This is a genomic window from Vibrio sp. SCSIO 43086 (genome assembly GCF_051132235.1).
GTDB classification, from domain to species: Bacteria; Pseudomonadota; Gammaproteobacteria; order Enterobacterales; family Vibrionaceae; genus Vibrio; species Vibrio diabolicus.
The window spans coordinates 288358-403700 of the sequence record NZ_CP072678.1; the positions used below are offsets into that span (position 1 = coordinate 288358).

General features: G+C 44.0%; 107 protein-coding genes (2 of these 107 only partly in view). 49 read left to right on the forward strand and 58 right to left on the reverse strand.

Going from position 1 to position 115343, the window contains the following annotated elements; all coding sequences use genetic code 11:
- Together J8Z23_RS17545 and J8Z23_RS17550 are read right to left on the reverse strand one after the other, a co-directional pair.
- A protein-coding gene (locus tag J8Z23_RS17545; protein WP_048625024.1) for a cytochrome b crosses the window boundary here: on the reverse strand, positions 1–317 show its 5' portion. 223 nt of this gene lie to the left of the window's left edge; 317 of the gene's 540 nt are visible here — the first part of the coding sequence; the start codon lies at positions 315–317; the stop codon falls past the left edge of the window.
- Between the two features lie 174 nt (positions 318–491).
- Entirely contained in the window at positions 492–734 is a 243-nt protein-coding gene (locus J8Z23_RS17550; protein WP_005395529.1) for a DUF2164 domain-containing protein, read from the reverse strand.
- 186 nt (positions 735–920) lie between these two features.
- Here J8Z23_RS17550 and J8Z23_RS17555 point away from each other — a divergent pair, with 186 nt between their 5' ends.
- Complete coding sequence (locus J8Z23_RS17555) at positions 921–1553, forward strand: hypothetical protein (protein WP_005395531.1); 633 nt, start codon at positions 921–923, stop codon at positions 1551–1553.
- A 185-nt stretch (positions 1554–1738) separates the two neighbouring features.
- Positions 1739–2527 carry an EAL domain-containing protein gene (locus tag J8Z23_RS17560; protein ID WP_152814655.1) on the forward strand — a complete coding sequence of 263 codons (789 nt, stop codon included), beginning with the start codon at positions 1739–1741 and terminating at the stop codon, positions 2525–2527.
- A gap of 27 nt (positions 2528–2554) precedes the next feature.
- On the opposite strand, the gene J8Z23_RS17565 is transcribed toward J8Z23_RS17560, so the two are convergent.
- Both J8Z23_RS17565 and J8Z23_RS17570 read right to left on the reverse strand, forming a co-directional pair.
- On the reverse strand, positions 2555–3814 hold the full coding sequence (locus J8Z23_RS17565; RefSeq protein WP_085343685.1) for a DEAD/DEAH box helicase: 1260 nt from the start codon (positions 3812–3814) through the stop codon (positions 2555–2557).
- Positions 3815–3881: 67 nt separating this feature from the next.
- Positions 3882–4484 (reverse strand): ACP phosphodiesterase, encoded by a 603-nt coding sequence (locus J8Z23_RS17570; protein WP_134645649.1) that lies wholly within the window; start codon positions 4482–4484, stop codon positions 3882–3884.
- Between the two features lie 568 nt (positions 4485–5052).
- Between J8Z23_RS17570 and J8Z23_RS17575 the strand changes: the two genes are divergently transcribed.
- The gene (locus J8Z23_RS17575; RefSeq protein WP_164665614.1) at positions 5053–6483 is read left to right on the forward strand and encodes a methyl-accepting chemotaxis protein; all 1431 of its coding nucleotides are present in this window, start codon (positions 5053–5055) and stop codon (positions 6481–6483) included.
- 429 nt (positions 6484–6912) lie between these two features.
- On the opposite strand, the gene J8Z23_RS17580 is transcribed toward J8Z23_RS17575, so the two are convergent.
- A complete protein-coding gene (locus J8Z23_RS17580) occupies positions 6913–7581 on the reverse strand; it encodes an HAD-IA family hydrolase (RefSeq protein WP_074190646.1) in 669 nt (222 codons plus the stop codon).
- Positions 7582–7775: 194 nt separating this feature from the next.
- Positions 7776–8285: a hypothetical protein gene (locus J8Z23_RS17585; protein WP_006742250.1), complete on the reverse strand. Its 510-nt coding sequence runs from the start codon at positions 8283–8285 to the stop codon at positions 7776–7778.
- A 266-nt stretch (positions 8286–8551) separates the two neighbouring features.
- Here J8Z23_RS17585 and J8Z23_RS17590 point away from each other — a divergent pair, with 266 nt between their 5' ends.
- The 4 genes from J8Z23_RS17590 to glgC all read left to right on the forward strand — a co-directional run bounded on the left by J8Z23_RS17590 (position 8552) and on the right by glgC (position 14172).
- Positions 8552–9022: a CreA family protein gene (locus tag J8Z23_RS17590; RefSeq protein ID WP_005397614.1), complete on the forward strand. Its 471-nt coding sequence runs from the start codon at positions 8552–8554 to the stop codon at positions 9020–9022.
- A 232-nt stretch (positions 9023–9254) separates the two neighbouring features.
- A complete protein-coding gene (locus J8Z23_RS17595) occupies positions 9255–10559 on the forward strand; it encodes an inosine/guanosine kinase (protein ID WP_164665612.1) in 1305 nt (434 codons plus the stop codon).
- A 236-nt stretch (positions 10560–10795) separates the two neighbouring features.
- A complete protein-coding gene (locus tag J8Z23_RS17600; RefSeq protein WP_164665611.1) occupies positions 10796–12544 on the forward strand; it encodes a formate--tetrahydrofolate ligase in 1749 nt (582 codons plus the stop codon).
- Between the two features lie 410 nt (positions 12545–12954).
- Positions 12955–14172 (forward strand): glucose-1-phosphate adenylyltransferase, encoded by a 1218-nt coding sequence (gene glgC / locus J8Z23_RS17605; RefSeq protein ID WP_065646271.1) that lies wholly within the window; start codon positions 12955–12957, stop codon positions 14170–14172.
- Positions 14173–14269: 97 nt separating this feature from the next.
- Here glgC and J8Z23_RS17610 read toward each other — a convergent pair whose 3' ends face one another.
- The gene (locus tag J8Z23_RS17610; protein WP_164665610.1) at positions 14270–17434 is read right to left on the reverse strand and encodes a chitinase C-terminal domain-containing protein; all 3165 of its coding nucleotides are present in this window, start codon (positions 17432–17434) and stop codon (positions 14270–14272) included.
- A 277-nt stretch (positions 17435–17711) separates the two neighbouring features.
- Entirely contained in the window at positions 17712–18593 is an 882-nt protein-coding gene (locus tag J8Z23_RS17615) for an AraC family transcriptional regulator (RefSeq protein ID WP_164665609.1), read from the reverse strand.
- A gap of 206 nt (positions 18594–18799) precedes the next feature.
- Between J8Z23_RS17615 and J8Z23_RS17620 the strand changes: the two genes are divergently transcribed.
- The 7 genes from J8Z23_RS17620 (at position 18800) to J8Z23_RS17650 (ending at position 25335) form a co-directional block, all read left to right on the forward strand.
- Positions 18800–19948 carry an iron-containing alcohol dehydrogenase gene (locus J8Z23_RS17620; RefSeq protein ID WP_164665608.1) on the forward strand — a complete coding sequence of 383 codons (1149 nt, stop codon included), beginning with the start codon at positions 18800–18802 and terminating at the stop codon, positions 19946–19948.
- Positions 19949–20244: 296 nt separating this feature from the next.
- Positions 20245–20892 carry a lysoplasmalogenase gene (locus J8Z23_RS17625; RefSeq protein ID WP_164665607.1) on the forward strand — a complete coding sequence of 216 codons (648 nt, stop codon included), beginning with the start codon at positions 20245–20247 and terminating at the stop codon, positions 20890–20892.
- Positions 20893–21062: 170 nt separating this feature from the next.
- Positions 21063–21797, forward strand: a complete 735-nt coding sequence (locus tag J8Z23_RS17630; RefSeq protein ID WP_164665606.1) for an amino acid ABC transporter ATP-binding protein — start codon at positions 21063–21065, stop codon at positions 21795–21797.
- Complete coding sequence (locus J8Z23_RS17635) at positions 21797–22594, forward strand: amino acid ABC transporter permease (protein ID WP_164665605.1); 798 nt, start codon at positions 21797–21799, stop codon at positions 22592–22594. The genes J8Z23_RS17630 and J8Z23_RS17635 overlap by 1 nt, the downstream gene beginning before the upstream one ends.
- A 9-nt stretch (positions 22595–22603) precedes the next feature.
- Positions 22604–23422 carry a transporter substrate-binding domain-containing protein gene (locus J8Z23_RS17640; protein ID WP_139060994.1) on the forward strand — a complete coding sequence of 273 codons (819 nt, stop codon included), beginning with the start codon at positions 22604–22606 and terminating at the stop codon, positions 23420–23422.
- Positions 23423–23503: 81 nt separating this feature from the next.
- Positions 23504–24424: an amino acid ABC transporter permease gene (locus tag J8Z23_RS17645; protein ID WP_226420622.1), complete on the forward strand. Its 921-nt coding sequence runs from the start codon at positions 23504–23506 to the stop codon at positions 24422–24424.
- Positions 24425–24516: 92 nt separating this feature from the next.
- Positions 24517–25335, forward strand: a complete 819-nt coding sequence (locus tag J8Z23_RS17650; protein WP_317342386.1) for an EAL domain-containing protein — start codon at positions 24517–24519, stop codon at positions 25333–25335.
- 103 nt (positions 25336–25438) lie between these two features.
- Here the strand turns inward: J8Z23_RS17650 and J8Z23_RS17655 are convergent, their stop codons facing one another.
- On the reverse strand, positions 25439–25972 hold the full coding sequence (locus tag J8Z23_RS17655) for an RNA-binding S4 domain-containing protein (protein ID WP_054867581.1): 534 nt from the start codon (positions 25970–25972) through the stop codon (positions 25439–25441).
- A 226-nt stretch (positions 25973–26198) separates the two neighbouring features.
- On the opposite strand from J8Z23_RS17655, the gene J8Z23_RS17660 reads away from it, so the two are divergent.
- Complete coding sequence (locus J8Z23_RS17660; protein ID WP_434635624.1) at positions 26199–27152, forward strand: endonuclease/exonuclease/phosphatase family protein; 954 nt, start codon at positions 26199–26201, stop codon at positions 27150–27152.
- 9 nt (positions 27153–27161) lie between these two features.
- Here J8Z23_RS17660 and cra read toward each other — a convergent pair whose 3' ends face one another.
- On the reverse strand, positions 27162–28142 hold the full coding sequence (cra, locus tag J8Z23_RS17665) for a catabolite repressor/activator (protein WP_104973654.1): 981 nt from the start codon (positions 28140–28142) through the stop codon (positions 27162–27164).
- 374 nt (positions 28143–28516) lie between these two features.
- Between cra and fruB the strand changes: the two genes are divergently transcribed.
- The 3 genes from fruB to fruA are packed head-to-tail and all read left to right on the forward strand — an operon-like array spanning position 28517 to position 32389.
- Positions 28517–29650, forward strand: coding sequence for a fused PTS fructose transporter subunit IIA/HPr protein (fruB, locus tag J8Z23_RS17670; RefSeq protein WP_434635626.1), 1134 nt, complete (start codon positions 28517–28519; stop codon positions 29648–29650).
- A gap of 9 nt (positions 29651–29659) precedes the next feature.
- On the forward strand, positions 29660–30631 hold the full coding sequence (gene pfkB, locus J8Z23_RS17675) for a 1-phosphofructokinase (protein WP_104972548.1): 972 nt from the start codon (positions 29660–29662) through the stop codon (positions 30629–30631).
- Positions 30632–30649: 18 nt separating this feature from the next.
- Entirely contained in the window at positions 30650–32389 is a 1740-nt protein-coding gene (gene fruA, locus J8Z23_RS17680; protein WP_193447275.1) for a PTS fructose transporter subunit IIBC, read from the forward strand.
- 82 nt (positions 32390–32471) lie between these two features.
- On the opposite strand, the gene J8Z23_RS17685 is transcribed toward fruA, so the two are convergent.
- From J8Z23_RS17685 to J8Z23_RS17700, 4 genes are all read right to left on the reverse strand, one after another.
- Positions 32472–33185, reverse strand: coding sequence for a hypothetical protein (locus J8Z23_RS17685; RefSeq protein WP_046876062.1), 714 nt, complete (start codon positions 33183–33185; stop codon positions 32472–32474).
- Between the two features lie 174 nt (positions 33186–33359).
- Complete coding sequence (locus tag J8Z23_RS17690) at positions 33360–36419, reverse strand: efflux RND transporter permease subunit (RefSeq protein WP_074190632.1); 3060 nt, start codon at positions 36417–36419, stop codon at positions 33360–33362.
- The gene (locus tag J8Z23_RS17695; RefSeq protein ID WP_268978864.1) at positions 36419–37480 is read right to left on the reverse strand and encodes an efflux RND transporter periplasmic adaptor subunit; all 1062 of its coding nucleotides are present in this window, start codon (positions 37478–37480) and stop codon (positions 36419–36421) included. Before J8Z23_RS17695 ends, J8Z23_RS17690 begins: the two co-directional genes overlap by 1 nt.
- Positions 37480–38553, reverse strand: a complete 1074-nt coding sequence (locus J8Z23_RS17700; protein WP_074190630.1) for an efflux RND transporter periplasmic adaptor subunit — start codon at positions 38551–38553, stop codon at positions 37480–37482. The genes J8Z23_RS17695 and J8Z23_RS17700 overlap by 1 nt, the downstream gene beginning before the upstream one ends.
- Positions 38554–38713: 160 nt before the next feature.
- On the opposite strand from J8Z23_RS17700, the gene vdeR reads away from it, so the two are divergent.
- Positions 38714–39442, forward strand: coding sequence for an efflux transporter transcriptional repressor VdeR (vdeR, locus tag J8Z23_RS17705; RefSeq protein ID WP_006742273.1), 729 nt, complete (start codon positions 38714–38716; stop codon positions 39440–39442).
- A gap of 133 nt (positions 39443–39575) precedes the next feature.
- Here vdeR and gcvT read toward each other — a convergent pair whose 3' ends face one another.
- Positions 39576–40694, reverse strand: coding sequence for a glycine cleavage system aminomethyltransferase GcvT (gcvT, locus tag J8Z23_RS17710; RefSeq protein WP_434635628.1), 1119 nt, complete (start codon positions 40692–40694; stop codon positions 39576–39578).
- Between the two features lie 260 nt (positions 40695–40954).
- Positions 40955–41578, reverse strand: a complete 624-nt coding sequence (locus tag J8Z23_RS17715) for a helix-turn-helix domain-containing protein (RefSeq protein WP_005395176.1) — start codon at positions 41576–41578, stop codon at positions 40955–40957.
- A gap of 377 nt (positions 41579–41955) precedes the next feature.
- Between J8Z23_RS17715 and J8Z23_RS17720 the strand changes: the two genes are divergently transcribed.
- The 3 genes from J8Z23_RS17720 to gcvP all read left to right on the forward strand — a co-directional run bounded on the left by J8Z23_RS17720 (position 41956) and on the right by gcvP (position 46678).
- Positions 41956–43251: a serine hydroxymethyltransferase gene (locus J8Z23_RS17720; protein ID WP_434635629.1), complete on the forward strand. Its 1296-nt coding sequence runs from the start codon at positions 41956–41958 to the stop codon at positions 43249–43251.
- Positions 43252–43304: 53 nt separating this feature from the next.
- Complete coding sequence (gcvH, locus tag J8Z23_RS17725; protein ID WP_046876056.1) at positions 43305–43685, forward strand: glycine cleavage system protein GcvH; 381 nt, start codon at positions 43305–43307, stop codon at positions 43683–43685.
- A 128-nt stretch (positions 43686–43813) separates the two neighbouring features.
- Positions 43814–46678 carry an aminomethyl-transferring glycine dehydrogenase gene (gcvP, locus tag J8Z23_RS17730; protein WP_046876055.1) on the forward strand — a complete coding sequence of 955 codons (2865 nt, stop codon included), beginning with the start codon at positions 43814–43816 and terminating at the stop codon, positions 46676–46678.
- A gap of 244 nt (positions 46679–46922) precedes the next feature.
- Here the strand turns inward: gcvP and J8Z23_RS17735 are convergent, their stop codons facing one another.
- Positions 46923–47324: a VOC family protein gene (locus J8Z23_RS17735; RefSeq protein WP_139061003.1), complete on the reverse strand. Its 402-nt coding sequence runs from the start codon at positions 47322–47324 to the stop codon at positions 46923–46925.
- Between the two features lie 241 nt (positions 47325–47565).
- Here J8Z23_RS17735 and J8Z23_RS17740 point away from each other — a divergent pair, with 241 nt between their 5' ends.
- Together J8Z23_RS17740 and J8Z23_RS17745 are read left to right on the forward strand one after the other, a co-directional pair.
- The gene (locus J8Z23_RS17740) at positions 47566–48027 is read left to right on the forward strand and encodes a carboxymuconolactone decarboxylase family protein (RefSeq protein WP_301659008.1); all 462 of its coding nucleotides are present in this window, start codon (positions 47566–47568) and stop codon (positions 48025–48027) included.
- A 105-nt stretch (positions 48028–48132) separates the two neighbouring features.
- A complete protein-coding gene (locus J8Z23_RS17745) occupies positions 48133–48873 on the forward strand; it encodes a helix-turn-helix domain-containing protein (protein ID WP_203586289.1) in 741 nt (246 codons plus the stop codon).
- Between the two features lie 119 nt (positions 48874–48992).
- Here J8Z23_RS17745 and J8Z23_RS17750 read toward each other — a convergent pair whose 3' ends face one another.
- The gene (locus J8Z23_RS17750) at positions 48993–49487 is read right to left on the reverse strand and encodes a YcxB family protein (RefSeq protein ID WP_164665591.1); all 495 of its coding nucleotides are present in this window, start codon (positions 49485–49487) and stop codon (positions 48993–48995) included.
- Between the two features lie 241 nt (positions 49488–49728).
- Positions 49729–49989, reverse strand: coding sequence for a DUF5062 family protein (locus J8Z23_RS17755; protein ID WP_005376453.1), 261 nt, complete (start codon positions 49987–49989; stop codon positions 49729–49731).
- Between the two features lie 195 nt (positions 49990–50184).
- Here J8Z23_RS17755 and J8Z23_RS17760 point away from each other — a divergent pair, with 195 nt between their 5' ends.
- The 4 genes from J8Z23_RS17760 (at position 50185) to J8Z23_RS17775 (ending at position 54359) form a co-directional block, all read left to right on the forward strand.
- Complete coding sequence (locus J8Z23_RS17760; RefSeq protein WP_256955342.1) at positions 50185–50799, forward strand: 3'-5' exonuclease; 615 nt, start codon at positions 50185–50187, stop codon at positions 50797–50799.
- Positions 50800–51050: 251 nt separating this feature from the next.
- Positions 51051–51578, forward strand: a complete 528-nt coding sequence (locus J8Z23_RS17765) for a carboxypeptidase-like regulatory domain-containing protein (RefSeq protein ID WP_268978857.1) — start codon at positions 51051–51053, stop codon at positions 51576–51578.
- Positions 51579–51695: 117 nt separating this feature from the next.
- A complete protein-coding gene (locus tag J8Z23_RS17770; protein WP_434635636.1) occupies positions 51696–53456 on the forward strand; it encodes an ABC transporter ATP-binding protein/permease in 1761 nt (586 codons plus the stop codon).
- A 510-nt stretch (positions 53457–53966) separates the two neighbouring features.
- Positions 53967–54359, forward strand: a complete 393-nt coding sequence (locus tag J8Z23_RS17775) for a hypothetical protein (protein ID WP_047008310.1) — start codon at positions 53967–53969, stop codon at positions 54357–54359.
- A 41-nt stretch (positions 54360–54400) separates the two neighbouring features.
- Here J8Z23_RS17775 and J8Z23_RS17780 read toward each other — a convergent pair whose 3' ends face one another.
- The 4 genes from J8Z23_RS17780 to J8Z23_RS17795 form a co-directional block, all read right to left on the reverse strand.
- Positions 54401–55405 (reverse strand): metal-dependent hydrolase, encoded by a 1005-nt coding sequence (locus tag J8Z23_RS17780; protein ID WP_301659010.1) that lies wholly within the window; start codon positions 55403–55405, stop codon positions 54401–54403.
- Positions 55406–55738: 333 nt separating this feature from the next.
- On the reverse strand, positions 55739–56197 hold the full coding sequence (locus tag J8Z23_RS17785) for a hypothetical protein (protein WP_005486552.1): 459 nt from the start codon (positions 56195–56197) through the stop codon (positions 55739–55741).
- Positions 56198–56291: 94 nt separating this feature from the next.
- Positions 56292–57320, reverse strand: a complete 1029-nt coding sequence (locus J8Z23_RS17790; protein WP_006742284.1) for a phospholipase A — start codon at positions 57318–57320, stop codon at positions 56292–56294.
- 232 nt (positions 57321–57552) lie between these two features.
- Positions 57553–58056 (reverse strand): DUF2938 domain-containing protein, encoded by a 504-nt coding sequence (locus J8Z23_RS17795; RefSeq protein ID WP_301659011.1) that lies wholly within the window; start codon positions 58054–58056, stop codon positions 57553–57555.
- Between the two features lie 73 nt (positions 58057–58129).
- Between J8Z23_RS17795 and J8Z23_RS17800 the strand changes: the two genes are divergently transcribed.
- A complete protein-coding gene (locus J8Z23_RS17800; protein ID WP_301659012.1) occupies positions 58130–58537 on the forward strand; it encodes a helix-turn-helix domain-containing protein in 408 nt (135 codons plus the stop codon).
- Between the two features lie 64 nt (positions 58538–58601).
- Here J8Z23_RS17800 and def read toward each other — a convergent pair whose 3' ends face one another.
- The 9 genes from def to J8Z23_RS17845 form a co-directional block, all read right to left on the reverse strand.
- Positions 58602–59108, reverse strand: coding sequence for a peptide deformylase (def, locus tag J8Z23_RS17805; protein ID WP_005395192.1), 507 nt, complete (start codon positions 59106–59108; stop codon positions 58602–58604).
- A gap of 220 nt (positions 59109–59328) precedes the next feature.
- Positions 59329–59787 carry an ABZJ_00895 family protein gene (locus J8Z23_RS17810; RefSeq protein ID WP_029817912.1) on the reverse strand — a complete coding sequence of 153 codons (459 nt, stop codon included), beginning with the start codon at positions 59785–59787 and terminating at the stop codon, positions 59329–59331.
- A 32-nt stretch (positions 59788–59819) separates the two neighbouring features.
- The gene (locus J8Z23_RS17815; RefSeq protein ID WP_005478428.1) at positions 59820–60149 is read right to left on the reverse strand and encodes a YceK/YidQ family lipoprotein; all 330 of its coding nucleotides are present in this window, start codon (positions 60147–60149) and stop codon (positions 59820–59822) included.
- A 439-nt stretch (positions 60150–60588) separates the two neighbouring features.
- Positions 60589–61128, reverse strand: coding sequence for a tetratricopeptide repeat protein (locus J8Z23_RS17820; protein WP_434635639.1), 540 nt, complete (start codon positions 61126–61128; stop codon positions 60589–60591).
- A 1-nt stretch (position 61129) separates the two neighbouring features.
- A complete protein-coding gene (locus J8Z23_RS17825) occupies positions 61130–61639 on the reverse strand; it encodes a hypothetical protein (RefSeq protein WP_258658040.1) in 510 nt (169 codons plus the stop codon).
- Between the two features lie 500 nt (positions 61640–62139).
- A complete protein-coding gene (locus J8Z23_RS17830; RefSeq protein ID WP_048624989.1) occupies positions 62140–62391 on the reverse strand; it encodes a DUF2999 family protein in 252 nt (83 codons plus the stop codon).
- A 100-nt stretch (positions 62392–62491) separates the two neighbouring features.
- Positions 62492–63937: an N-acylglucosamine 2-epimerase gene (locus J8Z23_RS17835; RefSeq protein ID WP_301659014.1), complete on the reverse strand. Its 1446-nt coding sequence runs from the start codon at positions 63935–63937 to the stop codon at positions 62492–62494.
- 113 nt (positions 63938–64050) lie between these two features.
- Positions 64051–64587, reverse strand: coding sequence for an AAA family ATPase (locus J8Z23_RS17840; RefSeq protein WP_301659015.1), 537 nt, complete (start codon positions 64585–64587; stop codon positions 64051–64053).
- Positions 64588–64881: 294 nt separating this feature from the next.
- Positions 64882–66228: a magnesium transporter gene (locus J8Z23_RS17845; RefSeq protein WP_301659016.1), complete on the reverse strand. Its 1347-nt coding sequence runs from the start codon at positions 66226–66228 to the stop codon at positions 64882–64884.
- A 212-nt stretch (positions 66229–66440) separates the two neighbouring features.
- On the opposite strand from J8Z23_RS17845, the gene J8Z23_RS17850 reads away from it, so the two are divergent.
- Complete coding sequence (locus J8Z23_RS17850; RefSeq protein WP_434635641.1) at positions 66441–67316, forward strand: universal stress protein; 876 nt, start codon at positions 66441–66443, stop codon at positions 67314–67316.
- Positions 67317–67361: 45 nt separating this feature from the next.
- Here the strand turns inward: J8Z23_RS17850 and J8Z23_RS17855 are convergent, their stop codons facing one another.
- Together J8Z23_RS17855 and J8Z23_RS17860 are read right to left on the reverse strand one after the other, a co-directional pair.
- Positions 67362–67751, reverse strand: coding sequence for a MazG nucleotide pyrophosphohydrolase domain-containing protein (locus J8Z23_RS17855; RefSeq protein WP_020842048.1), 390 nt, complete (start codon positions 67749–67751; stop codon positions 67362–67364).
- A 26-nt stretch (positions 67752–67777) separates the two neighbouring features.
- Positions 67778–68206 (reverse strand): PaaI family thioesterase, encoded by a 429-nt coding sequence (locus J8Z23_RS17860; protein WP_069514197.1) that lies wholly within the window; start codon positions 68204–68206, stop codon positions 67778–67780.
- A gap of 211 nt (positions 68207–68417) precedes the next feature.
- On the opposite strand from J8Z23_RS17860, the gene gloA reads away from it, so the two are divergent.
- Positions 68418–68804, forward strand: a complete 387-nt coding sequence (gloA, locus tag J8Z23_RS17865; protein WP_104973639.1) for a lactoylglutathione lyase — start codon at positions 68418–68420, stop codon at positions 68802–68804.
- Positions 68805–68815: 11 nt separating this feature from the next.
- Positions 68816–69916 carry an alkene reductase gene (locus J8Z23_RS17870; protein WP_047008302.1) on the forward strand — a complete coding sequence of 367 codons (1101 nt, stop codon included), beginning with the start codon at positions 68816–68818 and terminating at the stop codon, positions 69914–69916.
- Positions 69917–70035: 119 nt separating this feature from the next.
- Here the strand turns inward: J8Z23_RS17870 and J8Z23_RS17875 are convergent, their stop codons facing one another.
- Positions 70036–70311 carry a nitrogenase-stabilizing/protective protein NifW gene (locus J8Z23_RS17875; protein ID WP_005498697.1) on the reverse strand — a complete coding sequence of 92 codons (276 nt, stop codon included), beginning with the start codon at positions 70309–70311 and terminating at the stop codon, positions 70036–70038.
- A gap of 241 nt (positions 70312–70552) precedes the next feature.
- On the opposite strand from J8Z23_RS17875, the gene J8Z23_RS17880 reads away from it, so the two are divergent.
- Positions 70553–72403 (forward strand): acyltransferase family protein, encoded by a 1851-nt coding sequence (locus J8Z23_RS17880; protein WP_301659018.1) that lies wholly within the window; start codon positions 70553–70555, stop codon positions 72401–72403.
- 80 nt (positions 72404–72483) lie between these two features.
- On the opposite strand, the gene J8Z23_RS17885 is transcribed toward J8Z23_RS17880, so the two are convergent.
- From J8Z23_RS17885 to J8Z23_RS17900, 4 genes are all read right to left on the reverse strand, one after another.
- Positions 72484–72954: an RES family NAD+ phosphorylase gene (locus J8Z23_RS17885; protein ID WP_301659019.1), complete on the reverse strand. Its 471-nt coding sequence runs from the start codon at positions 72952–72954 to the stop codon at positions 72484–72486.
- 1 nt (position 72955) lies between these two features.
- A complete protein-coding gene (gene parS, locus J8Z23_RS17890; protein ID WP_006742299.1) occupies positions 72956–73408 on the reverse strand; it encodes a type II RES/Xre toxin-antitoxin system antitoxin in 453 nt (150 codons plus the stop codon).
- Positions 73409–73585: 177 nt separating this feature from the next.
- The gene (gene katG / locus J8Z23_RS17895; RefSeq protein ID WP_074190610.1) at positions 73586–75757 is read right to left on the reverse strand and encodes a catalase/peroxidase HPI; all 2172 of its coding nucleotides are present in this window, start codon (positions 75755–75757) and stop codon (positions 73586–73588) included.
- 185 nt (positions 75758–75942) lie between these two features.
- A complete protein-coding gene (locus tag J8Z23_RS17900; protein WP_434635643.1) occupies positions 75943–77484 on the reverse strand; it encodes a glutamate synthase-related protein in 1542 nt (513 codons plus the stop codon).
- Positions 77485–77641: 157 nt separating this feature from the next.
- Between J8Z23_RS17900 and J8Z23_RS17905 the strand changes: the two genes are divergently transcribed.
- Complete coding sequence (locus tag J8Z23_RS17905; RefSeq protein WP_434635645.1) at positions 77642–78121, forward strand: aminoacyl-tRNA deacylase; 480 nt, start codon at positions 77642–77644, stop codon at positions 78119–78121.
- Positions 78122–78288: 167 nt separating this feature from the next.
- On the opposite strand, the gene J8Z23_RS17910 is transcribed toward J8Z23_RS17905, so the two are convergent.
- From J8Z23_RS17910 to J8Z23_RS17920, 3 genes are all read right to left on the reverse strand, one after another.
- On the reverse strand, positions 78289–79701 hold the full coding sequence (locus J8Z23_RS17910; RefSeq protein ID WP_301610027.1) for a coniferyl aldehyde dehydrogenase: 1413 nt from the start codon (positions 79699–79701) through the stop codon (positions 78289–78291).
- A 125-nt stretch (positions 79702–79826) separates the two neighbouring features.
- Entirely contained in the window at positions 79827–80399 is a 573-nt protein-coding gene (locus J8Z23_RS17915) for a GNAT family N-acetyltransferase (protein WP_168187759.1), read from the reverse strand.
- A gap of 114 nt (positions 80400–80513) precedes the next feature.
- Positions 80514–80972, reverse strand: a complete 459-nt coding sequence (locus J8Z23_RS17920) for an NUDIX hydrolase (protein WP_006742305.1) — start codon at positions 80970–80972, stop codon at positions 80514–80516.
- Positions 80973–81156: 184 nt separating this feature from the next.
- On the opposite strand from J8Z23_RS17920, the gene J8Z23_RS17925 reads away from it, so the two are divergent.
- Complete coding sequence (locus J8Z23_RS17925; protein WP_434635648.1) at positions 81157–82062, forward strand: DMT family transporter; 906 nt, start codon at positions 81157–81159, stop codon at positions 82060–82062.
- 82 nt (positions 82063–82144) lie between these two features.
- Here the strand turns inward: J8Z23_RS17925 and J8Z23_RS17930 are convergent, their stop codons facing one another.
- Both J8Z23_RS17930 and J8Z23_RS17935 read right to left on the reverse strand, forming a co-directional pair.
- Positions 82145–82459 (reverse strand): DMT family transporter, encoded by a 315-nt coding sequence (locus J8Z23_RS17930; protein ID WP_005395239.1) that lies wholly within the window; start codon positions 82457–82459, stop codon positions 82145–82147.
- A 150-nt stretch (positions 82460–82609) separates the two neighbouring features.
- The gene (locus J8Z23_RS17935) at positions 82610–84715 is read right to left on the reverse strand and encodes a M4 family metallopeptidase (RefSeq protein WP_434635649.1); all 2106 of its coding nucleotides are present in this window, start codon (positions 84713–84715) and stop codon (positions 82610–82612) included.
- A 352-nt stretch (positions 84716–85067) separates the two neighbouring features.
- Here J8Z23_RS17935 and J8Z23_RS17940 point away from each other — a divergent pair, with 352 nt between their 5' ends.
- A complete protein-coding gene (locus tag J8Z23_RS17940) occupies positions 85068–86432 on the forward strand; it encodes an endonuclease/exonuclease/phosphatase family protein (RefSeq protein ID WP_434635651.1) in 1365 nt (454 codons plus the stop codon).
- Positions 86433–86724: 292 nt separating this feature from the next.
- Here the strand turns inward: J8Z23_RS17940 and J8Z23_RS17945 are convergent, their stop codons facing one another.
- The 4 genes from J8Z23_RS17945 to J8Z23_RS17960 form a co-directional block, all read right to left on the reverse strand.
- Positions 86725–87258 (reverse strand): hypothetical protein, encoded by a 534-nt coding sequence (locus tag J8Z23_RS17945; RefSeq protein WP_047008291.1) that lies wholly within the window; start codon positions 87256–87258, stop codon positions 86725–86727.
- Positions 87252–87638 carry an MAPEG family protein gene (locus J8Z23_RS17950; protein ID WP_005395243.1) on the reverse strand — a complete coding sequence of 129 codons (387 nt, stop codon included), beginning with the start codon at positions 87636–87638 and terminating at the stop codon, positions 87252–87254. The genes J8Z23_RS17945 and J8Z23_RS17950 overlap by 7 nt, the downstream gene beginning before the upstream one ends.
- Before the next feature lie 197 nt (positions 87639–87835).
- Positions 87836–88741, reverse strand: a complete 906-nt coding sequence (gene rarD, locus J8Z23_RS17955) for an EamA family transporter RarD (protein ID WP_005395245.1) — start codon at positions 88739–88741, stop codon at positions 87836–87838.
- Between the two features lie 101 nt (positions 88742–88842).
- Positions 88843–89565 (reverse strand): sulfite exporter TauE/SafE family protein, encoded by a 723-nt coding sequence (locus J8Z23_RS17960; RefSeq protein ID WP_054867404.1) that lies wholly within the window; start codon positions 89563–89565, stop codon positions 88843–88845.
- 446 nt (positions 89566–90011) lie between these two features.
- Here J8Z23_RS17960 and J8Z23_RS17965 point away from each other — a divergent pair, with 446 nt between their 5' ends.
- Entirely contained in the window at positions 90012–90542 is a 531-nt protein-coding gene (locus J8Z23_RS17965) for a prepilin-type N-terminal cleavage/methylation domain-containing protein (RefSeq protein ID WP_065646306.1), read from the forward strand.
- A 48-nt stretch (positions 90543–90590) separates the two neighbouring features.
- Here J8Z23_RS17965 and J8Z23_RS17970 read toward each other — a convergent pair whose 3' ends face one another.
- The gene (locus J8Z23_RS17970) at positions 90591–91571 is read right to left on the reverse strand and encodes a chemotaxis protein (protein ID WP_025998672.1); all 981 of its coding nucleotides are present in this window, start codon (positions 91569–91571) and stop codon (positions 90591–90593) included.
- Between the two features lie 448 nt (positions 91572–92019).
- Here J8Z23_RS17970 and J8Z23_RS17975 point away from each other — a divergent pair, with 448 nt between their 5' ends.
- Positions 92020–92658, forward strand: coding sequence for a response regulator (locus J8Z23_RS17975; RefSeq protein ID WP_434635656.1), 639 nt, complete (start codon positions 92020–92022; stop codon positions 92656–92658).
- On the opposite strand, the gene J8Z23_RS17980 is transcribed toward J8Z23_RS17975, so the two are convergent.
- From J8Z23_RS17980 to J8Z23_RS17995, 4 genes are all read right to left on the reverse strand, one after another.
- Positions 92655–93542 (reverse strand): LysR family transcriptional regulator, encoded by an 888-nt coding sequence (locus J8Z23_RS17980; protein ID WP_006742316.1) that lies wholly within the window; start codon positions 93540–93542, stop codon positions 92655–92657. The genes J8Z23_RS17975 and J8Z23_RS17980 overlap by 4 nt on opposite strands.
- 136 nt (positions 93543–93678) lie before the next feature.
- A complete protein-coding gene (locus J8Z23_RS17985) occupies positions 93679–95040 on the reverse strand; it encodes a GGDEF domain-containing protein (protein WP_006742317.1) in 1362 nt (453 codons plus the stop codon).
- A 6-nt stretch (positions 95041–95046) separates the two neighbouring features.
- Positions 95047–95196, reverse strand: coding sequence for a hypothetical protein (locus tag J8Z23_RS17990; RefSeq protein WP_006742318.1), 150 nt, complete (start codon positions 95194–95196; stop codon positions 95047–95049).
- Positions 95197–95200: 4 nt separating this feature from the next.
- Positions 95201–96355, reverse strand: a complete 1155-nt coding sequence (locus J8Z23_RS17995) for an EAL domain-containing response regulator (RefSeq protein ID WP_104973628.1) — start codon at positions 96353–96355, stop codon at positions 95201–95203.
- Between the two features lie 678 nt (positions 96356–97033).
- Between J8Z23_RS17995 and ylqF the strand changes: the two genes are divergently transcribed.
- Positions 97034–97978, forward strand: a complete 945-nt coding sequence (ylqF, locus tag J8Z23_RS18000; RefSeq protein ID WP_005376521.1) for a ribosome biogenesis GTPase YlqF — start codon at positions 97034–97036, stop codon at positions 97976–97978.
- Between the two features lie 340 nt (positions 97979–98318).
- On the forward strand, positions 98319–99500 hold the full coding sequence (gene cqsA / locus J8Z23_RS18005; RefSeq protein WP_161444694.1) for an alpha-hydroxyketone-type quorum-sensing autoinducer synthase: 1182 nt from the start codon (positions 98319–98321) through the stop codon (positions 99498–99500).
- A gap of 103 nt (positions 99501–99603) precedes the next feature.
- Here cqsA and J8Z23_RS18010 read toward each other — a convergent pair whose 3' ends face one another.
- Positions 99604–101649 (reverse strand): response regulator, encoded by a 2046-nt coding sequence (locus J8Z23_RS18010; protein ID WP_434635661.1) that lies wholly within the window; start codon positions 101647–101649, stop codon positions 99604–99606.
- Between the two features lie 367 nt (positions 101650–102016).
- Between J8Z23_RS18010 and J8Z23_RS18015 the strand changes: the two genes are divergently transcribed.
- A complete protein-coding gene (locus J8Z23_RS18015) occupies positions 102017–102634 on the forward strand; it encodes an HAD family hydrolase (protein ID WP_434635662.1) in 618 nt (205 codons plus the stop codon).
- A gap of 87 nt (positions 102635–102721) precedes the next feature.
- On the opposite strand, the gene J8Z23_RS18020 is transcribed toward J8Z23_RS18015, so the two are convergent.
- Positions 102722–103270, reverse strand: coding sequence for a GNAT family N-acetyltransferase (locus J8Z23_RS18020; RefSeq protein ID WP_005398196.1), 549 nt, complete (start codon positions 103268–103270; stop codon positions 102722–102724).
- A gap of 272 nt (positions 103271–103542) precedes the next feature.
- Between J8Z23_RS18020 and J8Z23_RS18025 the strand changes: the two genes are divergently transcribed.
- The 4 genes from J8Z23_RS18025 (at position 103543) to J8Z23_RS18040 (ending at position 109096) form a co-directional block, all read left to right on the forward strand.
- A complete protein-coding gene (locus J8Z23_RS18025; protein WP_253651093.1) occupies positions 103543–104667 on the forward strand; it encodes an acyl-CoA desaturase in 1125 nt (374 codons plus the stop codon).
- Positions 104668–105022: 355 nt separating this feature from the next.
- Positions 105023–106390, forward strand: a complete 1368-nt coding sequence (gene dcuC, locus J8Z23_RS18030) for an anaerobic C4-dicarboxylate transporter DcuC (protein WP_005398199.1) — start codon at positions 105023–105025, stop codon at positions 106388–106390.
- A 226-nt stretch (positions 106391–106616) separates the two neighbouring features.
- A complete protein-coding gene (locus tag J8Z23_RS18035; RefSeq protein ID WP_005398201.1) occupies positions 106617–107207 on the forward strand; it encodes a LemA family protein in 591 nt (196 codons plus the stop codon).
- Positions 107207–109096, forward strand: a complete 1890-nt coding sequence (locus J8Z23_RS18040; protein WP_150916743.1) for a M48 family metallopeptidase — start codon at positions 107207–107209, stop codon at positions 109094–109096. Before J8Z23_RS18035 ends, J8Z23_RS18040 begins: the two co-directional genes overlap by 1 nt.
- Positions 109097–109164: 68 nt before the next feature.
- Here the strand turns inward: J8Z23_RS18040 and J8Z23_RS18045 are convergent, their stop codons facing one another.
- Positions 109165–109521: a hypothetical protein gene (locus J8Z23_RS18045; RefSeq protein ID WP_005398137.1), complete on the reverse strand. Its 357-nt coding sequence runs from the start codon at positions 109519–109521 to the stop codon at positions 109165–109167.
- A gap of 577 nt (positions 109522–110098) precedes the next feature.
- Here J8Z23_RS18045 and J8Z23_RS18050 point away from each other — a divergent pair.
- The 4 genes from J8Z23_RS18050 to J8Z23_RS18065 all read left to right on the forward strand — a co-directional run bounded on the left by J8Z23_RS18050 (position 110099) and on the right by J8Z23_RS18065 (position 114176).
- Positions 110099–111331, forward strand: coding sequence for an L-lactate MFS transporter (locus tag J8Z23_RS18050; RefSeq protein WP_301659051.1), 1233 nt, complete (start codon positions 110099–110101; stop codon positions 111329–111331).
- Positions 111332–111398: 67 nt separating this feature from the next.
- Positions 111399–113012, forward strand: coding sequence for a VRR-NUC domain-containing protein (locus J8Z23_RS18055; RefSeq protein WP_301659032.1), 1614 nt, complete (start codon positions 111399–111401; stop codon positions 113010–113012).
- A gap of 165 nt (positions 113013–113177) precedes the next feature.
- Positions 113178–113825, forward strand: coding sequence for an AcfA family outer membrane beta-barrel protein (locus J8Z23_RS18060; protein WP_301659033.1), 648 nt, complete (start codon positions 113178–113180; stop codon positions 113823–113825).
- A gap of 15 nt (positions 113826–113840) precedes the next feature.
- Entirely contained in the window at positions 113841–114176 is a 336-nt protein-coding gene (locus tag J8Z23_RS18065; protein ID WP_005398145.1) for a NirD/YgiW/YdeI family stress tolerance protein, read from the forward strand.
- A 77-nt stretch (positions 114177–114253) separates the two neighbouring features.
- Here the strand turns inward: J8Z23_RS18065 and yegS are convergent, their stop codons facing one another.
- Positions 114254–115156, reverse strand: a complete 903-nt coding sequence (gene yegS, locus J8Z23_RS18070; protein WP_301659034.1) for a lipid kinase YegS — start codon at positions 115154–115156, stop codon at positions 114254–114256.
- Between the two features lie 8 nt (positions 115157–115164).
- On the reverse strand, positions 115165–115343 hold the final stretch of the coding sequence (locus J8Z23_RS18075; RefSeq protein ID WP_301659035.1) for a LysR family transcriptional regulator. 727 nt of this gene lie beyond the right edge of the window; 179 of the gene's 906 nt are visible here — the last part of the coding sequence; its start codon lies beyond the right edge, outside the window — the gene reads right to left on this strand; the stop codon is at positions 115165–115167.

Genomic DNA, 115343 nt, shown 5'->3' on the forward strand with positions numbered 1-115343 from the left:
AGGTAACCTGAAACAAAGATGGTGACCAATAGTAGGTACATAACACCATGCGCCGCTTTAGCAGCAAGCACTTCGTAAGGTTTGCCTTCTACCTTTGGTGACGACGTAACATGTTTCCATACAATGCGTGCCAAAGTTAAAATAGCGAGTAAAATACCGACAGAGCGATGGTAATGTGGCGCAGTTCGATACCATTCGCTGTAATAGCTAAGGTCGACCATCCACAAACCCACTGCAAATAGACCAATAATGCACAGCGCAGATAACCAGTGCATCACGCGTGCAGTAAGGTTGTAATTCTTTACCAGTGTATCCATCTCAAGTTCCTAGATATATTCCTAAGTTAATGTTGAGCAAGAAACACTACATTAACCTATTTACGTCATATGAAACAGATTATTTACCATCATTTACATCCAGCCAATGGCACCGTATCTATCAAGTTGTTCGAATTTTTTGAAGGAACTTTAAATCGTTTATAAAACTGAAACTTACAGCTTAACTTCTTGTTCTATCTCATACAGCTCTTCGGACACTTCTAACATTCTACGTTCAACCAGTGATTTTGCATCTTCCACCCCCTTGTTGTAATAAATTGGCCCTAGTTTTTCTGTAATGAAATCAATAAGAAATTCACTATCGAACTGGCCAATCTCAACATCTAGTTCGTCCTGCATATAATCTTGAATGGCGGTTGCCAGCGTTTCTTTTTGCGCACGTTCTAACTTTATCATCTTTGCCCTTTTTCAGAATTTTGTTCTATGTGTGCTTCTATCGTCTTGCTCTCTTAAAGAGTAGGCGCGATCATTTGTGAGAAATTTGGTGTTTAGATCAAGAAGTTGCCGAAGTAAATTAGTCTATTCTCAAAAGACTATGCTAACCTTTTGCAGTTCGTTTTGTTAATTATTAAGGGATATTCTTTGCTACTCGACCTAGTGATTCAAAGTGTTAATGATTTTCAAGACGACTGTCTTAAGCTGTGTGAAAAGCATTACCCTGCGGTACATAACCAAGGCATGAGTGAGCATCATCTTGGTCTCGCGTTTTCAAGACGAATGGAACACACTTTCCGTCACTTCGGATACAACAGTGTGGTAAAACCAATTGAAGTTTTAAATACGCCGGACCTGCCTCATCACTACCGTATTTCATCTGAAATAGGCACGGTTTGGGTCCTGAGCCACCATATGGTCAGTGCGGGAAAATCTTGTCGAGAAAACTTACTCTCATCAATTACGGAATGGCAAAGCGAATATGGTTATGCGCTGCAACCGAATGATCTACTCTTTTTAGTTTGTGATCATTGGATCAGTCGCAGTAAAACGAGCCGAGAGTTGCTTCATTGGTGGATGGGTGAACTGCCCGATCAGATCAACGAATACACGGAGCAAGGCATCACGCTGTACACCAGCGAATCACAGCTCACGCAATCGTTAGACACTCGATTTGGCATTAGCCCTTGTTACATTAAGTTTGGTCATCCTTTACGTCGCTCGAACAAACAACAGTTGGTCAGAAAATACTTACAACTGTATGCAGTACTACAATGGTAACATCAAATTGCATTAGGAAGATTGTCAGTCATTTCACCAATTTGTTTGATATCACTCGACAAATCTAATCATCTTTTACCATCATTCTTGCTTGAGTTCATGAGCCCACTTAGATTCACTGCCAATGAAATAAAAATTAGCGCGATAGCGCTGATGTAGAAGCATTGATTTAGGTTGTTGTAACAATGATGAGCACCTCGCAACTCCTTAGTTGCATCCGCAAACAAGCCGACGGGCAATATATTGCGAAATACGCAAAGCTCACTCTTCGAAGTGTCTTTCAACCTATATATAAAAAAGATATTTCTATCGTTGGACTTGAGGCACTAGTAAGAATTACCAATGCTAATGGCGCCATGATCAGGCCAGATCAGTTTTTCCAATCAAAAACCATTGCCGCTCAAGACCTACTCAATGTTGAACGCTTAAGTCGCCTAATTCATATCAAAAACTTTGCCCAATCTCACTTTCACAATAAACAACTGTTTCTTAATGTATTACCAGAAGCAGCAAAAATACTAGCCAGAGACATCACGTACAATTGGCTGCTAAAACAAACCATTTATCAATCTCATTTAGTAAATGAACAAATCGTCATGGAGTTGCTTGAGTTGAACGTAGAAGACGAGTCCTCTTTGTCGCAAGCAGCTCGTGAATTAAGCCAAGGCGGGTTTAAATTGGCGATCGACGATTATGGCGTCAATGCTTCAACAATTGAACGAGTGAAAGGCGTTCGTCCAGACATAATAAAGATGGATCGCTCGTTAATGCTGAGATACGAAAATGGTGACTGGAAAGCTCTAGTCGATGCATTATCACTAGCAAGAACGTTGCGTTCTAAAACCGTTATCGAAGGAATTGAAACCGAGCATCAACTTAACTTAATGAAAAAACTCGGTTTCGATATGTATCAAGGATACCTACTCGCTATCCCGCAAACGTTAGACGTTTATGAAGAGGCAAAAACAGCCTGACTATGTAAGAACAAAAGTTTGTGCGGTTTAGCGAGAGTTACGTGATTTACCACGGTTCTTATGAATCGCTAATTTTGCTTTTAGCTTACGCTTCTCTGATGAACGGCTTCGACGGCGTCCACTACCATTTTTCTCAGGCTCGACTTCTTCTATAAGGCTTGGCTCGAAGCCTGCCAACCATTCTTGCGGTAGGCGCTGATCAAGCAAATTCTCGATAGCATGCAATAAATATTCTTCATCCCGACTCATTAGAGAGACAGCTAAACCTGACTTCCCTGCACGGCCAGTACGGCCTATACGGTGGACATAATCTTCGGCTTTAAATGGCATATCAAAGTTAACCACTTGCTCTAACTCTTGAATATCCAGTCCTCGTGCTGCTACATCTGTCGCAATCAACGCACGCACCTTACCTTGTTTGAACTCATCCAACGCTCTTTGACGCGCACCCTGTGACTTATCCCCGTTAATTGAAACCGCTTTTATGCCATCTAACTTAAGCTCTTTTGCTAGCTCATCGCTACCTTGCTTAGTTTTTGTAAATACAAGCACTTGCTGCCAATTGCGCGAGCCAATCAAGTACGCCAATAATTCACGTTTACGCTTTTTGTCTACCGGATAAACCATCTGTTTTACCGTTTCAGCCGTCGTGTTTGCTGGTGACACTTCAACTTCAACCGGCGATTCCATGAGTTTGTACGCAATAGTCTTGATTCGCTTTTCAAATGTCGCAGAGAACAACAGGATCTGTTTTTCGGCGGGTAAACGTCGGAAGATGCGTTGCAAGTCAGGCCAGAATCCCATATCTAACATACGGTCGGCTTCGTCTAGAACGAGCATACTGGTTTTGGAGATGTTTACGTTGCCATTAAACAGATGATCCAAAAGGCGGCCTGGTGTTGCAATCAAAATATCAGCGCCCTCTTCTAACTTCCTCTTTTGTACGCCAATGCTTGTACCACCATAAACACACACAATGCGAAGTTCTGTTTGTGCAGAGTACTGATTCAAATTATCAAATACCTGCTGCGCAAGCTCGCGTGTTGGAACCAAAACCAATGCTTGAGGCGTGCCGTTGAGTTTCTTTTGCTGAACGGTTTGTATAATAGGTAAACCAAACGCAGCCGTTTTCCCCGTACCAGTTTGTGCAGCAGCAAGTAAGTTCTTTCCTTCAAGGACATGTGGAATAGACTTTTCTTGCACTGGTGTTGGCGTCACGATATTTAGATTGCTTAGCGTCTCGATTAGCTTTTGTTCAATGCCTAAGTCAGCAAAATTAACAGACATGTGTAACCTCATTATTTTTGGAGCGCAGAGTTTACCAGAGCCCCAATAGCCATACTACTTTTCTATCTCATTGGGCTGAATCAATAAGCTGTTGCTGAAAATCATACGACTGGCGTAAAACGTCTCGATAGAGTGTCGAGAACTTCTCTTCCAATACTGTGTAATCACTCTCAATCACTTTAAATGTTGTAGTAAGGTCAGCCATTCTCGGGCTTCTTTGCGACATTCGATGTAGTGCAAATTCGATATTATCCAGGTCTTGGTATGACTGAAGCCATCGACCGTGCCACATCCGGCTGTGGAGCACCAAAAAGCGCGGCGGCAAATGTTCATTAACGTCACGGTTTACTCGCTCGTATGCCGAATCGACAAACTGTTCGAGAGATACGGCATAAAAGTCGTTCCAGTGTTTTGCGAGACAATGGTCCCAGAACATATCGAGAGCGATAGGGGCAAAGCGCCGCGCAGTACCTTTGAAGTGAGGTTTGCATTCGTTAACAATAGGATGCTGATCAGTAATGCGGTCAACAAATCTATGTAACTTGATGCCGTTAGAGATATCACGTTCATACAGCTTGCTTGGATCTCCTTTTACGAAGTCTCCAAGCAAGTTTCCCAATAAATGGCTGTTACAGTGGTCTGCGATATGCAGGTGGGCTAGAAAGTTCATCCGACGCCAGTTTTGGCCTTTAAGGCTTGGTGTGACATGAACTTAGTATAACGTCAATTACGACGAGATGAGAGTGTTCCGCTATTCGGCTTCGTTGTCTGAGCCAACGTATTCCGACAAGATAATGCCAATTTCAAGCGCATCTAGCAGCTCTAGGCTCTCATCGTTTTGGTATTGGTCGCTCATTGTGACCTCCTTTATTTTAAGCTCTCTTGCTTGTACTTGCTGACGGCTTGGCCTTGCCATATCCACGTCAACAACTCCTTTTTATAGTCTTTATATGACACATTCATGACAGCGAGAAGTAAAGATTTAAAAACCTATGAGCAGAATCAAAAGTAAACGTTTGCAACCAGATTTCATATCTACTTAGCACTTCAGAGAAATAGCTCTTTTATCAATATTTATGTCAATTTAAAGATATAACATACCGTTATAGGCGTCCTTAGATCTCATTTCTTAAACTAAATTTAGTTTTCGTTACATATTTTGCTGATTAACTTCGCATATTTTGTTTCGATATAGCAATAGATTTGGTCAATATCTTTTATCTCTAATGGAGCTTTAAATGAGAGAAGTTGAGTTTAGAACGATAGACAGGCTGTTTATCAAGATGTCTATCAACGACAAAATGTGGGTTATATTCCTGCTGTTTTTAGTAGCCCTCACTTCTGTGGCTGGAAGCCGCTACTTCAATGAAATACAACAATTTAAACAACAAGCGATTTCTGCTAGCGAAGCGAAACTTTCTGGTATTGTTGACGCTCAACCAGGTCTTGTTCCACAAATTGACGGCGTATCGAAATCAAGTCGCGTAAGCGAGAGCTCTTTTGTTGATGGCTCTGTCACCGCTTATGCAAAGTTGCATTCTGGCGAAGTGATTAAGTTGACTCAAAACGTATCCGCGCAATACGAATCTGCAAAGTCGTCAGCCTTAACCTCTCTGTTACTCAGCTTTTTATGGGTTGTTCCTTTTGCCCTTTTCTCTTACTGGGTTGCGACCTTTATAGGAGGCGCCCTGTGGGTTTTATATACGACAACCGAAAAAATTGGTGAAGGTGATTTAACCTCTCGCCTTGGTTTTCATCCTGGCCGAGACGAGTTTGGCACCATTGGTTGCGCGTTAGATAAATCGATGGACACCTTAAGTGAACTAGTTAACAGTGTGAAAAATAATGCGGCTACATTGAGTGAGACATCTTCTGCATTCGAAAAAGATATGCAGTTGAGCGAAACGCAGATATCTCATCAATATCAAACACTCGATTCCGTCGCGACAGCAATGGAAGAAATGACAGCCTCTGCAAAAGAAGTATCCAGCATTTCCCAACAAGCGACGATGCAATCCGATCAGGATGCTCAAAAGATCGAGCTAAGCAGAAATCGCGTGCAAAATGTGATTGGAGAAATTGAGACGTTATCCAGCTATATTGAACAGGCTTCCACGTCAGTAACCAACTTAAATGAGAACACAACGCAGATTAATGACGTTATCACAACGATCAATGCCATTTCAGAACAAACCAACCTATTGGCTCTGAATGCGGCAATTGAAGCGGCACGCGCCGGGGAGCAAGGTCGTGGATTTGCTGTGGTTGCTGATGAAGTGCGTACATTGGCAAGCCGAACTCAACAGGCAACAGTAGAAATTCAAGCCATGATTGAGAAACTACAAACCGAGAGCCAGAACATTGCTTCAATCACTGACCGAACCGTTCAACAAGCGCAAACCAGTAGCCAGCTTATTGATGAAATTGGTCATGATGTGACGTCCATTGCTGAATCCGCACGCTCATTGATGGACATGAGTATCCAAATTTCCACCTCAGCAGAAGAACAAAGCGCAGTCGCCAACGATATTGCATCTGAGCTTTCAGAAATTCGCAGCCAGTCGAGCACAATCAGAGAAGTTGCAGAGCAATCTACCGTAGGGGTAGCTAACCTCACTCAGGCGTCAGTGTCTCTTGGTGAGGTATTACAACGCTACCGCACAGCATAACTTTGCAGCATTTATGATCAACAAGGGCTCCTCAGGAGCCCTTTTCTTTAAACCGTTTTCAGCCGTTATCGTCGATATTTTCTACTACACACAAGTGGATATTTGAAGTGAATCTCAAGTTCTCGCTGTACCTGATGAAATAATGTTCATAAACAAAGCGTTCCGCTATGCTTAATCCTGCCAATTCCAATTTGCTGCTGGAAAACAATATGAATAATTACAAAGATACAAAAGACATCGAAAACCTAAGTTGCCCTCTCTGCCAGGGGGATGAATATCTCATTTCATCGGATGGAGAGAAATTCACATGCGCTGCTTGCGGATTTCATACAAAAAGCTTCTCATCCATCCAATGCCTACATCAAACCCCTTACCTACAGTCCAAACTTAAACATATCCATAGCTTAAGTACGGTGTGCCATTAAGAGATTAAACAGAGCAGCTAAATAGCTGCTCTTTTAATTCATCTAAATGTTGAATGCGAATTACGCGCTCATCATCAACACGATTGATTGCCTCACCATTAAATAGCTGTACGGTTTTAATGCCAGCGTTTAATCCCGCTTCTACGCCTTTAGGTGTGTCATCAATATAAAGACAGTCGCTCGGTAAAAAGCCCATGCTCATTGCACTGTACATAATTAAGTCAGGTTCAGGCTTCCAACTATTCGCATCGAATGCAGAGAACACTTTCCCTTGGAAAGCATCGAGCAATCCTGTTAGCTCCAATGCGTATTCTATTTTATCTTTCGGCCCATTGGACGCGACACAATATTCGATATTATGCGAATCCAAAAACTGAATTAAACGCTTTGCGCCATCCATCGGCTGTAAGTTGCGAACAAAAAGAGACTGGACTTCTTCACGGTATTGCGGCTCTAAGACATCAATAGGGACTTTGATATCTTTCAGCTCTTTAGTATCTAAAAGGATGTCAGCGAGCTTTCCTCCTTTAAAATGAGAAACGCACTCTTCCATCGTTAATTCTGCGCCATGCAGGTTAAATACATTGACGAGAGCTTGGCAACACAATCGTTCACTATCGACCAACGTACCATCACAATCAAATATCACGCACTTAATATTGGTAATTGCCATAGCCATCTCCAGACATCTTAAAGGCTAATGCCCTAGCTGATTTTAAAAATGTTGGCTTAATCTTATTTAAGTTTGGGATTGTTGAAACGACGAGCTTGGCATTTCATGGAAATAGAGGGGAGCAATTACAGTTTTTCTAAGCAAGATCACCTATCGTCATCTTGCTTTGCTTTTTATGCATTTGAGTGCGCAAATTAGCTTTCAATAATCACCGAATCTAAAAGCTTGTGTTCGGTACTTAGTCTTTTAGCAAGATCCGCCACAAACGAACTCTTGTATTTTGATTCAGAAACCGCGACATCAGAGATAAGCGTGTTTCCTTCAAGGTGGCTAATAATAGCGGCACCAATTGGAGCTCCAGATTTAAAACCAACATATAATTCAAAATCTGGCGTTAGAATTATCTGAGTAAGATATTCCACAATCATATCTTTATCGTACTGTTGATCCCAACGCTGAGACTGCAGGACAGAAAACATGATAGTAAGTCGGTGAAAATCGACCAGAAAAATATCGTCAGAGCTAAATTCAGAATTACTCTCAAGTAGCGTGTCTTTGTCGACCACTTGATAGGTTGCTTGTTCTAGTGCTTTGAAATAGACATCACGCCCTTTCAGACTCTCTGGTGTTGGAAATTCAACTTCAACCAGATCATACAGCCATGTATTTTTACGCTCGATACTGGCTAACTGTTGTTCATTCATTTTGATACCTTAGTTGCAAAACGAAATGTGCAAAGTGTTTCATTTTCACATAGAGTGAAGCTTAGACAGAGCGACAAGCGATATAAAGTCAAACATATTGGGAGAAAGTATGGTCACTCTAACTCATCATTTCGTTTAGAGCAGTACATTAGCATGAAGCCTACAACAAACCTAGCGTACGTAGACCTTTCCTTGGCTAAATTTTGTTTTAGTTGCAAACCTCTGATAGATTTCATCAATATCTTTCCTAGTTAAGGACAAAAATAATGAAAAAGATGCTGTTAAGTGCATTGCTTGCTACTACGCTGGTTGGTTGTTCAGATAACGATGTTGCTGATGTAGGACTCGGTTGGTTTACTTTGAAAGACATCAAAGTAGGTGAATTAAAAGACGAGGTAGTCACGGGGGTAACGTGTCATATAGCTTCTATCGAAGCCGATTTTAGCTTAGCGGATCCAAGTGACAGCTCAATATCATGTCGTCAGACTGGCGAAATCACGCCGGAAATGATTGCAAAAATAGATAAAAGTAAGTCTGGCGAAATTGTATTTAAGAAGTCAAAAAGTATTTTCTTCAAAACAATGAAGGTTCGCCGAATTTATGATGCAGACAACCAAACCTTACTCTACCTGTCTTACACAACAAAAGAGACAGACGGTAGCTTTAAGCACAGCCTATCGACGGTTCCACTTTGGGGCACCAAGGCTTACGTTGAGCCAACTGAAGTGAAAAAGTAACGCAGCTAATTTTGGGTAGCTCCAAGCTCGTTGTTAAAGAGAATAACCGATCAACAATCTGAAAAGCGACCAATTGCAGTACTATAAGCATCAGTAATTTAGGCTATCTTGGTCGCAATTTCTCCAGCTCGCTGATTTTTTCAGCGGGCAAACTTCTTTGTAATAAAACGCCACGATTTTCATTTTTTTGTGATACAATCCCGCCTCTTTTTTTTCTCACTCAAGAACAAGCATGAAGTTTCCTGGTCAGCGTAAATCTAAACACTACTTCCCAACTCACGCTCGAGATCCATTAGTAAACCAAATCCGACAAGCGCCTAAGCTATATCGCCCAACTATTGTTGGTGTCGGTCAAACCATCGTAGATATCGAAGCGCGTGTAGATGATGCGTTTTTAGAAAAATACAACCTAAGTAAAGGACATTCACTCGTTCTTGAAGAAAGCAAAGCAGATGCACTTTACGAAGAACTGGTTGAGCAAGGCCTAATCACACACCAATACCCAGGTGACACGATTGGCAACACGCTCCACAATTACTCAGTATTGGCGGATAGCAAATCCGTTTTGCTCGGAGTGATGTCCAAGAACATTCAAGTTGGTTCTTTTGCTTACCGTTACCTTTGCCGCACCTCTTCACGCATGAACCTCAACCACCTACAAACGGTAGATGGTCCTATTGGTCGTTGTTATACCCTGATTTCTCAAGATGGCGAACGCACATTTGCTATCAATGAAGGTCACATGAACCAACTACTTCCGGAAAGCATTCCTGAAGAGATCTTTGAGAAAGCATCAGCTCTGGTTGTTTCTTCTTACCTAATGCGCGGTAAAGAAGAGGATCCAATGCCGAGAGCAGTACAAAAAGCGATCGACTTTGCCAAGAAGCACGATGTCCCTGTTGTACTGACTTTAGGCACAAAGTACGTTATCGAAGGTAACGCGCAGTGGTGGCAAGAGTACATTCGCGAGAACATATCTGTTGTTGCAATGAATGAAGAAGAAGGCGCCGCATTAACAGGCGAGACAGAACCGCTAGCGGCTGCTAATAAAGCACTTGAGTGGGTCGATCTTGTTCTATGTACTGCTGGGCCAAATGGCCTATACATGGCAGGTTACACTGACGAAAAAGTAAAACGAGAAACCACACACGACATTCTTGAAGGCTCAATTGAAGCCTTTAACCAATACGAATTTAGTCGTGCGATGCGTAAAGGAGATTGTGAGAAGCCAATGAAGGTATACTCTTACATTGGTCCTTACCTAGGTGGTCCACTAGAGATTAAGAACACCAACGGCGCAGGTGATGCGGCACTTTCTGCTTTACTGCATGATATGGCTGCAAACTCTTTCCATCAAAAAGAAGTGCCTAACTCAGAAAAGCACGAAGTACGCTGTTTGACTTACTCATCACTTTCTCAGATCTGTAAATATGCAAACCGAGTAAGCTATGAAGTGTTGACGCAACACTCTCCTCGCCTATCGCGAGCACTTCCTGAACGGGAAGATAGCTTAGAAGAAACTTACTGGGATCGTTAAGATCACAGCTTTAAAGCTAAAAATACATCAAGGTCACCATTTGGTGGCCTTTTTGTTTTGATCTGGCGCAGTAATTAGTAGATTTTGTTAGTATGTAGCACAGTATAGAGCAGTAAACTCTTTACATACCGAATCGAAACAGTACCATCACCGAGCAAACGTTTGCCCAACAATAATACTTGCTCCAACTCAGATTGTTTTTCAACACTACCTGCGAGTCACTTTAGGGATTATCCATGCAGTCAGATATTGAAATTTGCCGAAGCACACCACTTTCTTCTATTGATGTTATTGCGGAAAAAGTAGGGTTATTACCCGAAGAATATGACACTCACGGGAAGCACAAAGCCAAAGTCCATCCAAAATGTTTGGAGCGGCTCAAAGAGAATGATAACGGTAAGCTTGTGCTTGTTACTGCGATCACTCCTACCCCACTTGGCGAAGGAAAAACCGTTACAACAGTCGGACTGGCGCAAGGTTTAGCTAAGCTTAGACAATCCGTTATCGCATGTATTAGACAACCTTCTATGGGGCCTGTATTCGGTATTAAAGGCGGTGCTGCTGGCGGTGGTTATTCCCAAGTTGCTCCAATGGAAGAACTGAACTTGCACCTTACTGGTGACATCCATGCGGTGACGGCGGCGCATAATCTAGCTTCAGCCGCGCTTGATGCTCGCTTGTATCATGAACAGCGCGAAGGCTATGATGCCTTTGAAGCACGTACTGGATTAAAGGCACTTAAAATCGATACGGCGAGCATTACTTGGAAACGAGTAATGGACCATAATGATCGTGCACTACGTAAAGTCAAAATTGGGTTAAATGAGCCAGGAAAAGTCATCAATGGATACGAACGCGACGAAGGGTTCGATATTTCTGCCGCGTCTGAGTTAATGGCTATCATTGCACTGGCTAAAGATTTAAAAGATTTACGTCAGCGTATTGGGAAAATTGTCGTAGCGTACGATTTGAACGGAAACCCGGTAACCACTGAGGATCTGCAAGTTGCAGGAGCAATGGCAGTGACATTAAAAGAGGCCATAGCACCGACACTGATGCAAACTCTGGAAGGTGTTCCTACGTTGATTCACGCAGGCCCGTTTGCAAACATCGCCCATGGAAATTCATCTATTATTGCCGACGATATCGCGCTAAAACTATCAAGTTACACCGTAACAGAGGCGGGATTTGGTTCGGACATGGGATTTGAGAAAGCGTGTAACATTAAAGCTGCCGCCGCCAGCAAGGCGCCAGATTGTGTAGTGATAGTAGCGACATTACGCGGCCTCAAAGCAAATTCTGGACACTACGATTTACGACCAGGTATGGCCATTCCAGATTCCATTTTTAATCCAGACCAAGCAGCATTGGAAGCGGGATTTGAAAACTTAAAATGGCACATTAATAACGTCCATAAATATGGCATTCCAGCTGTTGTCGCTATTAACCAGTTTCCGCAAGATTGTGAGAAAGAGCTTAAAATACTTAAAGAGCTGGTTCAGAAATTTAATCCGGAAGTTAAAGTCGCTATCAGCACCGCTTTTGCGCAAGGCGGGCAAGGCACAACTCAGTTAGCTCAACATGTTATTGACGCTTGTGCCCAGCCTACAGAGTTTCGTCCTTTATACAGTAAAGAACAATCGTTACACGAAAAACTTATGGCTGTGTGTGAAGCTGGCTATGGTGCCGCCAATATAGAAATGAGTTCCCTTGCTACTGAACAGCTCAACCATTTTGAAAATCTAGGTTTTAACAACTTAGCGGTTTGCATAGCGAAAACTCCTCTATCGATAACAACAGATTCCGCTGTCAAAGGCGCGCCGACAGGTTTTACAGTCCCTATCCGCGAGTTACGTCTGTGTGCTGGCGCTGGGTTTGTGTATGCGTTATCAGGCACGGTGATGACTATGCCAGGTTTGCCTGATAAACCTGCATTTATGAATTTAGACCTTGATAATGAAGGAAATATCGTCGGTCTCTCTTAGTGTAACATCAACGTATAGTTGACTATAAAGGAAGCACGTTTAAAGAGTGAGTGGTTTACTTCTATATCCACTCACTTTGGACAGACGAAGAGGCGTACTTGATTATCTCTATCTTACTGTTTTATCACCACTTTACATTGTAAATCCATACTTATTTTCTCCCCTTCCCTATAATCTTGCGCCAATTTGATGCACGGCCTACTTAGCACTTCACCAATGTGGTGCAATTGCCTTGCGATGAACTTTTAACCCCTTTGATTTTTAAAGAGATATTCTATGGCTCGAATCTTGTACTAAAGTTTGCAGTAGTAAACACATCAGCACATGCACTTTCAAAACCTCTGCGCTGTACACCACTTCCTCCTGGTTAGCACCGTTTTGATGCATGCAAAAAAGGGAAAGGGAACAATATGGAAGACGCACTCGCCGTAATTTTAGCAGGAGGGATGGGGTCTAGACTCAGCCCACTCACCGATGATAGAACCAAGCCAGCAGTACCTTTTGGCGGAAAGTATAGAATTATAGATTTCACACTAACCAACTGTTTACACTCAGGTTTACGTAAAATCCTTGTTTTGACCCAATACAAATCTCATTCACTTCAAAAACACTTGCGAGATGGTTGGTCGATATTCAATCCAGAGCTTGGCGAGTACATTACTGCGGTTCCACCTCAAATGCGCAAAGGTGGTGCATGGTATGAAGGAACCGCTGATGCGATTTATCACAACATGTGGTTACTATCGCGCAATGACGCGAAGTATGTGGTTGTGTTATCCGGCGATCATATCTATCGAATGGACTACGCCGCAATGCTTGAAGAGCATAAAGAGAAAGGTGCTAAGCTCACCGTTGCCTGTATGGATGTTCCCGTAGAGGATGCTTCAGCATTCGGGGTAATGGGCACCGCAGAAAACGGGCTAGTTACTTCATTTATAGAAAAACCAGAATGCCCACCTACCCTTCCAGGCAGTAAAACCAGAAGCCTCGTTTCCATGGGGATTTATATCTTTGATATGGATGTTTTAAAAGAAGCACTCGAAGACGACTCAAAACTCGATTCATCAAGCCATGACTTCGGAAAAGACATCATACCTAAGCTGATTGATACGGAATCCGTTTATGCTTATCAATTCTGTGGCAGTAAAGGGCGCGTCGATAAAGATTGCTATTGGCGCGACGTGGGTACCATTGATTCCTTCTATGAAGCGAATATGGATCTACTAGAACCTATGCCGCCAATGAACCTTTATCAGTCCAATTGGGCGATTCGTACTTACGAGCCGCAGTTTCCACCAGCTCGTACTGTATCGTCAGCCACGGGCAATGAAGGTATTTTTATTAACTCCATCATTGCTACCGGTGTCATCAATTCTGGAGGCTCAGTACAGCATTCCATTATTTCCTCTAACGTACGCATTCAAGACAGTGCCACGGTAGTCGATTCCATCATTTTTGATGACGTAGAGGTCGGTGAAGGAAGTCAGTTGGTCAACTGCATAGTTGATAAACATGTTCGTATTCCGCCACATACTCAAATTGGCATCAACAAACTAGAAGATGCGAAGCGATTTAAAATCTCAGACAAAGGTATTGTCGTCATACCCGAAAGTTACCAATTCGACTAAACGACAAACCATCGCAACAAAAAAGCGCACGATCATCATCGTGCGCTTTTGCTTAAGTGCCTATTAACGTTAGGCTATAACAAATAATACATAATAATTAGATGTTACATACAGTTGACCAGCTACCATCTGTGCCCGGCTCAGCCGCTGTCCACCAGTTCGCTTGGTAAACCACACCGTTGTGGATGATCTTATCACCTTGGTTAGCGTGGCTTGGGTTACCAGCCCAATCCGTTTGTGGTAGAGCTGGGTATGTCACTAAACCTGTCGTATCACACGTACCTGGTTCAGTAGTACCACCATCACCCGAGCCTGCATTTAGGTCGCCAATTGGTAGTTCTGGCTGTTCAAACTTGAACGCAAACTCTTTACCACCAGAAATCACTGAGTAGTTAGCCGGACCAGAGATTGGTAGGTAGTAAACCATATCAAGCTCGTAAGTACCGCCCGCAGGTAAATCTTTCCAAGCAGGTAGAGAGAACGATACGCGGTGCATTACGCCATCTAAGCCACCGATGTTGTTTGCACGAGTATGTCCAGAAGCAATGACTTTCAAACCGCCACCTGATTGATCTTTCGCGTTATCAGGAGCTGATACCGGGATATCAAACTGGAATTCAGTACCACCAGGGATCGCTTGACCAGTGTTGTTCGTAAACGTGATCTTCGGATTAATTGGGTAGTTTTGGTCGCCAACCTTAAAGCCGCCAACGCTGACTGCAATGTCTACCGCTTCTGTTGGTGTTGGACCCGTCGCGACTTTATTGCCGTAAGGTGTTGCAGACTTAAACTTGTCGTAGATAGCTTTGGTCATAGTGTTACCCATATGGTACTCACCATTACCAGCCGCACAAGCTTGTTCAGTTGCATCTACTGCCGTACGATTACCATTTGCATCCAGTACGTAACAGTTGTAGTCACCTGCCAGTTCCCAGAACATTATACCGCCGATTTCTTTATCGATAACGTAATCAGCTTTCACTTCGATAGAAGCTTTATCTTCCGTAGATAGGAACACGCTCTTCTCTGCGTTCCACAACCAAGGCGCTACAGCAACGCTATCGTAATGACGTGTATATGTACCAACAAACTTATCCGAAGGATCGTTAACTGGATCAAGACCGTACGCGGCTGCGTAAGAGCCCCAGATACCATTTTCTAGGTTCTTCGCATGCCACATTGGGTTAGAGCCAGCGCCCATTTCGTTGCCTTTAGGGTCTGTATCGTGCCACATGTTGTCGATACCAATAGCACCGTGACCACAGTTGTTTTTCTCCCCTTCACCGGTACCTGGTTGACACTCAGCTTGGTTTGGCAGTGCAGCTCGGCCCCACAGACCATTTTCACCACCAGTAACACCTTGCCAACCACGGGTGTAGTAAGGAACACCGATGTTGATACGACCTGCTGGCATAGAACCACGGAAATAGTGGTAAGCCCAGTCTGTGTTCAAGTAACCGATACCACCGTATGCAGCAGTGCCGTATACGTTCCACTGCGCTAGCTCCGAGTCTTTACCTGTATCGAATAATGCTGCGTTGTGACCAACGTGATCATTCCAAGCCCCATGCAAGTCGTAAGACATGATGTTTACGTAGTCTAGGTACTTAGTTACATCGAAGGTTTCCATACCACGCAGTAGGTAACCTGAAGATGGTGCTGCGATAGTCAGCATATAATGAATGCCATCTTGCGCGGATGCCGCATCAAGTTTCTCACGCAATACTTTCATCAGCTCTTGGTAAGACGCCCATAGATACTGACGACGCGGTTCCATGAAGTCTTTGTCGTAAGGGTTACCAGCACCAGCCATTGATGTCGGGTATTCATAGTCGATATCCAGACCATCGAACTTGTACTGACGCATCATTTCAACGGCTGAAGTTGCGAACTTCTCGATGCCTGCATGGTTAATAGAACCGTCCGCATTCGTCGTCATGGTGTAGAAGCCACCATCAGCTACACGATTGCCGTTCGTATCGAAGTGACCGCCCGTTTCAGCCCAACCACCGATAGAGATTAGCGTTTTAACATCATGTTTTTGCTTGTAAGTCGCTAGCGCACCAAAGTGACCTTTAAAGCCAAGAGCAGGATCTACCTCAACGCCAGGCCAAGTTTTACCCGTAGCTGGGTTGTTAGGGTCATTAACGTCACCAACGTTTACTTTACCATCAGAACCAATGCTCACAAACGCGTAGTTAATGTGAGTAAGTTGCTCCCAAGGAATATCTTTAACAAGGTAAGTAGATTGAGGGTCCTCACCTGCGCGCCAGCTAGTAAAGTAACCAATCACACGACGTGGGTGATCGGCGCCCATTTTCTCGCGACCTTCTTCGTCATAAATAGAACAGTAAGGAACGTCTACACCCGTTGTTTGATACAAGCCATCAGGGCGACAGTTAGATGTCACCGCGCCACCGTTTACCGTTAACGTCGCAAGTGCAGAATCTGCTGTTGCTCCGGCATCATCGGTTGCTCTCGCATAAACACTTAGCGAACCAGCTTGTGAAGGCGTTACATCAAGCGTGTATGGCGCAGTTGTTGCGGTGCCAGCAAGGACACCCGCCACATAGAAATCAACTTTAGCAACGGTGCCATCCGCATCTGCGGCATTCGCAGTCAGTGTGACGGAGCCACCCAAGTCAATAGAAGTCACAGAAAGTGCAACATCCACTGTCGGCGCTTCGTTACCAGGTTGTGCTGGTGCCACAGTTAACGTCACAGCACTTGCTGTGCTCACTGCACCTGCATCATCATACGCCTTAGTAGAGAATTCGTGCTGGCCTTCAGTCGCTGTCCATGACGCAGCATAAGGCGCAGACGTTGCCTGACCAACTAATACGCCATCAACAAAGAATTCTACTTTGCTAACGGTTCCATCGGTATCTGATGCATCTGCAGCTAGGTTAACAACATCCCCCGCAGTCACAGAAGCCGACGCAGAAGGCGATGTCAGAGTAACAGTCGGGACTTCATTCTGAGGTGGAGCAACCGGTCCAGTGCCATCACATGCGCCAAGTGTTTCCCACTCGCCCCACTCACCAGATTGCGCTGGGTTACTGTTTTGCGTCCAGTAACGTGCTTTGTAAGCATTACCTTCATGTTGAACTTGGTCACCACCGTTATAAACTTTTGATGATTGCCAAGTTTCTAGAGGGGCACAGTCAACCGCTGCGTAGCTATTGAAGGCCATAAGACAAGAAGCGGTGAGAGTGCTTAGTGTGAACACGCTTTTCACTGCGTTGCCGTTTTTAAGGTGCATAATCGCTCTTCCTTAAGTTATTGTTAAAACAATACTAAATGCGCTAAACAAAGCGCACTTATACTTTTATTTCGACGTAAAATAACTTAAGTACAAGTTGGTGATTTCACACTATCTATTTACGAGTTTTCCACACCGCCTCGCAACAATCCACTAAATGCTTGCAACAACGTACCTATTATTTGGCACCAGTAACTAATTTTATAAATCAAATAAATATGTCACTCGCAAATTAATAAAAAAGGCAAAAAAAGTCGTTATTTTGAAATAAAGATCACTAAGCCTTTGTTGACCTTGGCGTTTCATTAAAATGTCGCTTGTACTCGCGACTAAACTGTGATGGGCTCGTGTACCCGACCAGTCTCGCGGCATCATTAACACGTCGCCCCTCCAACTGGATTAACTCGCGCGCTTTATTAAGTCGAACTTTCTTAATGTATTGCAACGGAGATTCAAGCGTGACATTGCGAAAAGCTTGATGGAAAGCAGACACACTCATATTGGCTTCTTCTGCCAATGTTTGTACGCTCAACTGTTCATGGTACGCTTGATGAACACGATTCAGTGCTTTAGCGACCCTCGCGTAAGAGCCTTCTTGGTGTGCTAAGTCAAATAAAACATACCCTTCTTTGCTTACCAAAGTGCGATAAACAATTTCCTCAAGAAGTAGATCACCGAGCATGACAACATCCAGCTCATTACACAACGCGCTCATTAGTCGCTTGCATGCATCCAGCATACCTTCGCTCATGTGTACCGATTTAAGGCCGCAACGGGTAGTGTCCAGGCACTTATTACTGAATTTCTCAGCCTCAAGTTTTTTAACAAGCTTATGAAGAAGCGTTGGCGAAATATCTATCGAGATGCCAAGTAAAGGCTCATTGTTTGTCGCAAACGCTTCGCACTCCAGGGGCATGGGAACTCCTACGACAAGGTAATCATCAGGCCCATATTGGACAGGTGTATCACCGATATGAATGTTCTTATGTCCTTGACCTAATACAATAATGCCAGACTGATAGACAAACGGCTGGCGATGATTTCCTTTGCTACTGCGATAAAACCATACGCCATCTATTGCGGTTTTCTTCATACCTTCTAAGTCATGCAGTCCCTGCTTTTCAACATATTGCTGCATGATATCTGCGAGAGTGTGCATTAGAGCGCTCCATCAATGACCAACGAGTTTGGTCTCTATTATCATTTCGTGCACTATACTTCCTCTCGACTTTAACTTTCTAGCTCAAGAGCATCAATTTTGTAGAAATAGGCAGATTATTTGCAGAAATCGACCTATTAACGAACGTTAATCAGGACTAATATGCACGTATTCAATCTCCTTTACTGGAAGCAAGAGGGCTAATAATGAACTTTTCTTATGTAAACCCAACCAAGATTTTCTTTGGTCAAAAACAAATCGCTGCAATCAAAGAAGCTATCCCATCCGACCAAAAAGTTTTAGTGGTATACGGCGGTGGCTCAATTAAAAAGAATGGCGTGTACGACCAAGTCTCAGAAGCACTAGAGGGACATGAATGGCTAGAGTTTTCTGGTGTTGAACCCAACCCAACCAAAGAGACGCTCGATAAAGCGGTCGCAATGGTAAAAGAACATGGTGTTGACTTTATTCTTGCTGTAGGTGGTGGTTCAGTCATTGATGGCTCTAAATACGTAGCAGCAGCATCTAAGTATGATGGTGATGGCTGGGATATCATGATTGGTAAACACCAAGTCACTGAAGCGACGCCTCTAGCTGCAATTTTGACACTGCCAGCAACAGGCTCAGAGTCAAACATGGGCGCAGTTATCACTAAAAAAGAAACTCAAGACAAACTTCCGTTCATGTCTCCAGCAGTACAGCCTAAATTTGCGGTGTTAGACCCGGATGTAATGAAAACATTGCCAGAACGCCAGTTGATCAACGGCATTGTTGACGCATGGGTGCACGTATGTGAGCAATACTTGACGCTTCCTACTGGCGCAATGGTTCAAGATGGCTATGCAGAAACACTGCTGAAAACCTTAAAAACACTCGGAGAACAGTTTGCCGAGCGAGACGACGATATGTGGCGCGCAAACTTAATGTGGTCTGCTAACCAAGCATTGAACGGGTTAATTGGTAGTGGCGTTCCACAAGACTGGGCGACACATATGATCGGCCATGAATTAACGGCTCTATGGGGCGTCGATCATGCACGTTCTCTTGCAATCGTCCAACCATCGCTACTTCGCAACCAAATGCAATTTAAACGTCCTAAACTAGAGCAAATGGGTCGCAACGTATTTGGACTTGAAGCTGGAGACGATCTTGCTGAACGTACCATCGAAGCGATCGAAGCGTTTTATCATCAACTTGATGTCGCAACTAAGCTAGAAAACTATGGTGAAAGTCGTGAACAAGCGATCGATGCCATCATCGAACAACTCAGTAAACACGGAATGACCGTTCTCGGTGAAAACCAGGCGATTACTCTTGAACGTAGTCGTGAAATTTTAGAACTCGCTGTTGCCTAACAGCAAAAACAGTTCACCGCCCTTTCTAGGGTTTAACGGTATTGTGACTTAACGGTCACAATACCGTTTTTTTATGCTATTTTGTAAGCTTCATCACGTTCAAGTTCGGGAACTCCTCAAAATAACGATTAATCCCTACAAACTCATTGATCGTGTAGGTCAGTAAAGAGACAACTGTCCAGCTTTACACAAACAAAAATAAAATTGAATTCAAAGGTCTAACTTACTCATTTAATGGACCTTTTATTTGTTGTAGTTATCCACTACATTAGCTTGTCTGTTCGAGAATCCATTTTATGTGGCTAGTTGTTGTCGTATTAGCATTCATACATATCATCAGTATCCGTAAAGGTCCGAAGTGGCTTTTCTACGTATCCAAACCATTACCAGTGCTCTGTATGTTAGGAATTTTAATCCAGTCTCCTGCCTATCATATGCCATATACGCATTGGATTTTGATTGGCTTATCGCTCTCGTTGCTTGGTGATCTACTATTAATGCTCCCTAGAGATAAGTTTATTACCGGATTAGTGCTCTTCTGCTCTGCCCATCTTTCCTATAGCTACGGTTTTACCATCATGTCCGCTTGGCATTTTACGCCTTGGCTCCCTATTGCTTTATTTGGACTCGGTGTATGTTTCTATTGGTTGTTTCGACCGGACCTTGGTCAAGAAAAGCTCCCGGTTGCCAGCTACATATTGGTATTGATGACCATGTGTTGGGCTGCTATCGAGTATTATTTGAGTGGAAAAACACAATCGTCCTCATTTGCAGTGCTCGGAAGCTTTATCTTCATCGTTTCTGGTACCGTCTTAGCTTTTGAACGCTTCGGGGGACGATCCGTATTTTCGCGACAAGTCGTCATGGTGACCTACTATTCCGCACAAACATTGATGGTGATGTCTGTTGTTGCCATCGTTGTTCGTTATACGTATCTCAGTTGAACTGCATTATTAGTAATAGCCTCTGTGTCTAATTCCTAAAACATTACTTTATCAAACACTAAAGTGAGCAAGTTCTTAATTTTAGAACCTGAATATAAGCTTGTTCTTAATGAAATAATGCGCACAACTTGCTATTGTAGAAGGATATTTTTCCTTTATAGCGTGCCCCTTTGAAAGAGAACACTCCCGTCGTTGAATTTAGCAACGTAAACAAGTGGTATGGCGATTACCACGCTCTAAAAGATATCAACTTCTCCGTGCATTCTGGCGAGATCGTCGTTGTGTGTGGCCCTTCTGGTTCAGGAAAATCAACGCTCATTCGTTGCATCAACCATCTTGAATCGATTCAAGAAGGCCAACTTTACGTGTTCGACCAGCCTTCTCATGCAAAATCTCTCAAGCCCGGTAAAATCGGCATGGTGTTCCAGCACTTCCACCTTTTTCCTCATTTGACTGTACTGGAAAACCTTACCTTAGCGCCGATTCGCACACTCAAATTGTCAAAACAAGAAGCTGAAAAACGCGCACGACATTACCTCAAACGAGTCAATATTGAAGAGCAAGCGAGTAAGTACCCTATCCAGCTTTCTGGCGGTCAGCAGCAACGCGTCGCGATTGCCCGTTCCTTATGTATGGAACCGGACTTGCTCTTGTTTGACGAACCAACTTCGGCGCTTGATCCGGAAATGATCAATGAAGTGTTGGATGTCATGGTTGAGCTGGCACAAAGCGGAATGACGATGATTTGCGTCACGCACGAAATGGGATTTGCCAAAGAAGTAGCGAACCGCGTGGTATTTATGGATGAAGGCCAAATCGTGGAAATGAACTCACCGATCGCCTTATTTGAGACACCACAGCATCCACGAACCCAAGCATTTTTGAACCAAATTTTAAGTTACTGATGATAGTTCGCGTAATCAAACCTGTCCTTCAAGCTTTACTACAAATGACGCTCCTCTTCATCGCGATTGTGTGGGTGTTAGACTCTGGTGCCGACGCTATGGGGTATCAATGGCAATGGGAGCGCGTACCTGATTACATCGCTTTTTATGAAGATGGCGAATGGTGGCCGGCAGAACTTATCGATGGGCTGTTGGTCACGCTTAACATCTCGGCCATTAGTCTATTCTTCACCTTAGTGTTGGGGTTGGTCACCGCGGCACTAAGGCTTAGCGATTCGAAAGTCGGCAATGTTATTGGCACCACTTATGTCGAGGTCATACGTAACACGCCGTTGTTGGTGCAAATCTATTTGCTCTACTTCGTGTTTGGCCCCGTGATTGGTTTGGACCGATTCAGCACCGCCGTTTTGGCTTTGTCCCTTTTCCAAGGTGCTTACACTGCAGAAATATTCCGCGCAGGTTTAAACAGTATTCCTAAAGGGCAATTCGAAGCAGCACAAACACTCGGGTTATCACCGTTTTACACTTACAAAGACGTGATTTTGCCTCAGGTTTTACAGCGCACATTACCGCCATTGACCAATGAAGTGGTTTCTTTGATCAAAAACTCTTCCATTGTAAGCGTGATGGCGATTTTTGATTTAACAACACAGGCACGCAACATCGTCTCTGAGACGGCGATGCCGTTTGAAATTTGGTTTACCGTGGCAGCTATTTATCTTGCTCTCACTCTATCACTTTCTGGCTTGTCTGCATGGCTAGAACACAAACTCGGAGCCAGTTGGCGCAAATTATAAGGAGATAACATGAAATTATTCAAAGCGACCATTACTGCATTATTAGGGCTAGCCATCGCTATGCCTACAATCGCGAAAGAAGAAGCTGCCACACCCAACGTAGATCAAATCAAGGAACGAGGCACTTTGCGCGTTGGTATGTCAACATTTGTACCTTGGGCAATGCGCAACAAGCAAGGTGAGTTAATCGGTTTTGAAATCGATGTTGCCAAACGCTTAGCAGAAGATTCAGGTTTGAAAGTGGAATTTGTACCGACCGCGTGGGATGGCATTATTCCCGCACTACTGGCGAAAAAGTTCGACGTGATCATCGGTGGCATGTCGGTCACGCCCGAGCGTTCCAAAAGCGTGTTGTTTACTGAACCCTATTCACACTCCGGTGTTCAAGTAGCAGCAAATAAAAAACTGGCTTCTGGTTTTAGCGAGTTTTCGGACTTTGACTCACGACGCGTAAAAATAGCGGCCCGTCGCGGCGCATTCACCGTTCAAGTCGCCAGAGAAACCTTCCCGAAAGCGAAGATTCTGCAATTTGATGATGACGCGCAAGCGTTCCAAGAGGTGCTGAATGGTAACGCCCACGCGGTCATTGCTTCTAGCCCAAAACCAGAACATGAGACAGTGAAACACAGCGACAAACTATTCCTTCCATTCTCCGAGCGACTCTCAAAAGGTAACGAAGCCTTTGCGGTTCGCCTAGGAGAAGAAGATAAAAAAGCCTTTTTCAATAAATGGATTGAAGAAAGAACCCAAGATGGATGGTTAAAACAGCGTTATGAATACTGGTTCTCGACATTAGATTGGCAAGATCAAGTCGCGCGAGGCCAGTAATATAAATGGCTCGTGGTCTTCGCGAGCCTATACTTTCCAATCATCCATTTTACTTTTTCATCATCTATCGGAGTCAAATTTTTGGGCGAACAAACCACCACTCGCACAGTACCCACTAATTCCAACACAGGTTCCTTTCTATCGCGGTTAAACACGCTAGATTGGGTACTGCTTATTATCTGTGGTATTGGTGGCGTTTGGCTGTACCATCGCTCCACTGTTGGTGTACATTATTTGTGGCAGTGGAAAGAGGCGTTTGAACTACTTTTTACGCCAAGAGCCGATGGTGGTTTGCCTTACTTCTTCCAAGGTTTGATTTCGACGTTAAGGCTCAGTATTTGGGGCATCAGCTTCGCGTTAGTGCTTGGCACGTTGCTAGGCTTAGCGCGCTTCTCTCGCTCCGTTTGGTTGCGCACACCTGCTAATGCGTTTATCCAATTGGTGAGAAACATTCCGCCGCTGGTGTTTGTTTTCATCTTCTACTTTTTCATTTCCAACCAATTGATCCCATTACTCGGTTTGGAAGATATTCTACGAAACTATAACAGCGAACCAAATGCGCTACAGAGCTTTCTTTTTGGGCCTTATAACCTTTGGGAAAATCTTGCCTCTGGCGTGTTATGCGTCGGCCTACTCTCTTCTGCCTACGTTGCAGAAGTGGTGCGTGCAGGTTTACAAAGTATCGACCAAGGACAGTGGGAAGCGGCAGATTCATTGGGCTTGTCTCGGTGGGTGAAATACCGATTCGTTATCGCACCGCAAGTGCTCAAAGTCATCACCCCAGCACTTGCAGGTCAAACCATCTCTCTAGTGAAAGACACCTCTATCGTTTCACTGATCTCGATACAAGAAATGACGTTTGTTGGTACCGAAATGGCAAATTCATCAGGGTATATCTTTGAAATTTGGCTCATTGTCGGCCTTGCTTACTTTTTGATTTGTTTCGGGTTGTCACTTATTTTTCGCTACATTGAAGCAAAATCGGAATCCATTTCAAATTAACTCAACCGTATATGTAATTAGACACATTTGAATCTTCAAATCAGAATTGCATCCTGTTACATTGAAAAGATGCTAAATTTTCGGCGTTTTTCATGGAGTTAAAGAATCAATCGGACTACGAGCGATACATTAAGCAAGATAATCTTGGTGAATATTACGTAGTTCTCAATCAATTCACTTTTCACAGTGTTTATCAGCCGATTTTTGATAAGCACCAGCGTATTATTGGAATGGAAGCTCTACTGCGAATTCGTGGCATTGATGGTTCGTTAATTCGTCCTGATGTATTTCTGGCCAACAATGGCCTCGATCCCTACTTTCGATTGTGTGTTGAGTTTTTATCCAGAGCAATGCACATTCGAAATTTTGCACGCTGTTTCGCAGGAACGCCTATCAAACTGTTTCTCAATGTCATGCCTCAAACCCTACTCACCCTAACCAAAGACATGGGCTTTAAAGACAACGGCCTGCTTTACAAGCGCCTTTCCGACCTTGGTATGAGCCCATCAGACGTGGTGTTTGAAGTAGTCGAAGAGTCATGCGGTGATACTGATTTACTGATCAAAGCCGTGCAGTTAATGAGAGCGAATGGCTTTATCTTTGCTATCGATGATTTTGGCGCTCAACATTCTGATATCGCACGTGTTCAGCAGCTCTGCCCTGACATCATAAAAATCGATCGCTCCTATCTACTTGATTACTGCGCCGGAGAAACCTTTTCCATACATAGCGCCGTTGAGCTCGCGGCTCATATGGGAGCAAAAGTGATCATAGAAGGGGTAGAAGAAGACGTGCAGCTGCAAGCGATGTATCAACTTGATTTGGATTATTACCAAGGCTTTTACTTAGGTAAGCCTTGCGCCATTCATCACTGGACCGATAGCCTAAACATTGAGACGACACTACATTGACACTGCCCCCTTACGATACAGTAAAACCAAAAAAGCGCCGATATATACTCGGCGCTTTTGGGTTTTGCTTGGCGATGACATGCCTAGCTAGGTATTAATTTGCTTAGAAAAAGTCAATAGAGTTACGTCCGCTCTTGGGGTCACGAGTCGCTTGCGGCTTTTCAGCTTTCTTACCTTTCTTCGCCGATTGCGACAGCGCGTTTTGTTGTGCTTTACGCTCTTTATGCGCTGCTTTTCGGCCTGTTGACTTAGGTCCAGAGCCTTTAGCTGGCTTGCTTTGGCGAGATTTCTCTTTACGTGCAGATTGCGCTTCTTTCTTCGCTTTCTTTTCCGCTTTTTGCTCTGCCGTTTCAGGTTCAGTTACTGGCGCATCGCAAACCACAACATAATATTCCTGGTTAAACTCAAAAAAGTCACCATCATACATCTTGCGGCGCTTACGTGTTTCTAGCTCACCATTCACCGCGACGTAACCTTCTTCGATGATATGCTTTGCTTCGCCGCCACCGCTGACCAAGTTCGCGATTTTAAAAAGCTTGTACAGTTCGATCGGATGCGCATCAACGTCGATGCCAATCGCTTCGATCTCAATCTCTTCGCCTTCTAAATACTCTTCGTGGTCGTAATCTTGGGTCATGTTACTTACTCTTACTATTTGATGCCCTGAAGTTTAAACGCAATGCTTAAAAATAGAAACCTCTGCCGATGCTCAATCACCGATTAGCCTTGGCATTTGAGTACCTCTTAACCCATTTAACTTGCTGCTCGTTAGCTTGTATGTCGAGGCTTGGTTCAAACGAAGCTGCAATTACGCAGTCTGAAGGTATATACTCTTCAAGTTATTGTTGAAAAGAGCGAATACTTTGTCTCAACCAAGCAGAATTACCTTTGTCACGGCTAACTTGTTTAATTTTGTCGCACCTCCTGATGCCTACTATGATTTCGAAAACATCTACTCGTTAGAGCAATGGCAAGACAAACTTGCTTGGACGCAACGCCAAATTGAAAAACTGGAAGCTGACGTGATTGGCTTACAAGAGGTGTTCAGTATTGAGCAAACTCGCGCATTCTTTTCAACCATCGGCTACCCCTACTTTGCGACCGTTGACACCCCACATGTAGAGGATGAGTACATTTACTCAAGCCCTGTTGTGGCAATCGCATCTCGGTTTCCAATCGAAAAAGTACAAGCTGTAGAATTTGACTTAGCAACGCTTGAGCCTTTTGGAGTAAGTGTTGCTCCAGAGTTCAGTCGAAAACCTATCTATGCCCAAGTCATACATCCTGTACTCGGTCATATCGCCGTTTACGTGACGCACCTAAAATCTCAACGCCCAGCCGACTCAGAACAACCAGAAACGTCTAGCACGATTATTGGGCGCTGGTTATCCACCCAGCAAAGAGGTTGGGAAGCTGCGATGTTAAGAGACGCGATGCAAAAAAGGTATAGAAAGGAGCCAATGCCAACGGTGTTAATGGGTGATATGAATCAACCTATCACTCTAACCAGTGTTAATAGCGCATTGGTATCCAATGCTGGTGACAGCGTCACTGAATTGCAACTCAAAGATGGATGGTCATTACAAAGTGACGCTCTGAAGGATGAACGCCCCGCTACGCATTATCATTTTTCCACTGGGAATGTGCTCGACTATATCCTGCTCTCTCAAGAGTTTGACACCTTATCAGATATATCGGTTGCCGAGGTTGTTGATTATCAGGTGTCTAACCAACATCTGATCAACCCGATTTATGACAGAGATAAAAACGCCAGCGACCACGCATTTGTGGCGCTGACGGCTGAAGTAAAGCTTTGAGTAACCTGTTTAGTGACGTTTAACAATTTTACGTGGAATCAACTCAACACCCGGTTTATAACGTTTGGCGGAAGCGTTGAGCGCTAACTCCATTGCGCTGTCCGCGATCAACTCAAATTGTTGAGGTAAAGAGTTGATTTTCACTGGCAAGAAGTCCAGCAGTCGATTATCACCAAACGTCGCTAGGCGAACTTTGCTCATGAGTTCTGGCTTTTCGAGCATCACATCCAACACACCTTCTAACAGTGTGTATGACGTTGTGACAATGGCATCTGGCAGCTCGTTCTCTGCTAGCCATCTCTCTAAGACTTTCTTGCCTTCTTCTCGGGAGAAGTGTTGTCCATAACCCACTGTTGCCGTTTTGCCACCTTGTTGAGAAGCGGATATAAAACCGAGCTCACGCTCTTTTGAAACTTGAAGGTCTTGCAACGCTCCAATCAAGCCTATGGACTTTATATCCTCGGACAGTACTGACTGAGTGAGTTCAAGTGCGGCGTCAAAATCTTCGCTGATGACACAACAAAAGTGCTCATCATCCATTGGGCGGTCTAGCGCGATAACTGGCGTACCAGAATTTTGCAACTTAAGATAATACTCGTTTGCAGTGGGCATACCACTTGCCACAAATAACGCATCAATGCGACGACTGACTAACGCTTCCGCCACCTTTTGCTCTGTATCAGGATCATCATCAGAGCAGCCAATTAAAATTTGGTACCCCGCTTTACGCGAGTTTTGTTCAATCAGTTTTGCAAGACGCGCATAACTGGTGTTCTCTAAGTCTGGGATGATAAGCCCAAATGAGCGTGAATTACCTGCTCGCAAAGAAGACGCCGCATGATCTGGCTTATAATTGTATTCCTCTACAACGGCCATCACTTTCTTCTGAGTCTTCTCGCTGATGCGGTATTTCTGCGCTTTTCCGTTAATCACATAGCTTGCAGTTGTCTTAGAAACACCCGCTAATTTGGCTATTTCATCCAGTGTCATATTCTAAACCTTATTCTGTGCGCGCGATCATATTAATACATCAACGATCTTTCGATAAGTTGAATTATAAGCTGAACCGATTCAGTATAAAAGCTGAAAGGATTCAGCAAAACTTAAAAATTGACGTAAATCACCTGAATACACAACAAACCAATTTGTAGGCTAGGCTATAGGACAGCGGCAAAGACTCGTTTGTTAACGTCAGTTTTTAAAATAGTTTTTCTGAGTCTTTTAAAAAATTTACCAATAAGCTGAATCGATTTAGCTTGAAAAATAGAATGGTTTGAGGAGTGATAAGCGCTCAGCAGAAGCAGCGTTCAACTTCTCACACAGAATACATTTTTAAATTGATACCTTAAGGCTGGAGAAGCACCATGCTTAAGCTAAATAAGAACGACATTACCCTCTCGCAATCAGCGACAGATAAGTTTGCAGCAATCAAGAATATTGCGCAAAGCCTGACAGACAAAGGCCTTGTTGAACAAGGTTATGTGGAAGGCATGCTAAACCGTGAAAACCAAAACTCTACGTTTTTGGGGAACGGTATTGCCATCCCGCACGGCACGACTGACACTCGCTCAATGGTGAAAACAACGGGTGTTGCTGTGCACCACTTTCCACAAGGTGTCGACTGGGGTGATGGTAACACGGTATTCGTCGCTATCGGCATTGCAGCTAAATCTGATGAGCACCTTGGCATTCTTAAACAGCTAACGAAAGTGCTAGGCGCTGACGGCGTAGAAGAACACCTACGTAATGCAAAAAATGAAGACGAGATTATTGCCCTGCTCCACGGTGATGTTCAGCTTGAAGCAGACTTTGACGCTTCTTTAATTCAACTTATGTTCCCTGCGAGCGATATGCTACAAATGAGTGCTGTTGCTGGTGGTCTTTTGAAAAACACGGGCTGTGCTGATAACGAGTTCGTCGCAGATCTCGTTACCAAAACACCAACTCACTTAGGTAATGGCCTTTGGTTAATTGGCAGTGACAAACATGTAACTCGCACAGGCGTGTCATTTGTCTCGACGGCAAACGACTGCGAATATGAAGGTCAAAAAGTGCGTGCACTTGTCGCGTTTGCGGCATGTAACAATGCTCACCAGCCTATCCTAAAAACGCTTTCTAATATCGTGTTTAACAATGAGCACGGCAAGCTTTTAGATGCATCAGTAGAACAGATTCTTGCTTTATTTAAAGGTGAAGAAGTCACAGCCGCATCCTCAGAAGAAGGCAATACCGCTGTATTTAAAATCAAAAACTCTCATGGTTTACATGCTCGTCCGGGTGCAATGTTAGTGGCGGAAGCGAAAAAATTTGAATCCACTATTCGCGTTGCCAACCTAGACGGTGATGGCAAAACAGTAAACGCGAAGAGCCTAATGAAAGTCATTGCGCTTGGCGTTAAGCACGGTCACCAACTTCAATTTACTGCGGAAGGCCCTGATGCACCGCAAGCCTTGGAGTCTATCGGGAATGCTATCGCTTCTGGCCTTGGTGAAGGTTAAGGAGCCGATATGACGAACAAAACAAGTAAAGTTGTCACTATTACGCTCAACCCGGCATTAGATTTAACAGGTTCAGTAAATGAGCTAAACGTTGGTTCCGTGAGCCTAGTGCAGCAAAGCAATCTCCATGCTGCAGGTAAAGGTGTCAACGTAGCAAAAGTGTTGAGCGATTTAGGCGCAGATGTCACGGTTACCGGCTTTCTTGGTAAAGATAACCCTGAGCTATTCCATCAGCTTTTCAATGACATCGGCGTTAAGAATGAGTTTGTAGAAGTACAAGGTGCCACTCGTATCAACGTCAAGCTCGTTGAGGCTAGTGGCAACGTTAGTGACATTAACTTCCCTGGTGTTCAAGTAACGGCTGACGAAATTGCTCGCTTTGAGGAGACGCTATTCCGTCTCGCAGAGACTCACGATTACTTTGTGCTTGCGGGTAGCTTACCTGGTGGCGTAACCGCCGAACAATGTGCTGCGTGGATAAAAGCACTGCATCAACAAGGCAAAAAGGTGTTGTTCGACAGCAGTAAAGCCGCATTGAAATCAGGTATTGAGGCTCACCCATGGTTGATTAAGCCTAACGATGAAGAACTTGGTGATTTTGTTGGCGAACACCTAGAAACACCAGAACAATGCCAAGCCGCCGCGCAAACACTGAGTGACAAAGGCATCGAGAACATTGTTGTGTCGATGGGCGCTGACGGTGTGATGTGGCTAAACCAAGGCAAATGGCTTCGTGCACAACCCCCTCGAATGAATGTAGTAAGCACCGTTGGCGCTGGCGATACGCTAGTTGCTGGCTTGTGTTGGGGTCACATGCAACTGATGCCGAAAAACGATTTATTGCGCTTCGCTACAGCACTTTCTGCCTTGGCAGTTAGTCAAGTCGGCGTAGGGCTAACCAGTCAGGAAGAACTGGAGAACATCAAGCAGCAAACTGAAGTTAGCGAGCTTTACCCTATTACAAACTTAGAACAAAACTAAGGAACAGAAGGTTATCGTATGAATATTGCCATTATTACTGCCTGTCCGAGCGGTGTTGCAAATAGCATCCTTGCGGCAGGGTTACTAGAACAAGCAGCCGCAAAATTAACCTGGAATGCAAAAATCGAATGTCAATCAAGTGTGGTTGAACCTACACTGCTGACGGAAGCTGACGTTGAAAAAGCAGAAGTCATTATCATTGCGGCAAATACTAGCGTGGATACTTCTCGTTTCGTAGGGAAAAAGGTTTACCAAGCGGAAATCAGCGAAGTAGCAAAAGACGCAACTGCGTTTCTCCAGCAAGCGGTTGAAAACGCCACTTTACTTGAAAAAGCAACCACACTTGCAGCCCCTATCACTCCAGAAGCAACATCAGCAGCGAAGAAAATTGTCGCAATCACCGCTTGTCCTACTGGCGTTGCGCATACCTTTATGGCAGCAGAAGCGCTAGAAGAAGAAGGCAAACGCCGTGGCCATCAAATCAAGGTGGAAACTCGTGGTTCAGTTGGTGCGAAAAACCAACTGACAGATCAAGACATCGCAGACGCTGATCTAGTGATCATTGCTGCCGATATCGAAGTGCCACTTGATCGCTTCAACGGCAAAAAGATGTACCGCACGAAAACAGGCCCAGCTCTGAAGAAAACAGCCGAAGAGATGGACAAAGCATTCGAGCAAGCCACGATTTACCAACATTCAGGTTCTGCAAATTCTGCTTCGGCAGCAGACGAGAAGAAAGGCGCTTACAAACACTTGATGACAGGGGTATCGCACATGCTGCCTGTGGTTGTCGCTGGTGGTTTGATCATCGCCCTATCGTTCGTGTTTGGTATTGAAGCATTTAAAGAAGAAGGCACGCTAGCAGCAGCGTTGATGAACATTGGTGGTGGCTCTGCATTCGCATTGATGATTCCTGTTCTTGCGGGTTACATCGCGTTCTCAATTGCTGACCGTCCGGGTCTGGCTCCTGGTCTTGTTGGCGGTATGCTGGCAAGTTCAACGGGTGCTGGTTTCCTAGGAGGTATCGCAGCTGGCTTCATTGCCGGTTATGCAGCGAAGCTCCTTGCGGACAAAGTAAAACTCCCACAATCGATGGAAGCGCTTAAACCAATTCTGATCATTCCATTTGTAGCAACACTGTTCACTGGCCTTGTGATGATCTACATCGTAGGTGGCCCAGTCTCAGGCATCATGAACGGCCTAACTGACTTCCTAAACAACATGGGATCTGACAGTGCAGTTCTGCTAGGTATTATCCTTGGTGCGATGATGTGTTTCGACCTAGGTGGCCCAGTAAACAAAGCCGCTTACGCATTTGGCGTCGGTCTATTGGCTTCGCAAACTTACGCGCCAATGGCAGCAATCATGGCAGCAGGTATGGTTCCTGCGTTAGGTATGGGTTTAGCGACCTTCATTGCGAAGAACAAATTTGAACAAAATGAACGTGAGGCAGGTAAAGCATCTTTTGTATTGGGCCTGTGTTTCATCTCTGAAGGCGCAATTCCATTTGCCGCCAAAGATCCAATGCGTGTGATTCCATCTTGTATGGCAGGTGGCGCGCTTACTGGTGCCCTATCCATGCTGTTCGGTGCAAAATTAATGGCACCACACGGCGGTCTGTTCGTACTGTTAATCCCTAACGCCATTTCACCAGTGTTAATGTACTTAGTGGCCATCGCAGCTGGTACAGCAGTAACTGGCTTTACTTACGCTTTCTTAAAAAGCAAAGCAGAAGCCAAACAAGAAGTCGCGGCATAAACAGAATTACTCCGCTTAACAATGCCACCCTCGAATTTGGCATTCAGCACCTCCCTTTAATTCCGGTTAAGGGAGGTGTTTTTTATTCCGCAGCCGGAACGGCAACAATGTCTACTTCCCCACTGTTCATATCCACCGTCGCTTTATAAGTACTATGCGGATCACCGTAATGTTTAAAGGTGAAGTGGTATACATTGGCCGGCGTCCACAAAGTTTTCGAATCAGCGGGCATAATGTCATAGCCATCTTGCTGATAAAGCTCTGTCGCCATTACATTCGCAATTGCCGCCTGCTGGTTTGAGTCACGATCCACCTTTGGCTCTAAAGAAGGGTTACTCGGGTAAGATTCACCGTTGTAACTCATGAGTCGATATGAGCCATTACTCCAAACGATGAAATCTTGCCAGCCATTGCTGTAACTATCTGCAAGTACAATAGGCGTGCGAGTGACAGACATTCGATTGATAACGTTCCCCTCGTTATCAAACATATAAGCTGCACAACCACCGCTGCCACAGAAATAACGGTCTTGTAGCAATACAATGTGTTCTGCATTGCCATCGCTGTTTAAGTCGGCGCTACCCGATATATAACGTAGATTGTCTTGTTCGAGTGAAAGCCCTTCAGGCGCTAAAACCTTGTTATCAATCCAGTTGGAGATGACTTCAGTGCTAACGCTATTGATTTTAGGAACGGCTTGCTTAGCCTCTTCTGTAGTCATACTGTCTGTCGTAGTACAGCCGACCAAGGTGAAAGAACCGACGAAGAAGAGTCCGTGTAATACGCGCTTGTTCATGTTATCTCGCTCTTTGATGTATCGTTCCATCAGTATACGCATGATTTGCATTGCATTCGTAAGAAAATCATTAGAATCAAGTAAATGAATGGATTGGTGTACATTGGTAAGATCAAAAAAGCCCTGAAAAAAACTTCAGGGCTAGGCAGGAAGCTGGCAAATAGCCAGGAGTCCCTATGCAGTGGTCGGTTTTACCCTAAACAGAATCGCAAACATCACTGGCACTACAATCAGTGTCAGTACTGTAGCAAAACCAAGACCTGCCATAATCGTTATTGCCATCGATCCAAAGAAGGCATCGAAGACGAGTGGAATCATCCCCAAGATGGTCGTCAGAGCAGCCATACTTACCGGACGAACACGACTGATCGCACTATCGACAATCGCGAGGTAAGGCTCTTTCCCTGATTCCAACTCAAGGTTAATTTGATCAAGCAACACAATACCGTTTTTCAAAATCATGCCACTTAGGCTCAGCAAACCAAGGAATGCTGTAAAGCTGAACGGCATATTAGTGGTAAGCAAACCAAAGGCAACACCAATGATCGCCAACGGCACGGTGAACCAAATGACCAACGGCTTTTTAATTGAGTTAAACAGCAAAATAGTAATGATGAACATCAACAAGTAACCCATCGGCAACGAACCAAACAGACCTTCTTGCGCATCTTTCGATGATTCATACTCACCACCCCATGTGATTTCGTAACCTTCTGGAATATGCAGTGCCATCACTTTAGGCTGCACACGCGCAAATAAGCTTGCCGCCGTGTCGTCGCTCAACACATCGTGGTCAGCGAGTACAGTTAACGTGCGCTTGCGGTCACGACGCTGAATTAGCGGCTCGCTCCAATCCAATTTAACGCCATCAATCACTTGGTCGACCGGAATATACGTTTGCAGTGATGGGCTCCAAATGGTCACGTTTTGTAGTGATTCAAAGTCCACGCGTTCTTCTTCAGGAAGGCGCGTCATAATTGGTAAAGTGTGTGTACCATCACGTAAGTAACCCAACGTGCTACCACCAAACGCCATTTGCAGTGTGCTTGAAAGATCTTCTTTCGAAATGCCTAAGCGGCGAGCTTTAGACTCATTGAAAACAGGCACAAGCTCCTTAGTACGCTCTCGCCAATCATGACGAATGTTTCGGGCACCAGGGTCGGTATGAAGGATGTCTTCAACTTGCACCGCTAAATCACGTAAAACTTGTGGATCGGGACCAGTAATACGCGCTTCGATCTTAGACGCTGGTGAAGGGCCAAATTCCATCAATTTAAATTGAAATGTCGGTGCATCAAACGTCTTCGCAAGGTTAGCATCTAACTTGTGCAACAAACCGAACATGCTCTCACGATCAGTGGCGCGAACTTGGAACTGGGCGTACGCTTCGTAACTTTTCTCTGGCTGATACGTAAGAGCAAAACGCTGCAAACCCTGCCCAATTGAAGCAGAAACAAAGTCAATATCGTCTTGCTGACGAATGTAGCTTTCCACTTCTTCGGCTTTTTTGATCGTTTCGCGGATATCCGTACCTTCTGGCATCCACATATCAACGTAAAACATCGGCGTGTTCGATGGTGGGAAGAACTGCTGTTTTACATTACCAAATGCCACGACAGCACCCACTAATAGCGCGACCATGCCAGCAACCGTTAGCCAACGGAATCGCAGTGCGAATTTCAACGATGCGCCAAATACAACAAACAGCCAACCTTTGTAGGGATCTTCTTCGTTAGTATCTTGGCCCTTGTCCTCTTCTTTCAACAATAGATCTGCGAGGAATGGCGTCAGCGTAATAGCTGTAATCCAGCTCAAAAATAGTGAGAAACACAGCACCCAGAATAGAGAGCCCATGAACTCACCCGTTGCATCTTGCGACAAACCGATAGGTGCAAAAGCCGTAATCGCAATGATGGTTGCGCCAAGCAAAGGCCACTGTGTTTGCTTTACAATATCGACGGCCGCTTGAACTTTAGTGCGCCCTTTTTTTAGGCCAACCAAGATGCCTTCCACGACCACAATCGCGTTATCAACCAGCATACCCAGAGCAATAATTAACGCGCCAAGAGAAATACGGTGCAGCTCGATATTGTTGTAGTTCATCAAGATGAAGGTACCGAACACCGTCAATAACAGCACGACGCCAATGATGACACCACTGCGTAAGCCCATCGTAAACAGCAGAACGATGATAACGATCGCCACTGCCTCTGCTAGGCTAATTACGAACGCTTTAACGGACTCATCCACTTCATTGGCTTGGTTGTAAAAGTAGTTCATATCGATGCCAGCAGGCTTGATAGACTCAAGGCTCGCAAGCTCCGCATCCAAACGTTCGCCAACCTCAACCACGTTCACACCTGACGCAAACGAGATACCGATATTAATTGCTTTTTGACCGTTAAAGAGTACGACGTTGCTTGGCTTCTCTTGGATACCACGAGAAATCGTTGCTACATCTTTTAGACGAATTAGGTTCCCAGTGTCACGACCATGAATGATCAAGTTTTCTAGCGCTTCTACGGTGTTTAAGGTACCACTTGGACGAATGACAAGGCTTTCGCCATTGACCATCACTTCCCCTGCTGAAACCACATTGTTTTGTTGGTTCAACAAGCTCGCAACCACGTTCATGTCTAAGTTCAATGCCGCAAGGCGGTCAAGAGAGATCTCAACAAACAGCATTTCTTGTTGATCGCCCGTGATATCCACCTTTCCTACGCCATCAACCAGCTCGATTTCACGAGTCAGGTAATCAGCATAGCGTTTTAGCTCGACATAATCGTAATCGTCACCAGTGAGCATCAGCATCACGCCATAAACGTCACCGAAATCATCAATGATCTGCAAAGATTGTACGCCCTGAGGCAAAGTTGGTCGCAAGTCATTAATTTTACGGCGCATTTCATCCCAAATTTGCGGCAGTTCATCAGGACCATAGTCCATTTCCATACTGACCGTGATTTGAGACATACCATCAGAAGACGTAGAGGTAATTTTGTCTATATAAGGGAGTTTTCGAATCTCTTTTTCTAAAGGGTACGTCAGCTCTTCTTCAACCTCTTTCGACGTCGCGCCAGGGTATGTTGAAATGATCATGGCATCTTTAATCGTAAATGCCGGGTCTTCTAGCCGCCCAAGCTCCAAAAACGACGTTAGACCACCAACAGCAAGGATAATAATGAACAACCAGCTGATGACTTTATTTTTTATTGAGTACTCAGCAATGTTCATTATTGTTTATTCTCCACAACATCCACATGTTTCCCTTCACGTAATTTACGTAGGTTTGAATTAATCAGAACGTCGCCTTCCTTAACTCCCGACGACACAATAGCTCCGTTGCCATTCACTTGAGAAATCATCACAGGTACCTGAGTGACAACGTCACCCTCTTTTTTCCATACAAAGAACTCATTCTCTTCGCTGCCCGCTTGAAGCGCCGTTACTGGAATACTGTAACCATCGATGGAGGTAATCCCCGCTTTCACCATATCGACCAGAACACTGACGCTGGTTCCCGGTAGAATCTCTGCTTGTGGCTGTGGCATCGTCAAATACATTTCGTAAGTTTGAGTTTCGGAGTTAGGCTCACTTGTGTGCTCTAAATAGTCCAAAGCAAATGTGTCACTAATGCCGGAGAAGGTTGCTCTAGGCTTGTAACTCATGTTGTCTGAATTTGGGTCCACCATAGCGAGAACATTGTCGGAAAGCTCGATACGCACGTACACCAAATCATTTTGATATAGGTTCAACACCGGCTCCCCAACTGCCACACGTTCAAAACGCTCTTTAAAAACGTCAGACACTTTACCGGCGAACGGGGCAAATAAACGGGTGTAGTTCAATTGATTGGTGGCGTTATAGAAATTAGCCTCTGCCAACTCTTTATTAGCCGTTAGCTCATCAAGCTCGGCCTTTGAGATCATCTGACGTGCGTGTAGGTCTTCGCCGCGTTTGAGCTGACGAATCGCCAGTGTATATTGCGCTTCTGCGTCATTTACGGCTTGCTTTTCTTTACTGTCATCCAACTTTGCGATCATTTGGCCTTGCTTAACAACGTCGCCCGCTTTCACCAACACGTGTTGAATTTCTCCCGCGCGGCGGAATGCCATAGGTGTTTGCTCTGCTGGTACAACTATTCCTTTAAAAGCTCGATATTGGCTTTGTACCGGCGCATCCACAGAGATAGTCGACACAAAAAGCGGCTGCTCGACGACAGCTTGGTTTTCATTTTTGCAACCCGTTAAAACTGCAAGCGCAATTGCAGAGATCGTAAATAGAGATCGTTTCATTAAATGCCTCCCTCACGAACCCAAGCTTTCACGACTTGTCCTTCGACCAGTCGCTCAACGCCAGCAACAACAACGTAATCATTGTTATCAAGCCCTGCTTTCACACCTCCAGAGGCATCAAGAGACACTGTGACTTTATTAACTTGCTGTGTGTTTCTGTCCATTACCCACACTTCGCCTTGCGTCTCTTTTTTGTTTACCCAAGCAGATTGAGGCAACGTCATCGCGTCCGATAGATGTTGTTTAGCTATGTGCACCTGCCCTGTCATACCTGTTAGCAAATTGCGATCTTCTGGTCGAGTGATGGTTACGATCGCCTCATAACTGTTGGTATCGACATTTGGCTGAGTCGAAATTTCTTTAAATTTTCCAGGGATACGTTTTCCTGGCTCGCTATCCATCGTCACCCACATATCGGAATTTTGCAGTGACTCAAGTGATACGGATTCCGCATAACTGACTGGCAGTGTGAACGACACATCTAAGGTCGTGTTATCGATAAGATTCAGGATCTCTTGCTTCTCTGCGACCACTTGAAACGGGTTGACATAGGTGTATGACACGATGCCATCAAAAGGCGCGTGAATCTTGGTATAACTCAAGTCTGTTTTGGCTTGTTCGTAGTTTGCCAATGCCGCTTTATATTGAGTTTCTTTCTGGTCGTACTCATCTGTACTAATCAGCTTTTTTCCATAAAGGTTTTTCGCACGCTCCCATTGCGTTTTTGCTAACGCGAATTGTGCTTGAGAGGCGTCTAACGCAAGCTGAAGATCTTTAGGGTCTAACGTTGCAAGCACTTCACCTTTTTTTACCTCTTGGCCCATGCGAACAAGTAATTCATCGACCTCACCACCCACCTGAAAAGAAAGCTGTGCGCGATGTGTCGCATCAATACGCGCTAAAAAGGCATGCGAGTCTTCAACTTCTAGATCTTTCACCGCCAGTAATTTTACAGGTTTGATTAAAGGTTCAGACGGCTCGGAAATGGCTTTGTTACACCCAGTTAGCATGCCAGAGAGACTTAATGTCACCACAGCACCAACTAAAGTGCGCTTTAAATATTGTTTTCGCACCCGCTTTCTCCGTAGGTTTATATATTACACAGTTGTGCAGTATATGCAGAATTTGAAATTGATCAACATATTTTCCAGGTGGAAAGCAAATTAATTAGTCAAAGCGTCCGGTTTCTGGTAAAAGTAAGCGCGTTGATCAATATTCGGGAAAATTCGAACTATGAATGAAAGAAAGCAGGGGCGTAGAAGTGCTGAAGCCGCAGAACAAACTAAGTGTCTGATCCTTAAGGTGGCAGCAGATATGTTTTGTGAACTTGGTTACGAGCGTGTCTCACTGCGCAATATCAGTGAAAAGGCTGGTGTTTCACATAGTTTGATCCGTCACCACTTCGGCAGCAAAGAGAAGATTTGGCAAGCGGTTAGCGACGCGATGGATGAATTCATGCAGTGCTATATGGCTGAATTAATCAATGAGATGCCTGAGAACACACCTTCGAATAGAAAAATTTATCTGTTCATGGTTCGCATGCTGGCATTTGCGCTCGTTAATCCTCACCCAGTACAGATGATCGCTGATGCTATTCGCCAAGGCGATGATGGTGCCCTGCTGCAGTATTTCTTAAAGTCAAAAGATGAGTTTGCTGCGATATTTACCGGAATTTTTGAGCAGTACAACAGTGAAAACCCTAACGCCCAATTTGATCAGTGGGAATCAAAGTGGCAGATGTTGATTTTTGCACATGGTGCAATCAGTCTTACTCCGATGATGCAAGAGACATGGCCTGACATCGCTGATAATCGCGAAAAAATGCTGATCAAACATTGGGAGCTGTTCAATACGATCATGGCGTCTCAGTTTGGGATTGCAAAAGAAGACATGATTCATCCGGAAAAACTTGAAGATATCGTTATCGACATGTGTTGTACAATCGACAAAGCGGTCGGATAAGGCTGCAGAAACTACGATAACTTCCAAGCGTATATATAAAGCCGATATACATAAAAATGCCGAGCTAGAAAGCTCGGCATTTTTGCTTGTTTCTTGCCTCGCGAATACGCGAAGAATGACAATAATGAGTAACCTAACCGCGGTAGTAACGTTGCGGTACAAACGGCATTTTCTCAACCGTCATTGGTAGCATTTTTCCGCGTACTTCAGCGAACAATTCGGTACCAATCGCAGCAAGATCAGCACGCACATAACCCATTGAGACAGGCTTACCTGCATTTGGACCCGCAGTGCCGCTGGTGACAACGCCAATTTTAACGCCATCAGCATCAAACAATTCCGCGCCTTCACGGACTGGTGCTTTAGTTTGGCCGACCAAACCGACACGCTTGCGCGCCACATCTTTGGTCTCGATCTGCTTAAGAATAATATCCGCACCTGGGAAACCACCTTCACGTTCACCGCCGATACGACGAACCTTTTGGATGCCCCATAACAAGCTTGCTTCTACAGGCGTAGTTGTTGTGTCTAGGTCATGACCGTATAGGCAAAGACCACACTCAAGACGAAGTGAATCACGAGCACCAAGGCCAATCCATTCAACTTCCTCTTCCGCGGTCAGTTTACGTGCGAGTTCTTCTGCCTTGTCAGCAGGAACCGAGATCTCGTAACCATCTTCGCCAGTGTAGCCGCTACGAGAAAGAATGCATTCGGCGCCTAAAATATCGACTTTACGAATATCCATGAACAGCATGTCAGAAACTTCTGAGGCAAAACGCGCCAATACAGCTGCCGCTTTAGGACCTTGGATCGCAAGCAGAGCACGGTCTTCGATAATGTCTAGCTCAACACCAGATGGCAAATGCGCTTGTAGGTGTACAATGTCTTGTTCTTTGCATGCCGCGTTCACAACCACAAAAAGATGATCGCCTAGGTTCGCTACCATCAAGTCATCCATGATGCCGCCCTCTTCATTAGTGAAGAACGCATAACGCTGTTTACCAGACTCAAGATCCACAATATCCACTGGCACTAATGTTTCTAGGAACGCAGCTGCACCGTCACCAATTAGGCGAAGTTGTCCCATATGAGAAACATCAAACAGACCTGCCGCATCACGAGTGTGTAAGTGTTCCTTTTTTACGCCTAGAGGATACTGAACAGGCATATCGTAACCCGCGAACGGGACCATTTTGGCACCAACTTCAACGTGAAGTGCGTGTAGTGGTGTTTTCAGTAGTTCTTGAGTCATTTTCGTCTCCATTTAGATAGACCCGAGAATGCTATCGGCATTCGATGTGTTTCCAATAATAAACACGGCTCATTCTATTTTGCACGAACAAGACGTAGATCGACTTGCAAAAGTGTGACTCTTAACATTTTAATCACAACAAATCGTACAAAAAAAGCGCTTTAATGAGTATGTACTCATCAAAAAAGCGCCTTTTCATCATAACGACCACCGAGAGCAATCGTTTGCTTTCACTATAGGAAATTTACAACTATTTATCACTATTTGGCTGTCACCCACAAAATGTGCGCATCTTCCTCGCTAACACTGGTCAACATATGTCCCATGTTCGCATCGTAATAGACGCTGTCGCCCTCGCTTAGAACAACAGGTTCATAGAACTCAGAATAGAACATGACCTCACCAGATAAGATAAGCAGAAATTCTTCACCATCATGACGAACCCAGTCTTTGTATTCATCAAAACTGCGAGCACGAATTTGGCTCTTAAACGGCATCATTTTCTTATTGGAAAGTTGAGTAGCAAGCAGCTCATGTTCATAAGTTTGCGTTGGGTGTGGTTTACCTTCATTCTTCTTGGTAACATCTCTACGCCCTGTTGCAACTTTTTTTCTAGGCGGTTCAAAGAGTTGCGGCATATCAATTTGTAAACCAAGCGCCAATTTTTGCATTGCTTGAAATGTCGGAGAGATCTGCTCATTTTCTATTTTACTTAGTGTAGAACGAGCAAGCCCTGTTCGCTGACTGGCTTCTTCTAGTGTAATACCAAGTTTTGAGCGGATATCCTTGATACGCTGACCCAGCTTTAACGGCTCGATATTTTGATCATTTTGCTCTTTCGCTAACGTCATCGATGGGTATTCATCGTAAATACTTTCTGCCATAAATCCCTCTATAGATATCCTTATTTTTGTCCTACTCGCATTGTGCATGAAGCACATAGTGGATAAAAGTCCACCAAGTGAATTAAACCGTGCTCTTGTTAACAATTTTTGAAATCTTGTTTCCTATAGGAAATTTTTGGTTGATTGTTCCCGCCGCAGGCGCTATGTTACCAACTTGTTAGATGTAGAGATGCATATTTCCGTAAGAGATTGGTAAAGGAAACACGCAATCCGACGGAGTTTTTGCCCACATTTAGGGCCGGATGTTCACTCTGTTCTGCTATGCAGTTCAGCTGTTTTGAGGACAAATGAACCACAACCGCAAATCATAATTCATCTATTGCGGGTTCATTTTAAGATTTGGAAGGTCAACTACCATGAATAAGAGTTACCCTAACCACAGCTTGGAAAACTTTTTCTCTACCAACCTCTCTGCGACAGATGATGCTGTCTTTGCTGGAATTCAGGCGGAATCCGCTCGCCAAAACGAACAAATCGAACTTATCGCTTCTGAGAACATTGTTTCTAAAGCGGTAATGCAAGCTCAAGGCACATGCCTAACTAACAAATACGCTGAAGGTTATCCAGGTCGTCGTTACTACGGTGGTTGTGAGCACGTAGATACAGTGGAAGCCATTGCTATCGAACGCGCGAAAAAACTTTTTAGTTGCGAATACGCAAACGTTCAACCTCACTCAGGCGCTCAAGCAAATGGTGCGGTGAAGCTGGCTCTTCTTCAACCAGGTGACACCATTCTTGGCATGTCTTTGGACGCTGGTGGCCACCTAACACACGGTGCACGCCCAGCACTTTCTGGTAAATGGTTTAACGCAGTTCAATACGGCGTTGATCGCGAAACACTGGAAATCAACTACGACGACGTTCGTGCACTTGCAATAGAACACAAACCAAAGATGATCATCGCGGGTGGCAGTGCTATTCCACGCGTTATCGATTTTGCTAAGTTCCGTGAAATCGCTGACGAAGTTGGCGCAATTCTTATGGTCGATATGGCGCACATTGCTGGCCTTATCGCAACAGGTGCACACCCTAGCCCATTGCCACATGCGCATGTTGTGACAACCACAACACACAAAACATTGCGTGGCCCTCGCGGCGGTATGATCCTGACTAACCACGAAGACATCATTAAGAAAATCAACTCCGCCGTATTCCCTGGCCTACAAGGCGGCCCACTAATGCACGTTATCGCAGCAAAAGCGGTTGCATTTGGAGAGGCGCTTGGCCCTGAATTTAAAACTTATATTGATTCGGTGATCAATAACGCAAAAGTCCTAGCGGAAGTATTGCAAACTCGCGGTTGCGACATCGTAACTGGTGGCACAGACACGCACCTAATGCTGGTTGACCTTCGCCCTAAAGGCTTGAAAGGCAACAAAGCAGAAGAAGCTCTAGAACGTGCTGGGATCACATGTAACAAAAATGGCATCCCATTCGATACAGAGAAGCCTATGATTACATCGGGCATCCGTTTAGGAACGCCTGCGGGTACAAGCCGCGGCTTTGGCGCTGAAGAATTCAAACTCATCGGTAATTGGATAGGTGACGTGCTGGATGGTTTGGTGAACAACCCAGAAGGTGACGCAGACGTTGAAAAACGCGTTCGCAAAGAAGTAAAAGAACTTTGCAGTCGCTTCCCTCTTTACCAATAAACGATTTTTTAAAAATCACAATAATTCCTGACAAGTTATTTGGAGATTAAGCAATGGACAAAACACTGAAGTTTACAGATAGCCACGAGTGGGTACGTGACAACGGTGACGGCACAGTAACACTTGGTATTTCTGAGCATGCGCAAGAAATGTTGGGTGACGTAGTATTCGTTGACCTACCAGACGTAGAAGATGAAGTAGAAGCAGGTGAAAGCTTCTCTTTGGTTGAGTCTGTAAAAGCAGCGTCAGATATCTACTCTCCTGTTACCGGTGAAATCGTAGAAATCAACGAAGAACTAGAAGACAGCCCAGAGCTAATCAACGAAGAACCGTACGAAGGTGGTTGGATTGTGAAAGTGAAGCTTTCAAACCCATCTGAGTTGGATGACTTAAAAGACGCGGAAGAATACCTAAACTCTATCGAAGAAGAGTAATTAGGATGTGACGAAAGCTGTTCCCTAGCCTGTTTAGAGAGCAGCTTTTTTTCTAGGTTCGGACGTATAATTAAATGTGTCACTAACGACCATTTCCGTTACCCGAGCCAAGGAGTAGGTAAAGGACAATGACTGAATTACTTCAAAGCCTCAGCACACAAAATGAGTTCGTTGGACGCCACAACGGACCAAGCAAATCAGACCAACAAAAAATGTTGGATGCCATCAACGCGGTAAGCCTTGACGCCCTCATCGAAGAAACCGTGCCTGCACAAATTCGCCTAGAACAACCAATGACGTTGGCAGAAGCGAAAAGCGAAGCAGACATGCTAGTGACGATGAAGCAGTTTGCTAAACAAAACCAAATTAAACGTACATTCATTGGCCAGGGCTACTACAACACGTTTACTCCAAACGTCATTCTACGTAACGTGCTAGAAAACCCTGGCTGGTATACCGCTTACACACCTTACCAACCTGAAATTTCTCAAGGTCGCTTGGAAGCCCTTTTAAACTTCCAACAAATGATCATCGACCTAACTGGTATGGAAATCGCGAACGCCTCATTGCTAGACGAAGCAACAGCGGCAGCAGAAGCAATGACTCTGTGTAAGCGCGCAGGTAAGAGCAAGAGTAACGTATTCTTTGTGGCTGACGATGTTCACCCACAAACGCTAGAAGTAGTAAAAACTCGTGCAAAATTCATCGGCTTTGAAGTTCTGGTTGGTTCGCTAGAATCCCTACCAGAGCAAGACGTGTTCGGCGCTTTAGTTCAATACCCAAGCACAACAGGTGAAGTTCGTGACCTAACGGACATCATCGCAAAAGCGCAAGCAAACAAAACGCTTGTCACTGTTGCGACTGACCTGCTTGCTTCTACCCTATTGAAGCCTGCTGGTGAAATGGGCGCAGACGTAGCAATCGGTTCTGCACAACGTTTTGGCGTTCCTATGGGTTACGGCGGTCCACACGCAGCATTCATGGCAACGCGTGACAAACACAAGCGTACCATGCCAGGTCGTGTTATCGGTGTTTCTATCGATACCAACGGTAACCAAGCACTGCGCATGGCAATGCAAACTCGTGAGCAGCATATCCGCCGCGAAAAAGCGACATCGAACATCTGTACCGCTCAAGCATTGCTAGCGAACATGGCGTCTTTCTACGCGGTTTACCACGGCGCAGAAGGTCTACGCACTATTGCTCGCCGTACACACCATATGACTGCGATTATCGCCGCTGGCCTAACCAAAGGCGGCTTTGAACTTGCTCATAACAGCTTCTTCGATACCATCACGATCAACACAGGTTCAAAAACAGAAGAGCTTTACGCAAAAGCACTTTCAGCAGACATTAACCTACGTCTACTACCTGGCAAGCTAGGTATTAGCTGTGACGAAACAACCACGGTCGCTGATGTAGAAGCACTATTTGCAGTCTTTGGTGTAAAAGAAGACGTAGCAGCACTATCGACGGAAATCGCAGGCAACGAGTTTGCGGCAATTCCAGAAGCGCTACGCCGCACAACAGAATACCTGACTCACCCTGTATTCAATACGCACCATAGCGAAACGCAAATGATGCGTTACCTGAAACAGCTAGAGAACAAAGACTTCTCGCTAACGCACGGCATGATCCCACTAGGCAGCTGTACGATGAAGCTGAACGCAGCAGCAGAGATGATCCCAATCACTTGGCCAGAGTTTGGTTCTATCCACCCATTCGCGCCAGCAGAACAAGCGGCGGGCTATGCAGCACTAGCGAAAGATCTAAAAGAGAAGCTTTGTGAGATCACAGGCTACGACGCATTCTCACTTCAGCCAAACTCTGGTGCATCTGGTGAGTATGCAGGTCTTATCGCTATTCAACGTTACCACGAAAGCCGTGGCGAAGGTCACCGCAACGTATGTTTGATCCCAAGCTCTGCGCACGGTACTAACCCTGCGACAGCATCTATGGTGTCAATGAAAGTTGTCGTGGTTAAGTGTGATGAAGAAGGCAACATCGACATCGACGACCTAGCAGCGAAAATCGAGAAGCACAAAGACAACCTATCAAGCATTATGATCACTTACCCTTCTACGCACGGCGTTTACGAAGAGAAAGTGAAAGAAGTGTGTGAAATGGTTCATGCCGCTGGCGGTCAGGTTTACCTAGACGGAGCTAATATGAACGCGCAGGTTGGTCTAACATCACCAGGCTTTATTGGTTCAGACGTTTCTCACCTAAACCTACACAAAACCTTCTGCATCCCGCACGGTGGTGGCGGTCCGGGTATGGGTCCTATCGGTGTGAAATCTCACCTAGCGCCTTTCCTACCAGGCCATATTGAAGACGGCGTAGAAGGCGAAGATTTTGCAGTATCAGCAGCAGATATGGGTAGCGCTTCTATCCTACCGATCTCTTGGGCTTACATCGCAATGATGGGCGAAGCAGGCCTAACAGATGCAACAAAAGTAGCAATTCTGAACGCAAACTACGTGATGGAAACACTTCGCCAACACTACCCTGTTCTTTACCGTGGCAAAAATGGTCGTGTAGCGCACGAATGTATTATCGACATTCGTCCACTGAAAGAAGAAACAGGCATCAGCGAAGAAGACATTGCGAAGCGTCTAATGGACTACGGTTTCCACGCACCAACTATGTCGTTCCCTGTAGCGGGTACGCTAATGGTTGAGCCAACGGAATCGGAGGATCTAGAAGAGCTAGACCGCTTCTGTGATGCGATGATCGCTATCCGCGAAGAAATGGAAAAAGTGAAAAACGGTGAATGGCCACTAGAGAACAACCCTCTCGTTAATGCGCCACACACGCAAGTTGACCTTTCTGCTGAAGAGTGGGACCGTCCTTACTCTCGCGAGCTTGGCTGCTTCCCTTCTAAAGCGACCAAATCTTGGAAGTACTGGCCAACAGTAAACCGCGTAGATAACGTATACGGCGACCGTAACCTAATCTGCTCGTGCCCAAGCATCGATAACTACGAAGATTAATTTTTGGTAGCATCTAAATAGACAAAGGCGAACCGTTTGGTTCGCCTTTTTTGTTTATGGTGTGCCGTCCTGAAATGTGTTGATCTATCGTGGAGGAATGATGACTACTTATTGCTTGCGCAAAAGTGATTTAGAGATACAGTGACTTCTAAGAACCTCTGAATTAGCACTAATATCTCAGAGCCTTAAAGGCTGGTTGGATACTCCTCATGAACACTATGTTATGCAGGTGCTATGTAGTTTCTCAGTTCAGTTGCAGTAAGTCCCATTTATTACCATAGAGATCTTGGAACACCACCACTGTTCCGTATTCTTCGACACGAGGCTCTTCATTAAATACAACACCATTTTTCTTCATCAACTCATAGTCACGCCAGAAATCATTAGTTTGCAGGAACAAGAAAACACGACCACCTGTTTGATTTCCTACTGCGTGCGTTTGCTCCGGTGTACTCGCTTGAGCCAAAAGAAGGTTTGTACCATTGGAGTTTGGAGGAGAAACTTGAACCCAGCGTTTACCACCACCTAGGCTGGTATCTTCAACCAGGGTGAATTGAAGTTTTTGAGTATAAAATTCGATAGCATCGTCGTAATTTTCAACGACTAGAGCAATGTTTCCGATTTGCTGCTGAACAGTTTTGGACATGATGATTTCCGCTGTGTCAAAACGCTAATTGTACGCTATTTTGAGGCTTTTCTAGAAAGCACGTAACGCCTTGCAAAAGTGTAAGGCACACAATACAAATGTTTACGCATAGCATCAAATAGACATCCTTTTTCGCTTTCTTCGTTCACTCCTTTATCTAACTTTATTGAGTGCATGTCGAAAATCTTCAATCTTTTGCTAAGAGCGTTTTTTATTATGTGAAAAACAGAGGAGAATGACCATGAAAAAACGACTCAACTATATTGAAGTAGCGCCAAAGGCAATAGAAATCCTGTACGCTCAGGAAGCTTACTTCCATGAACAATTTAGCCAATCAGAAACCATGAACATGATCATATGGGAACTGGTTAAGTTACGCATATCGCAAATCAATCAATGTGCATTTTGTATCGACATGCATAGTAAAGATGCGCTTAAGTTAGGTGAAAAGCCGGAACGCATATGGGGGCTTAGTGCATGGAGAGATATGCCATTCTACAGCGATGCAGAACACATTGCACTAGGCTGGGCTGAATTACTAACTGCTGGCCTACCAGTAGATGATGATACCTATCAGCTGACCTTGAATACCTTCGGAGAAGAAGCTATGGTCAACCTAACAATTGCGATCAACGCGATCAATAGTTGGAACCGAATAGTTAAGGCATTTAAGCCAAAGGTTGGAGACTATAAGCCTAGATAATTCTATCTGACAGTTTTTACTTATAAGTCACTGCTTATACCTCAACTTAATATGATGAAAAGTACATGTGTATCACTATCTCATTTTAAGTTGAGGTTAAATAGGATGATTCATTTGAACTTAGAATTTGATATTTTAAAACCTCAAAAGGCTTTAGCTGGCTATGTTCAAGCCATTTGGTCAGCATCCGTCAAACCTGATACGACGCAAACCGTACGTAAACAATTACTCAGTGATGCTGGTACAGGTGTGGTATTCATTTTACAGAATGAAGTACAAATGGATGGTGAGTGGCAAACGCCAGGGGTTGTCCTACTACCTGTGAGCATTCTGGCACATCAAGTCTGCCTACCGCCAGGCGCGGTGATGACTGGCGTACGCTTTCATCCTGCAGTTGGTTATCAACTATTTGGTAAACGCCTAGAACAGCTATTGCGGATTCAAGATGACCACCCTTTGGCTTCTTCTGCGCTAGCAACATTTGAGTCTCTGCAAACAGCGCGTTCGCCGTCTGCAAGGATTTCTACTTTGTATCGCTGGGTTCAAGCACTGATTGAGGAATATGAACCACAGTACGTCCGCCACATCATTGACCAGCCTACAGGGACGCTCAGTCAGCGCCAGAGAGAGCGCAATTTTCAGAAATGGTTGGGGATTACTCCTAAACATTACCAACGTATTAAACGAGTGAAGCACACTTTAGAACTACTCCGAGCGCAACCCGATCTTACTTTATCGGAGTTGGCGCTGGAGCAAGGTTTTTCTGATCAAGCACACATGACTAGAGAATGTAAGCAGATTGCGCGCATGACACCGAAGCAGTTTCTCCGAAAGAGAAATCTCTAAACCTTTTTAGCTTTGTACATCAAACCCAGTTGATTCAGAATCAACCAAGCACTTGTTATGATGTTCGATCATATATCACCTACTTTTTAGATCGCTCATTCCAGCTTGATGTGAATTTGTTAGCTCGCTTTTGATGCCGCGTGCTGTTCTACCATAAACGCGATCACTTCTTCGTTTAAGCAGGATTTGCTGATGTATTGGCGCTGTTTACCAAGGTGAAGGATAAAGCCCAAATCAGTTTGTTCGAGTTGGTCGATATCATTCCAAGCGAGGCTGCGGTCAACTTTACCACTTTTGTAGCGCACGCCATCTGCATTCACTTCAAAAGCCACTTTACTGCCACGGCTTGAACTGATGGTTTGACGCCACAGCCACCAAGTTCTTTTGAAGTAAACGCTGCACGCTTCAATCACACTCAATACGATAAAGAACCAACCGACATAACCGTTAGGTAGCAGTTCAAACTCCAATAAAACCACACCAAAGATAAGAAACAGTATCCCTTTTAAGTACGCTTGTGGGAACTTCGTTCGCTGGCTAGTTTGATCATAACACTCAGCAAAGAAAGATTTGTCGAGTATGTATTCTGTAGTGAATTCGAAATCTTTAGACATGTATGGTTACTTCAAGGCTTCTGTAAATGAGTAATCTTGGTTGCACTCTCGCAACGCCTGCATTGTAGCGCTTCTCGGGATTTATCTTTAGTCCTTTTGATTCTGTTTTGTAAATCAATGATACCGCCACGCAAAAAAGACCTCGGTGCACTCGCCAAGATCAAACAAGGCGAACCATTTGGCTCGCCTTGTTAATTAATGGCCTGTGTTAAGTAATGACCTATGTGACTTCTTGAGTTTTCTACTTTAGAGGGTCGTTGTCTGGCAATGCACTGTGTATCCATACTGCCAGTCGGTGTTTGATGCTTGCGCCGTCTAGCTTACTTTCCGGTAGTGGTGTTATCTGTTTTGCATCGACCAAGAATAGGTAAATCGCTTTTACTCTCAGAGGTTGTGGTGACTGTGGAAGGTCAAAACCTTGTAGTTTCGCCATCTTCCCACCAATCTCTAGTGCCTTCTTGACCAGTTTGTCTTCATTGTGAAGCTTGGAGCTTTTTGACATTGATAAATCCTCTTCTTCGCTTCGGCTAAGAATACATTAAGTATCGCCAATAACGTGTTATAAAACTCTCATATTGATTACGTAGCGTCGATTTTTTGGAATCTACATCGACAAAGATATACCAATTGGTTCGCCTTTCTTTTTCTGTCACTTTCGATAATACTCTTGCGCAATATTACTCAGCTGGAAAATTTTATGCCTCAAGCAAACTCTGTGGTCGTACTCGACTTTGAAACCACAGGTCTCTCTCCTACTTTAGGTGATCGCGCAATAGAAATTGGTGCGGTAAAGTTAGTCGATGGCGAGGTTGTTGATAGTTTTCAGCAACTCATGAATCCCGGTTTCAGAGTGAGCTCTTTCATTGAGAACTATACCGGCATTACCAACAATATGTTACGTTCGGCACCAAGCTGCGAAGAGGTAATGGCGTCATTTAGTGAGTTCATTGCTGGCGAGAACCTTATCGCTCACAACGCGTCTTTCGATAAACGATTTTTAGATGCAGAGCTTGAACGAATCAACTGTGGTTATTCGGGTGAGTTTGCTTGCTCCTTGCTGGTAGCAAGACGGCTCATTCAAGATGCCCCATCACACAAGCTAGGTGAACTTGTTCGCTATAAAAATATCGACAACGACGGTGTTTTTCACCGCGCACTAGCCGATGCACAAATGACGGCCAAGCTTTGGCTCTTAATGGTCGAAGGGATAGAAAACTTAGGCGTCGCAAAACCAAGTTTTCAGTTGATGCAAACGGTTAGTAAAACAGCCAAAGGAAAAGTCGACCTGCTACTCGCCAAAAGCCGTGCTTAACACCCTCCCAACTAAAATCTGATTCTAGTCTCTTAGACGTTTAAGTGATTTTCGATATACATGCGATATTAGTTATATCAGTGAATATCGCAGTGCTTCTTATTCAAAACAAAGGTTGGCTAGATCACTCTATCCTCCAAAACTCCTAAAAAATCGTGAATTATGTCTCACCGATTTAGATACTCGCTATAGTCACTCAAGACAATACGCAACAATTCGAGGTGTATTCACTGACTACTGATTTATAAGCTATGATCAACAATGTTTTTCTGTTCTTAGAACAATTTGCAGCTTTACTCATACTCGTACTGATTTCTGCTTTTGCTGTTGGCTTTTTATTTTTTGGTAAGGAAGCTCAAGAATTTACACCAAGTATAAAAGGACGTATTACGAAGAACGATACTCCCATAAAAAATGCAAATGTAGTACTTAATATTCGGTCAGCAAATCGTTCTTTCGAACGTAGCTTCACCACTAATACAAATGGGGAATTCAAGTTTGATCCTGTTTTCAGAAAAAGGAACAAAGTTCTAAGTATTTTCGATGGTCTATTTCAAACAATATGCAGCGTAGAAGTGACTACAACCGTTGCTAATCAAAAGGTTGTTATTTGGAAAGGAATTTTCAGGCATCACGTCATCGGTGTGAAGGAAAGAGTAAATATGTCTAATTTAAACTGCGAAGCCACCAATCCCATCAGAAAGTTTGAATTTCAATCCCATGGGGATTCCGTAAGTAGTCAATGTGACTTAAGTGATTACTTAAAAGTAAACAGATAGAGTATTGCTTACTCTATCAAACTCCTCAACGTCCTAATCCGAAAGCGGCAGTTCGCTGGTCTCCCCTACAAAACTGGCTTACTATGCCAGTTACCGAAAACGCTTTGTGAGTCACTCATGAGCAGAAAAAATAACAAAAATCTCAGCATTCTTCTTAAACTCAACACCTTTATTGCACCTTATAAATGGCGGGTTGCGGCGGCTTTGGTTGCCCTTGTCGCGACGGCAAGTTTGACGTTATCCGTTGGCTATGGAGTACGTATTCTTATCGACCAAGGCTTTGCTCAGCAATCATTGCAAGAGCTTACCAATGCGATTCAGTTTATTGTCGGTGTCACATTGTGTATTGCCATTGGGACCTTCTTTCGCTTTTACCTTGTCTCTTCCGTAGGTGAGCGCGTCAGTGCGGATATTCGCCTTTCAGTGTTTAACCATGTGATTACGCTGCATCCGAGCTATTTTGAGACCAACAGTAGCGGCGATATTATGTCGCGCCTGACTACCGATACCACGTTGCTGCAAAGCATTATTGGTTCATCGTTCTCGATGGCGATGCGTAGCGCTTTGATGTGCTTTGGGGCCATCATAATGTTGTTTGCCACCAACGTTAAGCTCACGCTGATTGTGCTTGCTTCTGTGCCTTTGGTTTTGGTTCCGATTTTGTTTTATGGACGACGCGTGCGTGCGCTCTCTCGCCAAAGTCAAGACTCAATGGCCGATGTCGGCAGCTACGCAGGTGAAGCGATAGAACATATTAAAACCGTGCAAAGTTTTAGCTCAGAGCCGTACGAACGAGCGGCTTTCGCTGTCGAGGTGGAAAAAGCGTATGAAGTGGGCAGACAGAGAGTAAAACAACGCGCAATCCTGATATCAGGCGTTATTGTGATTGTGTTCAGCGCAATTGCAGGCATGCTTTGGGTTGGCGGCAGAGATGTGATTCACGGAAAGATGTCTGCGGGAGACCTAGCAGCGTTTGTGTTTTACGCCATTATGGTTGCCTCATCGACTGCAACCATTTCCGAAGTCATGGGTGAACTGCAAAGAGCCGCAGGTGCTACCGAGCGACTGATTGAGATTCTTCAAGTAGACAGCGATATTAAAGCGCCAAGCAACTATTTGCCTGTCCGTCCGGACATACCTGCTGAGGTTAACTTTAATTCGGTGAGTTTCAACTACCCTTCTCGCCCAAATCAACCAGCTATCAAAGAATTAAATCTAACCGCAGAACAAGGCAAAGTATTGGCGTTGGTTGGCCCTTCTGGTGCAGGTAAAACAACACTATTCGAATTGCTGCAACGCTTTTATGACCCACAACAGGGGCAAGTGTTGTTTGGTGGCGAAGATATTCGACAGTTCGACCCAAAAGAGCTTCGACGCCAAATGGCACTCGTACCACAACAGCCAGCGCTGTTTAGCCATGATGTGTTCCACAATATTCGCTACGGCAATCCAGAAGCCACGGATGAACAAGTCATCGAAGCCGCCAAAAAAGCTCATGTCCATGAGTTTATTGAGAAGCTTCCCGAAGGCTATCACAGCTTTTTAGGCGAGCGCGGCGTTAGACTATCAGGTGGTCAAAAGCAGCGCATTGCGATTGCCCGCGCGATTCTAAAAGATCCAAAAATCTTACTACTAGACGAAGCTACCAGCGCCCTTGATAGTGAAAGTGAACATCACGTTCAGCAAGCACTTGAAGCACTGATGAAAGGACGCACAACACTTATCATTGCTCATCGCCTTTCGACTATCCAACATGCGGATAAAATAGCGGTGCTGGACAATGGTGAGTTAGTCGATGTTGGTAACCACCAATCATTAATGCAAAGCTGTGAGTTGTATCAGCGACTCGTGGCGTTACAATTTAAGCACTTAGAGTAACGCCTAGCTAAGCCCTCAAGAATAAGCAAAAACGGACCAAGTGATTTAATGCCAATAGCTTAACGATGTTTTTGTGTCATTCCAGCGAGCCTTGGCGAGACTAGGAATCTAATAGCAACGTGCTGAGGAGTGGTTAAAGAGACAATTTTGACCATAAAGAGCTAGGATAGAAGATCCTATATCACGCACCTTCGTCGCTGTACAAGATGACGAAATACAAAAAGATGCCACTCGCAGTTAAACGAGCGGCATTAAAAACCAAGTGGTTCTCCTTTTAATACAGGAACTCAGGTAAGAATCCAGTAACCAGCGTACGTACTCTCCCTTCAACTAGAAACACTCATCCCCAAGTACCATATAAAATCCAATCAACTTCATTTGTAACAAGTTAGGTTTCAAAAATAGGAAATTACCACTGTAAAAATTCACCGCGTTTTGTCTTGCTGCCTATGGTTACAATGTTCGTGAAATCAATGCCTTTAAACCAAGTTACAAGTAAGTGGCACCGAGATGAACAGTGAAGCGAAACAACTTTTTTATCATTTATGTCAGCAATACGATGCGCTTTCTCAAGAACTAGAGTCTCGCGCGTTTCCTGAGTTTTCCGAGACCATCACTCATCCGCTTGGACACTGCTTTGTCCGTTGCCCTGTTGGCAGTCAGCGCTTTTCCATTGTTGCAGTCAACTTTGCGCCCTCCGTTCGCGGGCAAGGTGTGCTTACTGCATTTATCGACTACATTAAAAGCCATCCATATCATTACCAAGGCGTTGAGGTCGCTATCATTGAAAACAAAAGCTTAGCAAAACGACTGTTGTCTCTTGGCTGGAAGTACAAGTCTCTGTTTGGCAAAGTTTTCTTCGCCAGCAAGCCTACCCTAGTGAAGGACTTTCAGTCAGCGTGATGGTTATTACGACACCGCATCGGTACCCAAAGTAAAAACCATCACTCAAAATCCGTAAGCATATTGAGAAAAGTTTGGCGGTCTTCCGCTGTACTACCTCGATGAGCAGTGTATTCGACGTGTTCATCCGCGCTGGCTTTTGGGGATAGATTGATGCCCCACAGCGCGTTAATTTGGTTTGGGACGATGGAGTAACGCACGTCAACAATTCGCATTTCGTTATTCGGGTCTTGCGCTACAAAACCATTTGAAAACCAACGGAAACGTTCGATGTCTTTCGCTTGCTGCGATTGCGGATCGAGCCATGGAAATTGAGTCTTCACATTGAGCTTTGGTGTGGATTCGCCTGGGTAGATTTTTATTGAACGCCCCACTCTTACCGCATCCACATAGTAGTTATCTTCCGTTTCATAAATCACTTTCCAGACCAAAAGATTCCCGAAGGTTGGTTTTGCTTTTAGCTGCAAAGCGCTGTGCTGTCGCTCTTGGACGATTTTCCACCCGGCCGCTTCTGCTCTATCTCGTTGAATAACCCCAAGAGTCAGATAAGCCAGAGACCATAGAAATGCGACACGCGCGTAATTTCGATTTCGCTTCAGTGCGGCAAACAAAAGCAGGATCAAAATAGGAAATGTGAAAGCGGGGTCGATAACCGAGATTGTGTTCCAAGCATAGCGTGTGTTGCTTATCGGCCAAAAAAGCTGAGTCCCATAGCTGGTGCAAGCATCTAACAGCGCATGGGTGCTATAACCAAGGGCACAATAAAACCAACTCTGTCGGAAGTTTAGCCCTCGTCTTTTTGCAAACAACGGATACAACACTAAAGCACAGAGAAAGCTGCCAAAAGGGATAAACAACAATGAATGGGTAAAGTGTCGGTGATATTCCAAAAACAGCAATGGGTCAGTTGATGAACGGATAAGTACGTCCAAATCCGGCGCCATCCCTGAAACCACGCCTAACACGCCAGCAGCCACAATGTGCCGCTTGTTACTCGCAGACTGTGGCAAAGCAGCGCCCAGTAAACCTTGCGTTAACGGGTCCATTATTTACGCCCGCAACGAAAATATAGCCGAGATAGAAAGCATATGCGCTTCAAAATAGGCCCAAATTTAAAAACCAGAACGTTCTCCGACATAAATTATCCGTATTTAAGTGGATTGAAAGACACACCTTAATGATGCATTAAAGTGTTCGAAAACAAATACTTTGGTTTTAGTGTAAGAAGGAATCGCCCTATTTGCTAGTGAGAAGCGAACCTAAAGCGAGGATAGTGGTGTACGTCAAAAGTCCAAAACTGCGGATTTTACAGATGCAAAAATAAAACAAGGCGAACCGGATGGCTCGCCTTGTTTACTGAACAATTAACGACAAAAACCTTAGTCTTGAGGGTTTTCTTTCGCGTTGATTTCAGCGTAAGTGTGCAGAAGCTCTGTCAGAGTTTTCACCCAAGCAAAAACATCCGAAGGTGTATTTTCAAGTAGTTTTTCCACTAGTGCACAGTGTGTTTCTAGCGTGATTGCCTCTTCCAAATGGAATGAAATCGCATAGAAATGCCAAAGCACCAATCGCGTCATTCGCTCGCTATTTTGCTTTGCATTGTCTGAGTCATCAAACGCTTGTTGAATTTCACTCAGTGCGATTGCTGTCATGCGTAGCATGGCATCAAGACGTGCAGACAACATACGGTCTTCGCTATCCACTTCTTCTTGATCAAAAGTAAACAGCTCATTCATCACGTCTTCCGGCACCATTTTACTGATCATGCGAGCACTAAACTCTTCCAGTTCATGACGAGGCATGGTTACAAGACAATCGAAGGTGTAATCACGAAGCATAAAATCACTCTAGGTTGGAAATCAATTTCAGCCACGCATTCTAAATACTGAAATCTCAATTGCCAGCGTTTATTTCTATTGGGCTATCGAAAAACTACAGAACACCGTTGATCGCGATACCAACACCAATACGCTGCTGATTATGATCATAGTCAATCAAGCTCTTACCATACCCCGTCGAGTACTGTGCGTATCCCTGAAGTTTGCCCCAGATCGGAAATGACACCCCTAATTCGGCAAAGCCTTTATGCGTTTGGAAGTTCTGGCGGCCTAAGAAGGTAAACTCATAACCATTCCATTTGTACGCACTCGATAGCTCAAAGTGCCCCATGTAATCTTCGATATCCGGGTTATCATCACCTTTAGGATCATTCGGAGATGTTTTTTCATCCTCAGGTATACGCCACCACGGTTGAAGAGAAACCGCAAAATTGTCTTTCGCAAAGGTTAAGTTGGCGTAAACACGATTCCAACTGCGCGATAACTCTTGTCTCTGCCCATTCGACTCATGTTCAATACCAAAACCTAACCAAGTCGAACCATCAAGTGGCTTCCAGTCTGTCGGGGTATAATAAAAAAGCTCAGGACGATAATTGGTTTCACGAAATGGACGCGATGCTGCTCCTGTGTACACCTGCCAAAATGACTTTAGCGTCATACCAAAGAACAAACCATCCCCATCAAACAACAAATCGTCGTAGTTCATTGGCACTTTAAAACTAATTTGGAACTCCGCTTCTTCCTTACGCAACTCATCTCCGTACTTAGTGTCCGCATAAGCACGCTTATTTACGCGATCACTGTAAGTGAACGGCAAGATGTAGTTAACACGATGCGCCACCAAACTAAATGGTTCAAAGGCGTTTTCTCGTTCTGATTCCAAACGCTTGTCGACCAAGCTTTCCTGAAGCTCCTCAGGTTCTTCAATTTCTGGATCAGCGGGCACTGTACTTGTTACTGCATCGAGCTCACACTGCGCGCGAATGCTCTTTATGGTTTCCTCACCTTTGCTTTGCTTGATTTTGTCTAGCAAACATAAATCATAAGCACTGGCTGTTTCTCCCATCGCAACTGGCGCTGCCAATAAGCTCAGTATTGATATCCCTGCCACTTTTGAAGCCATCTGAAACCCTTAATATTCTTGATGTCAAACCAGATAATTTTAATTTTTCTTGGTAAACCGCTTGCCATTCTGGCGTTAAGGCAATGTTAAATATTCGCCGACTTTACGTCTTGAATAAATACGATAGACCTCAAACATATCGGCTCACTATGAGCAAAGCGCCAAAAACGACCAAGAGTTGAGCATCATAAATAAAAACAAAAACAACTCGTTTGCATGATGCTCATATTCCCTATGCAAAATACTGGCTCGCCACTTTGATTGCAAACCCGGCTATGAATAAACCCAAACCATAAACTAAATACGCCAATGTGCTAAGAAAACGGGCTTTCCAAGGTGTTGGGGTTTTACTGGCAGCAAAACCAAATCCTAGACAAGGTTGAATGACAAAAAATGGGAAGACCAACGTTACCACACCAGTGACTAAGCCGGGCACTAGACTAGGCTCTACCAACCAATGATGCCCAAAAGCAGCAATGTGAGCCAAAGCGAAAACAACACCAATGGCATAGTGCAAAAACCAACCGAGTGCTTTTTCTCCCGACATCGGGTCTGTTGCCATAATTGGCGCATGCATAAGCCTTCCTTTGGGCATGTACAAAACCCAGCGCGCAACCAATGCATAGTTTAATGAGGGAATACCAAACACTCTCCTTTGTATCCAAGCCCATAAATCCATTATCAAAGTCGCACCAATCCCTATTAGCGCCGCTTGTAATCCTGTTAAAAACAGCATTTTTCGCTCCTCAAGTTTTTGATTTGTTAAGGTCTTAGTTGCATGCTACAACTTGAAGTCAATGAGGAATAATATGGATATTGCAGAAGTGGTTAAAAAATCAGGATTGCCGACCTCAACGCTCAGATACTACGAACAATTGGGGTTAATTCGCTCGATAGGAAGGAATGGATTGAGACGTCAATATTCGCCAGAGGTACTCAATAAACTCAACTTAATTAGTTTAGGGCGTATCGCTGGAATATCACTTAACGAAATGGCAGAAATGTTGAATCACTCAGAAGGTTCAAAACCATACATTGATCGTGACTTACTGGCGAAAAAGGCGCTTGAAATTGATGAGCAAATAAAACGTTTGAAAGCGGTTCGAGACAGCCTAAACCATGTTGCTTCCTGCCCTTATCAGTCACATATGGACTGCTCTTCATTTCAGAGGCTTATGAAGGTCGTAAAGCGTTATGTCCCCAAAAAACCGAGATAAACCACTCTACTTATCCTTGATTTAAAAGGAAGCAACTCGCGGTTGTGAGTTACTTCCTCTCATATTACTTAGCTTGCGCCTTTACGTACTTCTTCACTTTTTTCATCGCCATTTTTTGCTTTAACGGTGAAAGGTAATCAATGAACAAGTTACCAGATAGGTGATCAATTTCATGCTGCATCACAATCGCCAAGAACTCATCGCTCTCGATTGTAATCGGGTTGCCATCGCGGTCCAATGCAGACACAACAACTGATGTGTAACGCTCTACATCGGCGTAGTATTCGGGAACAGATAGGCACCCTTCTTGACCAAGCGCTTTGTTTTCTCCGCTCACCACTTCTGGGTTGACTAAGATTAAAGGATCATTGCGTTCGTCAGAGATATCGATGACAACAACCGCCTCTTTTCTACCCACTTGGGTTGAAGCTAAACCGATGCCATTGCCCGTTGCGTAAAGTGTTTCTAGCATATCGTCGATCAACGTTTGTATTGTCGATACGTCAGTGACTTTTTCTGCTTTTACTTTAAGCCTTGGGTCTGGAATGGAGAGAATTTCGAGGACTGCCATACTTACCTTTCGTTATCTGTAAATCGTAATTTCCGGCGAATTATACACACGTTTCAGCAGACATAAACATGTTGAGTTTTCGTGGAAAGACCGTTTCGTCTAAAACATTCGATTTTGCTAGAGACCAAAGAGGCACCTAGGAAGAGAAAACAATAACGCCAGCACGATATGGCTGGCGTCTTTTTTACGTATCTATCTTTAAGCGTTCGTTATATGTGAGTTACGCACTCTTTTGCGCTTTTAGCAAAACCTTAATCGCCATTTTTTCACCACTCTTGAAAATAAAGTACCCGAGACAAACGGTTATTAACGTTAATACAACGATAATAATACTGAACCAGCCTAGTTCCGCTATCAATTCAAATATAGAAATGCCCAAAAACATTAAGATGAGAGAAAACACCACTAAGCTCGATAAATTCCAAAGCAGCACTGAATACCATCTCGTTGTCGAAGGCATTATATTCCCTGTTTTATAGCCAAAATAATATCCTACACTCATCGCTGGTATTAACGTCCCAAGAAAGCCGACACCGTTCATTTCCATGCCAGAAATGTACTCAATAATAAATAGCAGTATGGCCAAACAAACCGATGCCAAACACAAAAGCGACGTAACAAAGAGCACCGAGGGAGCGTTGTTTTCTGTTGAGTAATTATTTTTCGATTCCACTTTCATTTCCTTCCATTTATTTGAATAAAATAAGTGTTTTAGATCATGCTTCCGCTTGGACAACCTAGAGAAACAACACCGCCATAACTCGTTGTTGGTGTAGCTACCATGATTAAATCAACAGGAAGAAACACAACGTCCGTTGCTAACGACAAAGGAATGTCAATCAATGAAAGTGGGTATAACGCGATGGAAGTAATATCAGCTCTTAAATAGCAAGGTTGTCGTGCGACTGATAACGCTGTGCCTGAAAACGGCTTTCCGTATCCGCCACCAGCATGCGCATCTATAGACGAACACCCCACCATTAAAGATGCTGACACCACAAGAAATACAACTTGTAGCTTTTTAAATATATTTATTTTCATTTAACCTAGATTCCAACTAACTATTATTTTTAAAACTAAACCCTCTCTCAAATTGTATATTCAATGAATTTACTCATATGGGCCTAGTGCAACCATGTTAATACGTTCTATGTATTAGAAACAATTCATTTATTTCCAATAGCACCCGTGAGTTCATGCGACGTGACTAGAATCGCACTTAATCTTTTATGCAAGCACCAAGTTAAGCTCAACCTATTCGCTTTCCCGTTGGAGTCGCGTATCTTTCATCTGATGTAAAAAAGCCGCCAGAGCTATTTGGCTCTGGCGGCTTTTGTTTTTATCGAAAACTCGATTACTGCTGTAGCTTAGCTTTGGCTTCTACTACTTTGGCGACGTCTAGCACTCTCTGCGTTTGAGACTCGATTAAAACCCTATAAAACATTAAAAGTACCGTTATACTTCAATGAAGCCTGAAATATTAATTGAGTTGTTCTATATAGCGATTCAGCTCTACCGCATATGTTTTTTGATCAATCGCAGTATCACCTATTTCTTCATCTAGAAATCCAAGTAACATTTGTGCGCCGTCTTCGCCGTTATTTAACGCTTGAGTCAGGTAATAGGCCGAAAGCACCTTGTTTTCAGGTAAACTACAGCCATCATCATACAAACATGATCCTAAATAAAATTGTGCACTCGCCAACCCATCATCAGCAGCCTCTGAGATTAAAGAAAAGCCCCTCTTAACATCCATGACTTTTGACTCTTTTAGAAGGATGATCCCTAAAAGCTCTTTACTATGTACATCATTTACTTCGATAGCTTTGATCAATAAAGACTTTGCTCCTTGCACATCACCTTGTTCATAAAATTTATTTGCTTCGCTATACAACTTCTCTGTAGCTTCTCGGTTCTTAACTAGGAGGCTTTCTGTCGTTTTAGTTGCCTCAAACTTTGACGTAGTATCGTTACATGCCGTAACAAAGAGGGCTACAAATAAAACGTTAACAATTCTCATGTTATTCCCATGTACATTTGATAAACAAGACCGCTGTCGAGTATGAATCGTCATACTGACCGCTTACAATTTGAAACTTTGTATTGATCGGAGCTTTAGCACTAGCTTCACATATATTGGCAATTTGACCACGAACATAGGCACTCGAATCAAAGTTATATTTGTCTTCTTGAGAAATTATACTTGCTAATGAAACTCGAGATAGTTGAGGCGCTTTCCCATATTCCCTCTCGACTTTCAAATACTTCACATTCACAATCAAAATGCAGCCAGATGATTCTAGATTTGCATTGTGTACTCTATTAGCTAGCGCTCTAACGTTTTGTCGGATAATATCAAAGAGAAACATAGCTCTGCCTTTCTGTAAAACCATCCCTAAGGCAATAGCCCTTCCACTATTTGCTTTCATTGCAGTAGAAGCTAGAGTTGACGGCTGTATTGGAGCTAGAGACGAAAAATTACGTGAAGGAATAACAGCTTTGTTTTTCCAGTGCATTCGATCTGTTAACATATTTAGACTTGACGGCCATGTTGCGATCTATCTGTTCCTTAAGCTTTTGTAACCTTTTCTCACCAGTAATATCATTTGGAAGCTTACGTAATGGTCCCGCAAGAGAAGTATCTTTTATGGTACTAACGGGAATTTTCTCATTGTCTATTTTGCTTCTTAGTTCGACACAAGAGTTAAATAGTTTGTCCGCTGGATACATGTAATTAATGTAGTTTATTGATAACGGCGTATCTCTCTCATGTGTTAGTACAGAAATGTATATAATGATTCTCTCAAAACCACCATTATGAACAAGAATGCACACCTTTCAAAGCTCTAAGTTGTCCTAGTTGTGAGATATTCCCTAAACAATAAAAGTTAATTTATCGTTAAATGCTTATTAAAAACACTTGGTGAACATTACAAATAAACATTCGTTAACTATAATCTACATGTGTTGTACCATTACATTTAAGAACATTAAAAATAAAGGCTAACCAATTGGTTAGCCTTTATTGATATTACTGCTGTAGCTTAGCTTTGGCTTCTACTACTTTGGAGAAGTCTAGGCCTAACTCTTCCACAGCTTCTTTCATCAATACAGGGTTTTGCATTACCTGCGCCATTAACGCTTGAAGCTGATCTTGTGGCAGACCTAGTTGGCTGATAGTTGCCATTGCAGCCAGAGGGTTTTGAGTTAACGCCTGAAATAGCTCGTTGATTTGCTCGTCGCTAATATTGTTTTCTTTCAACATCGCAAGAATCGGGTTCATCAAATTACCTTTAAATACTATGTAAAACAGACCCACAGTTTACCATTGGGTTTTGTTAGTTTGCACGCAGACTTTAACCACCACACCACCATCGACCAAGTTATGGTCGAATATTGGTGAACGTTGCGGTAGTGACTCCATCACTTTGCGATGAAAGCGCTTTTATATCCGCGTTAAAGTAATATGGATTAAGTGGCATTTTACTATCGGCTGGTCGCGCGTAGTAAAGCTTGGCAGGCTGTTTTGCCATTTGTTGCGAGTACAAATATCCGACCAACGCATGTTCAAACTGGTGGTAACCATTTCCCCAATGGAACGCTTTGGTTGATTTAGGATTCAGACCAACACCTCCGTACTGATGATCCACCCACGCGTCCATAAAGGTGGGTAACGTGTATTGAAGCGTTTCTTTCATCGAACCATCGACAAGAGAAACCGTCATCGCCGCTTGATCGAGTTCTGCCCATTCCCAAGACGAGCTGTAATGCTTGTGCGGTCTTGATTGCCAAGCAGGAATGCTCTCTTGCGTCCATTTACCCTGCCATTCTGGTGAGAAAAGCGCTTTGACTTGCTCAAAGTTTTGCTGGTATTGCGCTTGCTTAAGCGTGTGTTTCATTCCTTTGAAACCAAACTCTGTCCAATTAGAATTCTCCAACAACTGACCAGTGAGATACGTCATCCAATACGCTTTGGTGGTGTGTCCAAAATCATTGTGTTTCGCATCTGGCATCATTACTGCTTTGTGATGTATCGCGCCATAAAAGCGCTGCTCTTTGTCGGAGTGGTAGTTATCCAGCATCACTTGCGTCAGCCACTCCAGATCTTGTTTCCACTTGGCTTGCGCTGGTTCTGGTAAAAGTGGCGCCGTTAACAACAGGTAGCCATTGATTTGGTCAAGTTGAGCGACTAACTCTTGCTGCTTCTCACTTTCTCCATCACCATCTTTCAAAACCCACGCCAGACCGCGATCATCGCTTCGTCGGTATTGTTTAAATATAAACGCTTGCTGGTCGATAAGTGCTTGTTCAACCTTTGGATCTTGCGTCAAGTAGTAGTACATCGCCAAGCCCACCAAGGCGTAAGCTTGGTCTTGAGAAGTTCGCTGTTGCCACTCCATCCCCGGTTTTCCACTACGCGTAAAGCTCACAAAGCCGCCGTTTTTATCATCTTGTAGATGATCAATCAGGTAATAAGCCCCTTTCTTTGCCAGCTCTAATGCTTGTTTGTCACCCGTAAGATGAAAAAACACGCCATAAGCGTAAGTTTGGCGCGATTTCATGCGTGTGTATTCGCGATCGAAGTGCGGGATAATCCACCCTTTGTTTAATTCTTCACACGGCTTTTGTGGGTCGAGAATGACACCATTATCACAACGAAATGTCGGAAAATTCCCCGCAGGTTGCCCATGCGAGCTTTCCATCATCCAATATGGGGCTAGGCCATTCTTCACATGGTTTAACCAATCATCCCCCGAAGGTAGCTCCACATCAGCAAAGCTGTTCATGCTCGTCGTTGCGAGCAATAAGGTAAGATATTTAAAAGACATAATGCTCAATTAAGTCATTGAATTTTATCCAGTATAAATAACTCCCTTTACGCATATTGTCGTCGTGGTCACAATCGCCTTACGCATTTGTTTACATTATTCATCTGTCTGCCTTATTCGATGACTGAGTCGAGAATAAACGCCACTCTGTCTTCGACTGACATTTTGGGCACTTCGATCAATTGATAACCGAACTTGTGGTATGCATCGACCATCTGTTGATACGTGGCGACCGCTTCAGAAAAACCTTGCTTTCGCTCTTCATCGTTGCTGAATATCGACGCCCACGGTGGAAAAATGAATACTTGAGAATGATAACGAAACGTCTGGCAATGCGTGATGATCTCATGCGAGATTGGCAGTTGTTCCAACTTACTGTAGCCATATACGTCCACAATACTGCGATCAAAAAACACATTCCCTTGGTGGGCATTGAAAGCTCGGTAATTGCTCACTTCTGCCTTCATCATTTCGTCTCGAAAGGCTTGTTTGTCATTCCAAGGTAATGCTGAACCGTAATTCGCAACCTGCCTTTGTATTACGTGACGACCTGTTTCTGGCGAGCAGATAAAGCCTTGTGTTTTTAGTTGTTCGATTACCGAGGTTTTTCCTGCACCGGGACCACCAGTGAATACGATGAGTTTATTCAAAATTGTTTCCTTATTTTTTGTTTGAGTGAAGTAATGCGTGTACAGCCAAGAAAATTGGCATCATCTGGCGTTTGAAATTGACATGGCATTTGGCACGCCAGCGTTAAGCGAGATCGGCAGTGGAAAGTTTTGGGATAGAAATGAGCAGTGAAAAATATTGATGAAATGAAAGCTTAAACGGCGTGTTCAGCGTTTATGAAAAACGGAGGAATTTTGAGCGAACCAAACTTGCCCAAAATATTGGGTTGGGAAATGGAGAGATTGGATCATCAGGTTAACGCGTCAATTGGCTTTCTATATCAAGAAGATGGCACCTAAGCCTAAGAACGCAAAGAAACCGACGACATCAGTAACGGTCGTCAATACTACCGAGCCAGCCACGGCGGGGTCAATGTTAAACTTCTTCAACGTGAATGGTATCAGCGTACCCGATGCCGCAGCCGCCAGACTATTGAGAAAAATTGCGCAGCAGATAATAAGCGCCAATGGCCAAGAGTCAAACACCATGTAGACGACACCCGCGATGACTAATCCCATGATCAAGCCATTAATGGTGGCGATTTTTAATTCCTTATTCACCAATAGCTTCAAGTTACTTTGGTGCAAATGGTTGAGTGCGATACCCCGAATGGCCACCGCTAAGGTTTGGCTACCTGCGATGCCGCCCATACTCGCCACCACAGGCATTAAGATCGCAAGCGCAACGACTTGTTCGACCACATTATCAAAAATACCAATGATGGCAGAGGCAACAAAAGCGGTCAGCAAGTTAATCACCAACCAAAGTGCTCTTAGCCTTGTCGCCACAGTTAATGGTGTGAACAAATCTTCTTCACTTCGTACGTTTTCTGCCACTACAGCTTGTAGGCTGAGTTCACGCAAGGTGATCGCGATGGTCGCCATCGACAAAACGCCCATAATTTTGCCACCAGCCATGATAGGAAACCAATGCGCTCCACCATCAATCGAGACCTGTTTACTGACGCTTTGAATCGTTTGGATATCTTCCAGAATTGGCGTGACCACGGCCAAGTCTGTGAGTTTGGTATGGTTCTCATGCAGCAACAGGGTTTGAGGTTCTATCGTCCCAATAACGCCTCCGACATCGCGCACAATGATCAATCGCACCGGGCTTTGTCCACGTTTTAACAACTCGTTTTTGATGCCTCCTACGCTGTTTTTAGGATTTGCGACCAAAAAATACGGCTCGGCATATCGTCCTACTTTGTTGTCTTCATACGACAATGCTTGTTGAATGTGCGCGACAGACTCTTCACTTTGGTCGATAAGGTACTCATCCACAAATTCGGTCGGTAGAAAGTCTGCAAAGATGATCAGTTCCGAATCCGTGATGTACGCTAAGCGTTCATGTTGCAGCTCTTTGTTGAGTGATTGATGAATGTGCTTGGCGGTGTCGTATCGCAGCAAATTTAATACCGTCCAGTACTTCTCTGGCGGCACCGCTTCTATCACGCGTTTACGATAAGCAATGTTGACCGACTCCAAAATGTTCGCGATTTGCGCTTCCTGATAGTCTTTCAAAAAACTGAGGTCTTCGGCCGACTCTATCGCTTTAATGATCTCGGCAAGCAAATGAGGCGCTTTGCGATTAATTTGTAATTGGCTGGAATCTATCATCATTGTCACCGATTTCCTTGGACATCACGTTAGTGTCAACACGATGCCTATTACCTAAAGGCATGAGATCCTGATGTTAAAATTCTAGGCAATGGCGCGCACAATTGCGGAATTTATATTTTGCTCGCAGAAACAGAACGTCTTTGCATAAGGGGATGGTATAAACTTTTAGTGTGCATTAGGCGCATTTGCCTCGTTTGATAATGGAGTAATCAATGGCACCAGTATTTTTTCTGACTCAGCAAGCCGCCTTACCAAGTCGTAAATTGCTTCGTAAAGTGATTCAGTTTGCGACAGCGCTGGCTCAACCCATCGTGATATTGGTGGAAGATCACCGCCGGAGTGAAGATCACGCGTTCGCGCATTTCCTTAGTTTCAACTCTGACCATATAGAAAAGAGACAAGCTGAGTTTGAAGCTTGGACATCAAAATTCAAAGACTTCGTTATCGAACTTTGTGAAGAAGAGGAAGTTGAAACGCCAACCCTCTCTTATGAGCATTTCAAAGGGAGTCATTGGATCGCTCAAGTTGCGAAACGTCTTGTCGACCACACAGATTTACTTCTCGTGGGGCATTTTAACAAGCACGACATTCAAACCTTACTCACCGAGCTAGCAAAAAACGATTGTGATTTATTACTATTAAGTGAGCGTTCATGGCCTTCTCACGCCAACATGCTTTGCGCGATAGATCCGCTTCATCGCGGAGATGCAAAATCAGTCGTAGATAAGGCCATCGTATCGCGAGGCTCAAAGCTAGAAAAAACCTTGAGCGGAAAAATGACATTAGTTTACTGCCGCTACGTTGCGCCTTATCTGTCTCGCTATCGTGCAGAGATTTTGAGCAACCAAAAAGCAGGCATTACGGACTTTATTACTGCGCAAAAGTTAACACGAGTACCACTGCTGCTGCCAGAAGGAAACCCTGAAACGGCGTTACCAAAAGCAGTTAAGCAATCACAAGCGGCAATTCTGATTATGGGCGCGTGTAAACGAAGCATGTCATCCCAATTTTGGTCTGGTAGCACTGTAGACACGTTACTTGATCAACCTCCTTGTGACCTACTGTTGGTCAATAGCACGAAGGATTGATCAGGCTTCCCCATCCCGCCGCATCTTAAATAATATCACGCGCAGTTATTGGCTCTTCATGGTCTCTAACTGCGCGGCTTCATGTTCCGCGTTCAAGGCTTGTTTCTGCTGCTGTTTAACCTCATCCCAACTGCGTCCCGATTCAATCGCAGATACACGCTGCTCGTATTTGGCGCAGGCTCTTTCGAGTACTTTCTCAGGATCTATGCCCTTTTCTCTTTCCAACGCTTTTAATACGTTAAGATAGTTCCACAACACATCACCTAACTCGTCTTCCAAATGACAAAGGCGGTCCTCACGAATCTCTTCTCGGACTTCATCGACTTCTTTGCCAATGGCCTCCAGATAAGTCTCTACGCCTTTAAACCAAGTGTTGGTTTGGTCATATTGAGATTTTCTCGTCGCAATTGCGTACAGCTCATCAAATTTCTTCATTATCTCTCCGTAGAACGAGTTTTTATTTACGCCTCTTTAGGACGAATAAACTTCCCTTTTGCCGTCACTCTAACTTCATTATTGACCAGCAATTGAGCCACCAATTGATATATACCGCGGCGTTCACCTTCACAGTGTGCAGCAATCGTGACGTGCTCATCTAGCTCAATAGGTGCATGGTAGCGCACTTCCAACTGCGCGGTAAGGGCTTGAATGTCTCTAAACAACAAACAGTGCGTCATTGCACCATCGAGCAGCGAACTCGCAATGCCACCATGCAACAGGTCGGTGTAACCTTGATGACGCGGTAAAACGTGAAACTCTCCGACAACAGAACCATCGGCTAGGCACTGGTAGTTCACAGCCAAAGAGTTAGGATTTGCATCGATTGAAGAACAAACCGCACATTGATAATGAGATTCGTGAGTGGAATGAAAGTGGCTGTTTGCGGACATGATAAGTACTCGGCTTGTAAAAATGAATAATTAGCATATGCCAATTATTCAAAAGAAACGGCGAGTAATCTTTGTTTGCACGTTGTAGGGCCAACAACCTCATTATCCATAAAGTTAAATAATCATTTTCATAATTAACGATAATTTCCAGTTTATTTAGAGTGGCGATAAGGTTTGCATCGTGATTACGCAACGTTATGAAAGGCGACTTATGAAGTTTCTCCACACGATGATCCGTGTTGTTGACCTAGACAAATCTATCGAATTTTATACAAAAGTTCTGGGTATGAGCGTTTTGGATCGTTTTGAAAACCAAGAATACCGTTACTCACTGGTGTTTGTTGGTAGCCCTGATCAACCAGATGGCGCGAACATCGAGCTAACTTATAACTGGGATACCGGCAGTTACGACTTAGGTAACGCATTCGGGCACATAGCGCTTGGGTGTGAAGACATTTACGCAGCTTGCGAAAAAATCAAAGCGCTTGGTGGTAACGTCACTCGCGAACCCGGACCAATGAAAGGAGGAAAAACGCACATCGCCTTCATTAAAGATCCCGACGGCTACCCAATCGAACTGATTCAAACTAAACAATAACGAGTTTTCCTATGACAGATGCATTATTTCAACCGATTCAACTTGGCTCTCTCTCATTAAAAAACCGCATCGTTATGCCTCCGATGACGCGCTCTCGAGCCTCTCAACCGGGTAATGTCGCTAACGACATGATGGCGACCTACTACGCTCAACGCGCCGAAGCGGGATTAATCGTTGCAGAAGGCACACAAATTTCACCAATGGGTCAAGGCTATGCGTGGACACCGGGCATTTATAGCCCAGAGCAAATTGCTGGCTGGAAAAAAGTAACTGATGCAGTGCACGAGAAAGGCGGCGTTATCTTCGCGCAATTATGGCACGTTGGTCGTGTGACTCATCCTGACAACATCGGCGGCAAGCAACCTATTTCTTCTTCTGCGCTCAAAGCAGAAAACGTGAAAGTATTTATCGACAATGGCACAGAGGAACCTGGCTTTGTCGACGTGGCTGAGCCACGTGAAATGACCAAACAAGACATCAAGAATGTTATTGAAGAATACCGACAAGCCGCATTAAACGCGATAGAAGCTGGGTTTGATGGTGTCGAACTTCACGCAGCAAATGGCTACTTGGTTAACCAGTTTATCGATTCTGAAGCGAACAACCGCACCGATGAATACGGCGGCTCAATTGAAAACCGTCTGCGTTTTCTTGGTGAAGTGGTCGAAGCAATGACGCAAGCCATTGGCGCAGAGCGTGTTGGTGTTCGCCTTGCACCATTCACTTCGTTAAACGGCACCGTTGATAGCACACCAGTCGACACCTACACCGCTGCTGCTGCGCTGCTTGATAAACTCAATGTGGTTTACATTCACATTGCAGAAGTGGATTGGGACGACGCGCCAGATACTCCGCATGACTTTAAAACCGCAGTTCGTGAGGCGTATAAAGGCACACTGATCTATGCCGGTCGTTACAACGCAGAAAAGGCGCAACACGCGATTGAAAGTGGCTTAGCCGACATGATCGGTTTTGGTCGTCCGTTTGTTGCAAACCCAGACTTACCAAGCCGCATCAAGCATGGCTACCCACTGGCAGAACATGACTCTGCCACATTGTTCGGCGGCGGTGAAAAAGGCTTAGTGGACTACCCTGCGTATCATGCGGGTTAATTCATCTGCGTAAAGCTGATTCGCAACTCGCGACAAACCAATAGCTAACCCAAAAGAACCTTGCTCTTCCCCCTGTGACGCCAAGATGCAGGGTTCTTTTTTAGGCAAGCCACCAAGAATTAACGTCTTTGACAAGATGTACAACCTCGGCACGCAGAACGTGTCGTTTTACTTAGTAAACTGCGTTGTACTTTACAGTAGGCATTTTTCAGTGCGCGGCGGCCTGAAAACCAATCATCCGGTTTAGTGAGGATTAAGTAGCCATTAAATCTCTTAACCAACTCGGTTCGGTTGTTTTCGATAAATCGGCTATCAAACTCGATTTCGAAGTAATCCAGTGCTTCTTCGATACAAGTAAAGCTGGCAATTTTTTCCTGAATCGTATTCTCTGTCATTGTTTCTTTAGCGTTATCATTTTCAATGAAGTCTAAGAGCCTGGCGCTTTACGTTCTTTGATTTGGCGCTTCTTAACATCACTCTTTCTGGGATTTCCATATTGAAATTCAATTTAGGAATTCGTTATTTCCCCCAGCCTTTTCATTTTGATAATCACTTTAAGGCTCTGATTTAAAGCAACATTATTTCTGGTTCATATTTTGCTCTACTTCGTTAAACGGAATGTTGGAGGGACACGATATGACTTACAGAGCGGAAGTAGACGGATTAAGGGCGATTGCTGTCACGTTGGTGATTTTGTTTCATGCAGGAGTTGAGCAGTTCGCTGGTGGCTTTATTGGCGTCGACGTATTTTTTGTTATCAGCGGCTATTTGATCACCACCATCGTGATTAACGATTTGGAAAACCAGAAGTTCAGCCTCGGTGATTTTTATGAGCGACGCATTCGCCGCATACTTCCCCTGCTACTGTTGGTGATTGCCGTAAGCTATTTGATGTCTTGGTGGCTATTTTTGCCACAAGCACACAAAGATGTTGGTCAGTTCGCAGTGTCTTCTATTCTTTCTTCATCCAACATTCTTCTGTATTTAAAAGGCCACAATTACTTCGGTTTAGAAGAGCAAGCCAATCCGCTGTTTCACACTTGGAGCTTGGGCGTTGAAGAACAATACTACATTGTCATTCCTTTGCTACTCATGCTTCTCGCTCGTGGCAAAAACGCGTTTTTCCTGACTTTTTTTGTCGCGGTATTTGCGCTGAGTTTGATGACTATTGTCTATGCGAGCAACGATCCTGATTTCGCCTTCTACATGATCTTCTCTCGTGCTTGGGAGCTGGCAACCGGTTCATTACTCGCATTAGTAATGAGAAAAGCTCAAGTTCAATCCAACGATACGCTGGCAACCATTGGCATCGTTTTGATATTGGCTTCCGCGCTTTTGTTTGAAAAATCGCAAGATGGCGCGGGCATTACGCTGCTGGTGCCGGTCATCGGTAGCGCGTTGGTGATTTTGTTTGCCTCTAAAGACAATGTCTGCGGTAGATTACTGAGCCTAAAATGGGTCGTGTTCGTCGGCTTAATCAGCTACAGCTTGTACTTGTGGCATATTCCGCTATTTGTGTTTTACCGCTACATGCTGGACGCAACTCAAGACGTCAATATCTCGCTTTACATTGCCGCTCTTTTTGTACTGTCTTACTTCACTTGGCGCTTTGTTGAAAAGCCGTTCCGCAGCCGAAAAGCCATGAGCATGCGCACTGTGTCTGCGGTTATTGCGGTTTTGACGTTACCCTTGTTGACGTTCGGCGTTATTGGTCATCAAAACGGTGGTTTTCCAGAAAGAAGCGCATTTTTCGAGGCCATGCGCGTTAATAACGGTTACGGTTTAAATTGCAACGGCAACACTGACGTTAACGATGTGTGCTCGTCTGCGCCGCAGCCCACCATCGCTGTGTTAGGCAATAGTCACAGCATGGTTTACGTGAAGCGTCTGTCCGAAGTAACACCAACTGGCGTGGTGCAACTGACTCAAGATTCCTGTGCGGTCGGTTATATCGATATCATCAAAGAGGCTGGCTCAGTTTCTTGCCGACAGTTCTTCAAACAGGCAGTCGATACCATTTTGCGCACCCCTTCTATTCGTCGCGTCGTTATCTCTTCCAACTTCAATAAAGAGCTTTCACAAGCCGATTATGAGGCATCATTAACTGGATTGCTGAATGAACTGGAAGGGAAAGAAGTGGTCGTTTTCGGCCCAACCCCTTCCGCACCTTTTGCGGTAGGAGAATGCCTTTGGAAAGCGCGTTTGTTTGGCGAGACAGAAGAGTCCGCATGCGATTTCTCTCCCAAGCGACATCATCCAAAAAACGTGGCGAAGTTAGTGAACTACTTTGAGCAATTTGAGCACGTTGAGTTTGTCGACTTGACCGATGCCATTTGCAGAAATGGCGTATGTCGAATGAAAGTTGGTGCGAACAACGCCATGTATACCGATGACAGCCATTTATCTTACAAAGGTGCTGAGTTAGTGCTTGGGCATTACCACAACAGTACAAATGAAGCGCAACAGTTCACTTACGACCGGCAATAACCAAGAGAATAAACTTTTATGCTTCAGCGCTTATCTCAGGTAAGCGCTGAATATTTTAAAGCGAGAGAAAGCCAGCGTGTTTATTTGAAAATGCGTGGGTCAAACGCGAAATCGAGCTTTTCGGCTTTCTTGATGATCTCTTTCATTTTGGGATGATTTGGGTTCACCACGTAGTTTTTATCACGAGGTGAAATCGTTGAAGGCACTTGCAGTGCGGCAAACTCGGGATGAGGATCATTTAGAAACTGGTCACCAATGTACTGTGTAGACTCGCTCGCCGGTATTGCTCGCCACGTCACTGGGAGATCTTCTTCATCTAAGGTGGCGATGAGGTATTCTGGCATTTCAATACGATATAAATCGTACAGTTTGGTGATAGCTGGATCGTTATTTACGTGAACAAACACTTCCAACGAGCAAAGGGATTCCGATTCAGAGAAGTAGAGGGCTTCGGCTCCTTTTGAGTTCCATCGCCCTCCAAATAACTTTGCGCCAACGGGGCTAAATGGCGTGTCAGCGAATTTCTTTTGTGTGAGACGATAGAGCTTCATATTACGAGAACACCCCGTGCTCTAAACGGCCGATCAAATCTTTTACGATTTCAAAATCAACCGTAGTCGACACCATATCAAGTGGACGTTTTCCACCTAAGCCGTACACATTTTCTCTCATCCATTTTAACGCGCGTTCTTCGTCGTCAAACAACTCTGTTGCGAGTTTCAATAACATCGCTAATCGATAGATTGCATCACTCTCTTGAGTATTAAAACGCTCATCATTTTTAAGACGACGCTTAATTGTACTAACAGGAATCAGTGTCACATGTTGGAATTCACTTTGAGAAAGCTTTACTCGATCAACAATGTTCCGGTATACCTTGGGCTCAAAGCCTTTGTGAACCGCATCAATACGACCCGTTTCAGCATCTTCAATACCTAACATAAGCCAGAAATTGGCTTTATGAGATTGTTTCGGCTTAAAGCTTTTTAATGCTGCAGTTGCCATATCAAGCTCCTATGGTTCATATGGTCTAGTTATTATGGCTCAAATGAGCTTAACTTTCAATCAAAGTAACAATCAAAGTAAAAAGACAGGTAAAGAAAAAGGCGAGCTTTGCGCCCGCCTCTCTTACTTATTCATCAACTTTGTTTACGCATCTACCGATTTGCATCGTTTCACTTACTACAAGTCAAAACGGTCGGCGTTCATGACTTTCGTCCATGCAGCGATGAAGTCGTGGATGAATTTTTCCTGATTATCATCTTGCGCATACACTTCCGCGTACGAACGTAGAATCGAGTTTGAGCCAAAGACAAGATCCACACGGGTTGCCGTCCACTTCACAGCGTCGGTTTTACGATCACGGATTTCATATTGATTAGCACTCACTGGTTTCCACGTATATGCCATGTCAGTAAGGTTCACGAAGAAATCATTCGACAAAGTGCCTACTCGGTCAGTAAATACGCCCTCTTTTCCACCGCCGTAGTTACTGCCTAAAACGCGCATACCACCGATAAGTACCGTCATTTCTGGTGCTGTCAAACCCATAAGCTGCGCTCGGTCGAGCAACAACTCTTCCGGCTTAACCGCGTAGTCTTTCTTCAACCAATTTCGGAAACCGTCAGCAACAGGCTCAAGAACTTCGAATGATTCAACATCCGTCATCTCTTGGGTGGCATCACCTCGGCCTGGCGCGAATGGTACGGAAACATCATGACCTGCGGCACGCGCAGCCAGTTCAATACCTACGTTACCAGCAAGCACGATAGCGTCCGCAACACTACAGCCCTCTTCTGCTGCTATTTTTTCTAGCACAGCAAGAACACGACTTAGACGCTCTGGCTCGTTTCCTTGCCAATCTTTTTGCGGAGCCAAACGAATTCTCGCACCATTTGCGCCACCTCGGCGGTCAGAGCCACGGTAAGTACGCGCACTATCCCACGCCGTACTTACTAGCTCACTAATGGATAGGCCACTTGCTTCGATTTTTGTTTTCACTAAATCAACATCGTAGTCTGTCTTACCTGCAGGCGTTGGGTCTTGCCAAATAAGATCTTCGCTTGGCACATCAGGTCCGAAATAACATGATTTTGGTCCTAGATCGCGGTGTGTCAACTTAAACCAGGCACGAGCAAAAACGTCATCAAAGTACGCTGGGTCATTTTGGAACTTTTCTGCAATCTTGCGATATTCAGGGTCCATTTTGAGCGCCATATCGGCGTCAGTCATGATTGGATTGTAGCGCTTAGAGCCGTCTTCAACATCGACAGGCTTGTCTTCTTCTTCAATGTCGATTGGCTCCCACTGCCATGCACCTGCTGGGCTCTTCTTCAGTTCCCAATCGTACTTAAATAATAGGTGGAAGTATCCGTAGTCCCATTGTGTAGGGTGTGTCGTCCAAGCACCTTCAATGCCGCTCGTTACCGTGTCACGGCCAATGCCACGTGTTTTGTGGTTAATCCAGCCAAGACCTTGTTCATGAACGTCTGCGGCTTCGGGCTCTGGACCAAGGTTTGCGGCATCACCATTACCATGACACTTACCGACCGTGTGACCACCCGCTGTGAGCGCGACAGTTTCTTCATCGTTCATTGCCATTCGCGCAAAGGTCACACGCATGTCATGTGCTGTCTTGAGGGGATCTGGGTTACCGTCCACCCCTTCAGGGTTCACATAGATAAGACCCATCATTACCGCAGCAAGCGGGTTCTCTAAATCTCGCTCACCAGAATAGCGGCTGTTATCAGCGTCACTTGTGGCTAACCATTCTTGCTCGGACCCCCAGTAAGTGTCTTTTTCTGGGTGCCAAATGTCTTCTCGCCCAAAGCCAAAACCAAAGGTCTTAAAGCCCATGGATTCATACGCCATGTTACCGGCAAGGACAATCAGGTCGGCCCAACTTAATTTGTTGCCATATTTTTTCTTGATTGGCCACAAAAGGCGGCGAGCCTTGTCGAGGTTTGCGTTATCTGGCCAAGAGTTGAGAGGAGCAAAACGCTGGTTGCCTGTCGCAGCGCCGCCACGTCCATCCGCGATACGATAACTACCCGCTGCGTGCCATGCCATTCGGATCATTAAACCGCCGTAATGTCCCCAGTCGGCAGGCCACCAGTCTTGGCTATCAGTCATTAAGTCTTTTAAGTCTTTTTTAAGTGCTTCGACATCTAGCTTTTTCAGTTCTTCTTTGTAATTAAAGTCCTGGCCAAATGGGTTGGTTTTGGAGTCGTGTTGATGCAGGATGTCTAAGTTTAAGGCATTCGGCCACCAATCCATCACCGACTTATCTGTAGATGTTTGCCCACCATGCATAACTGGACATTTACCTACCGAACCGCCGTTTGTGTTGCTCATATAATGCTCCTTCGTATCGTGGTTGTGGTAACCACTCTTTGTTATTCAATAAATCGAATATCCACCTCAAACAGCGTAGTTCATACACTGAATTTTTAGTTAACGCCAAGTCAAAATTTCCATATCTCGGCTAATAAATAAATGTTATCAAACATGTACCTATATGCAGAAAATATGGATAGAGATCAGTTTAAGTCCATACCTGAATACTTAATCCCAGACAGCCTCGCCATGTTGTGATCCCAGGTAGCTAAATCATGATGACTAAATTCATTCAGAGCGTGATGACCACATGCCCTTGCCATAACTTGCATGAGCTCGACCGAGGATTCGAAGAAATTTTTCAGTTGCTGAGATGATTTTTCGATATCGAGACGCTGCCTCAAATCGGCATTTTGCGTTGCGATCCCCGCAGGGCAATTATTGGTGTTACAAATCCGGGCCGCGACGCAACCGATCGATTGCATCGCACTGTTTGCTATCGCCACTCCGTCTGCCCCAAGTGCCAACGCTTTGACAAAATCCATAGGAACTCGCAACCCACCAGTGATGATTAATGTGACACGGTCACTTGCGCCTTTTTCATCTAAGTACTTACGCGCACGAGCTAACGCAGGAATGGTTGGCACGCTAATATGATCACGGAACATAGTTGGCGCCGCGCCCGTGCCACCACCGCGACCATCTAAGATTATGTAATCGGCACCCGCATCGAGCGCAAATTGTATGTCTTGCTCAATATGGTTTGCACTGAGTTTAAAGCCAATTGGAATGCCGCCAGTGATGCCACGGACTCTGTCAGCAAACTTTCTGAAATCGTGAGTAGTATGAAGATCTTTAAATGTTGGCGGTGAGATCGCTGGTTGTCCTTCGGGGATACCTCTCACCTGAGAGATCTTACCCACATTTTTATTTGCTGGAAGATGACCACCCGTGCCTGTTTTGGCGCCCTGCCCACCTTTAAAATGAAAAGCCTGAACATTAAGAAGCTTGGATTCATCGTAGCCAAACTGAGCACTGGCAAGCTCATAGAAATACCGCGAATTTGCAGCTTGTTCTTCAGGTAACATCCCCCCTTCACCGGAGCAAATACCAGTCCCTGCCAACTCAGCACCTTTTGCTAGCGCAATTTTCGCCTCTTCCGAAAGTGCGCCAAAACTCATGTCCGATACCAATAAAGGGATAGCAAGTTTGAGCGGCTTACGCGCGTTTGGCCCTACAATCAACTCAGTTGATACGGGAACGTCTTCCAACAACGGTTGTGTCGCCATTTGCGCCACCATGATTTGTATAGCATCCCAATGTGGTAGCAAATGCCTAGGAACCCCCATTGCAGCCATCGGACCATGATGACCGATTTTAGAGAGCCCTTCTCTCGCTAATTGGTGGATAAACTCGAGGGTTGGTTCTTCTTGAGTAGCGGACGCAGTCGGTTTGTCACTTTTCTCTCGCTTTTGCTCAGGGCCTTCTTTGCCGACTTGCTCAGAAGAAAAACGCTTATGTGTTCCATCACAAAATGGGGCATTAGAGGTATGCTTGCACTGGCAGAGATATGCTTCTTCATCTTTTTCCGCAGTAAAGCTCATTGGCTTTAAGCCTGTTCCCGAATGCGACCCATCGCAATAAGGTTGATTTTTAGAACGTCCACATCGGCAAAAGTAATATTCTTGCCCTTCGGTTAGATTCACTTTAATCGGCTTATTATCGGCGATGATTGGCTTGCTCATGTTGCCCCCTGTTTATTATTGTTAACCATGCTTTCTCGCTGGCTTGCAATAAGCGTAGAACAGGAGCGGAAAGAGCGTCAGCGAAACCAGAGTAAAATACGCGATTGTCGCTTGCTTCACCTATACTCTTTATGGGTCTCATACACGTGGAGGCTATATGACGATTGCAACCCGATTAGATGAATATTTGACTGAGCATAACATTCACTTTCAAACCGTGAATCACAGCCACAGTCATAGCTCGCTACAAAGTGGTGTTGCCGCAGGTGTGCCTTTAATGAATATCGCAAAAGGCGTCATTCTTGAGGATCATGAAGGGCATCATATTATGGCGGTCTTACCTGCCAACAACAAAATCAGTTTGTCGAGATTAAACGATGAATTTAACGCTACTTTCCACTTGGTGAAAGAGCGTATGGTTTACCGACTCTTCACTGATTGTGAGCACGGCGCGATTCCACCGATTGGTAGTCCTTACCACATGTCGACCGTTTGTGATGAAAGATTAGCAAACTTGGAACATGTCTATCTTGAAGCCGGCGATCATGAAACTCTGATTAAGCTAGATAGAAAGGCATTTAAGGAGCTAATGAACGACTGCAAATACTTAAGATTCAGCAGTGAAGTTCTGCATTAAACTTCCAAAAATCTGTCGACATTTCGTGAAAAGGCTCTTTCAAAAAGAGCCTTTCTTTTTCTATTGGCGGTGCATGTCGGAAGCTTCTCGGCTTTTAGTAATCCGCAATTTAGAACGCATAGAAACCAAAAAACCGCCCGTTTGGGCGTTTTTTTTCAATCCAACCACTATCGAACAAAAATCTTTTGAATCGCTTTTATCGCCATAGCTCTGCGACGCATTAATGCCCCCGTCCTTGGCAGCCATTTCGGCGTGTGGAGTACGGTTTTCGCGTGGCTAAAGGTTCTGAATCCTTCCACTCCGTGATAATGACCAATGCCTGATTCACCAACGCCACCGAAAGGCGCATCTTCAGCGCCAACGTGTAGTACCGTGTCGTTAATGCCGACACCGCCACTGTGTGTGTTGCGTACAATATGTCTGACGGTCGATTTGTTGTCCGACATAACATACAGCGCAAGTGGTCGCTGGTGCTGATTAATGTAGTCAATCGCTTCATCTACCGCTTTGTAGGGCTTGATGGGTAGAAATGGCCCAAATATTTCCTCTTGCATGATGCGCATATCTGTCGACACGTCTGTGATCAAATGAGGATACAAAAGCCTTTCCTGTTGAGGTGACGCTTCAACGGTACGGATGCTTGCGCCCTGAGCTTTGGCATCCTCAAGCAGCGCAGTCAAACGATCATACTGTCGTTGATTGATAATATGGGTCAGCTTTTGATTCTTGTTGGATTTCAAATAGAGTTTTTCAAAACGTTTTAAGAACAGCGTGATGAACTCTTCGACGCGTTCTTGTGGTACAAACGCGTAATCAGGCGCCACACAAATCTGGCCAGCATTGATGCATTTACCAAACAAAATCGCATCAACGGTTTTCTTCATGTCTGCATCTTCTGCAATGATCACCGGAGATTTCCCGCCCAGCTCTAACGTCACTGGAGTCAGGTTATCTGCCGCTGCTTTTGCCACAGCGCGACCAACATTTGTCGAGCCAGTAAACAAAAGATGATCGAATGGCAGTTGACTGAAGGATTGTGCAACGTCCGCTTCTCCTTCAAAGACTTCGACATATTCAGACAACTCGCGACAAATATTGACGATGACTTTATTGGTTTTGGGCGTAAATTCGCTGAGCTTCATCATCACACGGTTACCTGCGGCCAAAGCAGTAACTAAAGGCGCAAGGCTCAAAATGACAGGAAAATTCCACGGCGAAATGATCCCGACCACGCCGAGTGGCTGATACTGAACAGTCACTTTCGACGGAGCAAGCAACAGACCGGATTCACGCTTACTTGGTTTGCACCACTTTTTTAGCTGCTTGATGGTGTAATTGATGTGCGAGACCGTCGGCAAAACGTCGGTCATGGCGGTATCAAATTCGGAACGATAACCAAAATCGTCACTCAGCGCTTCCACCAATGCTTGTTTATTCGCTATCAGAGCTTGTTTTAGCAAGACAAGGCGCTGCTTACGCTCATCCAAACTAGGATAAGGTTCGGCGGCATACGCCGCTTTTAAGCGATCAAGGCTTTGTTGTAACAGGTTGTCCACTTCAACCTCTGCGATTGCGTTCATGATGCTTCTCCTAACCTAGTTTCAACCAATGACGCTCCAAATTAACACGAGCGCAACAATGTTACTATTGTAGCGCTCGCGAAATTAGAGTTCGAACTCTGATTAAAATATCAGTGGGTTTGGAGCTAAGTCAGACGCAACTCATAAATGCCGAGCCGTTGAGAGCGGTCAAGCGTCTCGAACTCGTGATCAATGTATTCTTTTAATGTAGCACCAGCACGCTCAGCAATATTTATGCTGGCAATGTTGTCTTCCATACAGTGGAATTGGATGAATTGCGCGTGCCCTTTCTGCTTCAAAAAAGGAATCAACACCGCGAGTACTTGGTCGATCACTCGGTGTCCTCGCCCATTGTTGGCAAGCCAATAGCCAATCTCAGTGACGCGTGTGTGCGAATCCACACCTTTAATGCCAATAACACCCGTAAACTGCTCATCAAAATAAATCGCGCACCAGTGGGCATCTAACGCTTTGCTGTTCACGCGCTGAGAGATGTAGTTCACCGCTTCTCTGCGGTTGGTCACAAAGTCCGTCCAAGGCAAATAGCCAGAGAGGCTGTGTCGATACGTGTTCACCACTTCCAGTAAAACAGTCGCGTGTTTGGTGGTGAGAGGCTCAATTGAGACCCTGTCTGAAACAGAAAAACTGGCCTGCATGCTATTTCCTTGATACGCCTTTTGGCACATGACCTCATCCATCCACATTATCCCTTTTTCAGTAAACACTACTCACAAATCCTACCGCCTCATTGCGTTGAGAACAAACTTCCATATTCATTATGTCAAACGTGCTTAAAAGGATGGCGTTCTCGTCTAGTCTGTTTGTTCAATCAACGTAAATGGCGTCAACGATTCCACATCCACGTAATGCCTCCACACATGTTCGTAAAGGTGGTGCTGATTTGCAAACGGGGCTAGTCGCTTTGCTTCTTCAAGCGTACACCAACAATACTCTGTGTGTTCTTCGTTAAGTACAACCGATTGGTTAGGTGGACAAAATAATACGAAGCATGGAATAACCATGATGCGGTTATTTTTTGCTTCGTAGAACTGTTCTAGAAAGTCTGCAGTATGTAACTCAACATCGTCAATTTGCGTCTCTTCTTTCAGTTCTCTGAGAATAGTTTGCCATCCGGTTTCACCGGCCTCTACACCACCAGCAACATGGCACCAATAACCACCTTTAACACGTTTGAGCAACAGCATTTTATCAACGCCATCAATTTTAGAAATGACAACGCCAGAAGTATGCGTCGCTTGTACTGGGATCATGTATACTCCTTAAATATCTAGATATTTCCTAGATGTGCTCCATGCGCGAATGAAAGATAAGGTTGCTTGAGAACCCATAGTCTACTGCTTATTCTCACTCTCGACAGATGTGTTTAAATATCACGGATCATTTTGTGAGCTGAGTATGCTAAAGTGCGATCTGTCGCAACAAATGAGCAGTAAAATGTCTAATTCATTCAACACTCTGGTTCCCATTGGTGTGCGCTTTATGGTGCTCTCCGCATTCGGTTTCGCGCTAATGTCTGCCACAGTAAAGCGTGTCAGTCTTCATGGTATCCCTGTATTTGAGATTGTTGCAGCGAGGGCACTCGTCTCACTTGTTATCAGCTATTTAGATGTTAAGCGAAAACGAATTTCTGTATGGGGCAATAATAAGCCATTACTGTTTGCGCGTGGCGCAGTGGGCACCATGGCATTGATGTGCGTATATTATTCGGTGACTACCTTACCTTTGGCAGAAGCGACCATCTTCCAATACATTCACCCAGTATTTACTGCGCTCCTAGCCGTCTTTTTCTTGAAGGAACGCATTCAACCATCGACGTTCCTTTGCATTGCCTTGTGCTTACTCGGCATCTATATAATGGTAAGTCCAGAAACAGGACAAGAAGCAGAGCGCACTTTACCTATGTTTAGCGTAATGATTGCAATCTTGGGCGCATTTGGTAGCTCAATTGCTTATGTCATTGTTAGAAAACTAAGCCAAACTGAAGATAGTTCAGTGATCATTTTCTATTTCCCTCTGGTTGCTCTACCCGCTTCACTCTTACTGATTGGCGATGATTTTGTTATGCCCGACCTGTATCTGACTTTCATGTTGGTTTTGGTTGGTGTATTCACCCAAGTTGGGCAATTGGGATTAACCAAAGCAATGCAAACTCAGCAAGCGGGCAAAGCGTCTGCTTACTCGTATATTCAGATCGTATTTTCTGTGTTGTTAGGCATCATTTTCTTCGGCGAAATCCCGCTCATTTGGACGTACATCGGTGGTGCACTAATTGTAGCGGGCGCACTCATTAACGTATTTGGTCACCATTTGCGATTGCCATTCGTTAAGCGCAGCGCTTAACCCTTCAGCCCCAAAGCGAGACAACACTAAAACGTAAAAAGCCAGAGTCGACTCTGGCTTTCTTTTTATGTTTAAACTGACGTTAAGCGGATAATTTTAATCCAGCGATACCGGCAACAATAAGCAGTAAACTCAGCAATTTTATCAGCGTCGCGGGCTCGTTAAATATGTAGATACTGACGATTGCCGTTCCAATCGCTCCTATACCTACCCAAACGCCGTAAGCGATACCGAGTGGTAGCGTCCTTAATGCAATTCCAAGTAACCAAAAGCTCAACACCATAAACGTAACGGTAAAGCCAGATGCCGCCAATTTGGTAAAACCTTGTGAGTATTTTAGTCCGACAGCCCATGCCACTTCGCATAAGCCAGCAATGAAGAGAATTCCCCAAGCCATGTCATATTTCCCAACGAGATGGGGTCGTCCCCGAGAAAAGATAGAGCGGTGAGGTCGTCCTCACTTCTTTGTGACTCGCTATTATATACAGAAAATTGAACGTAAAAAAATAAGGCCCTGATATTTCAGGGCCTCTTTACATAAAAATCGCTAGGGCTTAGCGATGATGAATACGGTACCATCCGTCAACGTAAAGCTAACCTCACTGGTTTTCTTTCCGATACCGGATAAACTGCACTCGTTATCGTTATCACACGGCGTATTTGAAATAACATTCCACACGCCATTCATCAAGCCAGAACCAGTAATAATCGCCGTCCATGTTTTACCATTGTTGATTGATTGTGTAGTAACTTCATCAGATGGTGGTGGCGCCTCTTCTCCTACATAACTTGCTTCCACATTCAAGTTACTGTAGCTGCTGTAAGCGTACACACCAATGTGCCACGTTCCTTCATTCGGAGAAGTAATACTACATGCTTCATTACTGTTGCCACTGTATGAACGACAATCGTAGCTGGTTAAACTTGGTTCACTTCCCAGCTTAACATAAAGATCCGCATCGCCGTTTACTCCCGATGTGGTAACAATAAAGTCTGAACTGTTGGTAGGCACATCAATCGTAAAACAATGCCACTCACCAGTAGATGAAGAGTCTATGTTGCTGGAAACACCATTGTTTAGGGCGATAGCCTCACACGTGCTAGATGGTGGCTCGACGACTCCGCCATCAACTGAAACACCGACCTGAGAAAAAGCGTCGGCTACATCATTCGCCGCCACGTTTAAGCTTTGGGCGGCCGCCAATACACCCGCAGCTGCAGAGTCAAACGTTTCGCTTGGCGTCCAGTAGTTCTGGTTAGCGTACGCAAAAACCTCGAACGCCTGTCGCGTTCCCCAATTGTACTCAACCGCCAATAGATAAAACGCTTTGTTAAATACACCACTTGAATAATGCACATCCATGCCACTCACATACTGAGACGCGTGATCAATTGAACGACCATCAAGGGGCGGATTATCCATATAGCGCAACGCCGCATTGGCAGCCTTTCTAATATCGTACCCAACTTTCCAATCGTTAGAACCACGTGAATAGAATTCAGCCGCCTCACCTGCCATATCTGAGAAAGCCTCATTGATTCCGCCTGATTGCTCTGAATAAATCAGATCAGAGTTTTGTTCTGTAAATCCATGGCTAACCTCGTGCGCTGAGACATCTAAACTCACTAAAGGATAGAAATAACTCGCACCGTCGCCAAAAGTCATGCTCGAGCCATTCCAAAAGGCGTTTTCATAGCGTTTGCGGTAATGCACTCGCATTTGAAGCTGAAACGTTAAGGGAGCAGTATTCAGCCAATCTTTGTACATGTCGTATACCACTTTGCCAAAGTAATGCGCATCGTTTAATGGGCTGTACGCTCCATTAATTTCTTTAACACTATTGGTTGGACAAACGAACGTATGTGTATTGCCAGACGTCCTACCATTCAAGTTGATGGTTTTGACCACGCCAGGAATGTCCATCAAACACATATCACCGGATTGCTGGACTAATAGAGACTCAAAGTCCACACCATAATGATAACGACCAATTTTTTGGTTTCCTCCCGGACCATTCGCTTCTACGTGCGCTAACCCTTCATATTGCAGCAAAATGTTTCCTGTTTTAGCATCAACAAGAAAGGTGGGACGCGTAGGCTTACCACCATGCTCATTATCAGCAAAAAACTGGACAATATAAGCTAAGTGCGCCACGTCACTTTTATCTACATAAATACGCAAACCTTGGCGCTGATTCTCTATTTGGTATCCGTTTTCACGGTACGGCTTTTGCGTTGAAGACATTACTTGAGAAAGCGACAATTTAGGCACCATATCATTGATATCTCGGGCAATATCCTTTACGAGAGTGCCGTTGATATGCTTGATTTGGCCCTGTTTATCACGATGTACGACAATTTGCTTGCCCCAAATCGGGACGCCTTTAAACATCTGCTGATAACGACTATGCGTACCGCCGTTTTTACCTTGGTTGGTTTTCAGCTTTTGTACACGATTTCCATTTTGTAAACCTAACACACGATCTATATTTTGTGTGGCTGCAAGGTTGCGTTTTTCTAAAGCAACAACAAGACCATGGTTTTGCTCTAGCCGTTCGGACTGAGCGGCGGATAAAGATGTTGAAAAAAGAAGTGGTGAAGCAAGCATTGCCGTGACAAATAGCCTGCTCTGATAGTTTGATACTGAACCCATCGGTTAGCCCCCTATTTTGCATCAATAGCAAAGCCAAACTGACCAGTTCTTATTTGTTTGTTTCTCACCCAAAAGTGAAGTCAAACTTATCGTAATCATCCCGCTCATTGATTTTAGCACACACAATCATACAGCTTATGTTTTAGTGCCATTTCATCTAAAAAAAGCGACACCGTTTTTTAACAATTTGAATATAACCTTTTGGTGTTGAAAGTGTTGCGTTTATTGCACAAATCACACAAAAACCAATTGAACATGTAAATATGAAAACATTTGTGTGATTGATATCGCTTAAAACAATTACTGATGACTTTAATATTCAGCCGAATCAATTATAAGGTATGACGTACCCATGAAAACAATCAAAACCTCTATTGCTCTCCTTGTTGGCGCCGCTCTATTATCTGGATGTAATGACGACACTGAATACGTCAATGTTCAGCCTAAAGAAGTAAAAATAGCGACTTACAACCTCTCTTTTGACCGTGCAACTTTTGAAGCTTTAGTGAGTGAAATGCAAATTGAACCAGCGCAGCAAACTGTATTGGTTACTGCCTATTTAGACGGTTCTATCGCCGCTGAAGACAAAACCACTGCGGAAAAAGTCATTCAAATTCGGAACGTTGCTGCGATTATTCAGAAGAATCGCCCTGACGTTCTTATGATGGCGGAATACAACAACGACGGAACAGGCGAAAACAAAGCTGCCCTTGAAGGCTTCCAGAAGAACTACCTGTCTGTCGCGCAAAGCATCAATGGTGCAGGCGGTGAAGCGAACCTTGAACCTATCGAATATCCTTACGCGGAGTCTTACTCTACCAACACAGGTTTGCTAAGCGAGTTTGACCTCGACAACAATGGAACAGCAGGTCAAATGCCGGGCGATGCATGGGGCTTTGGCATGTACCACGGTCAATACGCCTTTGCCCTAATGTCTAAATACAAGATTGATACGGCAAATACGCGCACGTTCCAAGCGTTTAAATGGAAAGATATGGAAGGTACGAAGATTCCAACCATTACTATCTGTGACGGCTCACAAAAAATTCCAGATGGCATGAAGTGTGGTGATGAGTGGTACTCTGCAGAAGAATGGGATCAAGTACGCCTATCTTCTAAAAACCACGTAGATGCACCAATTATCATTCCGACTCGCAATGGCGAGGAAGTTGTGCATCTACTGATGTCGCACCCTACTCCACCAGTATTCGACCCAGGTAAAAACAAAGCGCAAAACGCAGCCGAAGTAGAGTTCTGGCATCACTATATTCAAGGTAAAGACTATTTCTACGACGATGCTGGTAAGAAAGGCGGCTTAGCGAGCGGGGCTAAATTCGTAATGATGGGCGATCAAAACCTTGATCCAGTAGCCGGTGACGGTATTAGCTCTGTAATGCAAGAACTGCATAATGATCCATTGGTTAACCAAACCGTGATGAATGGCGAGCTTTATCCAACAAGCTTTGGGGCAGCCGAACACGCTGTTGACCGCAGCTCCACTCACCCATATCCAAATCGCATCACTTCGACGTTTGGCTTGGGTGTAGATTATGCCTTGCCTTCTGCAAACCTAAATGTGGTGGACTCTGGCGTATACTGGTCAGCTTCTTATGAAGAAGGTCGTAAGCTATTTAACGATGCGCGTATTGGTAAGTATGGTGATGGCAAAGATGTGTCTTCCGACCATCGCATGATCTGGATTAAAGCACAGTTCTAAACTGTGTCATTTAAATAAAAAAAAGCCAACCACAAGGATTCGTGATTGGCTGTATATATTTGTGAACAAAGTGGTTCACTAACAACGTCAGTTGGCTAGGTGACCCTCGGCTTAGAAAGGGTCACTCATACTAAAGCATGAGGCGTGCCAACTTTGTAGCGCACAAAAACAGGTTGTTATTTAATCACCTTCATTAAAACTTCACCAATAGCCACTGTTTGCTCACGCAATGAATTGCAATTTGCAAATTATTATTGGCATTTCGCAATAAACCCTACCATTAACTTTTGTTCTATGGCTTCCTAGCCAAATCACGTGCGAGGATTAATGCGAGTCCGAATACTTGCAAGAAGAGCCCGATATTCTTGTACCAAGCGATCTTTTCATCTTGCTTTGCCATTACCTCATTGAGCTCTACATTCTCAATGTAATAGTCATCAATGCGATCTCTATACGAAGCTTGTGCTTGGTTTATCTTTGACATTAGCTGAGGGAGTTTATCTATTTGTATTTCATCCGATTCGTGATGAGTCCAAGAGGATAAGTGCCCTTCCAATATCTGTTCTATCTCCGAAGGTATCGCTGCGCTCTGACCTATGTGCAAGTGAAGCAGCAACGCCTCTCTTTTTCTTTCTAGAGTTTCAACGCTATTCCACGCGAGTTGGATGGAATACAAGTTTTCCGCCTTTTGCTCTGCGAGTTGCGAATACTGTTTGCCAAGCCTATCAAGGACCAAGCTAGTAAGAACGATCGCGCCAATATTCAGTACTAACCCAATCAGAACGAGTACCCATGGCGGCGGGATATAGCTACGAAGACTTACCATAACTTATCGTACGGAAGATAAATCATATTCAACACAACCAGCGAAAGTATCACTAGGAATGTCACCTGCATGCCCCTAACACGCCTTTTTAAGTCCTCTTTCAATATACCTCGAGCATGGATAATTCGACCGATCACGAAAATAATGCCTGTGAGATGTATCCAGGTTGGGTAAGCACTATTGGATTCTAATAGTGCCATTAGAATCAGAGTAATGGGGATATATTCTGTCGCGTTACTCTGTGCACTACGAGCGATTTGGAGAGCCTCTACTCCTCCGTCAGCATAAGCAACCTGATTTAAGCGACGCTGCTTAATCACTTGAACGGCCAACCAAATAATCAGTATTGCAAGAATGCTAGCGTATAGAGCTGTGATCATATGTCGTCCTTTTTGATCCGGTTTTCATTATATAGCGTGTCACTTGGCTATAAATATAGCGGTATCCTAATGATAATGCGTCAATTAACCTCAAATTATGCTTATAAGAAAACGAGTAAGAGAATACTTTATGGAACTAAAAACGCCCTCGAATAGAGGGCGTGAGAGTGAAATCGTGAATATTCAAGAATGGTGCACTATAAAGGATGATTGGCCAGCTTTTTACGCTTATGCCCTTTGACAATACTTTCAAAGATTGTAAATAACAGCCCCACCCAAATAAAGGCAAAGGTCACTGCTTTAACTTCATCAAACAGTTCACCGAAAAACATGACAGCCAAAACAAACTGCAAGCTTGGTTCAATGTATTGCATTAAACCAACTGTCGATAAGTTTGTTATACGTATCGCGATAGAATAAAAAATCAGTGGTAAAAGCGTGATCGGTGCGCTGCCAAAGTACAAAAGCAATGTTGTGATATCTACGCCTGAAGCCAACTCACCCACTGTCCATTGTTTGTAGAACAAATACGCCACGGCAACTGGAGTCAATAGCAGCGCCTCAACAAATAAGGTGGTGCTCCAGTCGTATGTTATCTTCTTCTTGTACAACCCATACAAAGCAAAGAACAACCCCATCGTTAGTGCGATAACAGGTAACTGGCCATAATGAATCACTTGATACATCACGCCAATTGTTGCTAGCACAATTGCGATGAGTTTGCCTTTTGAAAGCTTATCTCCAAGAATAAACACGCCTAGCGCCACTGACACTAACGGTCCAATAAAAAAGCCTAAGCTTGCATCAATGACTCGATGGTGAGTCAAAGCCCAAGTGAACGCACTCCATGAAATACACATCAAACTGCTCGCGACAAACGTGTACCACAAAGATTTTTTGTCACACCAGATTTCTTTCCAATTCGGTCCTCGACGGGTTATACCAAGCACAATTAAAAAACCGACCGGAACTGAGCCGATGATTCGCCATGCCAGCAACTCATCCATTGAAGCATTCGGTAAATAACGATAATAAATGGGTAGCAGCCCCCAAATTACAAAGGAGAATGCTGCCATAAAAGTGCCATAACGAGTGTTATTCATAAAACTATCGCTCATCTAAACGAATAAGTCAGCGCAAACAAATCGCGCTATGCATAATAAAAGGAACGCGATATCCTTGTGAATTTAAGATGCTGAGGGCATTATTGGTTCAACGCTTGTACTACTGCTGTAAACCCACTCACAAAACACAACATAAGTGCTCCAAACCGAATTTTTTCTTTTGGTAACGATTGGGTGGTTTTCATCGCGAGCCAATACCCAAGTGCTGCCGCAGGTAATAGCGGAATAGTAATCACCAAATGGTGTAATGTGAAGAAACCAGCGGGAATTTGAACAACGAGCGAAATGATGGAACTGAAAACAAAAAATGCCGATAGGTTACCACGTAACTGATTCGCTTCTTGATGTTGCAACAACAACGCCATAGGTGGGCCTCCAATCGCCGAACTGGTACCAAACAATCCAGAAAAGAATCCTGCTAATGTCATACGCGATGGTGTGGGTTCAACCCGAAACGGTAAAACACTCACCACAACCGCGAATAACACCAAAAAACCAATCCAAAGTGTAAGGGCTTGAGTCGAGACAAAAAACAGTAGCAAGCCGCCAGCAACCGATCCGGGCACACGCCCAATCAATGCCATTTTTAAGCCGCCGATTTCAACACTACTGCGGTGCTTCATCGCATTCATCAACGAAATAAATAACGCGACTAAACAGATTGGTGCAGGCACATACTCCGGCGCCCAAAGAATCAGTAAAGGTGCGGCAACAATTGCCAAGCCAAAGCCTATTGCGGTTTGTACATAAGAGCCAAGAAATATTAGCCCTATCGCAAGCAAGTTTATCGAATCGAATTCCATTTAGATTATTCTTATATTTGAAAGCCAAACACGAAACCAAAGCACATTCGCATGATGAATGCGTCGAGTGTGTTGTGATATGAATCTCGCGTAGCATTCATCAAAGTGAACAAAAAGACAATCCATTTGTGCGGTTTGCCGTCACTTCTTTTCGTCTTTCATTCATCCGATGTACACGTATGCTTATATCTAGGCGAATTCATGCTCGACTGTTCATGCAGCATTTCTTCCACGGAATTAATGACTGCTCAAAAACGGCCGCATTAGATCTTTGAACCCTCCTCCCGCTCTATGTAGGCGTAGCCGATTCTCACTACGTCGGTATAGCACTTTATGACTCATCGCTTTATACTATTGATCATTTTGTCATTACCGTACTTATTTACACAACAACAAGTGTACGGTCAGTGTTACTTTTTCTACCTTTAACTTGCTGTGAAAATAATATGAGAAAACAAACTGGATTTACTCTAATAGAGTTAGTCGTAGTTATTGTCGTGCTTGGCATTCTTGCTGTCACTGCCGCACCACGCTTTTTAAACCTTCAAAGTGATGCGCGTGAAGCGCGTTTAGAAGGCATGAAGGGCGCGATTGCATCAGCGCTCGGTGTCGGTTATGGGAAAATGGCGATTGCAGGGTTGGAGAGCAAATCTTACGTTTCAAACTTCGTAGACAGTGCTTTAATGGCCGATTTACCATTTGACGGTTGTAATATTGGTGGTTCAAAACGCTGTGTTTTCTTATATGGGTATCCTGATACTGATAGCGAGTCGATGAAATTGCTTGTGCAAGGGCTGAACGAAGAAGGCTCAGATTGGAAAACATTTCATCACCCAGCGGGTTCAACAACACGAGAAATGGTCATTGCAGCAGTAGACGAAAAAAGAGCAAGCCTGACACAATGCGGGATTTTATATGGACCACCGCAGGCTCCAAACGAAAGTTACACCTTAAAAATTCTTCCATGCCCACAATAAGATAAGGCTGCCCATCGGCAGCCTTATTTTTAATCTTATCGGGTTTGTTTACGCAAAGTTAAATACGTATTTATCCATCATATTCACCATACGGCCAATCTCTGGCTTGGTAATCGTATCATTTGCGCCAAGAGACAGTGCTTTCGCTCGGTTATCCTCACTCATCAATGATGAGAACATAATGATCGGCATTTCATGAAACGCTTCAGTATCGCGTAGTCTCTTCACTAAGTGCATACCATCCATTCGAGGCATTTCTACGTCTGTAACCACCGCATCTAACAGCTCTTTAACTGGCAAGTTTTCTTCTTTCGCGACCTCGATTAAGCTCATTAATTTCTCATGAGCCTCACCACCGTCTTTACAAGTGATCACATTGTAACCTGAAGAAGCTAATGTATCTTGAATCAAAGAGCGAATAAATGCTGAGTCATCCACCACCATGATCGTTTTAGCATTACGCTTACCCACCATTCTCTGGTTTAGATCTACCGACTTATCCCCTTTCACATCGTATTTTTCCATACTCAGCTCTGGGTTAATATCCGCGATGATTTTTTCAAAGTCGAGAATCATGATCAGGTTGCCTTCTTTGCGAACAACGGCCACTACACAATCTTGTTCGCCCGCTTCCAAAAACTGACTTGGTGATTCCACATCATTCCAAGAGATACGATGAATACGTGAAATACTATCAATCAGAAAGCCATTGGTCATTTTGTTGAAATCAGTAACGATAACAAACTTACGCTCTAGGTCCTGGCGTGTTGGTACACCTAACCAACCAGCTAAATCTACTAAAGGCGTCAATACATCTCTGGACGAAAACACCCCGATCATGTGAGGTTGTGCGTTTGGATAATCGGTTGTCTCTGGTACGCGAATCACTTCTCGTACTTTCGCAACGTTGATGCCGTAATAACAAGTTTTTGTGCTGCCATCCGGCAATGTTTTTTCTAAATGAAACTCGATGATTTCAAGCTCATTGGTACCACTTTCTGTCAAAATGGTGCTGGTTACGTTACTCATAAAGCCAATTATCCAACCAAAATACGCATCAGAAAAAGTTTGATGCAAACGCCATGAGAAGCCATTCTCAGGCTAAAAATCCAAGCATCCTTTTTAGTCGTTACAACAAAGTTTGTAAACCACCAAAAGGACGGCCAACGCACATTTCCATATCAAACTGTGAAAAAATGTCTCATTTTTGAACAGGATAACATGAGTTAACTTAGTGCGACGTTACCTTCCCACTTTTAACGGCCATTTCGATGAAAAGTTTAGGGTTAATATTGATGTTTTTCGTTGGCCTATCACTATACCCACACATATGAAATCCCTCGTGTATTGGCGTATTCGACAGTATCTTATTCAATTGTGCTCAGTGAATTTCAATTATAGAAAATGTCATTTTCCTTTCCATCAGAAAGGTTTTTCCTACAATCCCTCTTAATACAATCATATTGCGTTGGGCGGTATGACAGTTCGGATAGTAGTGAGGCTCCATTTGTATAATGTTCTTATCATTGATGACCAACCACTTTACAGCGAAGCACTGACTTCTCTTGTTGAGAGCGTAATCATCACAGCCGAAGTCATTCAGTCGAAAGACAGCGCAGAAGTAATGGACTTAGTGAGAAATACAAAAATTGATTTTATTATTCTAGACGTTGTCCTTGGTGATCGAGATGGTATGCGTTTGGCGAAGAATATTTTAGCAACGGGCTATCAAGGTAAATTACTTTTCATTTCTTCACGCGACTATTCCAGCCTTTCTAAAGCGGCTTACGAGATGGGAGCTCATGGTTTCTTGAATAAAAACGAGACAAAAGAAGCGATTACTGACGCGATTGTGAGTGTCTCACGTGGGTACTCTATGTTTAAGTCTACTCACGCTCCTTCTAATGGTGATGTCACGCTATCCAATCGCGAAGCCATGGTGTTCCACTACTTAGCTCAGGGCTATTCAAATAAACGTATTTCAGAACAACTATCGCTCAGCGCTAAAACCATCAGCACTTACAAAACTCGTATTTTGAAAAAATACCATGCAGATTCATTAATTGAATTACTGCATACGATCCCAAGCGCTGAAAACATTCAATGCGATCGTTAGTTCTTCATATATTTTGCAATGGCATCGGTTAATATCTGGTGCATTGCGTCGTGACGATGGCTTTGCTTCATCTGAAGTACAACCTTTGGCCAGCCGTTGGGGTAATAAGATTCAGGAATACGAATAAAACGGTATCCTTCGATTGGCGCCTGATACTCCAGAAAAACCGTCGCCGCCTTTTTTTGTTTGAGCAGCTTTAGCACACTGCTCACGTTATCTAGCGCTGCAATTCGATTGATCACCATACCGTGATTCTCCATTGCTCGTTTTGCAAGCTGCTCTTTCTCTTTCCAACCGATAATTTCAAGCATAATAAATGGCAGTTTGGCAGCCTCTCCAAGAGTGGTGATCCCAAGCTCTTCCGGAACAACAACCACAGCAGGCGCGTAGCCAATAAATTTCTGATGGATAGATTTTGGCAATTCATCATTGAAGTAATGAAGCTGGGCATCCACTTTGCCTAAAAGGATTTCGTCCACCGTATATTCCGTGATGGTTGCGACAGTAATATGAGCTTTAGGAAACAGCGTCATTAAATCCATCGCCAACAAGTGTCCAAATGAGTACTGAGCCGTTTGGGGTAAACAGACCGTTATATCCTTACTGTATTTTTCTGGTTTGAATTCTGATCGAACTAAGCATGTTTCTAAGTTATCTAATGCATCTGCAATTTTGGGTAGCTGACGCATCAGAAAGTTGGTGGGTTCTAAATGATGTGGGTGACGAATGAATAGTTCATCACCAAGTTGGATGCGTAAGCGAGCAAGATATTTACTGATCGACGCCTCACTCTTGCCCAAGGCTTTCGCTACGGGTTTAAGCTGACGATGCTTTTCTAACAGAACCAGTATTTTTAATAGGTTTAGATCAAGGTCTTTGTTCACGATACAGTACCAGTTGGGTCTTATGCTAATCAGCAATCAAAGGAGCATTATGCATTGCTCGACTAATATAAAAGACCAAGGGTACTGCTTGGTCAAATTTATCAAACAGTTATGTCATGGTTATGTATTGTTGTCCTCAAACACGCTGTTTTTTCATTTCATATAACTCTTCATCTGCTCTCACGATCACCTCTTGCAGCGTTTCATCCTCTTCGCGCACAGCAACACCAGTACTAACGCTGATCTCTATATCTAATGTATTTAAACGATTGTGTTTAACAACGCCACGGAGCTTTTTCGCTAACATGGAAGCTTTGCTCATGCTGCATCCGGGCAAAATTACAATAAACTCATCACCACCAGTCCTGACTAAGTAGTCACTGTTCCGAAAAACCTTTCTCATTGAGTCTGCAATAATAACAATGACTTCATCGCCAACATGGTGTCCGTAACGATCATTAATCTTCTTGATACGATTTCCGTCAATCGCAATGATAGAGTATGGTTCAACCTCCATTCGATGTTTAAACCGCTCTTCTTTAAATACTCGCCGATTTAATAATCCGGTCAAGTCATCTTGCGTTACATCACTCAGAGCATTTTCTAATTGAATTTTGCTCTGTTTAGATTCATTGGCTTTTCGATAATAGGCGAACGCTACGACAGAATAGATGACAAGAATAAAGCTGTAGTCCACCACTATTTTACTAAACGGATATTGGTAAATAACAAGATTATTATTGTCGGCAACATAGGATTGAGTGTAAGCAAAATGAGCTAAGGGGTAGCTCGGAAAGTAAATAATTATCTGCTTATTTCCGTTACTAACCTCTACGTCAACGGCTTTGCCTTCATTATAAAGCGATGATAAATACAGTTGTTCCGAAAATTCGCCGACAAGCTTCCCTCTATAGTAGACGGGACTCATGATACTTAATGCCATCTCATCTGAATACGTGGTTTTGAAGGGCTTAGAGATAAGAACTCGGTCGGAGAGCTGCTCTTTCCACGCGGCAAGAATACAAGCGTAATTCACTCTGCACCATTCTATATCAAACGTCTCTTTAGATCCCTCTAGAGCTGGGATTGGTCGTTCTAAGATGAGTTTGTCACTAGTGTAAGAACGAAAGTACAATATGGCGTCTTCTCTATCGTAGACATTGGACAAATGAGCTTCTGCTTGGTGTAGTGCTTTACGAGCAACAGTTTCCACATAATCTAGGTTTTTATACGGCTTTAAAGCATAAATTGCATCTTGAAAACTGAAGTCAGTCAGTACTTCTATTTGTTCGATACTGAAGTTTTCATACTGCGCCAATTGAGCTTCGGTCAACAAGCCTAGCAGAATGACCTTCTGCTTTGTTTTTGCTAAATTGTTAGCGTACGTATTAAATTGCTTCTCCTCATAAGAGATGAGTACAGCACCAATCATGGTCACCGATACAATAAATAACAACATCGCAACCGCAAAAGAAGAAACAAAACTTCTTACATTCATAACACTTTATGTTCCCACTACTTTTGCAAGTTCAATAACATCATTCACATTAAACTTGTCTAGAAATCGACGTTTCTTGGTACTCACGGTTTTATCACTGATAGCCACACAGATAAACATTTGATCATCAAAGATCAAACAGTTCAATTTTTTCATATTTTTACTTCAAAATAGTGATTACCTCTAACGGCATGGGCTTATCAATGTAAAAGCCTTGGCAGATGTCTATTCCACATTCGCGCATGGTTTTATAGGTTACTTCGTCTTCGACACCTTCTGCGACAATACGAATATTGAGGCTTTTCGCTAAAGCACAAATAGCGATGACAATGCTTTTCTTTTTCAGGTCTTCACTCGCTCCGTAGACAAAAACGCGGTCAAGTTTGATCTCGTTAAAAGGTAACTTTGCCAACTTTTCAAATGTAGATGAGCCCGTACCAAAATCATCAATTGATACCGTGACACCTTTCATTCTGAGTTTGATGAGGTTTTTGTAGATAGACGTGCTAGCTTGGAAAGCTTCCCGCTCTGTAATCTCAATGGTGATTTGTGACGGGTCGACACCACTTTCCGAGCATTGTTGAATAAAACGATGCGAGAAGTCAGGGTCGTTCAAGTTTTCGTGGTCGACATTAATCGAGACCTTTTGGGTTAATCCCCTATTGTTGATGTCATAGATTGTATTAATCAGCACTGATTGAAAAAGTTCAGAAGACAAATGGCATCGTTTTACGATCGGAAGAAAGTGGTTTGGTAACAACACGCCATAAATAGGATGCACCCAACGCGCTAACGCTTCATAACCTAAAAGCTCACCACTATGTGCGTCTACCAAAGGTTGGTAATAATTCTTCACTCGTCCTTCACCCAAAGCAAATAAAAACTCTTGGTCTTGCAGTGCGATAGGTTGAGCAAACGCTGTTTTTCGCGTTCTTTCATCTTTTATTTGGTTGAGGAGTTTAACCACTTGCATTTCGTCGTACGGCTTAGGCAGTTCTCCTAATATCTCAAAACTAAACCCTTCGCACATTTCTCGTACTGCCGAGATGATGCTCTGCTCCAACAAACTGACTAGCACGACTTGCCCGTGATACTGAATTTGGTCGAATACTTCCAAGATGTCGATACCGCCTTTTCCCGGCATCTGGAGATCGCAAAAGATCACATCAAAATATTGCTCTTGTGCACATTGACTAGCAGTGTCCACACAATTGAATGTACTGACTGAAGCGCCACTATGACCCAATATTTGGGTAAGTATCTTGGTTTGTAGAGGATGACCATCAATCACCATCACATTAAGCTGTGTATTCATTTATCTCTATCCAATAGTCTATATTTTCGATCTCCTGCTCGATTGGTTAAATTAATCCTGCCACTCGCTGATCAAAATCGACCAGCATTACTCAGCCTCAATGTAAAACTCAGTCTGCTTGTCTGTTCTCAATAACTGTCACTATCAATGAGTTAAAAAAGAAACTACTGGCAAAAATGTGGCAACGGACAACGCTGTAATACGACTTATCGTACTGAGCATAAAGCCTTACTCGGACTGGGCAGTCAGATTAATTTGTGTCGGCTAAAAGTCAAATTTCGACTAATAGCGAAATGAAATATAAATTACTGATATAAAGATAAAAATTTGAAATAAGTCAGAAAAAACCGACAAAACAATCCACCTTTGACTACACAATATTTGCGCTTAATATCTCACCAAAGTGAATACTTGTTGTAAGTCCGTTGGAGAGCATACTCAACAAATGTTTACTTGCTCGTCTTTAAACCGTGGCTTTTTGTCTCCATCTTGAATGCTTCGCCGTCATTCCGTGATAAACTAGCTCATTAACACGAAAAAAACGCTCAACTTTGCGGTACAGAGCCACAAAAGTAAGTACGGTTTTAACACACTCTGTCTAAAACTATGCTGCTCGAAGCTCAAATTACTACTCGTACGCCCGTTGGAGCAGTAAGAAAATTAAGGTATTAAATTCAAATGGTTAATAACTCAATCCAGTGGTTTCCTGGCCACATGCACAAAGCACGCAAAGAGATCGAAGAAGCAATCCCACAAGTGGATGTGATCATCGAAGTACTGGATGCTCGTATTCCTTTCAGTAGTGAAAACCCTTTGATTTCTCAAATCCGTGGTGACAAGCCGGTCGTTAAAGTCTTGAACAAGCGTGATTTGGCCGATCCTGAGTTAACTCAATTATGGATTGAGCACTTGGAGCAAGAGCAACACGTAAAAGCAATGGCGATCACGACGTCAGAACCGCAAGAAGTGCATCGAATCATGGAGCTTTGCCGTAAACTTGCCCCACACCGTGAAGAGATCGGTAAAAACATTCGTACCATGATCATGGGGATCCCAAACGTTGGGAAATCGACAATCATCAATACTCTAGCTGGTCGAACGATCGCGGTGACTGGTAACCAGCCCGCGGTAACACGTCGTCAGCAGCGCATCAACCTGCAAAATGGCATCGTTTTATCAGATACTCCAGGGATTCTGTGGCCAAAAGTGGAAAACCCACACAGTGGCTTCCGTTTAGCTGCTACAGGCGCTGTAAAAGATACTGCGATGGAATACGACGAGGTTGCGTTTTACACCATTGAGTACCTAGCAGCCCACTATGCAGACAAGCTTAAAGAGCGTTACCAAATCGAAGAGCTTCCTGAATCAGATATCGAGATCATGGAAGAAATTGGTCGTCGCCGTGGTGCACTACGCGCAGGTGGACGTGTGGACTTGCACAAAGTATCAGAGATTTTGTTGCACGAACTTCGCCAAGGGACACTAGGCCAAATTACACTAGAGCGCCCAGAAATGATCACTCAAGAGCTGATTGAAGTCGAGATTGAAACCGCTCGTAAAGAAGAAGAAAAAGCGAAGCGTAAAGAAGAGCGCCGCAAGCGCTATCTACGTAATAAGCGATAAACTGATATTATCTTTTCCCAATCATATTTTAAGGCGCGATTTTCGCGCCTTTTTTGTTATCTAATGCGCCCATTTTTTCACTTTTCAAACTTTATATTCCTCATAAAAAGTCCAGACATGAAGCACGAAAAAAACACCGCAAAATCGCCGTATAAACTTTAAGCACAAACTAGTTTAGACCCCGGGCCCCTATAGAGTTACAGCCACCATCCAACCCTCAAATGTCGAGTTTGCAAGGGTCTGCAAACTTATGCAACCTGGTTAGTGACACTCTCCCCAAAATCCGCAATATGAATAAGTGTCAGCGCTGGCGTTTTTCCATATGAAGAAGAGATTTATTATGAGTGAAACTATACAAAGCAAACCACTTCCTTCCTTTATTGAGGAACGCCTAGATTTTCATATTCAAGATCTAATTGAACCGAACGAGAACAAGAAACACCTTGTTCTTGGTAAACGTCCACCGTGTAATGCCGTTGTTATGCAAAGCAATGATTACCTTGCACTGTCCCATAACAAGGAGATTCAAAACGCGCATCGTGATGCGATTTCTCAACACGATGACAACGTCGTGATGTCCGCGATTTTCTTGCAAGATGATGAATCAAAACCTGCATTTGAAACTCAACTAGCCAGTTTTGTCGGCATGCCTAGCTGTCTGCTTTCTCAATCAGGATGGGCTGCGAATGTCGGTTTATTACAGACTATTTGTGCACCGAACATACCTGTGTATATCGACTTCTTTGCGCATATGTCTTTATGGGAAGGTGCACGTATCGCAGGAGCACAAATTCATCCGTTTATGCATAACAACACCAACCACTTGCGAAAACAGATTTCACGCCATGGTTCGGGAATTATTGTTGTGGATTCGGTTTACAGCACTATCGGAACCATTGCTCCTCTACGTGATATCTACGAAATAGCACAAGAGTTTGACTGCGGCTTAGTTGTGGATGAATCGCACTCGTTAGGTACGCACGGTACGCAAGGCGCTGGGCTACTGCAAGAGCTGGATTTGACTCATATGGTGGATTTTGTAACCGTAAGTCTTGCAAAGACATTTGCTTATCGTGCTGGCGCAATTTTAGGTGCAGAAAAGCTGGCTAAGACGCTTCCATTTGTCGCGTATCCTGCCATTTTCAGCTCCACCGTGTTACCGCAAGAAATTATTCGGTTAGAAAAAACACTGGACGTCATAAAAAAAGCCGATGACAAACGGGAGATTTTGTTTAAAAGAGCGAAGTCTCTAGCCGTTGGTTTAAAACGTATTGGGTTTACTATTCGCAGTGAGTCGCAAATTATCGCGCTAGAATGTGGCAACGAAAGAAACACTGAGCGAGTTCGCGACTTTCTAGAAGAAAGGAATGTCTTTGGTGCAGTTTTCTGTCGCCCTGCAACAGGAAGAAACAAAAACATCATTCGTTTTTCTGTCAATGCGGACATGACTGCCGCCGAAGTCGATCACGTTCTTTCCGCCTGCCAAGAAGCGTTTGTTCATCCCGATCTAGAGTTTGTATAAGCTAGAGTGTAGGTAAAAATAAAGAGCTCAGCAGTTTTGCTGAGCTCTTTATCCGTATTCGCGTTATGATCAACTCGTCTCAAGATAACACAGTTGCGAGTGATTAAATCCAGTTTGCGATTTTGTCGAATAAGCGATTTTTATCCGCTGGTTTTACGATAAAGTCAGACATGCCAGAAGAGCCTATTTTGTCCAGCGTAACAGGTGAGCTATCCCCAGTATGCGCAATAATAGGTACCGACGCATAGTTTTTATCCGAGCTTCGAATTCGCCTTGAAGCTTCTACACCATCCATGATGGGCATCTCGATATCCATAAGAATGAGGTCAACGTTCTCTTGCTCTAATGTATCCAGTGCTTGCTGCCCGTCTTCTTTCTGAATCACTTCAAAGCCCTGCTTTTCGAGTAACATCGCGGTAAATTTTCGCAAAGATTCGTTATCATCCACGACCATAATTGTCCGTTTATTTGACGTATCCAAAGCCACTGAGGCCGTTGGTGTCGACACATAGCTTGAATCATACAAGAGACGGTCAATGGTTGGCTTAGTATTCAATAACCAGGCTTGAGTCTCGACCCAAATAGGCTCATATGCCGCTTTGCGTGCTCTCTGTGTCGGGTGATGCTCAAAAAGATAAACGATACGAGCTTCCGTGAAAGACAGAAGAGATTCTAATCTATCTAATTGGTTTGCTCTTGCATCCAAGCTCTCAAGATCGATAAAAATCAGGTCGAATTCGAACTCATACTCTTTCTTTTTGAGCACTTGATTAACATCTAAGATCGTTGATTCAAAACCCATAAAACGGCTAATGTCCGTCACTTTCGACACAAGAATATCTTGATTAGTCACCGTTAGGATGGTTTTGAGTTTGGTCAAATCGTTTTTAATTTCAGTCACGATATCAGATGTGATCGGCGGGAAAGTTAACGTGAACTGAGACCACTCACCTAGCTGAGACTGGCATTCAATGTTACCTCCAAAAGAACGCATCACTTTTTTACAAAATGGCAAACCCAAACCATAGCTGCCTGACTTACCAGTTGTGTAAAAGTCCTGAAATATATTACGTAGGACATCAGGAGCAATACCAGCACCATTATCGGTTACAACGATTTGGTTTGAGTGCTCCGTGCTCGTCATGGACACATGTATGTGGAAATCTTCAGATGTGCGATGATGGAAGGCGTTCTTGAAAAGGTTATACATAACGTATTTGAGTAAGGTATCGCTACCAAGAAAATCAAACTCACTTCTCGCATCTAGGGATATAGCAAAGCGATCCGTCGCACGCTTATAACTAAAGCTTTCAATCGCTTTTTCAACCACAGAGTGAGCAGAATGCTTTTGAAAACTGGATCGCGAGACACGGTTTTCGTCTATCGATGTCAGAAGTAAATCTATCGTCTCGTTGCCCGACTGGATGATGTTCATCGCATCCTCACTAACTTCGCGCAGCAGGGTGACATCCTCTCCGCTCATCAGATATTGGTCTTTCTCTGCTTCTTTTTTATTGGGTAAGACTGATTGGATAACATCGATTGACGTGCAAAGACCACTTAAAGGGTTACGCATTTCATGCGCAATTCCGGCCCCGAATGACTTGGCCAACGACACCTTCGCTTCGTGCTCTACTTGGTTCCGAAAGTAGAATAAATTGCCAAATACATAAATAAAGAGAAAGATTGGCACATGCGTCCAGTCCATTGTTAAATCGAGATGAAACCCTTTCGCCACCCAAGCAAAGAATGTCGCTAAACCTATTCCGGCAAAAGTTTGAGCGAACATAACTCTTGTGACATGAACCAATAGAATGTGCAAGAAAATCGCGGACATAAATGACATGACCCAAACATTGGACCAGTCATTCATCAGTAACATATAGAAAAAGAAAAACGGTAAGCAGATCGTTATCGTCACTTGGTAGTAAATATGGATATATTTTCGCCACGTTGACGACAGGCGATTTCTAAAAATGATGCCAAAGAACAATAGTGCACAAAACAATCTGAGCGGCAAGTTTTCATAAGCCTGTGGGAAAACAAAATCCCAAACAAAGTAGTACAGCGGAAAGCCAAGAAACCCCATCCAACCAACGAGAGTCAGGTTGGGTTCTGCATATTGATAAACCTTACGTATCGAGTCCATATTATCTATTTTGCCTACTCCGCCTGACGTCCCAATAGTGTGATTTGCATTCATTCTTATCGTTTTATTATTAAGTAATTATATATTACTTAACGCTTATAAGCAGCGCGAAATGGCGCAAATATTTCGCGACGCTTGTCTTTAATTTCAATCTTTTAAGATAGAGACACTTGATTTACAACCAAATAAATGAAGTTGCATATAGTTTAGTGTAATTTTGCGATAATCGCGTTGTATCCTAAGGGATGTTAATCTCATATACGTTCGAGACATTTAAACCGCGCCTTTGGCTCGAACTTCCAAAGATTTAACGACAGCACTCACTGTGGATGTAACGCGGTGATGAACAATTGGCTTGGGGTGTGTTATGGAACCTTTACAAATAAAAAACGTAATTTTTGATGTGGGAAATGTATTAGTACGCTGGTCTCCGGTAGAGATTGTTAGCTTAACATTTGGTCACTCAGTAGAAGCGGAAAAAATGGCCCAGTTGCTGTTTTCATCACAAATCTGGAAAGACTTAAACAAAGGAATCATTTCCGAAGAGGAAGCCAAACTTTGCTATCAACGTGAGCACAAAGTGACAGCGGAAGAAATGGACCGCTTTTTTTACTACGTCAAACATACACAAATATTACTTTACGGCAGTGTCGAACTGCTAAAAAGAATAAAAAGTGCAGGATATAGCGTTTATGCGCTCACAGACAACGTTAACGAAATTGTTGAGCATCTTCGTGCTACCTATGAATTCTGGCCGCTGTTTGACGGTGCAATCATCTCTTCTGAAGTGCAGTTACTAAAGCCACAAGCTGAGATCTACCAAGCCCTACTTTCAACATATCAGCTTCAGGCCGAGGAAACGGTATTTCTTGATGATATGCCATACAACGTCGAAGGAGCCCGAACGGTAGGCATGGCTGCCATTCAATTTGAAAATGCTCAGCAATGCGAGTCAGAGCTAAAAGCCATGGGGCTTTGCTTTTGAGTCGCCCACTGAAACACAATACTTTAGGTACAGGCACAAAAAAGAGCAGCGTTGATGCTGCTCTTATTGTTAAGCTAAAACGTCAGACTAGGAGTAAATAACGTTTTCTTCTATCCCACTGACTAGTGACTGAGCATTCTTCCAACGGAATACCTTCTCCAATACTTCTGTTCCACCAGGCGCACGCCAAGTTCGCTCTTGACATTCTTGACCTCCAATATGGCGGTAGAATTCAATTGCAGAAATGTTTTGCGATACGACTTCTAGATAAAGACCAGTGTCTTTAAAGTACTGTTGCTGCCATTCTGCGACAGCAAGTAATAGCTGCTTGCCAATACCACGACCACGGTAGCTGTCATCAACATGCAGTGCGTCAATAAAGGTTCCACGCTCGAAATCATGGTTGCCAAACACACAAACGAAGCCGAGCAACAACCCCCCCTCTTCCGCCAAGACAATGTGCTGGTTGAATGGTGGGTTGGTCAGACGGGTTTGCCAGATCAGTAGTTTGTCGTCAATCGCCTCTTTATCAAGATAGTTATCACTAAGAATGCCACGGTAATGACGCTTCCAACTATCCGCATGAAGATGCGCAATGCGCTCGTAGTCCTTATATTCCGCTAATCGTAAATCCATTACGTATTCCTATTTTCTTACATTTTTTACTTCTTTATAGAGTCTCGGCATATTCCACCTTTATAACACTTGTTTCTTGGCAGATTTTATACACCTTAAGCCAGAGCTCATTTTTTAATACTACTCATTATTCAATTAAAAGCAAAATATCCCATCAAGTTCCTTAATGTACATCCAAAGGAACAGTCACATTTGTCTAACTTTAATTTGACTTACACGTGTACGCTGATATTCTGGCGAACAGTTGTTAGCTCAAAGTTAGGAATACACCTGTGACTCAAAACAAACCACCCATTATCTGGTTGAATACATTGATATTTTCTTCCAGTTTTGTTCTGACTTTTATTGTAATGCCTTGGTATGCATATCATTTTGGACTGGGTTGGGAGCATCTAGTTTGGGGAGTGATGGCATTCAGTTTTACGAATCTTTCTATTACAGCAGGCTATCACCGACTCTGGAGCCACAAAACATACGAAGCTCATCCAATTTTACGTGCTATTTTTGCGATTGGAGGAGCATTTTCTTTGCAAAATAGTGCATTACACTGGTCTTCTGATCATCGTGTACACCACAAGCATGTCGACAATAACGACAAAGATCCTTACTCAGCGAAACGTGGCTTTTGGTATTCTCATATTGGTTGGATGTTACGCGACTACAACAAATCGCAGGAAAACGAATACACCAACTGCCGCGATTTAAAGCGTGACAAAATCGTCATGTGGCAACATAAGTACTATGTTCCACTTGCTCTACTCACCAATATTGGCTTTCCGGTCGCTCTTGGTATTATCTACGGCGATATTTGGGGTATGTTATTAGTAGTTGGTGCCGCTCGACTCTTTATGAGCCACCACACGACCTTTTTCATTAACTCACTTGCGCATGTTTGGGGAAAACAGACTTTCACGGACAAAAACACCGCTCGCGACAACGGCGTGTTAGCGTTTTTCACATTTGGTGAGGGCTACCACAATTTCCATCATATCTTCGAGAATGACTATCGTAATGGTGTGTATTGGTGGCATTACGACCCGACAAAGTGGTTGATTAAGTCTTGTTCTTGGCTTGGACTCACATCTAAGTTGCGCACAACGCCAACATTTAGAATAGAAAAAGCTCGCGCAACTCAACTCTTGAAGAAAGCACAAGAAAAACTGGGAGCAAAACCGAATACGCAGACGATTCTCGATCAGTTACAACACGAGTTTGATGCGCTAGTTCATCACATGCAGGAATATTATGAGATGCGAAAGGAAGTACTCGGTGCAAAAACAGCCAGTGTAGTAAAAAAATACGAGTGCTCTGTGACAAAGATAAAGTATCAGCAAATCAAAGCGGAGTTCGAGCGGCAACAACGCAGTTGGAACCTGATGGTGCGCCGATACGCTTAACTTAACCCATCCTTACGATTTAGCTTCGCTTCGGCGAAGCTTTTTTGTTGCAAGGATTATTACCCTCTCCCAACTCACTGAGCTGTTTCTTTTTCTCATTTTTAATCAATTCCCTCACTATTTATTCAAATTTCTGGTCATATTTTCCTTCCTGCAAACAGCTTCAAACCAGCACATAACACTTAGAAAACCAAATTCCAACAATACAATCTAACGAAATTAATTATTAAATTATTATTTGTCTCAGATCATGCAAGCCCCATATTTGTCTCGTGCCACAGTTAAGAATTCTGTAAATTCCTTGTCATAAACTGAAACAGTTTCTTTCTTTTTTTCATAACATTCGGAGATCCCTATGTTAGAGCTCTTAATTGGCTTAGTTGTCACCATTGCTGTGGGTTACTTTATCGTCAAAGGCTATAAAGCAGCGGGCGTGTTACTGACGGCTGGTATTGCTTTACTTCTTATGACTGGCGTATTGGGGCATGACGTGCTGCCCTCAAAAATAACCTCAACCGGTAACATGGTGACAGACGCGCTAGAATACGTGAAATACATGCTACAATACCGCGGCGGCGGCCTTGGTATGCAAATCATGTTGCTATGTGGCTTCGCTTCCTATATGACTCACATCGGCGCGAATAACGTTGTAGTGAAACAGTTCTCTAAACCGCTTTCTGTTATCAAGTCTCCTTATGTCCTTTTGGTAGCGGCTTACATTGTGGCGTGTTTGATGTCTCTTGCAGTAAGTTCTGCAACCGGCCTTGGCGTACTATTAATGGCGACATTATTCCCAATGATGGTCGCGATGGGGATCTCTCGTCCAGCAGCGGTTGCAGTTTGTGCCTCTCCTGCGGCAATCATTCTTTCTCCAACCTCTGGTGATGTGGTGATCGCCGCCGAAAAATCTGGCTTGGCGCTTGATGTGTTTGCGGTACAAACAGTGTTGCCTGTTTCTATCTGCGCAATCATCGTGATGGCTGCCGCGGCTTTCTTCTGGAACAAATACTTAGATAAGAAAGAAAATACGCCAATGGAAAAAATTGACGTATCAGAGATCAAAGCCGATGCACCAGCGTTTTATGCGGCACTGCCATTTCTACCTATCATCGGCGTGTTCCTATTCAACGGTCGTACCATTCCAGGACTTAGCCTAGACATTTACACTATTGTGGTCGGTTCGATTTTCCTTGGCGCTCTGATCCATTACGTTGTAAATAAGTTTGATGGTAAGAAATCACTGGAAGATTTAGATTCTTGTTACGCAGGCATGGCTGACGCGTTCAAAGGCGTTGTGATGCTTTTGGTTGCAGCGGGGGTTTTTGCGCAAGGTCTAATGTCTATCGGCGCTATCGATAACCTACTTCACCTTGCAGACAATGCAGGAGCAGGCGGTGTTGCTTTAATGCTTATCCTTACTGCATTGACAGTTGCAGCAGCGATTGCAACGGGGTCTGGTAACGCACCTTTCTATGCATTTGTGGAGTTGGCACCATCTTTGGCTGCGAAAATGGGACTAAACCCAGCGTTCCTAATTATCCCGATGCTTCAAGCATCAAACCTAGGTCGTACTATCTCACCAGTGTCTGGCGTAATCGTTGCGACATCCGGTATGGCGAACATCAGCCCGTTTGAGGTTGTAAAACGTACATCTGTTCCGGTTCTTGCAGGTCTTATCACAGTTATTATTGGCACTATGGTACTTGTTCCAATGAGTGCCTAACGGCATCGCCAATATTGCTTATCGACAAGGCCCGGCTTCTAGCTGGGCCTATTTCTTTCATCTCTCCAGTGCCATTATTCTTTCTGTATTGCTTTGTAAATGTATTTTAATCGTTACTCAACTCGTGACATATTTCTCGGTTATTACATCGCTTCTTCAGAAGCATTTGCTTAATATCTCAACAGTTTATATAAGAACTGAATACATTAAGAAAATGGGATTTATTATGACTGCATTTATTGTCTTTATCGTTATTGTCCTGCTCATTGTGGTGTACGCCGTCAGTATCTACAACAAGCTCGTTACTCTACAAAACCGTTTCAAAAACAGCTTCGCTCAAATAGAAGTTCAATTAAAACGTCGATACGATTTGATTCCGAACTTAGTTAATACTGCAAAAGGCTATATGGAACACGAAAAAGAAACATTTGAACGTGTCATCCAAGCTCGTAATCAAGCAATTGCTGGCCTGAAAGCAGCCAGTGACGCGCCTGGTAGTGATGCGGCAATTAGCCAACTAAACCAAGCAGAAGGCATGCTGCAAAGTGCGTTGGGCAAACTTAATGTTGTAGTGGAAGCCTACCCTGAGCTTAAAGCGAATGAAACCATGAGTCAGCTTCAAGAAGAATTAACCAGCACTGAGAACAAAGTTGCGTTTGCTCGCCAAGCATTTAATGATGCGGTAACCAGCTACAACACATACAAACAAACGTTCCCGCCAGTGTTGTTTTCCAACGCATTCGGATTCCAAGATGGCAAACTGTTAGAGTTTTCTGACAGTGCTGAAATACAAGCGGCCCCGAAGGTTGAGTTCTAATGAATTTCTTTGACCATCAAGATACCGCGCGTCAACGCACTGGGCTTTTGGTGTTCCTGTTTTCCTTAGCAGTTGTCACCATCACTGGTTTGGTAAGCGTATTATCGATTGGTATCTATTACGGAGTAACAGGCGAACACTTTGATCAAGAAACCGCACTTACCTACGTCTTGTTGTGCTTTGCCGGTGTATTGCTGGTTGTTGCGATAAGTTCAATGGTTCGCTTATCCGCCCTCACCTCCAATGGAGGCCGAGGGGTTGCTGAGAGCATAGGTGGCAAGCTGATTTCCTCAAACACCTTAGATGCAAAACATAGACAACTGCTCAACGTTGTGGAAGAAATGGCTATTGCATCTGGCATTCCGGTTCCTCCCGTCTATGTGATGCAGGAAGAGCGCGGTATCAATGCTTTCGCAGCAGGCATGAGCATTGATGATGCCGTCATCGGCGTCACACAAGGCGCACTGGATAGCTTCACGCGAGATGAACTACAAGGTGTCATTGCTCATGAATTCAGCCATATCTTAAACGGAGATATGCGTTTGAATACGCGTCTTATCGGCGTACTGTTTGGCATCACTTGCATTGCGCATTTTGGACACTTGGTCTTAGATAACACTCATCATACGAGCCGCGTATCAAGGAGTTCTTCCGATTCCGATAAAGGCTTTGCGGTTATCATGCTGATTGCGATTATCTGTTTGGTTCTGGGCTGGATTGGCACCTTGTTTGGCTCGATGATCAAAGCCGCAATCTCTCGTCAACGTGAATTTCTCGCTGATGCCAGTGCCGTTCAATTTACTCGAAACGATCAAGGCATCGCTGGTGCACTCAAGAAAATTGGTAGTCATATGGCGGGTTCTTCATTGAATACAAAAGCAAGCGATGAGATGAGCCATATGATGTTTGGTCAAAGCAAACTCTCCGGCTTTTCTGGCCTATTTGCTACTCACCCTCCACTAGAAGAACGGATTCGCCGAATTGAACCTGGTTGGGATGGAAGTTTTTCTCAAAGTTCGCATCGTCCAACAACAAGCTTTGAGAATGATAACGTTAGTGGATTCTCATCAGGGACGTCGACACAACCTGAGAAACCAACCACCGCAGAACTCAGCGAAGTAGGTCAACAACTACTTAACCAACTTCCTTCCGAACTTGTCGACATCGCTCGTGAACCGTACAGTGCGCGCTTTATTGCTTTTGCCTTGATATTTGATGGCAGTGAACTCCAGCGAGAGATGATAAAAAGTCATATCCCAAATGTGTCTCAAGCACAATTATTACCATGGCTGGATTATGATTTGCCTCTTCATCTACGCTTTCCATTACTCGAACTCTCCATCCCTGCCTTGAAATCGCTGAGTGAGGGTCAGAAAAACAGACTGTGCCAGGTGCTACGCGAACTCTCTCAAACTGATGATCACTACTCACTCGCAGAATGGTGTGTCATCAACTTATTGGAGAAGCAACTACTCGAATCGTATGGATGTACAAAACAGATCCAATCTTTAAAGCAATTAAAAGAGAGTGTGTTTTGGCTACTGCGCGAATTGGCTTGGGTTAGTCACTCTCAACCGGAAGACGCTCAACGTGCATTTAGCAACGCCCTAACCTGTTTGGGCTTTAATGATGCAGAGTTACAACCCGCAAATAAGAACTGGGGCCTAAATCGCGCTGCTTTAGAGCTCCTACTGCAACTCAAACCGAAAAGTCGTCGCTTGTTCGTAAAAGCGTGTCGATTAGCGATTGAATCGGATGGAAAGGTTACCGTTGCGGAAGGAGAACTCTATAGAGTAATCGCCTGCTTCTTAGAAGTTCCAGAGCCGCCACTAACCGTATCAGTCAATACAGAACAAACCCTACCGAGCCAAACACAACAAGCTAACTGACTTAGCTTTAAACAAAAACGCCAGCAAAAGTGCTGGCGTTTTTTCATTATGTGTTCTTATTTGACGATTTACGCTGACTTAAATCGATCAGGGATCTTAGTAATACTCTCTCGATAACTAAACCATAAGTAGGTCACGGCGAGAGAGAAGAATAAATACGAAAGTGCGAATACGATTGGAGACGTAATTAATTCAGCCGACATTCCCCACATCACACCAACAACCGTTATCGTCAACTTAGAAAGCATGCCGCAAATTAGTAAGAATAAGGCAAGCTGCGGAAAGCGCGAGCTACGGAATGCAAAGAAATAACAGCTCCCTACCGCTAGAGAAGCAATAGATAGACCCAACATAAATGAATGGATGTGATCTGCAGATGCGACACCAGCAGATACCGAAGCCATGAGTAATAGGAACAGTTTCATAAGTCACCTCACAACAAGTCTAAAAAAGCATCCCTTCATAAATGAAATCTCATTTTTCGCTATATTCTGCTCCTATAATCTGCAATTACAAGTGACTTTTTTGTTCACTTAATGCACAAAAAACCTAATCAGCTCTAGTTATTACAAAAGGTTAACAATTTAAATTTAAGAAACCCTTTACATCCAATACTTACGGCGATAAGACGATATTTCAGTCATTTTTGTTACAGGGAGTTAACACGGTAACATTTTGAAATTTTTTATATGAAATGTGAGCTGTGCACCCAACTGCGCACTGAATTCTCTATTTTGACTAGTTCTTCATTCCCAATAACAGAAATCATCACTTTTTGATAACACGCTAACCACATACAAAACCATGAATTCACATCCGCTTTTAATGTTTCAAATTATTTTATCAGTAACGGTAAAAAGAGATTCCAATCACATATTTATTGGTTATAATCCGCGCTCATTGCGTTAATCGTTGAAAAACGCAAACTAATTTTGAGAAAAAACATCTTTAAACCAACTCTCTTTGCGGCATTGCCAACAAGAGGAAAAACTGAGAATGAAAATGAGCAAGATTGATAAAGCTATGCGCATCCTGTTAGCAGGGTTCTGTATCAACCTTTGTCTTGGCATCCTGTATGCTTGGAGTGTATTCAACAAGGCACTGGTAACTGAATCAGGCTGGAGTGCTGCAGAAGCTTCTGCACCTTATGCAACTGCAACCATCACTTTCTCTATCTGTCTTCTTGTTGCAGGTATTCTTCAAGACCGCATGGGTCCACGTATGATCCTTATCCTAGGTACTGTTCTTACAGGTCTAGGCATGATCGCGTCTGGCTTTGTTGACACTCCACTCATGCTGAACATTACCTTCGGTGTGATCACAGGTGCAGGTATCGGTTTTGGCTACGCATGCCTATCACCTTCTGCAATGAAATGGTTCCACGCTTCGAAGAAAGGCATGGTTAACGGCATTATTGCGGCTGGTTTCGGTCTAGCGGCTATCTACCTAGCACCAGTAACATCATCATTGATCGACAGCATGGGCATTCAAACGAGCTTTATGGTTCTTGGTGTTGGTATCCTAGCAATTGCAGTTCCTCTTGCAGCAACCATCAATAACCCACCAGCAGACTACACGCCTGCAGAGCCTAAAGTAAAAGAAGGTCAAGCACCTAAAGCGGTTAAAAAGTCAGATGACCTAACTTGGAAAGCAATGCTGAAGACGCCACAGTTCTACTCTCTATGGATCATGTACGCGTTCGCAGCTTCTGTTGGTCTGATGATCATCGGTAACATCACGACCATCGCAAGCGTTCAAGCAAACTTGCCAAACGCGGTTTACCTAGCGTCTATTCTTGCTGTATTTAACTCAGGCGGCCGTGTTGCTGCGGGTATGCTTGCAGATAAAATCGGCGGTGTTCGTACGCTCCTAATTGCGTTCGTCCTACAAGGCGTAAACATGGTGTTGTTCGCAACGTTCGACTCTGAGTTCACTCTGATCATTGGCACTGCGATCGCAGCGGTAGGTTACGGTACACTTCTAGCGGTATTCCCTACTCTAACGGCCGAGTTCTACGGTCTGAAAAACTACGGTACTAACTACGGCGTGCTTTACACAGCATGGGGTATCGGTGGTGCAATCGGCGCAGCAGTTGTTGGCTTCTCTATGACGAACGGCGAAGGCTACACCTTGGCTTACACTATTTCATCAGCAATGATGGCAGTATGTATCGTACTTGCGTTCATCACTAAGCCACTGTCTGAAGCGAAAGTAGCGCAGCTAAAAAACGCATAATTGCGAATTGATTTGATAGCGAAAAGGCTTAACCTATGGGTTAAGCCTTTTTTGTTACAGGTCGTTTATGGAAAGCCCTATCGAACTTGCACCAGACTACTATCTAGAAAACTTCTTTAAGCTGACTCACCACGCAGTAACCTGGTACAGCGATTTACTGGCCGAGGATGAACACGCTTGGCTTTGCTCGTTTGATTCCTTGAGCAAACACGCCCAATGCCTATTGGTGCGTTTATACAGCCGAAAAGGGTGTTGGTTTCGAAGTGATAAGCTGAGTTATCAAGAAATACCTTCTATCAATGAAGCACTGGCTGAATTGAGTCAACATGAGTTTGTGGCCCTTTCCCCGACACTCTCTCATCAAGAGTTAGCGTCTAACTTACTGACGAAACCGGAGATCTCTGCACTTTACCCAGAGCTACCGAAGTCATTAAAGAAAGATGTCCTTGTGGAGAGTTTAAGCAACACGGAATTTGATCGTTTTGAGCAGCTTGAGTTTACGATCATCAAACTCAATTCCGCCCACATGATCGACGTTTTACTCACCCTATTTTTTGCCAACACCCATCAAGACTTAAGTCAGTTTGTGCTTGATGACTTAGGTCTACATCAGTTCGAGCAATACCAATTGAGTAAAGTGCGCCGTTTCTTTGATTCACGTGAGCAAATAGACCGCTTAATTGAACTGAGCCAACTAGCCAACCTGTACTGGCAATTTGATCGAAAAGACAAAGCGAACCTCGACTTATTAATTGAGGCAATGCCTCAGCCCGTTAATCACCATTACGTAGATCGTAAACGTGAGCACATGTTGAATGACATAGCACGTGATTACGAACGGCTTAATGATCTAGAGACCGCCCTATCTCTATTTAGCCAAACTCAGCTCGCTCCGAGCCGAGAACGACGTGCACGTATCTATGACAAACTAAACCAAGATGATTTATTTAGTGACATTGTCACAGAGATGCTACAGTCGCCAATTGATGTGTCTGAGCTCGAAGTCGCACAAAAACTTGAGCAACGGTTGAAGCGAAAACAAGGCGCGAAAGTACCAAGAGTAGCGAAGCCACTCTGCTCCGAATACCATATTGAACTGGATTTATCTCAACAACGAGTCGAGCTTGCCAGCAAAGCGTATTTTGAGTCCTTAGGCTGGAATGTGTTTTACGCTGAAAATGCATTGCTCAACTCGCTACTGGGGCTTACATTCTGGGATGCGATTTTTGCTCCTATTGAAGGGGCATTCATTAACGCTTATCAACACCGTCCTTTAGATTTATATCACTCGGATTTTGTTACCAAGCGCCAAGCTTTGATAGACACCGCTTTTGCCGAACTAGAAGCAGGCAGCACCCAGACGTTATTGGCAAAATACGATGAGAAGTTTGGCATCAGTAATCCATTTGTACATTGGAATTTAATAAGTAAAGAGCTACTCGAAACAGCGCTCAACACTATCCCAACCAATATGCTGATGGCTCTGTTCAAAATACAATTGAGCGACCTTAAGCTTTACCGCAATGGGATGCCGGATCTCATTGCTTTTAAAGAAAATGAGTTCGAGTGGATTGAAGTGAAAGGCCCTGGCGATAAACTCCAGGATAACCAATGGCGTTGGATCAAAGAGTTTACTCGCCTTAATGTCCCGTTTGCGGTGTGTTACGTCGCAGCAACTTAACTTACTCTATATAAAGAGCTTGGTGTTTGTTCTCTCAAACCGCCCCTCGGTTATCGCCCCTTGCTCTTTTTTCTAAACATTTTTTCGTTTCTTCACGATCGCTTCACGCTTCTTCACACAAAATGCGCTTCTACTCACTAAGTTGATTTGAAGAGGCAAAATAAAATGAACAAAACACTTCTTGCGTTACTTGTTACCTGCTCAGTTTCGGTATCTGCGGCTCCTTATGTAGGTCTGGAATATGGACTAGGCACCACTGACCATGATTTGGAACCTCACTTTTCAACTGACAACGTAACACTCAACCCTGAGCTTGAAGACGGTATTTTCTCAGGTTTTATCGGTTACGCGTTCAATGACAACTGGGCGCTAGAGTTGGGCTACAGCCAATTTGACCTTGATGATAATCGTTCAAAGAACCTTGGTATCAAACAAATTGATGGCAAAGATTACCATCATGAAATGGATTGGGATGCGTCAATCAAAGCCAAGCAAGTGTCGTTGGCACCTGTGTTTAACTATGCATTAAATGACAAATGGACAACAAAATTCAAAGCGGGTCTAACGTACACGGAATACAACGCCAAGGTTTCTAAACATCAAGAATACGAGCTTGTCGCGAACGACGATGTGGAAATGAACAACACGCTTTTCCACAACACAGAGAAAAACAACGAGCTAGGCGCAATGTTCTCAGTGGGTGCGGAATACAGAATTTTCCCGCAGTTCACCATTGGTGCAAACGCAAAATATCAACTAGACAGCTACGCAAACACTGCATCCTTTAACGTAGGCACAACTTACTACTTCTAATTTAAGGAGACGATAATGAAAAAAATGATTTTAGCATCCATGTTTGCCCTACTTTCAAGCTCAGCTTTCGCCGCGTTTAATGGTCCAGAAGTAAGCGTAATTAATTCGGTGAAAGAGGCGCACAACGCAACCGATGACAGCGCCGTCATGTTAACCGGGCACATTGTTCAATCTCTTGGTAACGAGACTTACTTGTTCAAAGATGAGACTGGCGAAATCGAAGTAGAAATCGACAATGAAGATTGGATGGGACTAGACGTTGGTCCAAACGATAAAGTGACGATTCGAGGCGAAGTTGACTCAGAGTGGACAACCACGCAGATTGACGTAGAGACCATTCAAAAGCTTTAATTCGCCTGACACCTCAACACAAACAACACAGCCACATATTGGAGGCTGTGTTGTTTATGAACCGTGAAACTACTCGTTTAGCTGGTCAAGCATGGACAATCTTGCGGCAAGACTAATCGTATACTCTTAGGCTGAACATCAAACCGTATTGTTCTCGAATGATATGGTTCACCATCTAAATTAAGCGGTAGTGCATTTGGGAAGTCTATCTCTAACCAGCTTGCTCTTGTGTGTTTTACAAACTCACCTTTCTCGCTAGGATTATTGATCTCTTCGATAACTTTCGGCAGCTCATGAGGTAAGAATGGACGCACCAATGTTAGATCCATCAAGCCATCATTAATCATCGCTTTCGATGCTAACTCTTGCCCACCTCCAGCTAAGCGACCATTGCAGAAAGCGCCAAGCAACATTTCTCCCTGATAAGCCCCGCCTTCAATTGTTATTGTTCCGTCATAAGGTTTGAAGCCGAGCGCTTTTACAACACCAGTTAGTGTATAAGCGCCGCCACCAAGAAAGTTTTTGAGTTCAACAGGCGTTTCTGCCGTAACTTCTGCGCCAAACCCAGCTGTTGCCACGTTAATAAAGTAGCGATCGTTAGCCTTGACACAATCGACCAAAGCAGACTGCCCTTCTACGGCGAGAGATAAAGACGCCTTGATAGAAGCTGGCACTTGAATCGCGGTGGCAAAATCATTTGCGGTACCAAGAGGGATAATGGCTAACTCAGGGCGTTTTTCTTCTTCAATTTGGATAATCGCAGAAGCCGCCTCATTGACGGTCCCATCGCCACCAGCGACAACAATACGTTCAATCCCTTCATCAACCGCTTCTTTCACCAAGCGCGGCATGTCTTGAGATTCCCAAGTCACTCGCACTTGCACATCGACGCCCTTGTCTCTCATTTTCATGATTGCATCTCTTAACTCTGGGTTCCCAGCTTTTTTGCCGTTAAGGATGGCACGTATTGTCTTCTTCATTGCACTTCCTATTGGTTGATGACTTTCCCTGCTTGTTTAATCTGTGATCGCAACCATTGATGGGCACTGTCGTTTGTCCGACTAGGATGCCATATTGTGCAGAGCTCATAGGTTTGTTCATCAAATGGCATAGATAAAGATTTAACATGATAGGTGTGGTTGAACAAGTTGATCATCGACTCGGGCA

What these genes read in the sequence shown, in the direction of transcription:
- J8Z23_RS17550 (WP_005395529.1), bottom strand. Translation starts at nt 734, where the DNA reads ATGATAAAGTTAGAACGTGCGCAAAAAGAAACGCTGGCAACCGCCATT.
- J8Z23_RS17560 (WP_152814655.1), top strand. Translation starts at nt 1,739, where the DNA reads ATGATGAGCACCTCGCAACTCCTTAGTTGCATCCGCAAACAAGCCGAC.
- J8Z23_RS17565 (WP_085343685.1), bottom strand. Translation starts at nt 3,814, where the DNA reads ATGTCTGTTAATTTTGCTGACTTAGGCATTGAACAAAAGCTAATCGAG.
- J8Z23_RS17570 (WP_134645649.1), bottom strand. Translation starts at nt 4,484, where the DNA reads ATGAACTTTCTAGCCCACCTGCATATCGCAGACCACTGTAACAGCCAT.
- J8Z23_RS17575 (WP_164665614.1), top strand. Translation starts at nt 5,053, where the DNA reads ATGAGAGAAGTTGAGTTTAGAACGATAGACAGGCTGTTTATCAAGATG.
- J8Z23_RS17580 (WP_074190646.1), bottom strand. Translation starts at nt 7,581, where the DNA reads ATGGCAATTACCAATATTAAGTGCGTGATATTTGATTGTGATGGTACG.
- J8Z23_RS17585 (WP_006742250.1), bottom strand. Translation starts at nt 8,285, where the DNA reads ATGAATGAACAACAGTTAGCCAGTATCGAGCGTAAAAATACATGGCTG.
- J8Z23_RS17590 (WP_005397614.1), top strand. Translation starts at nt 8,552, where the DNA reads ATGAAAAAGATGCTGTTAAGTGCATTGCTTGCTACTACGCTGGTTGGT.
- J8Z23_RS17595 (WP_164665612.1), top strand. Translation starts at nt 9,255, where the DNA reads ATGAAGTTTCCTGGTCAGCGTAAATCTAAACACTACTTCCCAACTCAC.
- J8Z23_RS17600 (WP_164665611.1), top strand. Translation starts at nt 10,796, where the DNA reads ATGCAGTCAGATATTGAAATTTGCCGAAGCACACCACTTTCTTCTATT.
- glgC (WP_065646271.1), top strand. Translation starts at nt 12,955, where the DNA reads ATGGAAGACGCACTCGCCGTAATTTTAGCAGGAGGGATGGGGTCTAGA.
- J8Z23_RS17610 (WP_164665610.1), bottom strand. Translation starts at nt 17,434, where the DNA reads ATGCACCTTAAAAACGGCAACGCAGTGAAAAGCGTGTTCACACTAAGC.
- J8Z23_RS17615 (WP_164665609.1), bottom strand. Translation starts at nt 18,593, where the DNA reads ATGCACACTCTCGCAGATATCATGCAGCAATATGTTGAAAAGCAGGGA.
- J8Z23_RS17620 (WP_164665608.1), top strand. Translation starts at nt 18,800, where the DNA reads ATGAACTTTTCTTATGTAAACCCAACCAAGATTTTCTTTGGTCAAAAA.
- J8Z23_RS17625 (WP_164665607.1), top strand. Translation starts at nt 20,245, where the DNA reads ATGTGGCTAGTTGTTGTCGTATTAGCATTCATACATATCATCAGTATC.
- J8Z23_RS17635 (WP_164665605.1), top strand. Translation starts at nt 21,797, where the DNA reads ATGATAGTTCGCGTAATCAAACCTGTCCTTCAAGCTTTACTACAAATG.
- J8Z23_RS17640 (WP_139060994.1), top strand. Translation starts at nt 22,604, where the DNA reads ATGAAATTATTCAAAGCGACCATTACTGCATTATTAGGGCTAGCCATC.
- J8Z23_RS17650 (WP_317342386.1), top strand. Translation starts at nt 24,517, where the DNA reads ATGGAGTTAAAGAATCAATCGGACTACGAGCGATACATTAAGCAAGAT.
- J8Z23_RS17655 (WP_054867581.1), bottom strand. Translation starts at nt 25,972, where the DNA reads ATGACCCAAGATTACGACCACGAAGAGTATTTAGAAGGCGAAGAGATT.
- cra (WP_104973654.1), bottom strand. Translation starts at nt 28,142, where the DNA reads ATGACACTGGATGAAATAGCCAAATTAGCGGGTGTTTCTAAGACAACT.
- fruB (WP_434635626.1), top strand. Translation starts at nt 28,517, where the DNA reads ATGCTTAAGCTAAATAAGAACGACATTACCCTCTCGCAATCAGCGACA.
- pfkB (WP_104972548.1), top strand. Translation starts at nt 29,660, where the DNA reads ATGACGAACAAAACAAGTAAAGTTGTCACTATTACGCTCAACCCGGCA.
- fruA (WP_193447275.1), top strand. Translation starts at nt 30,650, where the DNA reads ATGAATATTGCCATTATTACTGCCTGTCCGAGCGGTGTTGCAAATAGC.
- J8Z23_RS17685 (WP_046876062.1), bottom strand. Translation starts at nt 33,185, where the DNA reads ATGAACAAGCGCGTATTACACGGACTCTTCTTCGTCGGTTCTTTCACC.
- J8Z23_RS17690 (WP_074190632.1), bottom strand. Translation starts at nt 36,419, where the DNA reads ATGAACATTGCTGAGTACTCAATAAAAAATAAAGTCATCAGCTGGTTG.
- J8Z23_RS17695 (WP_268978864.1), bottom strand. Translation starts at nt 37,480, where the DNA reads ATGAAACGATCTCTATTTACGATCTCTGCAATTGCGCTTGCAGTTTTA.
- vdeR (WP_006742273.1), top strand. Translation starts at nt 38,714, where the DNA reads ATGAATGAAAGAAAGCAGGGGCGTAGAAGTGCTGAAGCCGCAGAACAA.
- gcvT (WP_434635628.1), bottom strand. Translation starts at nt 40,694, where the DNA reads ATGACTCAAGAACTACTGAAAACACCACTACACGCACTTCACGTTGAA.
- J8Z23_RS17715 (WP_005395176.1), bottom strand. Translation starts at nt 41,578, where the DNA reads ATGGCAGAAAGTATTTACGATGAATACCCATCGATGACGTTAGCGAAA.
- J8Z23_RS17720 (WP_434635629.1), top strand. Translation starts at nt 41,956, where the DNA reads ATGAATAAGAGTTACCCTAACCACAGCTTGGAAAACTTTTTCTCTACC.
- gcvH (WP_046876056.1), top strand. Translation starts at nt 43,305, where the DNA reads ATGGACAAAACACTGAAGTTTACAGATAGCCACGAGTGGGTACGTGAC.
- gcvP (WP_046876055.1), top strand. Translation starts at nt 43,814, where the DNA reads ATGACTGAATTACTTCAAAGCCTCAGCACACAAAATGAGTTCGTTGGA.
- J8Z23_RS17735 (WP_139061003.1), bottom strand. Translation starts at nt 47,324, where the DNA reads ATGTCCAAAACTGTTCAGCAGCAAATCGGAAACATTGCTCTAGTCGTT.
- J8Z23_RS17740 (WP_301659008.1), top strand. Translation starts at nt 47,566, where the DNA reads ATGAAAAAACGACTCAACTATATTGAAGTAGCGCCAAAGGCAATAGAA.
- J8Z23_RS17745 (WP_203586289.1), top strand. Translation starts at nt 48,133, where the DNA reads ATGATTCATTTGAACTTAGAATTTGATATTTTAAAACCTCAAAAGGCT.
- J8Z23_RS17750 (WP_164665591.1), bottom strand. Translation starts at nt 49,487, where the DNA reads ATGTCTAAAGATTTCGAATTCACTACAGAATACATACTCGACAAATCT.
- J8Z23_RS17755 (WP_005376453.1), bottom strand. Translation starts at nt 49,989, where the DNA reads ATGTCAAAAAGCTCCAAGCTTCACAATGAAGACAAACTGGTCAAGAAG.
- J8Z23_RS17760 (WP_256955342.1), top strand. Translation starts at nt 50,185, where the DNA reads ATGCCTCAAGCAAACTCTGTGGTCGTACTCGACTTTGAAACCACAGGT.
- J8Z23_RS17765 (WP_268978857.1), top strand. Translation starts at nt 51,051, where the DNA reads ATGATCAACAATGTTTTTCTGTTCTTAGAACAATTTGCAGCTTTACTC.
- J8Z23_RS17770 (WP_434635636.1), top strand. Translation starts at nt 51,696, where the DNA reads ATGAGCAGAAAAAATAACAAAAATCTCAGCATTCTTCTTAAACTCAAC.
- J8Z23_RS17775 (WP_047008310.1), top strand. Translation starts at nt 53,967, where the DNA reads ATGAACAGTGAAGCGAAACAACTTTTTTATCATTTATGTCAGCAATAC.
- J8Z23_RS17780 (WP_301659010.1), bottom strand. Translation starts at nt 55,405, where the DNA reads ATGGACCCGTTAACGCAAGGTTTACTGGGCGCTGCTTTGCCACAGTCT.
- J8Z23_RS17785 (WP_005486552.1), bottom strand. Translation starts at nt 56,197, where the DNA reads ATGCTTCGTGATTACACCTTCGATTGTCTTGTAACCATGCCTCGTCAT.
- J8Z23_RS17790 (WP_006742284.1), bottom strand. Translation starts at nt 57,320, where the DNA reads ATGGCTTCAAAAGTGGCAGGGATATCAATACTGAGCTTATTGGCAGCG.
- J8Z23_RS17795 (WP_301659011.1), bottom strand. Translation starts at nt 58,056, where the DNA reads ATGCTGTTTTTAACAGGATTACAAGCGGCGCTAATAGGGATTGGTGCG.
- J8Z23_RS17800 (WP_301659012.1), top strand. Translation starts at nt 58,130, where the DNA reads ATGGATATTGCAGAAGTGGTTAAAAAATCAGGATTGCCGACCTCAACG.
- def (WP_005395192.1), bottom strand. Translation starts at nt 59,108, where the DNA reads ATGGCAGTCCTCGAAATTCTCTCCATTCCAGACCCAAGGCTTAAAGTA.
- J8Z23_RS17810 (WP_029817912.1), bottom strand. Translation starts at nt 59,787, where the DNA reads ATGAAAGTGGAATCGAAAAATAATTACTCAACAGAAAACAACGCTCCC.
- J8Z23_RS17815 (WP_005478428.1), bottom strand. Translation starts at nt 60,149, where the DNA reads ATGAAAATAAATATATTTAAAAAGCTACAAGTTGTATTTCTTGTGGTG.
- J8Z23_RS17820 (WP_434635639.1), bottom strand. Translation starts at nt 61,128, where the DNA reads ATGAGAATTGTTAACGTTTTATTTGTAGCCCTCTTTGTTACGGCATGT.
- J8Z23_RS17825 (WP_258658040.1), bottom strand. Translation starts at nt 61,639, where the DNA reads ATGTTAACAGATCGAATGCACTGGAAAAACAAAGCTGTTATTCCTTCA.
- J8Z23_RS17830 (WP_048624989.1), bottom strand. Translation starts at nt 62,391, where the DNA reads ATGAACCCGATTCTTGCGATGTTGAAAGAAAACAATATTAGCGACGAG.
- J8Z23_RS17835 (WP_301659014.1), bottom strand. Translation starts at nt 63,937, where the DNA reads ATGTCTTTTAAATATCTTACCTTATTGCTCGCAACGACGAGCATGAAC.
- J8Z23_RS17845 (WP_301659016.1), bottom strand. Translation starts at nt 66,228, where the DNA reads ATGATGATAGATTCCAGCCAATTACAAATTAATCGCAAAGCGCCTCAT.
- J8Z23_RS17850 (WP_434635641.1), top strand. Translation starts at nt 66,441, where the DNA reads ATGGCACCAGTATTTTTTCTGACTCAGCAAGCCGCCTTACCAAGTCGT.
- J8Z23_RS17855 (WP_020842048.1), bottom strand. Translation starts at nt 67,751, where the DNA reads ATGAAGAAATTTGATGAGCTGTACGCAATTGCGACGAGAAAATCTCAA.
- J8Z23_RS17860 (WP_069514197.1), bottom strand. Translation starts at nt 68,206, where the DNA reads ATGTCCGCAAACAGCCACTTTCATTCCACTCACGAATCTCATTATCAA.
- gloA (WP_104973639.1), top strand. Translation starts at nt 68,418, where the DNA reads ATGAAGTTTCTCCACACGATGATCCGTGTTGTTGACCTAGACAAATCT.
- J8Z23_RS17870 (WP_047008302.1), top strand. Translation starts at nt 68,816, where the DNA reads ATGACAGATGCATTATTTCAACCGATTCAACTTGGCTCTCTCTCATTA.
- J8Z23_RS17875 (WP_005498697.1), bottom strand. Translation starts at nt 70,311, where the DNA reads ATGACAGAGAATACGATTCAGGAAAAAATTGCCAGCTTTACTTGTATC.
- J8Z23_RS17880 (WP_301659018.1), top strand. Translation starts at nt 70,553, where the DNA reads ATGACTTACAGAGCGGAAGTAGACGGATTAAGGGCGATTGCTGTCACG.
- J8Z23_RS17885 (WP_301659019.1), bottom strand. Translation starts at nt 72,954, where the DNA reads ATGAAGCTCTATCGTCTCACACAAAAGAAATTCGCTGACACGCCATTT.
- parS (WP_006742299.1), bottom strand. Translation starts at nt 73,408, where the DNA reads ATGGCAACTGCAGCATTAAAAAGCTTTAAGCCGAAACAATCTCATAAA.
- katG (WP_074190610.1), bottom strand. Translation starts at nt 75,757, where the DNA reads ATGAGCAACACAAACGGCGGTTCGGTAGGTAAATGTCCAGTTATGCAT.
- J8Z23_RS17900 (WP_434635643.1), bottom strand. Translation starts at nt 77,484, where the DNA reads ATGAGCAAGCCAATCATCGCCGATAATAAGCCGATTAAAGTGAATCTA.
- J8Z23_RS17905 (WP_434635645.1), top strand. Translation starts at nt 77,642, where the DNA reads ATGACGATTGCAACCCGATTAGATGAATATTTGACTGAGCATAACATT.
- J8Z23_RS17910 (WP_301610027.1), bottom strand. Translation starts at nt 79,701, where the DNA reads ATGAACGCAATCGCAGAGGTTGAAGTGGACAACCTGTTACAACAAAGC.
- J8Z23_RS17915 (WP_168187759.1), bottom strand. Translation starts at nt 80,399, where the DNA reads ATGGATGAGGTCATGTGCCAAAAGGCGTATCAAGGAAATAGCATGCAG.
- J8Z23_RS17920 (WP_006742305.1), bottom strand. Translation starts at nt 80,972, where the DNA reads ATGATCCCAGTACAAGCGACGCATACTTCTGGCGTTGTCATTTCTAAA.
- J8Z23_RS17925 (WP_434635648.1), top strand. Translation starts at nt 81,157, where the DNA reads ATGTCTAATTCATTCAACACTCTGGTTCCCATTGGTGTGCGCTTTATG.
- J8Z23_RS17930 (WP_005395239.1), bottom strand. Translation starts at nt 82,459, where the DNA reads ATGGCTTGGGGAATTCTCTTCATTGCTGGCTTATGCGAAGTGGCATGG.
- J8Z23_RS17935 (WP_434635649.1), bottom strand. Translation starts at nt 84,715, where the DNA reads ATGGGTTCAGTATCAAACTATCAGAGCAGGCTATTTGTCACGGCAATG.
- J8Z23_RS17940 (WP_434635651.1), top strand. Translation starts at nt 85,068, where the DNA reads ATGAAAACAATCAAAACCTCTATTGCTCTCCTTGTTGGCGCCGCTCTA.
- J8Z23_RS17945 (WP_047008291.1), bottom strand. Translation starts at nt 87,258, where the DNA reads ATGGTAAGTCTTCGTAGCTATATCCCGCCGCCATGGGTACTCGTTCTG.
- J8Z23_RS17950 (WP_005395243.1), bottom strand. Translation starts at nt 87,638, where the DNA reads ATGATCACAGCTCTATACGCTAGCATTCTTGCAATACTGATTATTTGG.
- rarD (WP_005395245.1), bottom strand. Translation starts at nt 88,741, where the DNA reads ATGAATAACACTCGTTATGGCACTTTTATGGCAGCATTCTCCTTTGTA.
- J8Z23_RS17960 (WP_054867404.1), bottom strand. Translation starts at nt 89,565, where the DNA reads ATGGAATTCGATTCGATAAACTTGCTTGCGATAGGGCTAATATTTCTT.
- J8Z23_RS17965 (WP_065646306.1), top strand. Translation starts at nt 90,012, where the DNA reads ATGAGAAAACAAACTGGATTTACTCTAATAGAGTTAGTCGTAGTTATT.
- J8Z23_RS17970 (WP_025998672.1), bottom strand. Translation starts at nt 91,571, where the DNA reads ATGAGTAACGTAACCAGCACCATTTTGACAGAAAGTGGTACCAATGAG.
- J8Z23_RS17975 (WP_434635656.1), top strand. Translation starts at nt 92,020, where the DNA reads ATGACAGTTCGGATAGTAGTGAGGCTCCATTTGTATAATGTTCTTATC.
- J8Z23_RS17985 (WP_006742317.1), bottom strand. Translation starts at nt 95,040, where the DNA reads ATGAATGTAAGAAGTTTTGTTTCTTCTTTTGCGGTTGCGATGTTGTTA.
- J8Z23_RS17990 (WP_006742318.1), bottom strand. Translation starts at nt 95,196, where the DNA reads ATGAAAAAATTGAACTGTTTGATCTTTGATGATCAAATGTTTATCTGT.
- J8Z23_RS17995 (WP_104973628.1), bottom strand. Translation starts at nt 96,355, where the DNA reads ATGAATACACAGCTTAATGTGATGGTGATTGATGGTCATCCTCTACAA.
- ylqF (WP_005376521.1), top strand. Translation starts at nt 97,034, where the DNA reads ATGGTTAATAACTCAATCCAGTGGTTTCCTGGCCACATGCACAAAGCA.
- cqsA (WP_161444694.1), top strand. Translation starts at nt 98,319, where the DNA reads ATGAGTGAAACTATACAAAGCAAACCACTTCCTTCCTTTATTGAGGAA.
- J8Z23_RS18010 (WP_434635661.1), bottom strand. Translation starts at nt 101,649, where the DNA reads ATGGACTCGATACGTAAGGTTTATCAATATGCAGAACCCAACCTGACT.
- J8Z23_RS18015 (WP_434635662.1), top strand. Translation starts at nt 102,017, where the DNA reads ATGGAACCTTTACAAATAAAAAACGTAATTTTTGATGTGGGAAATGTA.
- J8Z23_RS18020 (WP_005398196.1), bottom strand. Translation starts at nt 103,270, where the DNA reads ATGGATTTACGATTAGCGGAATATAAGGACTACGAGCGCATTGCGCAT.
- dcuC (WP_005398199.1), top strand. Translation starts at nt 105,023, where the DNA reads ATGTTAGAGCTCTTAATTGGCTTAGTTGTCACCATTGCTGTGGGTTAC.
- J8Z23_RS18035 (WP_005398201.1), top strand. Translation starts at nt 106,617, where the DNA reads ATGACTGCATTTATTGTCTTTATCGTTATTGTCCTGCTCATTGTGGTG.
- J8Z23_RS18040 (WP_150916743.1), top strand. Translation starts at nt 107,207, where the DNA reads ATGAATTTCTTTGACCATCAAGATACCGCGCGTCAACGCACTGGGCTT.
- J8Z23_RS18045 (WP_005398137.1), bottom strand. Translation starts at nt 109,521, where the DNA reads ATGAAACTGTTCCTATTACTCATGGCTTCGGTATCTGCTGGTGTCGCA.
- J8Z23_RS18050 (WP_301659051.1), top strand. Translation starts at nt 110,099, where the DNA reads ATGAGCAAGATTGATAAAGCTATGCGCATCCTGTTAGCAGGGTTCTGT.
- J8Z23_RS18055 (WP_301659032.1), top strand. Translation starts at nt 111,399, where the DNA reads ATGGAAAGCCCTATCGAACTTGCACCAGACTACTATCTAGAAAACTTC.
- J8Z23_RS18060 (WP_301659033.1), top strand. Translation starts at nt 113,178, where the DNA reads ATGAACAAAACACTTCTTGCGTTACTTGTTACCTGCTCAGTTTCGGTA.
- J8Z23_RS18065 (WP_005398145.1), top strand. Translation starts at nt 113,841, where the DNA reads ATGAAAAAAATGATTTTAGCATCCATGTTTGCCCTACTTTCAAGCTCA.
- yegS (WP_301659034.1), bottom strand. Translation starts at nt 115,156, where the DNA reads ATGAAGAAGACAATACGTGCCATCCTTAACGGCAAAAAAGCTGGGAAC.